At 71.4% G+C, this 112,540-nt stretch carries 108 protein-coding genes (2 of these 108 running past the window's edge); 59 read left to right on the top strand and 49 right to left on the bottom strand.

The window, feature by feature from the left end; genetic code table 11:
- Positions 1 to 245, bottom strand: partial view of a TetR/AcrR family transcriptional regulator gene (locus F6W97_RS24445; RefSeq protein ID WP_155372728.1) — the 5' portion only. Its footprint begins 316 nt before the window's first position; the window shows 245 of its 561 coding nt (coding positions 1–245); the start codon lies at positions 243 to 245; the stop codon falls past the left edge of the window.
- A gap of 279 nt (positions 246 to 524) precedes the next feature.
- On the opposite strand from F6W97_RS24445, the gene sigK reads away from it, so the two are divergent.
- The 11 genes from sigK to F6W97_RS24390 all read left to right on the top strand — a co-directional run bounded on the left by sigK (position 525) and on the right by F6W97_RS24390 (position 11,141).
- On the top strand, positions 525 to 1,142 hold the full coding sequence (gene sigK / locus F6W97_RS24440) for an ECF RNA polymerase sigma factor SigK (RefSeq protein WP_155372727.1): 618 nt from the start codon (positions 525 to 527) through the stop codon (positions 1,140 to 1,142).
- A gap of 55 nt (positions 1,143 to 1,197) precedes the next feature.
- Positions 1,198 to 1,938 carry an anti-sigma factor gene (locus tag F6W97_RS24435; RefSeq protein ID WP_155372726.1) on the top strand — a complete coding sequence of 247 codons (741 nt, stop codon included), beginning with the start codon at positions 1,198 to 1,200 and terminating at the stop codon, positions 1,936 to 1,938.
- Positions 1,939 to 2,037: 99 nt separating this feature from the next.
- Complete coding sequence (locus F6W97_RS24430) at positions 2,038 to 2,691, top strand: fasciclin domain-containing protein (protein WP_155372725.1); 654 nt, start codon at positions 2,038 to 2,040, stop codon at positions 2,689 to 2,691.
- A gap of 103 nt (positions 2,692 to 2,794) precedes the next feature.
- Positions 2,795 to 4,411: a molybdopterin-dependent oxidoreductase gene (locus tag F6W97_RS24425; RefSeq protein WP_155372724.1), complete on the top strand. Its 1,617-nt coding sequence runs from the start codon at positions 2,795 to 2,797 to the stop codon at positions 4,409 to 4,411.
- A 22-nt stretch (positions 4,412 to 4,433) separates the two neighbouring features.
- Complete coding sequence (locus tag F6W97_RS24420) at positions 4,434 to 4,853, top strand: ACT domain-containing protein (protein WP_230686922.1); 420 nt, start codon at positions 4,434 to 4,436, stop codon at positions 4,851 to 4,853.
- Positions 4,854 to 5,007: 154 nt separating this feature from the next.
- Entirely contained in the window at positions 5,008 to 6,132 is a 1,125-nt protein-coding gene (locus tag F6W97_RS24415) for a sensor histidine kinase (RefSeq protein WP_155372723.1), read from the top strand.
- On the top strand, positions 6,129 to 6,812 hold the full coding sequence (locus F6W97_RS24410; protein ID WP_155372722.1) for a response regulator: 684 nt from the start codon (positions 6,129 to 6,131) through the stop codon (positions 6,810 to 6,812). The genes F6W97_RS24415 and F6W97_RS24410 overlap by 4 nt, the downstream gene beginning before the upstream one ends.
- The gene (locus tag F6W97_RS24405) at positions 6,809 to 7,342 is read left to right on the top strand and encodes a hypothetical protein (protein ID WP_155372721.1); all 534 of its coding nucleotides are present in this window, start codon (positions 6,809 to 6,811) and stop codon (positions 7,340 to 7,342) included. The genes F6W97_RS24410 and F6W97_RS24405 overlap by 4 nt, the downstream gene beginning before the upstream one ends.
- 120 nt (positions 7,343 to 7,462) lie before the next feature.
- Positions 7,463 to 8,173 (top strand): hypothetical protein, encoded by a 711-nt coding sequence (locus tag F6W97_RS24400; RefSeq protein WP_155372720.1) that lies wholly within the window; start codon positions 7,463 to 7,465, stop codon positions 8,171 to 8,173.
- 80 nt (positions 8,174 to 8,253) lie between these two features.
- Complete coding sequence (locus tag F6W97_RS24395; protein WP_155372719.1) at positions 8,254 to 8,946, top strand: hypothetical protein; 693 nt, start codon at positions 8,254 to 8,256, stop codon at positions 8,944 to 8,946.
- 146 nt (positions 8,947 to 9,092) lie between these two features.
- Positions 9,093 to 11,141: an Hsp70 family protein gene (locus F6W97_RS24390; protein ID WP_155372718.1), complete on the top strand. Its 2,049-nt coding sequence runs from the start codon at positions 9,093 to 9,095 to the stop codon at positions 11,139 to 11,141.
- Positions 11,142 to 11,238: 97 nt separating this feature from the next.
- Here the strand turns inward: F6W97_RS24390 and F6W97_RS24385 are convergent, their stop codons facing one another.
- Positions 11,239 to 11,793, bottom strand: coding sequence for a hypothetical protein (locus tag F6W97_RS24385; RefSeq protein WP_155372717.1), 555 nt, complete (start codon positions 11,791 to 11,793; stop codon positions 11,239 to 11,241).
- A 64-nt stretch (positions 11,794 to 11,857) separates the two neighbouring features.
- Positions 11,858 to 12,976, bottom strand: a complete 1,119-nt coding sequence (locus F6W97_RS24380; protein WP_155372716.1) for an AI-2E family transporter — start codon at positions 12,974 to 12,976, stop codon at positions 11,858 to 11,860.
- A gap of 92 nt (positions 12,977 to 13,068) precedes the next feature.
- On the opposite strand from F6W97_RS24380, the gene F6W97_RS24375 reads away from it, so the two are divergent.
- The 4 genes from F6W97_RS24375 (at position 13,069) to F6W97_RS24360 (ending at position 19,300) form a co-directional block, all read left to right on the top strand.
- A complete protein-coding gene (locus F6W97_RS24375) occupies positions 13,069 to 14,406 on the top strand; it encodes an efflux RND transporter periplasmic adaptor subunit (RefSeq protein WP_230686921.1) in 1,338 nt (445 codons plus the stop codon).
- Complete coding sequence (locus F6W97_RS24370) at positions 14,403 to 15,152, top strand: ABC transporter ATP-binding protein (protein WP_155372715.1); 750 nt, start codon at positions 14,403 to 14,405, stop codon at positions 15,150 to 15,152. Before F6W97_RS24375 ends, F6W97_RS24370 begins: the two co-directional genes overlap by 4 nt.
- Entirely contained in the window at positions 15,149 to 16,333 is a 1,185-nt protein-coding gene (locus F6W97_RS24365; RefSeq protein WP_155372714.1) for an ABC transporter permease, read from the top strand. Before F6W97_RS24370 ends, F6W97_RS24365 begins: the two co-directional genes overlap by 4 nt.
- A 96-nt stretch (positions 16,334 to 16,429) precedes the next feature.
- Positions 16,430 to 19,300, top strand: coding sequence for an AfsR/SARP family transcriptional regulator (locus F6W97_RS24360; protein ID WP_155372713.1), 2,871 nt, complete (start codon positions 16,430 to 16,432; stop codon positions 19,298 to 19,300).
- Positions 19,301 to 19,459: 159 nt separating this feature from the next.
- On the opposite strand, the gene F6W97_RS24355 is transcribed toward F6W97_RS24360, so the two are convergent.
- Positions 19,460 to 19,945, bottom strand: a complete 486-nt coding sequence (locus tag F6W97_RS24355) for an NUDIX hydrolase (RefSeq protein WP_155372712.1) — start codon at positions 19,943 to 19,945, stop codon at positions 19,460 to 19,462.
- Between the two features lie 140 nt (positions 19,946 to 20,085).
- On the opposite strand from F6W97_RS24355, the gene F6W97_RS24350 reads away from it, so the two are divergent.
- The gene (locus tag F6W97_RS24350) at positions 20,086 to 20,499 is read left to right on the top strand and encodes a heavy metal-binding domain-containing protein (RefSeq protein WP_155372711.1); all 414 of its coding nucleotides are present in this window, start codon (positions 20,086 to 20,088) and stop codon (positions 20,497 to 20,499) included.
- A gap of 76 nt (positions 20,500 to 20,575) precedes the next feature.
- Entirely contained in the window at positions 20,576 to 21,433 is an 858-nt protein-coding gene (locus F6W97_RS24345) for a SigB/SigF/SigG family RNA polymerase sigma factor (protein WP_155372710.1), read from the top strand.
- Here the strand turns inward: F6W97_RS24345 and F6W97_RS24340 are convergent.
- The 3 genes from F6W97_RS24340 to F6W97_RS24330 all read right to left on the bottom strand — a co-directional run bounded on the left by F6W97_RS24340 (position 21,426) and on the right by F6W97_RS24330 (position 26,107).
- Positions 21,426 to 23,522, bottom strand: a complete 2,097-nt coding sequence (locus F6W97_RS24340) for an amylo-alpha-1,6-glucosidase (protein WP_155372709.1) — start codon at positions 23,520 to 23,522, stop codon at positions 21,426 to 21,428. The two genes, F6W97_RS24345 and F6W97_RS24340, sit on opposite strands and share 8 nt — an antisense overlap.
- Positions 23,519 to 24,736 carry a glycosyltransferase family 4 protein gene (locus tag F6W97_RS24335; RefSeq protein WP_230686920.1) on the bottom strand — a complete coding sequence of 406 codons (1,218 nt, stop codon included), beginning with the start codon at positions 24,734 to 24,736 and terminating at the stop codon, positions 23,519 to 23,521. Before F6W97_RS24335 ends, F6W97_RS24340 begins: the two co-directional genes overlap by 4 nt.
- A gap of 69 nt (positions 24,737 to 24,805) precedes the next feature.
- A complete protein-coding gene (locus F6W97_RS24330; protein ID WP_155372708.1) occupies positions 24,806 to 26,107 on the bottom strand; it encodes an MFS transporter in 1,302 nt (433 codons plus the stop codon).
- 62 nt (positions 26,108 to 26,169) lie between these two features.
- Between F6W97_RS24330 and F6W97_RS24325 the strand changes: the two genes are divergently transcribed.
- The gene (locus F6W97_RS24325; RefSeq protein WP_155372707.1) at positions 26,170 to 27,135 is read left to right on the top strand and encodes a GlxA family transcriptional regulator; all 966 of its coding nucleotides are present in this window, start codon (positions 26,170 to 26,172) and stop codon (positions 27,133 to 27,135) included.
- 189 nt (positions 27,136 to 27,324) lie between these two features.
- Here the strand turns inward: F6W97_RS24325 and F6W97_RS24320 are convergent, their stop codons facing one another.
- On the bottom strand, positions 27,325 to 28,230 hold the full coding sequence (locus F6W97_RS24320; RefSeq protein WP_230686918.1) for a hypothetical protein: 906 nt from the start codon (positions 28,228 to 28,230) through the stop codon (positions 27,325 to 27,327).
- Between the two features lie 34 nt (positions 28,231 to 28,264).
- Between F6W97_RS24320 and F6W97_RS24315 the strand changes: the two genes are divergently transcribed.
- From F6W97_RS24315 to F6W97_RS24305, 3 genes are all read left to right on the top strand, one after another.
- Positions 28,265 to 28,471, top strand: coding sequence for a DUF2277 domain-containing protein (locus F6W97_RS24315; protein ID WP_155372706.1), 207 nt, complete (start codon positions 28,265 to 28,267; stop codon positions 28,469 to 28,471).
- 103 nt (positions 28,472 to 28,574) lie between these two features.
- Entirely contained in the window at positions 28,575 to 29,213 is a 639-nt protein-coding gene (locus F6W97_RS24310; protein WP_155372705.1) for a flavin reductase family protein, read from the top strand.
- 193 nt (positions 29,214 to 29,406) lie between these two features.
- On the top strand, positions 29,407 to 30,588 hold the full coding sequence (locus F6W97_RS24305; RefSeq protein ID WP_155372704.1) for a sporulation protein: 1,182 nt from the start codon (positions 29,407 to 29,409) through the stop codon (positions 30,586 to 30,588).
- Between the two features lie 34 nt (positions 30,589 to 30,622).
- On the opposite strand, the gene F6W97_RS24300 is transcribed toward F6W97_RS24305, so the two are convergent.
- The 3 genes from F6W97_RS24300 to cutA all read right to left on the bottom strand — a co-directional run bounded on the left by F6W97_RS24300 (position 30,623) and on the right by cutA (position 33,483).
- Complete coding sequence (locus tag F6W97_RS24300) at positions 30,623 to 31,354, bottom strand: sulfite exporter TauE/SafE family protein (protein ID WP_230686917.1); 732 nt, start codon at positions 31,352 to 31,354, stop codon at positions 30,623 to 30,625.
- A gap of 110 nt (positions 31,355 to 31,464) precedes the next feature.
- Positions 31,465 to 33,009, bottom strand: coding sequence for an MFS transporter (locus F6W97_RS24295; protein ID WP_155372703.1), 1,545 nt, complete (start codon positions 33,007 to 33,009; stop codon positions 31,465 to 31,467).
- A gap of 132 nt (positions 33,010 to 33,141) precedes the next feature.
- Complete coding sequence (cutA, locus tag F6W97_RS24290) at positions 33,142 to 33,483, bottom strand: divalent-cation tolerance protein CutA (RefSeq protein ID WP_230686916.1); 342 nt, start codon at positions 33,481 to 33,483, stop codon at positions 33,142 to 33,144.
- A 134-nt stretch (positions 33,484 to 33,617) separates the two neighbouring features.
- Here cutA and F6W97_RS24285 point away from each other — a divergent pair, with 134 nt between their 5' ends.
- Complete coding sequence (locus F6W97_RS24285; RefSeq protein WP_155372702.1) at positions 33,618 to 34,145, top strand: SigE family RNA polymerase sigma factor; 528 nt, start codon at positions 33,618 to 33,620, stop codon at positions 34,143 to 34,145.
- Positions 34,142 to 35,515: a TolB-like translocation protein gene (locus tag F6W97_RS24280; protein ID WP_155372701.1), complete on the top strand. Its 1,374-nt coding sequence runs from the start codon at positions 34,142 to 34,144 to the stop codon at positions 35,513 to 35,515. The genes F6W97_RS24285 and F6W97_RS24280 overlap by 4 nt, the downstream gene beginning before the upstream one ends.
- A gap of 70 nt (positions 35,516 to 35,585) precedes the next feature.
- Here F6W97_RS24280 and F6W97_RS24275 read toward each other — a convergent pair whose 3' ends face one another.
- From F6W97_RS24275 to F6W97_RS24260, 4 genes are all read right to left on the bottom strand, one after another.
- Positions 35,586 to 36,941 carry an extracellular catalytic domain type 1 short-chain-length polyhydroxyalkanoate depolymerase gene (locus F6W97_RS24275; protein WP_155372700.1) on the bottom strand — a complete coding sequence of 452 codons (1,356 nt, stop codon included), beginning with the start codon at positions 36,939 to 36,941 and terminating at the stop codon, positions 35,586 to 35,588.
- Between the two features lie 132 nt (positions 36,942 to 37,073).
- A complete protein-coding gene (locus F6W97_RS24270) occupies positions 37,074 to 38,138 on the bottom strand; it encodes a LacI family DNA-binding transcriptional regulator (RefSeq protein WP_230686915.1) in 1,065 nt (354 codons plus the stop codon).
- Complete coding sequence (locus F6W97_RS24265) at positions 38,135 to 38,875, bottom strand: EcsC family protein (protein WP_155372699.1); 741 nt, start codon at positions 38,873 to 38,875, stop codon at positions 38,135 to 38,137. Before F6W97_RS24265 ends, F6W97_RS24270 begins: the two co-directional genes overlap by 4 nt.
- Positions 38,872 to 40,035 (bottom strand): amidase family protein, encoded by a 1,164-nt coding sequence (locus F6W97_RS24260; protein WP_155372698.1) that lies wholly within the window; start codon positions 40,033 to 40,035, stop codon positions 38,872 to 38,874. The genes F6W97_RS24265 and F6W97_RS24260 overlap by 4 nt, the downstream gene beginning before the upstream one ends.
- 62 nt (positions 40,036 to 40,097) lie before the next feature.
- Between F6W97_RS24260 and F6W97_RS24255 the strand changes: the two genes are divergently transcribed.
- Entirely contained in the window at positions 40,098 to 41,189 is a 1,092-nt protein-coding gene (locus F6W97_RS24255) for a winged helix DNA-binding domain-containing protein (RefSeq protein WP_155372697.1), read from the top strand.
- A 129-nt stretch (positions 41,190 to 41,318) separates the two neighbouring features.
- A complete protein-coding gene (locus F6W97_RS24250; protein ID WP_155372696.1) occupies positions 41,319 to 41,840 on the top strand; it encodes a hypothetical protein in 522 nt (173 codons plus the stop codon).
- 51 nt (positions 41,841 to 41,891) lie between these two features.
- Here F6W97_RS24250 and F6W97_RS24245 read toward each other — a convergent pair whose 3' ends face one another.
- Complete coding sequence (locus F6W97_RS24245; protein WP_230686914.1) at positions 41,892 to 43,409, bottom strand: multicopper oxidase family protein; 1,518 nt, start codon at positions 43,407 to 43,409, stop codon at positions 41,892 to 41,894.
- 179 nt (positions 43,410 to 43,588) lie between these two features.
- Between F6W97_RS24245 and F6W97_RS24240 the strand changes: the two genes are divergently transcribed.
- The 3 genes from F6W97_RS24240 (at position 43,589) to F6W97_RS24230 (ending at position 48,220) form a co-directional block, all read left to right on the top strand.
- Positions 43,589 to 44,800, top strand: coding sequence for an MFS transporter (locus F6W97_RS24240; RefSeq protein ID WP_155372695.1), 1,212 nt, complete (start codon positions 43,589 to 43,591; stop codon positions 44,798 to 44,800).
- A gap of 94 nt (positions 44,801 to 44,894) precedes the next feature.
- Positions 44,895 to 45,719, top strand: coding sequence for an alpha/beta fold hydrolase (locus F6W97_RS24235; protein ID WP_155372694.1), 825 nt, complete (start codon positions 44,895 to 44,897; stop codon positions 45,717 to 45,719).
- A gap of 71 nt (positions 45,720 to 45,790) precedes the next feature.
- Positions 45,791 to 48,220, top strand: coding sequence for a Tex family protein (locus F6W97_RS24230; protein ID WP_155372693.1), 2,430 nt, complete (start codon positions 45,791 to 45,793; stop codon positions 48,218 to 48,220).
- Positions 48,221 to 48,315: 95 nt separating this feature from the next.
- Here F6W97_RS24230 and F6W97_RS24225 read toward each other — a convergent pair whose 3' ends face one another.
- Positions 48,316 to 48,615, bottom strand: a complete 300-nt coding sequence (locus tag F6W97_RS24225; protein ID WP_155372692.1) for a hypothetical protein — start codon at positions 48,613 to 48,615, stop codon at positions 48,316 to 48,318.
- A 231-nt stretch (positions 48,616 to 48,846) separates the two neighbouring features.
- Here F6W97_RS24225 and F6W97_RS24220 point away from each other — a divergent pair, with 231 nt between their 5' ends.
- Positions 48,847 to 51,168, top strand: coding sequence for an Ig-like domain-containing protein (locus F6W97_RS24220; RefSeq protein WP_155372691.1), 2,322 nt, complete (start codon positions 48,847 to 48,849; stop codon positions 51,166 to 51,168).
- 72 nt (positions 51,169 to 51,240) lie between these two features.
- Here the strand turns inward: F6W97_RS24220 and F6W97_RS24215 are convergent, their stop codons facing one another.
- Entirely contained in the window at positions 51,241 to 51,684 is a 444-nt protein-coding gene (locus tag F6W97_RS24215; RefSeq protein WP_155372690.1) for an Rv0361 family membrane protein, read from the bottom strand.
- Between the two features lie 91 nt (positions 51,685 to 51,775).
- Here F6W97_RS24215 and F6W97_RS24210 point away from each other — a divergent pair, with 91 nt between their 5' ends.
- On the top strand, positions 51,776 to 52,699 hold the full coding sequence (locus tag F6W97_RS24210) for an LLM class F420-dependent oxidoreductase (RefSeq protein WP_155372689.1): 924 nt from the start codon (positions 51,776 to 51,778) through the stop codon (positions 52,697 to 52,699).
- 116 nt (positions 52,700 to 52,815) lie between these two features.
- Here F6W97_RS24210 and F6W97_RS24205 read toward each other — a convergent pair whose 3' ends face one another.
- On the bottom strand, positions 52,816 to 54,483 hold the full coding sequence (locus F6W97_RS24205; RefSeq protein WP_155372688.1) for a SulP family inorganic anion transporter: 1,668 nt from the start codon (positions 54,481 to 54,483) through the stop codon (positions 52,816 to 52,818).
- A 112-nt stretch (positions 54,484 to 54,595) separates the two neighbouring features.
- Between F6W97_RS24205 and F6W97_RS24200 the strand changes: the two genes are divergently transcribed.
- Positions 54,596 to 55,414: a helix-turn-helix domain-containing protein gene (locus F6W97_RS24200; protein WP_155372687.1), complete on the top strand. Its 819-nt coding sequence runs from the start codon at positions 54,596 to 54,598 to the stop codon at positions 55,412 to 55,414.
- The gene (locus F6W97_RS24195) at positions 55,411 to 55,794 is read left to right on the top strand and encodes a VOC family protein (protein WP_155372686.1); all 384 of its coding nucleotides are present in this window, start codon (positions 55,411 to 55,413) and stop codon (positions 55,792 to 55,794) included. The genes F6W97_RS24200 and F6W97_RS24195 overlap by 4 nt, the downstream gene beginning before the upstream one ends.
- A gap of 60 nt (positions 55,795 to 55,854) precedes the next feature.
- Here F6W97_RS24195 and F6W97_RS24190 read toward each other — a convergent pair whose 3' ends face one another.
- Positions 55,855 to 57,135 carry an MFS transporter gene (locus F6W97_RS24190; protein WP_155372685.1) on the bottom strand — a complete coding sequence of 427 codons (1,281 nt, stop codon included), beginning with the start codon at positions 57,133 to 57,135 and terminating at the stop codon, positions 55,855 to 55,857.
- Positions 57,132 to 57,728 (bottom strand): winged helix-turn-helix domain-containing protein, encoded by a 597-nt coding sequence (locus tag F6W97_RS24185; RefSeq protein ID WP_230686913.1) that lies wholly within the window; start codon positions 57,726 to 57,728, stop codon positions 57,132 to 57,134. Before F6W97_RS24185 ends, F6W97_RS24190 begins: the two co-directional genes overlap by 4 nt.
- 623 nt (positions 57,729 to 58,351) lie before the next feature.
- On the opposite strand from F6W97_RS24185, the gene F6W97_RS24180 reads away from it, so the two are divergent.
- The gene (locus tag F6W97_RS24180; RefSeq protein ID WP_155372684.1) at positions 58,352 to 58,876 is read left to right on the top strand and encodes a hypothetical protein; all 525 of its coding nucleotides are present in this window, start codon (positions 58,352 to 58,354) and stop codon (positions 58,874 to 58,876) included.
- 14 nt (positions 58,877 to 58,890) lie between these two features.
- On the top strand, positions 58,891 to 61,530 hold the full coding sequence (locus tag F6W97_RS24175; protein WP_155372683.1) for an SUMF1/EgtB/PvdO family nonheme iron enzyme: 2,640 nt from the start codon (positions 58,891 to 58,893) through the stop codon (positions 61,528 to 61,530).
- 52 nt (positions 61,531 to 61,582) lie between these two features.
- On the opposite strand, the gene F6W97_RS24170 is transcribed toward F6W97_RS24175, so the two are convergent.
- Positions 61,583 to 62,551, bottom strand: coding sequence for an NAD(P)-dependent oxidoreductase (locus F6W97_RS24170; RefSeq protein WP_155372682.1), 969 nt, complete (start codon positions 62,549 to 62,551; stop codon positions 61,583 to 61,585).
- Between the two features lie 127 nt (positions 62,552 to 62,678).
- Here F6W97_RS24170 and F6W97_RS24165 point away from each other — a divergent pair, with 127 nt between their 5' ends.
- Positions 62,679 to 63,836 carry an NAD(P)/FAD-dependent oxidoreductase gene (locus tag F6W97_RS24165; protein ID WP_155372681.1) on the top strand — a complete coding sequence of 386 codons (1,158 nt, stop codon included), beginning with the start codon at positions 62,679 to 62,681 and terminating at the stop codon, positions 63,834 to 63,836.
- Positions 63,837 to 63,843: 7 nt separating this feature from the next.
- Here the strand turns inward: F6W97_RS24165 and F6W97_RS24160 are convergent, their stop codons facing one another.
- From F6W97_RS24160 to F6W97_RS24115, 10 genes are all read right to left on the bottom strand, one after another.
- Positions 63,844 to 64,575: an iron-containing redox enzyme family protein gene (locus tag F6W97_RS24160; RefSeq protein ID WP_155372680.1), complete on the bottom strand. Its 732-nt coding sequence runs from the start codon at positions 64,573 to 64,575 to the stop codon at positions 63,844 to 63,846.
- An 853-nt stretch (positions 64,576 to 65,428) separates the two neighbouring features.
- Positions 65,429 to 66,346 carry an N-acetylglucosamine kinase gene (locus F6W97_RS24155; protein WP_230686912.1) on the bottom strand — a complete coding sequence of 306 codons (918 nt, stop codon included), beginning with the start codon at positions 66,344 to 66,346 and terminating at the stop codon, positions 65,429 to 65,431.
- 45 nt (positions 66,347 to 66,391) lie between these two features.
- Positions 66,392 to 67,615 (bottom strand): family 16 glycosylhydrolase, encoded by a 1,224-nt coding sequence (locus F6W97_RS24150; protein ID WP_230686911.1) that lies wholly within the window; start codon positions 67,613 to 67,615, stop codon positions 66,392 to 66,394.
- A 191-nt stretch (positions 67,616 to 67,806) separates the two neighbouring features.
- Entirely contained in the window at positions 67,807 to 68,616 is an 810-nt protein-coding gene (locus F6W97_RS24145) for a carbohydrate ABC transporter permease (protein ID WP_155372678.1), read from the bottom strand.
- Positions 68,613 to 69,488, bottom strand: a complete 876-nt coding sequence (locus tag F6W97_RS24140) for a carbohydrate ABC transporter permease (RefSeq protein ID WP_155372677.1) — start codon at positions 69,486 to 69,488, stop codon at positions 68,613 to 68,615. Before F6W97_RS24140 ends, F6W97_RS24145 begins: the two co-directional genes overlap by 4 nt.
- A 6-nt stretch (positions 69,489 to 69,494) precedes the next feature.
- On the bottom strand, positions 69,495 to 70,901 hold the full coding sequence (ngcE, locus tag F6W97_RS24135) for an N-acetylglucosamine/diacetylchitobiose ABC transporter substrate-binding protein (RefSeq protein ID WP_230686910.1): 1,407 nt from the start codon (positions 70,899 to 70,901) through the stop codon (positions 69,495 to 69,497).
- Positions 70,902 to 70,920: 19 nt separating this feature from the next.
- Entirely contained in the window at positions 70,921 to 71,655 is a 735-nt protein-coding gene (locus tag F6W97_RS24130; RefSeq protein ID WP_155372676.1) for a sugar isomerase domain-containing protein, read from the bottom strand.
- 212 nt (positions 71,656 to 71,867) lie between these two features.
- Positions 71,868 to 72,827, bottom strand: coding sequence for a MurR/RpiR family transcriptional regulator (locus F6W97_RS24125; protein WP_155372675.1), 960 nt, complete (start codon positions 72,825 to 72,827; stop codon positions 71,868 to 71,870).
- A 255-nt stretch (positions 72,828 to 73,082) separates the two neighbouring features.
- The gene (locus F6W97_RS24120) at positions 73,083 to 74,483 is read right to left on the bottom strand and encodes a hypothetical protein (protein ID WP_155372674.1); all 1,401 of its coding nucleotides are present in this window, start codon (positions 74,481 to 74,483) and stop codon (positions 73,083 to 73,085) included.
- Between the two features lie 179 nt (positions 74,484 to 74,662).
- Positions 74,663 to 74,866: a hypothetical protein gene (locus F6W97_RS24115; RefSeq protein ID WP_155372673.1), complete on the bottom strand. Its 204-nt coding sequence runs from the start codon at positions 74,864 to 74,866 to the stop codon at positions 74,663 to 74,665.
- Positions 74,867 to 75,299: 433 nt separating this feature from the next.
- Here F6W97_RS24115 and F6W97_RS24110 point away from each other — a divergent pair, with 433 nt between their 5' ends.
- From F6W97_RS24110 to F6W97_RS24095, 4 genes are all read left to right on the top strand, one after another.
- On the top strand, positions 75,300 to 76,082 hold the full coding sequence (locus F6W97_RS24110) for an AlkZ-related protein (RefSeq protein ID WP_155372672.1): 783 nt from the start codon (positions 75,300 to 75,302) through the stop codon (positions 76,080 to 76,082).
- Positions 76,069 to 76,803, top strand: a complete 735-nt coding sequence (locus tag F6W97_RS24105; protein ID WP_155372671.1) for a dienelactone hydrolase family protein — start codon at positions 76,069 to 76,071, stop codon at positions 76,801 to 76,803. The genes F6W97_RS24110 and F6W97_RS24105 overlap by 14 nt, the downstream gene beginning before the upstream one ends.
- Positions 76,804 to 77,047: 244 nt before the next feature.
- Entirely contained in the window at positions 77,048 to 80,425 is a 3,378-nt protein-coding gene (locus tag F6W97_RS24100; RefSeq protein ID WP_155372670.1) for a glycosyl hydrolase, read from the top strand.
- Positions 80,426 to 80,591: 166 nt separating this feature from the next.
- On the top strand, positions 80,592 to 81,149 hold the full coding sequence (locus F6W97_RS24095; protein WP_155372669.1) for a hypothetical protein: 558 nt from the start codon (positions 80,592 to 80,594) through the stop codon (positions 81,147 to 81,149).
- Between the two features lie 74 nt (positions 81,150 to 81,223).
- Here the strand turns inward: F6W97_RS24095 and F6W97_RS24090 are convergent, their stop codons facing one another.
- Positions 81,224 to 81,592 carry a nitroreductase/quinone reductase family protein gene (locus F6W97_RS24090; RefSeq protein WP_155372668.1) on the bottom strand — a complete coding sequence of 123 codons (369 nt, stop codon included), beginning with the start codon at positions 81,590 to 81,592 and terminating at the stop codon, positions 81,224 to 81,226.
- A gap of 34 nt (positions 81,593 to 81,626) precedes the next feature.
- Positions 81,627 to 82,946 carry a glycosyltransferase family 2 protein gene (locus F6W97_RS24085; protein WP_155372667.1) on the bottom strand — a complete coding sequence of 440 codons (1,320 nt, stop codon included), beginning with the start codon at positions 82,944 to 82,946 and terminating at the stop codon, positions 81,627 to 81,629.
- Positions 82,947 to 83,347: 401 nt separating this feature from the next.
- On the opposite strand from F6W97_RS24085, the gene F6W97_RS24080 reads away from it, so the two are divergent.
- On the top strand, positions 83,348 to 84,220 hold the full coding sequence (locus F6W97_RS24080; RefSeq protein WP_155372666.1) for a DUF72 domain-containing protein: 873 nt from the start codon (positions 83,348 to 83,350) through the stop codon (positions 84,218 to 84,220).
- 92 nt (positions 84,221 to 84,312) lie between these two features.
- On the top strand, positions 84,313 to 85,128 hold the full coding sequence (locus tag F6W97_RS24075; RefSeq protein ID WP_155372665.1) for a glycosyltransferase family 8 protein: 816 nt from the start codon (positions 84,313 to 84,315) through the stop codon (positions 85,126 to 85,128).
- Positions 85,129 to 85,170: 42 nt separating this feature from the next.
- Here the strand turns inward: F6W97_RS24075 and F6W97_RS24070 are convergent, their stop codons facing one another.
- Both F6W97_RS24070 and F6W97_RS24065 read right to left on the bottom strand, forming a co-directional pair.
- A complete protein-coding gene (locus F6W97_RS24070) occupies positions 85,171 to 85,845 on the bottom strand; it encodes a GAP family protein (RefSeq protein ID WP_155372664.1) in 675 nt (224 codons plus the stop codon).
- 101 nt (positions 85,846 to 85,946) lie between these two features.
- On the bottom strand, positions 85,947 to 86,180 hold the full coding sequence (locus tag F6W97_RS24065) for a hypothetical protein (protein ID WP_155372663.1): 234 nt from the start codon (positions 86,178 to 86,180) through the stop codon (positions 85,947 to 85,949).
- Positions 86,181 to 86,528: 348 nt separating this feature from the next.
- Here F6W97_RS24065 and shbA point away from each other — a divergent pair, with 348 nt between their 5' ends.
- Both shbA and F6W97_RS24055 read left to right on the top strand, forming a co-directional pair.
- A complete protein-coding gene (shbA, locus tag F6W97_RS24060; protein ID WP_230686909.1) occupies positions 86,529 to 87,146 on the top strand; it encodes an RNA polymerase sigma factor ShbA in 618 nt (205 codons plus the stop codon).
- Complete coding sequence (locus tag F6W97_RS24055) at positions 87,143 to 87,997, top strand: anti-sigma-D factor RsdA (protein WP_155372661.1); 855 nt, start codon at positions 87,143 to 87,145, stop codon at positions 87,995 to 87,997. The genes shbA and F6W97_RS24055 overlap by 4 nt, the downstream gene beginning before the upstream one ends.
- A 136-nt stretch (positions 87,998 to 88,133) precedes the next feature.
- Here the strand turns inward: F6W97_RS24055 and F6W97_RS24050 are convergent, their stop codons facing one another.
- Positions 88,134 to 89,849 (bottom strand): lamin tail domain-containing protein, encoded by a 1,716-nt coding sequence (locus tag F6W97_RS24050; protein ID WP_155372660.1) that lies wholly within the window; start codon positions 89,847 to 89,849, stop codon positions 88,134 to 88,136.
- Positions 89,850 to 89,965: 116 nt separating this feature from the next.
- Positions 89,966 to 90,550: a DUF6939 family protein gene (locus F6W97_RS24045; RefSeq protein WP_155372659.1), complete on the bottom strand. Its 585-nt coding sequence runs from the start codon at positions 90,548 to 90,550 to the stop codon at positions 89,966 to 89,968.
- 28 nt (positions 90,551 to 90,578) lie between these two features.
- Here F6W97_RS24045 and F6W97_RS24040 point away from each other — a divergent pair, with 28 nt between their 5' ends.
- The 3 genes from F6W97_RS24040 (at position 90,579) to F6W97_RS24030 (ending at position 92,652) form a co-directional block, all read left to right on the top strand.
- On the top strand, positions 90,579 to 90,836 hold the full coding sequence (locus F6W97_RS24040; RefSeq protein WP_155372658.1) for a hypothetical protein: 258 nt from the start codon (positions 90,579 to 90,581) through the stop codon (positions 90,834 to 90,836).
- Positions 90,837 to 90,921: 85 nt separating this feature from the next.
- Positions 90,922 to 92,163 carry a helix-turn-helix domain-containing protein gene (locus F6W97_RS24035; RefSeq protein WP_155372657.1) on the top strand — a complete coding sequence of 414 codons (1,242 nt, stop codon included), beginning with the start codon at positions 90,922 to 90,924 and terminating at the stop codon, positions 92,161 to 92,163.
- A 147-nt stretch (positions 92,164 to 92,310) separates the two neighbouring features.
- Positions 92,311 to 92,652 (top strand): hypothetical protein, encoded by a 342-nt coding sequence (locus tag F6W97_RS24030; protein ID WP_155372656.1) that lies wholly within the window; start codon positions 92,311 to 92,313, stop codon positions 92,650 to 92,652.
- 99 nt (positions 92,653 to 92,751) lie between these two features.
- Here F6W97_RS24030 and F6W97_RS24025 read toward each other — a convergent pair whose 3' ends face one another.
- Together F6W97_RS24025 and F6W97_RS24020 are read right to left on the bottom strand one after the other, a co-directional pair.
- Entirely contained in the window at positions 92,752 to 93,471 is a 720-nt protein-coding gene (locus F6W97_RS24025) for a GNAT family N-acetyltransferase (RefSeq protein WP_230686908.1), read from the bottom strand.
- Between the two features lie 44 nt (positions 93,472 to 93,515).
- Positions 93,516 to 95,369 carry a serine/threonine-protein kinase gene (locus F6W97_RS24020; protein ID WP_155372655.1) on the bottom strand — a complete coding sequence of 618 codons (1,854 nt, stop codon included), beginning with the start codon at positions 95,367 to 95,369 and terminating at the stop codon, positions 93,516 to 93,518.
- A 219-nt stretch (positions 95,370 to 95,588) separates the two neighbouring features.
- Here F6W97_RS24020 and F6W97_RS24015 point away from each other — a divergent pair, with 219 nt between their 5' ends.
- The gene (locus F6W97_RS24015) at positions 95,589 to 95,855 is read left to right on the top strand and encodes a DUF3311 domain-containing protein (RefSeq protein WP_155372654.1); all 267 of its coding nucleotides are present in this window, start codon (positions 95,589 to 95,591) and stop codon (positions 95,853 to 95,855) included.
- A gap of 2 nt (positions 95,856 to 95,857) precedes the next feature.
- Positions 95,858 to 97,501 (top strand): monocarboxylate uptake permease MctP, encoded by a 1,644-nt coding sequence (mctP, locus tag F6W97_RS24010; protein WP_155372653.1) that lies wholly within the window; start codon positions 95,858 to 95,860, stop codon positions 97,499 to 97,501.
- 91 nt (positions 97,502 to 97,592) lie between these two features.
- On the opposite strand, the gene F6W97_RS24005 is transcribed toward mctP, so the two are convergent.
- From F6W97_RS24005 to F6W97_RS23995, 3 genes are all read right to left on the bottom strand, one after another.
- Positions 97,593 to 97,838: a DUF2630 family protein gene (locus F6W97_RS24005; RefSeq protein WP_155372652.1), complete on the bottom strand. Its 246-nt coding sequence runs from the start codon at positions 97,836 to 97,838 to the stop codon at positions 97,593 to 97,595.
- Positions 97,839 to 98,010: 172 nt separating this feature from the next.
- Positions 98,011 to 98,430: a PPOX class F420-dependent oxidoreductase gene (locus F6W97_RS24000; RefSeq protein WP_155372651.1), complete on the bottom strand. Its 420-nt coding sequence runs from the start codon at positions 98,428 to 98,430 to the stop codon at positions 98,011 to 98,013.
- A complete protein-coding gene (locus tag F6W97_RS23995) occupies positions 98,427 to 99,002 on the bottom strand; it encodes an NADPH-dependent FMN reductase (protein WP_155372650.1) in 576 nt (191 codons plus the stop codon). Before F6W97_RS23995 ends, F6W97_RS24000 begins: the two co-directional genes overlap by 4 nt.
- Before the next feature lie 86 nt (positions 99,003 to 99,088).
- Between F6W97_RS23995 and F6W97_RS23990 the strand changes: the two genes are divergently transcribed.
- Positions 99,089 to 99,550, top strand: coding sequence for a MarR family winged helix-turn-helix transcriptional regulator (locus tag F6W97_RS23990; protein WP_155372649.1), 462 nt, complete (start codon positions 99,089 to 99,091; stop codon positions 99,548 to 99,550).
- Between the two features lie 125 nt (positions 99,551 to 99,675).
- Positions 99,676 to 100,359, top strand: coding sequence for an SDR family NAD(P)-dependent oxidoreductase (locus F6W97_RS23985; protein WP_155372648.1), 684 nt, complete (start codon positions 99,676 to 99,678; stop codon positions 100,357 to 100,359).
- Between the two features lie 106 nt (positions 100,360 to 100,465).
- Here the strand turns inward: F6W97_RS23985 and F6W97_RS23980 are convergent, their stop codons facing one another.
- Positions 100,466 to 100,927, bottom strand: a complete 462-nt coding sequence (locus F6W97_RS23980) for a tetratricopeptide repeat protein (protein ID WP_155372647.1) — start codon at positions 100,925 to 100,927, stop codon at positions 100,466 to 100,468.
- A gap of 170 nt (positions 100,928 to 101,097) precedes the next feature.
- Positions 101,098 to 101,904 carry a GNAT family N-acetyltransferase gene (locus tag F6W97_RS23975; protein WP_196279291.1) on the bottom strand — a complete coding sequence of 269 codons (807 nt, stop codon included), beginning with the start codon at positions 101,902 to 101,904 and terminating at the stop codon, positions 101,098 to 101,100.
- Between the two features lie 259 nt (positions 101,905 to 102,163).
- Here F6W97_RS23975 and F6W97_RS23970 point away from each other — a divergent pair, with 259 nt between their 5' ends.
- The 3 genes from F6W97_RS23970 to F6W97_RS23960 are packed head-to-tail and all read left to right on the top strand — an operon-like array spanning position 102,164 to position 104,831.
- The gene (locus F6W97_RS23970; RefSeq protein ID WP_155372645.1) at positions 102,164 to 102,700 is read left to right on the top strand and encodes a PadR family transcriptional regulator; all 537 of its coding nucleotides are present in this window, start codon (positions 102,164 to 102,166) and stop codon (positions 102,698 to 102,700) included.
- Complete coding sequence (locus F6W97_RS23965; protein WP_155372644.1) at positions 102,697 to 103,392, top strand: ABC transporter ATP-binding protein; 696 nt, start codon at positions 102,697 to 102,699, stop codon at positions 103,390 to 103,392. The genes F6W97_RS23970 and F6W97_RS23965 overlap by 4 nt, the downstream gene beginning before the upstream one ends.
- Positions 103,389 to 104,831: an FtsX-like permease family protein gene (locus F6W97_RS23960; RefSeq protein ID WP_155372643.1), complete on the top strand. Its 1,443-nt coding sequence runs from the start codon at positions 103,389 to 103,391 to the stop codon at positions 104,829 to 104,831. Before F6W97_RS23965 ends, F6W97_RS23960 begins: the two co-directional genes overlap by 4 nt.
- An 82-nt stretch (positions 104,832 to 104,913) precedes the next feature.
- Here F6W97_RS23960 and F6W97_RS23955 read toward each other — a convergent pair whose 3' ends face one another.
- Together F6W97_RS23955 and F6W97_RS23950 are read right to left on the bottom strand one after the other, a co-directional pair.
- A complete protein-coding gene (locus tag F6W97_RS23955; protein WP_155373091.1) occupies positions 104,914 to 105,495 on the bottom strand; it encodes a TetR/AcrR family transcriptional regulator in 582 nt (193 codons plus the stop codon).
- A 31-nt stretch (positions 105,496 to 105,526) separates the two neighbouring features.
- Positions 105,527 to 106,324 carry an alpha/beta hydrolase gene (locus F6W97_RS23950; protein WP_155372642.1) on the bottom strand — a complete coding sequence of 266 codons (798 nt, stop codon included), beginning with the start codon at positions 106,322 to 106,324 and terminating at the stop codon, positions 105,527 to 105,529.
- Positions 106,325 to 106,467: 143 nt separating this feature from the next.
- Here F6W97_RS23950 and F6W97_RS23945 point away from each other — a divergent pair, with 143 nt between their 5' ends.
- Both F6W97_RS23945 and F6W97_RS23940 read left to right on the top strand, forming a co-directional pair.
- Positions 106,468 to 106,938 carry an aminoacyl-tRNA deacylase gene (locus tag F6W97_RS23945; protein WP_155372641.1) on the top strand — a complete coding sequence of 157 codons (471 nt, stop codon included), beginning with the start codon at positions 106,468 to 106,470 and terminating at the stop codon, positions 106,936 to 106,938.
- Between the two features lie 19 nt (positions 106,939 to 106,957).
- A complete protein-coding gene (locus tag F6W97_RS23940) occupies positions 106,958 to 107,404 on the top strand; it encodes a GNAT family N-acetyltransferase (protein ID WP_155372640.1) in 447 nt (148 codons plus the stop codon).
- Positions 107,405 to 107,470: 66 nt separating this feature from the next.
- Here the strand turns inward: F6W97_RS23940 and F6W97_RS23935 are convergent, their stop codons facing one another.
- Entirely contained in the window at positions 107,471 to 108,925 is a 1,455-nt protein-coding gene (locus F6W97_RS23935) for an aminotransferase-like domain-containing protein (RefSeq protein ID WP_155372639.1), read from the bottom strand.
- A gap of 49 nt (positions 108,926 to 108,974) precedes the next feature.
- Here F6W97_RS23935 and F6W97_RS23930 point away from each other — a divergent pair, with 49 nt between their 5' ends.
- From F6W97_RS23930 to F6W97_RS23915, 4 genes are all read left to right on the top strand, one after another.
- Positions 108,975 to 109,862 (top strand): DMT family transporter, encoded by an 888-nt coding sequence (locus tag F6W97_RS23930; protein ID WP_230686907.1) that lies wholly within the window; start codon positions 108,975 to 108,977, stop codon positions 109,860 to 109,862.
- A gap of 2 nt (positions 109,863 to 109,864) precedes the next feature.
- Positions 109,865 to 110,491 (top strand): FMN-binding negative transcriptional regulator, encoded by a 627-nt coding sequence (locus F6W97_RS23925; RefSeq protein ID WP_155372637.1) that lies wholly within the window; start codon positions 109,865 to 109,867, stop codon positions 110,489 to 110,491.
- A 41-nt stretch (positions 110,492 to 110,532) separates the two neighbouring features.
- Positions 110,533 to 111,645, top strand: coding sequence for an LCP family protein (locus tag F6W97_RS23920; protein WP_155372636.1), 1,113 nt, complete (start codon positions 110,533 to 110,535; stop codon positions 111,643 to 111,645).
- A gap of 190 nt (positions 111,646 to 111,835) precedes the next feature.
- Positions 111,836 to 112,366, top strand: coding sequence for a GNAT family N-acetyltransferase (locus F6W97_RS23915; protein WP_155372635.1), 531 nt, complete (start codon positions 111,836 to 111,838; stop codon positions 112,364 to 112,366).
- On the opposite strand, the gene F6W97_RS23910 is transcribed toward F6W97_RS23915, so the two are convergent.
- Positions 112,363 to 112,540, bottom strand: the end of a protein-coding gene (locus F6W97_RS23910) for an alpha/beta fold hydrolase (protein ID WP_155372634.1). It continues 617 nt past the right edge of the window; the window shows 178 of its 795 coding nt (coding positions 618–795); its start codon lies beyond the right edge, outside the window; its stop codon occupies positions 112,363 to 112,365. The genes F6W97_RS23915 and F6W97_RS23910 overlap by 4 nt on opposite strands.

The following is a 112,540-nucleotide window of genomic DNA, read 5'->3' as shown; positions in this document are numbered from 1 at the left end:
AGCTCGATCAGGTCGCCGCGCAGGCTGCCGGTGTCGGCGGGGGCGACGTCCTCGGCCTGCTGTTGGCGCAGCACCTGGGCGACCAGGTCGGGCTTGCCGGGCCAGTGCCGGTAGAGCGTGGCCTTGCTCATGTGGGCGCGGGCCGCGATCGCGTCCATGGTCATCTTGTCGTAGCCGACCTCGCACAGCAGCTCGCGCACGGCGGCGCACAGGGGCGCTCCGGCGGGCACGCGGGCACGGCTCATGACAGGCTCCGGGGGAAGGGAGATGCGGAACGGTACGGTTCCGTTTCCCGACCATACGCAGCTGACCTGGTCAGGCGCGCTCCCCTGAGAGACGGATCACCCGATCGACGATCGCCTTTCACGTGTTCGCGGTGGCCGTCCTGTCGCACCGGCGACAGGACAGGCGAGATGATCGCAGAAGGTGGTAGACGATCGGACCCATCCGTAACGGCGTCGGCGCCGAATCATCGGTGATACGCAAGTGACGGGTGAACAGATCCGCACCGGAGGGGCGCAACTGTGAACGGTGACGAACAGCCGTACCAACGGCCCGACCGGCTGGCCAGCGTGCCGGAACCGGCCGCGCCCACGGACGCCGAGAGCCTGCTGCGGGCCGTGGCCCGCGGCGACGAGGCCGCGTTCACCAGGCTCTACGAGCTGGTCGCGCCGCGCGTCTACGGCCTGGCCCGCCGCGTCGTGCGCGATCCGGCGCAGGCCGAGGAGGTGGCGCAGGAGGCGCTGGTCGAGGTGTGGCGTACAGCGAGCCGCTTCGACCCGGCCCGCGGCTCGGCCACCGGCTGGGTCTTCACCATCACCCACCGGCGGGCCGTCGACCGGGTGCGCTCCGAGCAGGCGGCACTGGACCGGGTGCAGCGGATGGCCCCGGAGCCGACGCAGACGCCCGCCGACGAGGTGGTCGAGCAGGCCACCGCCCGGCTGCAGCGCCAGCAGGTGCGCCGGTGCATCAAGACGTTGACCGACCTGCAGCGTGAGGCGATCACCCTGGCCTACTACGGCGGTTACACCTACCAGCAGGTCGCCCAGTTGCTGGGCGCCGGGCTGCCCACCGTGAAGACCCGCATGCGCGACGGCCTGATCCGGCTGCGCGACTGCCTCGGCGTGGAGGTGTCGGCATGAGCGAGCGATTCATCGGCCCGGCGGGTGCCCGCGGCGCGCGGAGCGAGGTGCCGGCATGAGCGAGATCCACTCGTTGGCGGGCCCGTATGTGCTGCACGCGCTGGACGAGTCCGAGCGCGAGACGTTCATCCAGCATCTGCGCGGGTGCCAGACGTGCGCGGCCGAGGTGGCCGAGCTGAACGAGACCGTGGCGCGGCTGGCCGACGACGCCTGGTCGGTGCCGCCACCCGTGCTGCGGGACAACGTGCTCGCCGCGGTGCGGCGTACCCGGCAGATCCCGCCGGCCCGGCCGGTGCGGACCCAGCGCCGGGAGCCGGCCCGCTGGTGGCGGCATCCGGCGGCGCTGACGGCGGCCGCTTGCCTGCTGGTCGCGGCGCTGGTCGGTGGGGCGACGTTCGCGGTGCAGGAGCAGCGGCTGCGGGACGAGCGGGCCGCGACGCTGGCGGCCCAGCAGGAGCTGGCGCGTACGCAGTCGGTGCTGACCGCGCAGGACGCGACGGTGCGCACCTCCAACGTGGCCGGTGGCGGCAAGGTCACCGTGGTGGCCTCGCCCAGCCAGGACGCCGCGGTCATCCTGCTGGCCACGCACTCGCCCGGGGCGCAGAAGGCGTACCAGTTCTGGCTGATGGAGGGCACGACACCGCACTCGGCCGGGGTGCTCGCCGCCGGTCAGGGCACCGCCACGCACCTGGTCAGCGGGGTCAACGCCGCGGACGCGATGGGCCTGACCGTGGAACCGGCCGGTGGTTCGGCCAGTCCCACACTTCCCATCATCGCCGAGATCCCCATGAAATAGAAAAAAACCGACAAAAATCGCGCTAATCGCTCCAAACCATGACGGATTCAGTGTCGAATCACCGGTGGAGGTTTTAACCGGAGGAAAGGAACCACCGTCATGTACGGGAAGAGGAAGCTCACCGCGCTCGCGGCCGTCGCCGCGTTCTCGCTCTCGCTGGCGCTCAGCGCCTGCGGTGGCGGGACCACGGCGGCGACCACGCAGCCGACCGCTCTGCCGACCGCCGTGCCCACCACGGTCCCGACGGCCCTGCCGTCCATGCCCGGCACCGCCGGCGGCGAGTTCGGGCCTGCCTGCGCCACCATCCCCAAGGACCCGGCAAACCCGGGCAGCCTGGAGATGATGGCCCAGCAGCCGGTGGCCACGGCGGCGGCGGCGAACCCGCAGCTGTCCACGCTGGCCGCCGCGATCCAGGCCGGTGAGCTGGGCGACACGCTCAACAACGCCGAAGCCGTCACCGTCTTCGCGCCGACCAACGAGGCCTTCACCAAGATCCCGAAGGCCGATCTGGACAAGGTGCTCGCCGACAAGGAACTGCTCAAGAAGATCCTGACCTACCACGTGGTGGACGGGAAGACCGCGCCCGACGCGCTCGCCGGCACCCACAAGACCCTCGAAGGCCAGGACATCACGGTCACCGGCAGCGGCACCGAATTCAAGGTCAACGACACCGCGATGATCGTCTGCGGCAACATCCAGACCCGCAACGGCGTGGTCTACCTCGTCGACAGCGTGCTCATGCCTCCGTCCTGACGGACGGGCAGGAAGGGCGCCCGCCGGGTCGGCGGCACGAGCACCGGCTGCTCCCGCTTTCCGTACGGAAGGCGCCCTTCCTGACTCCCTGAGGGGGACTCCCATGCGACGCCTGATCCGTCCCGCGCTCAGCGGGCTGCTGGCAGCCGCCGGCGGCATCGCCACCGCGGAACTCGTCGCCTCACTGGTGCGGCCCGAGTCCTCGCCACTGGTCGCCATCGGCGGCACCGTCATCGACGCGACCCCGACCCCGGTCAAGGAGTACGCGGTCGCGACCTTCGGCACGTACGACAAGCCCTTGCTCATCGGCACCATCCTGATCGTGCTCGCAGCACTGGCCGCCGCCGTCGGCGTGCTCGCGGTCCACCACCGCACCGCAGCCCTGCTCGCGATCGGCGCACTCGGCCTGGTCGGCGCGGCCGCCGCGCTGACCCGCCCCACCGCCCGCCCGCTCGACGCTCTGCCCGCCCTGCTCGCCGGAGCCGTGTCCGCCGGGCTGCTGGCCTGGCTGGCCCCGAAAGCCGCCACCGCACCCCCGCCCCCATCCCCGGCACCCGAAGCGCCCGGCGCCGCGAACCCGGCCGGGTCAGACACCGTCCCCGCTGCCGGAAGCGGCAGCCCGGCTGCCGCAGGGCCGGCCGGCCCAGCGGCCGCGACTCCGGCCGGCCGCGCCGGGCGGCGCTCGTTCCTGATCGCGGCCGGGCTGGTCGCACTCGGCACCGCGCTCGCCGGCGGGCTCGCCGCGATCATCCGGCGCAGCGGCACGCAGGCCGCCGACGACGCCCGCGACGCGATCACCCTGCCCGCGCCCACCGACCCGGGACCGCCGCCGCTGGTCACACCCGGCTTCTACACGCCCAACCAGGATTTCTACCGCGTCGACATCGCGCTGACCGTGCCGCGCGTCGACCCGCGCCAGTGGACCCTGCAGATCACCGGCATGGTCGACAAACCCGTCGAACTGACCTTCGACGACCTGCTCAAACAGCCCCTGATCCAACGCGACATCACGCTCAACTGCGTGTCCAACGAGGTCGGCGGACCCTACGTCGGCAACGCGCGCTGGCTCGGGGTGCCGCTCGCCCCACTGCTGCGCGCCGCGGGCGTGCAGGCCGGCGCGGACCAGATCGTCGCCAGGGCCGCGGACGGCATCACCATCGGCACCCCGGTCGCCACCGTGCTCGACGGCCGCGACGCGATGCTCGCCATCGCCATGAACGGCCAACCCCTGCCACTGGAGCACGGTTTCCCGGTCCGCATGATCACCCCAGGCCTGTACGGCTACGTCGGCGCCGCCAAATGGATCACCGCACTGGAGCTGTCCACGTTCAGCAGCTTCGACGCGTACTGGGTGCAACGCGGCTGGGGTGCGACGGGACCGGTCAAGACCGCCTCCCGCATCGACCGGCCCAAGGCCTTCGCCCAGCTCCCGGCGGGCACGGTGACCGTCGCCGGGGTCGCCTGGGCGCAGCACCGCGGCATCAGCGCGGTCGAGGTACAGGTCGACGACACGCCGTGGCAGCAGGCCAAGCTGCTGCCGGTGCCGTCTACCGACACCTGGGTGCAGTGGACCTGGGACTGGCCCGCCACCGCCGCCGGCAGCCACACGCTGCGGGTACGCGCGATCGACGGCACCGGCGCGGTGCAGACCGAGCAGCGGGCCGAGCCGTTCCCCGACGGCGCGACAGGTTGGCAGACGCTCGTGGTCACGGTGACCTGAGTTGACCCGAGGAGCTGAGAGGATGGCAGTCGTGACCGGAGAACGCGACCTGGGCGCGCTGCTGCATGGGCTGCAGCCGCAGCGCCACCCGTACGAATACGTCTTCACCACGGTCACGGGCGCCGTCCCGCCGGGGGTGCACCCGGTCGTCATCGTCGCCGAACCGGAGGGCACCACCCTGGTGGTGATGCGCGCGGAGGCCGACGCGGCCGGGCTGCCCTACGACTTCGTCGCCGCGTGGATCACCCTGCGGGTGCACTCGGCGCTGGACGCCGTCGGGCTGACCGCGGCCGTGTCCACCGCACTGGCCGACGTCGGCATCAGCTGCAACGTGGTGGCCGGCTACTTCCACGACCACCTGTTCGTCGGCTGCGCCGACGCCGACCAGGCGATGGCCGTGCTCGCCGGGCTGTCCACCGCCACCCGCCCCGTCAACGCCTGAACCACAGGCCACCGCCACTGCGGCATTGACCGGGGCGCCTTCCTCCACCCATAGCGATGTCAAGGTGCCCTTCCTTCGTACTCCGCGGGGAGTAGACGGGGTCACTCCCGGTGTGCGACGACGGGAGGGCGCCGCCGCGCCTAGCGTGGTGGGCATGACCTGGGAGCACCCTCAACGAGTCCGGGGACGCAGGTTCTTCCCGGTGCTCATCGCCCTGATCCAGATGGTCGGGGTCACCTTCGCCGCGACGGTCGCCGGCAGCCACGGCGACATCGCCGCGCCCCGCTCGCTCGACTGGTTCGGCTACCTGCTGCTGGCCGGGTCCGCAGCGGCGATGTGGCTGGCCCGCGTGCACGTGTACGCCGCCCTCGGCGCGGTCACCGCCATCACCCTCACCTATGTCACGCTCGGCTACCCGTGGGGGCCGTTCTTCCTCGCGTTCCTGTTCACGCTGATCGCCGCGGTGGTGCTCGGGCACCGGACCGCGGCGTGGGTCACCGCCGGGCTCGGGTACACCCTGTTCGTGCTCGTCGGCTGGCGGCTGCGCGACGAGGCGCTGCTGTCCTGGCACTGGGTCGCGGTCGCCGCCGTGCTGACGGGCGTGCTGCTCGTCGCGCAGGTGATCCGCAGCAACCGGGACCGGATGATGGAACTGCGCCGCCGCCGCGTCGGCGACGAGCGGCTGCGCATCGCCCGCGAGGTGCACGACGTCGTCGCCCACCACATCTCCGTCATCAACGTGCAGGCCGGCGTGGCGCTGCACCTGCTCGACGACGACCCGGAGCAGGCCCGCACCGCGCTCGCCGCGATCAAGACGGCCAGCCGCGACACCCTGCGCGAGCTTCGCGCCACCCTCGGCGTGCTGCGCGCCGTCGACGAGCAGGCCCCGCGCAGCCCCGCGCCGAGCATCGGCCGCCTCGACGAGCTGGTCGAGCGGTTCGCCGGGGCCGGGCTGCGGGTCGACGTCCGGGTGACCGGGACGCCGCGGGAGCTGCCCACGCCGGTGGACCTGGCCGCGTACCGGATCGTGCAGGAGTCGCTGACCAACGTGCACCGCCACGCCGGCGTCGACAACGCGCAGGTGACGATCGGCTACGACACCGACGAGCTGGTCCTCGACATCACCGACCGGGGCCGCGGCGGCGACACCGCCGACGGCAACGGGCTGTCCGGCATTCGCGAGCGGGTCGCCTCACTGGGCGGTACGGTCGCGATCGGCCCGCGCGCCGAGGGCGGGTTCACCGTCTGCGCGGTCCTGCCCACCGGGGGAACCTCATGATCAACGTGTTGCTGGTGGACGACCAGGCGCTGGTCCGCGCCGGGTTCCGGGCCCTGCTGTCCGCGCAGGACGACATCACCGTGGTGGGCGAGGCCGCCGACGGCGAGGACGGCGTACGCCAGACCGCAGCCCTGCGCCCCGACGTCGTGCTCATGGACATCCGCATGCCGCGCCTGGACGGCATCGAGGCCACCCGCCGCATCGCCGCCGACCCGGCGCTGGCCGACGTGAAGGTCGTCATCCTGACCACGTTCGACCTCGACGAGTACGTGTTCGACGCGCTGCGCGACGGGGCCAGCGGCTTCCTGGTCAAGGACACCGAACCCGCCGACCTGATCCAGGCCGTCCGGGTCGTCGCCCGCGGTGACGCGCTGCTGTCGCCCGGCGTGACCCGGCGGCTCATCGCCGAGTACGCCCAGCGCTCGCGGCGGCCCAAGGACTCCGGTCGGCTCGCCGCGCTCGACGCGCTCACCGACCGCGAACGCGAGGTGATGGCGCTGGTCGCCGCCGGGCTGTCCAACGACGAGATCGGCGAGCGGCTGTTCGTCAGCCCCGCCACCGCCAAGACCCACGTCAGCCGGGCCATGGTGAAACTCGGCGCCCGCGACCGCGCCCACCTGGTCGTCGAGGCGTACGAGTCGGGCCTGGTCCGGCCCGGCTGGACAGGAGAAGACGCATGACCGCCACCGACACCCCTGTGCGCCGCGCCCCGCGCACCCGGCCCGGCCCGCCGCGGCTGCCCCGCAACGCCCGCCGCTTCCTGCTCACCGCACACGTCGTCACGTCCGTCGGCTGGCTCGGCGTCGCCTACGCGCTGCTGGTCATAGCGCTGAGCGCGCAGGCCTCCGCCGACCCGGGCACCCGCGAGACGACGTACGCCCTGATGCTGTCCTTCGACAACGCCGCGATGCTGCCGCTGGGCCTGGCCGCCCTGGTCACCGGCGTGATCCTGGGCGTGGGCAGCCACTGGGGCGTGATCCGGCACTGGTGGGTCGCCGTGAAACTCGTGCTCAACATCGCGGTGCTGGTGGTGCCGATGCTGACCCGCCACCCGGCCCTGGTCGACGCCGTCGACGCCGCTCGCGCCGGATTGCTCGCCGAGCCTGCCCAGCAGGTTCTGGACGGGTCCATCGCGTCGGTGATCGTGCTGACCGTCGCCACCGTGCTGTCCGTCTACAAACCCTGGGGCAGAACCGGCGCCCCCATCTGAGAGCGAAAGGAAGGGCACCTTCACAACGCTCCGCGTTGTAGAAGGTGCCCTTCCTTACACCCCAGGCCCTGGAACAGGAGCGGGCACATCGAAAATGCGCGCCGGCCTACGCTCACCGGCATGGATCCGGAACTCGCCGCAGCAGTGGCCGAGCTGTACACCGTCTTCGCCCGCCACCCGCTCGCCCCGGGTGTCGAGCAGCGCCTGCGGCGGCCCGCGCCCGAGCTGGCCTCGACCCCGCTGCGCGAGCTGACCGCATACCAGCTCGACCCGCACCTGTTCCTGGGCTGGCGCGACGAGGCCGACTTCAGCCATTTCCTGCCCCGCATCCTGGAACTGTTCGCCACCGGCGAGCACCGCGAGGGCACCCTGCTGCGCAAGAACCTCGGCGAGGCCCACCACGCCGACCGGCCCGCCGACGAGCGCGACGCCCTGCAGCGCTACCACCGGGCCCTGTGGCGGCACACACGCTCCGCAGCCGACCCCGTCTTCACGGTCGCGGACGTGCTCGGCGCGTGCAGCCTGCACGACCACAGCGTCCTGCCGTACCTGGCGGACTGGGCCGAGGACCCGTCGCCGACCGCCGTCCTGCTGCTGGCCCGGTTCGTCATCGAAGCCGGCCCGCCGAGCTGGGCCCGGCAGCGCTTCCTGGACGATGTCGGCGACTGGCTCAGCAGCGGCGCGCCCACCGCCGCACTGACCGCAGCCCTGGCCACCACCACCGACCCGGCCATACGCGCCGAGTTGGACTGGGCCATCGCAGTGCTGGACCTCGACTGGCATGCGCCGAGCACTCCGCACGCCGCAATGACCCGCGTCCCTCCGATGTAGACCATTCGGCTCCGGCAGCGTTCCGGAAGCCGCGAGAAACGGCAGGAGCGGGCGCTCCCGTTTCGCCTAAGATCGCGGCCATGCATCCCGATCTGCAGGCCGCCGTCACGGAGCTCTACGCCGTGTACGCGCGGCACCCGCGGGCAGAGCGGATCGACTACTGCGGCCACTGCGTCGACGAGGCGGAGGCCTTGGTCCTGCAACGGATTCCGCTGCACCGGCTCACCGCGGCCGACCTGGAGCGGTTCACCTTCAAACTGATGTCCACCTGGGGCGACGAGGCCGATCTCCGGCACTTCCTGCCGCGCATCCTGGAGCTGTTCGCCACCGGCGAGCAGCGCGACGGCCACCTGCTGACCAAGACGCTCAGCAACGTCCGCTACTACGGGGCAGCCTGGGGGCCGGACGAGCTGGCGGCCGTCGAACGCTACCTGCTGGCGCTGATGCGGCAGATCCTCACCGACCACGACTCACCCCTCCAGGTCGCCGCGCTGCTGAAGGGCGCCGGCGAGAACCGGCACACGGTCGAGCCGTATCTGGCGGTCTGGGCGCGGGAACCCGGCGAGGCCGCGACTGAACACCTGACCAGCCTCATCGAGGACTTCGGCTGGACCTCCTCCCGCGACGACCGCTACCACCGGGAGGTCCGCGCCTGGCTGCGCACCGGCGTCCCCGCGGGCCGGCTGGAGGCGGCGTTCCTGGCGACCGACGACCCGCAGGCGGCGGGCTGGTACGCCCACGCGCTGGAACAGCTCGAATTCCTCACCGCCTGACCGGCGTCCCGGGGCGCGCATCGTTAACGCCGACACGCGAACGGTTAACCCGCTTGCAACAGCCGGTCACTAGCATCGGCGACCATCAACGCGGCAGACGACGGCGTCACTTCGGGTCGCTTCTAGGCAAACTCGGGAGTTCCGCTATGGCACAGCATCTCCTGGTGGTCGACTTCGGCACGTACCAGACCACGGCGGCGCTCGTCGTCGGGCCGCAGGTCCATCCCGTTCCGTGCCCGATGACCGGCGCGCTCAGCTGGCCCTCGGCGGTCTGCCTCGACGGCGACGACCTGCTCGTCGGCACGGCCGCAGTGCGCCGGCGCGAGGCGCTGCCCCGCTCGTTCGCCGCCGGTCCGCGGCAGTCGCTCGACAGCGGCGAGCCGGTCCGGCTGGGCGACCGGCAGGCCTCAGGCCAGGAGGTGCTGGCCGCGTACCTGCGCACGCTACGTATCGAGGCCGAGCGCCGGTTCGGCGTCACCATCGACCGGCTGGCGCTGACCGTGCCCGCCGCGTACGCCCCGCACGACGCGCGCCGCAGCCTGCTCATCGCGCTGGCCGCCGACGCCGGTTTCCCCGACGTGGAACTGGTCGGCGACGCCGCCGCCGCGGTCATGGACCCCTACACCCACGGCGACCAGCCTGACGGCGCGCTGGTGCTGGTCTGCGACCTGGGCGCGTCGTGGACGGTGTCGCTGGCCCGGATGCACGGCGAGCGCCCCGACGTGCTGGCACACGAGACCTCGGGCAGCGGCCAGGACTTCGACCTGCTGCTCGTCAACGACCTGCGGGCGGCGCTGCACGACTGGCTGGCCCCGGCCCTGCAGTCCGGCGGCGACACGGGGCTGCACGCCCGGTACGCGGCGGGCGACTTCGTCCGCTCGGTCAAGCACCGGCTCGCCGAGACCGACGAGGTCGTGGACCGGATGACCCCGCACGCCCCGCCGTACCGGCTGAACCGGAGCGGCCTGGACCGGCTGGCCGAGCCGGCGCTGCGCTGGCTCGTCGCGAGCTGCCGCGCGGTGGTGGCCCGGTCCGGGTTCAGCCTGAGCGATGTCGGCGGCGTGCTGCTGGTCGGCGGCGCGTCACGGCTGCCCGCGGCCCGTGCGGTGCTGCGCGCCGAGCTGGGCCGCCCGGTGCGGCACCCGACCGAACCGGAGTACGCGGTGATCCGCGGCGCGGCCCGCTGGGCCGGCCGGGTCGCCGCGCGCCGGGTGCCGGCCAACACCCCGGCGTGGCGGATGGAACCGCTGAGCTGGGACCTGCCCGACGGCCGGGCCCGCCTGGTGCGCTGGCTGGTCGCCCAGGGTGAACAGTACGGCCCCGGGGTGGCGCTGGCCCAGGTGCGCACCGTCGACGACCGGGTGTACGACCTGACCGCGCAACGCGAAGGCATCCTCATGGAGCACCGCGTCGCCGCCGGAGCGTTCCTGACCTCGGACTCCGTCGCGGCCGTGACGCGGTCGGCGAAGCTGATCAGCGGCGACCGGGCCGCCAAACGCCACCGGATGCGCGTCGCCGGGGACTGGCTGCTCACCCCCGACCACGAGCTGCTGGTCGAGTGCGAGCGCTCCGGGGCGTACGTGCGGATGCGCTCCATCGCCACCGGGGCTGTCGTCAACGAGGTGCGCCCGAAGCAGGGACTCGGCGACGGCACCGGCAAGGTGTTCGTCGGCCCCGGCGGGCGGCTGGCCCTGGTGACCTGGAACCCGGACGGGCAGTTCTCCGTGTGGGACGTCGCCAGCGGGCACCTGACCAGCAGTTTCAAGGCCGCGTCGAACAACCGGCCGGTGAAGGTGCTGGTGCACGAGGGCCAGTGGCGGCTGATCGCCGAAGCCGACCGCAAGGTCCACGTCGGACGGTACGTGCGCGACGTGGCGACCATGTGGGACCTGGGCACCGGCACGGTCGTCGAGGAGATGGTCGGCGAGGACCTGCACCGCCGCTATGACGGCTACACCGAGCACAGCCCGTACGACGGCTTCGCGCCGCAGTGCGACAGCCCCGACGGGCGGCTGCGCGCCGGCACTGCGGGCACCGCCGTCTGGCTGCACGAGTCCGGCACGGACGAGGAGGTGTTCCGCACCGACATCGCCACGGCCCGCTCAGTGCGTACCGCCTTCAGCGCCGACGGCCACCACCTGCTGGCCCGCTGGTCCGCCGAAGACACCACCTGCGTCGACGTCTGGCAAGTCTGACCCCCACCACCGCCCTGCGGCAACTCTTAAAGACCTGCGCCCTCACCGAGCTGTGGACGGCGCAAGTCTTTAAGAGTTGCGGAAAGGGGCGGCGGGGTCAGCAGGAGGCGACGGGGCGGAGGTTGGCGACGGTGGTGAGGTGGACTTCCAGGGTTTCGCCGGTGGCGGTGTTGAGCCACATGGCGCCCGCGGGAGCGCCCTCGGCGACCTGGCCGCAGGCCTTGCTGCCGTTGCCGAGGCTGACCTCGACCGACGGGGCCTGCTCGGTGGGCCACCAGGCGGACAGGCCCGCGAACGCCATCAGCGCCACCGAGACGATGGTGGTGCGGATGCCGGAGCGCAGCTGACCGCCCATCTCGGCGGGGTCGGCGGGCGCGGTGGGGTCGGCGACCGGCCAGGCCACCTTGCCGACCGTGACGATCGACCACAGCGCCATGACGAACGCGCCGACGGTGCCGCCGGTGGCCAGCCACTGCAGCCAGGCGGGGCCGGGCGCTTCCGCGCCCATCTTCAGCACGCCGCAGAAACCGATGAAACCGAGCACGCCGAGTTGTATGCCGTGCCAGCCGCGCGCCGAATCGATCAGCTTGGCCAGCGGATCCGCACCGTCGACTGTGGACGCGGCGGAGGGGAGGATGCCGTCGGGTTGCATGCCGACAGTCATACCGCATGCCTGGCCGCAGCGGTGTGTCGGACTCCCGTCCGCCGCGCCCGCCTCAGATGCGGTCCAGGTGCGGCATCGCGATCTTCCGCATGGTCAGTTGCACGGCGGCGACGACCGGGATCGCGATCAGCGCGCCGAGTGCGCCCAGCAGCACCGCGCCGATCAACGCGGACAGGATCACGGCCAGGTCGGACACGTCGACCGAGCGCTTCAGCACGCGCGGCGCGATGATCCAGTTCTCCAGCTGCTGGTACACGATGAAGAAGACGACGCACGCGATGCCGGCCGTCGGCGAGTGCGCGAACCCGGCGATGACCACGACGACCGCGCCCAGCGTCGCGCCGATCTGCGGGATCAGGTCGCACACCGCGACCACCATCGCCAGCGCGAACGCGTACGACACCCCGACGATCAGCAGGAACACGAACGTGCTCACCCCGGCGACGAACGCGATGGCCAGCGAGCCGAGCAGGTAGGCCCCGATCTTCTCGAAGATCTCGTCGCCGATCTCGCGGGCGGTGTCGCGGCGCGAGGCCGGGAACAGCTTGTAGAAGCCCGCCTTGAGCCGGGTCCACGCGGCCAGGAAGTAGATGGTGAGCACGAACACGGTCAGCACGTTGAAGATCGCGCCGAACACGGCCCGCACCCCGCCCAGCGCCCCGCCGAGCGCCTTGGTGATGTTCTCGTTGGTGACGGCCTCCTTGAGCCGGTCGATCAGGTGGTAGCGCTCGCTGAAGTCGGCGACCTGCGGATTCTTGTTGATGTCGTCGAGGTAGGTGGGCAGGTTCGTGACCAGCTCGCCGGTCTGCGTGATCAGCGGCGGGGCCAGCGCGCCGAGCCCGCCGCAGCCCACCAGCACCACGCCCAGCACCACGATCGCGACCGCGAGGCCGCGGGGCAGCCCTCGCCGCTGCAGCCACGCCACCGCCGGGTGCAGGCCGATCGCCAGGAACAGCGCGGCGAGCATCAGCAGCAGCACCGACAGCGTCTCGCGCACCGCCCAGGTCAGGATGACGGCACACATCAGGCCGAGCCCGCCCAGGAATCCGACGACGAACACGTGCCGGTTGCGGCGGGCTGCCTGCGCGTCCGGGGTGTCCGGATCCACTTCCGGCCGCCGCTGTGCCGGGGCCGGCTTCCCGGTGTCCTGGGCCGTTTCCTGCTCGCTCATCACGCACCTCCGGCAAGAGCGTGCCACACCGGCCGGTGTCGCGGCAGCGCCCGGATGGCCACGGGTGGACCGTCGTGGATAGGCTGCGCCAGGTGCGCACCCCTCTTCGCAGCACCGTACGACCCGCGCTCGCCATCGGCACCGTGCTCCTGCTGACCTCGCTGACCGCGGCGTCCTGTGAGGACAGTGTCGACGTGACTGTCGCCGAGGTCGGCAGGTCCACCGTCAGCGAGGTCGTCGACGCCCCCGCCTCGGTCACCGCGCGCGCCGCCGCGACCGTGACCGCACCCGCCGAGGGCACCCTGGCCAGGCTCGCCGTCACACCCGGCCAGCAGGTCGCCAAGGGCCAGCTGCTGGCCGTCGTCGACTCCCCCGCCACCCGTACCCGGCTGCGCCAGGCCAAGCAGGCGCTGGACGCCTCGAAGCGCTCCGGTGGCGGCGGGGTTCGCGTCGACCTGTCCGCCGCGCGGCGCAAGCTGGACCGTTCGGCCCGCGAGGCGTTCGACCACGCGCGGGACGCCGCCGAGCAGGTGTCCGACCCGTCGACCAGGGATGCGCTGCTCGCGCACATCACCGCCGCGGAGGCGGGCTACCGGCAGGCTTCGGCCGGGGTCGGCGCGGCCGCCGACGCGGTGCAGCGCGGCGTGGCGAGCCTCGGCTCGGCCATGCAGGCGCTCGGCTCGGCGCAGCGCCTGCAGGCGCAGCAGGCGTACGACCTGGCGAAGGCGAGCGTGGACGCGCTGACCCTGCGCGCCCCCATCGCCGGGGTGGTGCAGCTGGGCGGCACCTCGTCCGCGGCGGCCGCCCCGGATCTGAGCAGCCTGCTGGGCGGCATGGGCACGGGGGTGCCGGCCGGGGTGTCCGGCCCCGTCGCCGCGCCCGCCGGGGTGGCCTCGGCGCCGGCCGTCGGCGCTCCGGTCGCCGCCGGCACCGCGCTCGTCACCGTGGTCGACACGAGCGTGCTCGGCATCGTCGCCGACGTCGACGAGACCGACATCCTGTTGGTGCGCACCGGGATCGCCGCCGAGGTGGAGCTCGACGCCGCGCCCGGCGTGTTGTATCCGGCCCGGGTCGGCGCCGTCGACGTGCTGCCGACGCCGAACAGCCGCGGCGCGGTCGCGTACCGGGTGCACCTGACGCTGGAGACGCCGTCGGGCGCGCCGACGCCGCGGCCGGGCATGAGCGCGGTGGCCCGGCTGAAGGTACGCGAGGAGGCCGGCGTGATCGCGGTGCCCGCCGCGGCCGTGTTCACCGGCGACGGCCGCGACAGCGTCTGGGTGCGCGGCCCGGACGGCAAGGCGCAGCGGCGCACCGTCGTGGTCGGCGCATCCGGGATGGACACCTTGCAGATCACCGACGGGCTGGCCGAGGGCGAGCGGATCGTGGTGCGCGGCGTGGACCGGGTCACCGAAGGCACGGACCTGCCATGACCGGCGACGCCGCGATCGAGGCGATCGACGTGGCGCGCACGTACGCCCTGGACGGGGTGAGCGTGTCGGCGCTGCGTGGGGTGAGCCTGACCATCGCCCACGGCGAGCACGTCGCCGTCGTCGGGCCGTCGGGCTCGGGCAAGTCCACGCTGATGCACCTGCTCGGCGGCCTGGACCAGCCGACGTCGGGGCGGCTGCGTATCGGCGGGCGCGACGTGGCGGGGCTGACCCCGGCGGAGATGGCGCACCTGCGCAACGCCACCATCGGGTTCGTGTTCCAGTCGTTCCATCTGCTGTCGCGCACCAGTGCGCTGGACAACGTGGCGCTGCCGCTGGTCTACCGGGGGCAGGGCGCCCGCGAGCGCCGGGAGCGGGCCGCGCTGATGCTGGAGCGGGTCGGCCTGTCCCACCGCATCGGGCACAAGCCCAATCAGCTCTCCGGCGGCGAGCAGCAGCGCGTGGCGATCGCGCGGGCGCTGGTCACCGAACCGGCGGTGCTGCTGGCCGACGAACCGACCGGCAACCTCGACCAGGCCACCGGCGCAGCCGTGCTGGAACTGCTGGAGCAGCTCAACACGGCCGAGGGCGTGGCGGTGGTGCTGGTGACGCACGACCGGGAGGTCGCCGAGCGGGCCCGCCGCCAGATCACCATGCGCGACGGCCGGATCGTCGACGACAGCGCCGCGGCCGACGGTGCCGGCACCGGCCCGGTGACCGGCGACGCCTCCGGGGAGGTGCCGCGATGAGGCTGGCGGAGGCGTGGCGGGTGGCGCTGGACGCGCTGCGGGCCAACCGGCTGCGCAGCGGGCTGACCATGCTGGGCATGGTGATCGGCGTCGGCGCGGTGGTGATCCTGGTGGCGCTGGGCACCGGCACCAAGAACGAGGTGCAGGCGCAGGTCGAAGGGCTGGGCTCGAACCTGCTGCTGGTCGTGCCGGGCCAGGTCAGCCTCAACGCCGCCCCGGCGGTGTCGCGGCTGGACCAGTCCGATCTGGATGCGGTCATCCGCGTCGCCGGTGACCGCGACCGGGTCGCCGTGTCGCTGACCTCCGGCGAGAACGTGCGCGCGGGCAAGGAGCAGGTGTTCACCAGCCTGCTCGGGGTGCTGGAGACGACGCCGAAGGTGTTCCTGCGCGACGTGCGCGCCGGGGCGTACCTGACCCGCACCGACGTGGAGACCGGACGCCGCGTCGCGGTGCTCGGCAGCTCCGTGGCCAGGACCCTGTTCGGCGAGCGCGACCCGGTCGGGCAGCAGGTCACCATCGCCGGGGTGCGGTTCCGGGTGATCGGCGTGTTCGCCCCGCTGGGGCAGAGCCTGGGTGTGGACCGCGACAACGAGGTGCACATCCCGCTGTCCACGGCGCAGCGGCTGCTGGCGACGAAACGGGTGGACGCGTTCGCGGTCAAGGCGCCCGACGCCGAGACCATCGACCGGCTGGGCCGCGACATCGTGGCCGAACTGCAGCGCCGCCACCCCGACGAGGAGTTCAGCGCCGTCACGCAGGAGCAGATCCTCGGCGTGCTCGGCGACATCCTGGGCGTGCTGACCGCCGTGCTCGCCGCGATCGCGGGCATCTCGCTGCTGGTCGGCGGGGTCGGCGTGTCCAACATCATGCTGGTCTCGGTGCGCGAACGCACCCGCGAGATCGGGCTGCGCATGGCGCTGGGCGCGCGCCCGCGCGACATCGGCCTGCAGTTCCTGCTGGAGGCGGTGCTGCTGACCACCATCGGCGGCCTGCTCGGCATCGCGTTCGGCGTGGGGGCTTCGCTGGCCACGGCCGCGCTGAGCCCCGTGCCCGCCGCGCTGACCTGGTGGTCGATCGCGCTGGCGTTCGGCGTCTCGTGCGCCGTCGGCATCGTGTTCGGGGTGGTGCCCGCGCAGCGCGCCGGCAGGCTCGACCCGGTCGTCGCGCTGCGCACCGACTGAGCCGCATACCGACTGGCGGGAAGGGGCGGGCCGGTAGGGTGACCGGTTCGTAATCTGTTCGGCGTCCACCGGAGCACCACGGGGAGTGAAGATCGCATGCCGGTCCTGTTCCGCCTGCTGGGGCCGCTGGCTCTGGGCGGTGGCGAACGTGTGACCGGCCTGAACGTACCCAAGATCCGCTGCATGCTGGCGGTGCTGCTGCTCGACGGCGACCGCACGGTCACCCTGGACCGGCTCACCGACGAGTTGTGGGGCGACGAGCCGCCCCGCTCTGCGGTCGCCAACCTGCGCTCGTACGCCTCGACGCTGCGCCGCGCCCTCGCCGCCGCCGGCATCGAGCCCGAACGGCTGGTCACCACGCCCGGCGGCTACCGGCTACAGGTGGCACCCGGCGAGTGCGACGTCGAACTGTGGCAGTCACACGCCGCGGCAGGGTCGGCGGCACTGGCCGAGGGCCGCCACCACGAGGCGGTACGCCGCCTCGGCCAGGCGCTGTCCTGCTGGCGCGGTGCGGCACTGGCCGACATCCCGGTCGGACCCACCCTGGCCGCCCGCGCCTCCGCGCTCGACGACCTGCGCACCGTGCACACCGAGGACCTGTTCGAGGCCCGGCTGCTCGTCGGCGACGGCGCCACCCTGCTCGCCCCCATCCGGGAGCACATCGCCGTGCACCCCACCCGCGAGCGCGCCTACGACCAGCTCATGCGCGTGCTGTACGCGGCCGGCGACGCCGCCGCCGCGCTCGACGTCTACCAGCAGGCGCGTCAGGCCCTCGGTGACGAGCTGGGCCTGGAGCCCGGCACCCGGCTGCGCCAGCTGCAGGCGGCGATCCTGCGGCGCGATCCGGCACTGGTGCGCACCTCGCCCACGCCCGAGGTCGTGCCGCGGCAGCTGCCGCCCGACCTCACGCCCCTCATCGGACGCGACGGCGAGCTGGCCGCGCTCGCCGCGTCCACCGCGCCGGTGCGCAACATCCACGGCCCCGGTGGCGTCGGCAAGTCCGCCCTGGTGATCCGGCTCGCCCATCAGCTGCAGGACCGCTACCCGGACGGTCAGCTCTACCTCGACCTGCAGGGATCCAATCCACGGCTGACCCCGCTCCCGCCCGCGGACGTGCTCGGCCGGTTCCTCCGCGCGCTGGGCGTGGGCGACGCGGACGTGCCCGCCGAGGCGGCCGAGGCCACCAACCTGTACCGCACCCTGCTGGCCGATCGCCACATGCTGGTCGTGCTGGACAACGCCGTCGACGCCGCGCAGGTCCGCACGCTGCTGCCGGGCACCGGGAACAGCCTCGTGCTGGTGACCAGCCGCCGCGCGCTGACCTCGCTCGACGGCGGGACGCTGCTCGCCCTCGACGTGCTGGGCGAGCAGGACGCGCTGCGTATGCTGGGCCGCCCCGACGACGCGGCCGCCGCGCAGCGGCTGGTGGCCATGTGCGACCGGCTCCCGCTCGCGTTGCGCATCGCCGCCGCCCGGCTCGCCGCCCGCCCGGACTGGTCGGCGCAGGACCTGGTGGACCGGCTGGTCGACGAGCGCCACCGCCTCGACGAGCTGCACACCGACGACATGGCGATCCGGTCCTGCTTCCAGGCCAGCTACCACGCCCTCGACCCGGCGGCCGCGCGCGCGTTCCGGCTGGCGGGCCTGGCCCGCGTGCCGCACCTGAGCGTCGCGGCGATGGCCGCGCTGCTGGGCGACTCGCGGTCGGCCGCCGCGTCGGCGCTGGACCGGCTCGTCGACGCGCGCATGGTCGAGGTCGACGCCGGCCGCTTCCGGCTGCACGACCTGCTGCGGCTGTACGCCGCGGAGTGCGCGCTGGCCGAGGACTCACCGTCCTGGCGCGCCGAGGCGCTGCGCCGCCTGCTCGTGTACTACGTGGGCACGGCCCGCCGGGCGGTGCAGCACTTCGCCGGCGTGGCCCGGCCCATCGATCCGGCGCTGACCGGTCCGGAGGGCACCGACCTGGTCGAGCTCTCGACGACGCAGGACGCCCGCCGCTGGCTCGACGCGGAGCTGGTGTGCGCGTTCGCCGCCGCCGAGCAGGCCGGCGAGGCCACCGGCACGGCTCGCCGCTACCCGACGCAGCTGCTGCGCGCCACGAGCAACTACGCGCTGCGCCGCGACACCGACGGGTTCATCCGGCTGGCCGAGACCGCGCTCCGCCTGCGCACCCCCGACGACCTCGCCGCCGAGCCGATCGCCCACAACTCGCTCGGCCAGGCCCGCTACTACCAGCGCCGCTACGACGAGTCCCGGGTCGGCCTGATGCGTGCGCTCGCCGCCTGGCAGTCGCTCGGCGACCTGGACGGCGTCGCCGCCGCGGCCAACGGCCTGGGCATCCTCAACGGACGCATCGGGCAGTTCGATGAGGCACTGCGCTGGTACGACATGAGCCGCGAAGCGCTGGAGGCCACCGGCGACGCACGCCTGCAGTCGATCGTGATCACCAACGCCGCCGAGGCGCTCGCCGGGTTGCGGCGCTTCGAGGAGGCCGTCCTGTCCGTCCGGCGCAGCCTGCGTCTCATCGGCACCGGTGCCGCGACCACGCACCGCATGATGGCGCTGGGCCAACTCGGGGTGCTGTACGCGCAGCTCGGCAGGGTCCGACCGGCGATCCACTACTGCACCCGCAGCGTGGCGCTGTCGGCCGCGCTGCACGATCACGCGCACTGGCTGGACATGAAGCTGTGCCGGGCCGAGATTCTCCTGCGGGCGCGACGGCCCGAGCTGGCCCACGCCGACGCCGCCGAAGCGCTGCAGCGGGCGATCGAGATCAACGACCCCGTCCGCCGGGGCTCGGCCCTGCGCCATCTGGGCAAGGTGCAGGCGGCGCTCGGCGACCACGCGGCGGCCGCGCACAGCCGCAACACGGCGACCGGGCTGTTCGACCTGTACGGCGCCCCGGACGAGCAGCCGATGGAGACGTTTCTCACCGGTGCTGACCCGACCCTCCCACACCCTCCGTAGGCAGCTCGCGCTGCCAGCGTGGGATGGTCGGGCCATCACCGCTTCCCCGCGACCGCACCCCCGTACCCGGGCCGCGATCAGCACACTGTAGGCGGCGGCGCATACAGCGGCAGATATATTGACCGATCCGACTGTGTGAACCGCGTCGGGCACCGGCGGTCAGCGCACGAAGCTCCAGCTCACCATCTCGCCGTCGCGGTAGGGCATGACTCCGTGGAACGGGCGCGGGTCGTCGTCGAAGACCATCGGCAGCCACTCGTGGTCGCTGGCCCACATCGGCACCTCGTACAGGCGCTCGCGGGGCACCCAGCCGAGCGTGCCCTCGTGGTTGCCCTGGTGCGGCTCGCCGGCGAACTCGTCGACCCGGAACACGAACCCGAACCAGTCCTCGCCGCGGCGGCCGAAGCCCGGCCAGGAGACCGTGCCGCGCAGTGACAGCCGCCGGGCGATCAGTCCCGACTCCTCCTCGACCTCGCGCTTCACGCCGGTCAGCACGTCCTCGTCGCGCTCGACCCGCCCGCCCAGGCCGACGTGCTTTCCGAAGTGGATGTCGTCGGGCCGCTTGTCGCGGTGCAGCAGCAGCACGCTGCCCCCGTCGGGGGACAGCACGTAGGCGAGGGTGGCGATGATCGGAGTGAGCGGCATGACGTGATGCTGCCACAGCTCCGGACGGGGCCCCGTTCGCCCCATTAACACAAAAAGGTGGTAAATGAGTACCAAATGATTACGGTTTCATTCACGATGGACATACCACTCTTATCGGACGCTTTCAGGAGGTGGTGTTCATGCGTGATGCCGTCAACCGCGGGGGCGTGCTGGTGGTGACCACCGACCAGCTGCCAGGACACGTCGTCCAGGCCGTCTTCGGCGAGGTGCTGGGTCTGTCCGCGCGCACGCTCAGCCCGTACACCGAGGGCTTCAAGTCGTACACGGACGGCAGCGGGGTGAGCATGGACGTGCGCATCCACATGCTGACCGAGTGCCGGCTGGAGGCCGTCGACCGGATGGCGCGGGTGGCGCTGGGCATGGGCGCCAACGCCGTGCTGGCCATGCGGTTCGACCACCGGCCGATCACCGAGTCGTGGATCGAGATCTGCGCGTACGGTACGGCGGTGCGGGCGGAGGTGGCGAGGTTGCCGCGCCCTAGAAAGGCGGCATCCTCGGCCACCGAAGCTGACATGTCGCTAAAATCCGCTTAGTGAGTCTGACTGCTGAAGGCCGGTGACCCGATGCCGCGTAGGGCGGCACGACCGGCGTGACCGGCGGATGGCGGCGATGAGCACCCATGCGGACGCGTTGAGGATCGATACCGGGCTGAGCGCGGGCCTCGCGGAACCCGCGGGAGAAGGCTGGACCGCCGAGCGCGACCGCCGGGTGTCCGTGGCGCTGGAAAGGCTGCACCGGCTGCCGCCCGGCGACCCCGCCCGGGAACGGGCCCGCACCGCCGTGATCCAGGCCGGCATGCCGCTGGCCAAACGGCTGGCCCGGCGGTTCAGCTTCCGTGGCGAGGACCCCGACGACCTGGTCCAGGTCGCGCTACTGGGCCTGATCAAGTCGGTGGACCGCTACGACAGCAGCCACGGCGTCCGGTTCGAACACTTCGCCGGGCCGACCATGCTCGGCGAGCTGCGCCGGCACTTCCGCGACCGGGGCTGGGCACTGCGCGTGCACCGCCGGCTGCAGGAACTGCACCTGGAGATCAGCCGGGCGGTGCCGCAACTGTCCCAGGCCCTGCAGCGCACACCCGAGATCCGCGACCTGGCCCAGTTCCTGGACCGGGACGAGAACGACATCCGCGACGGGCTGGAGTGCGCGCACGCGTACGCCATCGGCTCGCTCAACAGCGTGGTGCGCAGCGGCAGCGGCTTCGCCGAGCTGGGCGAGCTGCTCGGCGAGCAGGACCGGCGGCTGGAGTCGCTGCCCGACCGGCATGCCATCGGCCGCGCGGTGGCCGGGCTGTCGGCCCGGGACCGGCACATCCTCGCGCTGCGCTTCGCCGCCGACCTGACCCAGGCCGAGATCGCGCAGCGGCTGGGACTGTCCCAGATGCACGTGTCGCGCCTGCTCACCCGGTGCCTGCAACACCTGCGCCAGGCCCTGGGGGCCCAGGGCCTGGCGGGTGATGTCAGTTGATCACAGTGGAGGGTTCAGGCAGGCCGCGGACCTCGGCGTCGGTACCCGAGGCCGTGATCTTCAGCAGTGACCCGGCGAACGGCAGCCGGTCCAGGGTCACGGTGCCCCACTCCTTGGGCAGCCGCGGGCGCAGCACCATGCTGCGCTTGGGCACGTCCAGATCCAGGCCGAGGAAGGCGCGCACGATCAGCAGCGGCGCCCCGCTGGCCCACGCCTGCGGCGAGCACGAGGTCGGGTACGGCACCGGGGGCTGGTACCGGTCGGCGGGGAAGCCGCAGAACAGCTCGGGCAGCCGCCCGCCGAACGACATCGCGGCCCGCAGCAGCCCGTCGGTGAGCCGGTGCGCCAGTTCCACCGCACCGGGGATGTGGGCGTAGCGCATCAGCCCGGCCACGCACAGCGCGGTGTCGTGCGGCCACACCGACCCGTTGTGGTAGCTCATCGGGTTGTACGCGCCCATCCGGTCCGACAGCGTGCGCAGCCCGTACCCGCTGTCCATGTCCGGCTCGGACAGCCGCGCGATCAGCCGCTCGGCGTGCTCGTCGGTGACGATGCCGGTCCACAGGCAGTGCCCGGGGTTGCTGGACATGGCGTCCATCCGGCGCTTGCGCCCGTCCAGCGCGATCGCGAAGTAGCCCTCGTCGGGCAGCCAGAACGCCTCGGCGAACAGCGAACGCAGCTTGTCGGCACGCGCCCGGCAGGACTCGGCCAACGCCGTCTCGCCGAACGCGTCGGCCAGGTCCGCGCGGGCCAGCCAGGCCGCGTACGCGTACCCCTGCACCTCGGCCAGCGCCACCGGCGGCTCGGCGAGCTGGCCCGCCGCGTCGTTGACCCCGTCCCAGCTGTCCTTCCAGCCCTGGTTGAACAAGCCGCGGTCGGTAGCCCGCTGGTACTCGATGAACCCGTCGCCGTCCCGGTCGCCGAAGCCGTCGATCCAGGACAGCACCGCGTCGGCGGCCGGCAGCAGCGCCCGTACGTCGGATTCGGCAGCCCCCCACTTCCAGGCCTCGCCGAGCAGCGCCACGAACAGCGGGCTGGCGTCGATGGTGCCGTAGTAGTGCGAGCCACCCAGCGCGGATGTGCTCTGCGGGCCCAGCCGCAGCTCGTGCAGGATGCGCCCCGGCTCCTCCTCGTTGCACGGGTCGACCTGGCGGCCCTGCAGCGCGGCGAGGGTGTACAGCGTGCCGACGGCCAGCGACGGGTCCAGCGGCAGCGCCATCCACGAGGTGAGCAGGCTGTCGCGGCCGAACAGGGTCATGAACCAGGGCGCGCCCGCGGCCACGAAGGTGTGCGCGGAGTCCTCCCCCGCCGCGATGCGCAGCGCGTCGAGGTCACGCACGCTGCGCCGCAGCACCAGGCCCAGATCCTCGTTCTGGGTACGGATCGAGGTGACCTGGCGGCGCCACGAGTGCTCCTCGGCCTCCTCGGGCGTCAGGTGCTCGCGGAAGCGCGGCTCGATGCGCCGGCTCTCCACCACCGGATGCACGATGATCTCGGTGCGCCACTCGTCCCGGGCCGGGATCACGACCTGCCAGCTCAGTCCGTTGTGGCTGCTGACGGGCTCGCCGGTCGCGTGCACGAGCAGGCCGCGCGAGTTGTCGGGCCGGCTGAACACCAGGTTGACCCCGCTGGCCTGGGCGTGCGTGGCCGAACCCGCGGCGTGGCCCTCCTTGACCGCGAACAGGTCGGCGAAGTCGGCGTCGACGTGCAGTTCCAGGTGCACCAGGGTCGCCTCGCGGCCGACGTTGGTCAGCGTGATGACCTCGCGCATGCCCTCGCCGACGACCCGCTGCCGCACCACCAGCAGCGTGCTGTCGGCGTGCCCGGACGCGGGCGCGCGGCGCAGCATGAACCGCGACGCGAACGTGTCGGTGTCGGCCACCGACAGCGGCTGCGGCTGCTGCCCGTCGATGCGCAGCTGCCAGCGCGAGATGATCCGGGTGTCGCGGAAGAACAGGCCCTGCGCGCCTCCCGGGTCCATGTCCCCGTCGGGCGCGCAGATCGCGAACGTGGTGCCTTCGACGATGGTGACCTGACCCTGGCCGAGCGGCTGCGGGTCGCCTGCGTTGAGCGGTGCCGGATTCGTCACCGCTCACCCGCCGTGGTCAGCCGTCCGGCGCGGGCTCCCGCGCGAGTGCCCCGGCCGGGCAGTTGCGGCTTGCGCCGCTCCGCCAGCGCCGCCCGATATGCCTGCACGTAACCGACCGCCATCCGCTCGTCGCTGAAGCGCCGCACCACCTGCTCGCGGCACTCCGCCGGGTCCAGTTCCGACACCGCACGCAGTGCCGCCGGCAGCTCTGCCGGGTCGTCGCAGATGAAGCCGCTGACGCCGTGCTCCACCACCTCGGGCACCGCACCGCCGCGCAGCGCCACCACGGGCGTGCCGCAGACCATCGCCTCGATCATCACCATGCCGAAAGGTTCCTCCCACTGCACAGGAAACAGCAGACAGCGGGCATTTGCCAGCAACTCACGCTTGAGTGTCGCGTCTGCGATGCCGATCATCTGGTCGTTCGGTCCGAGCAGCGGCTCGACCTGCTCGGCGTAGTACTTCTTCTCCGCGGGCTCGGAACATTTGCCCGCCAGGATCAACGGCAGCCCGGCGGCGTGCGCGGCGAGCACTGCGGTGTGCGCGCCCTTGTCGGCACTGAACCGGCCCAGGAACAGCGCGTAGTCCTTCTTCTCCCGCTGGAACGGCCAGTCGGCCGGGCGCAGCCCGTTGTGCACGACGCCGATCCAGTTCAGCTCCGGGGCCAGCGAGCGCTGCCGCTGGCTGATGCCGACCAGCGACAGGTCACGGTCCAGGGTCTGGTAGTAGCCGCGCAGCTCCGAGTCGACCGGCCCGTGCACGGTGGCGATCGTGGGCAGGCCCATCGCGTCGTACGCGGGTGCGTTGAGCGGCCCGGCGAAGGTGTGGTCGTGGACCACGTCGACCTCACCCGCGGCGGCCAGCTGCTCCACCACCCGGCGGGTCAGCGTGGCGTAGATGATCTCGGGCCCGGGTTCGCCCAGCCGTTCCGGCACGGCCCGGTCCCACACCTGCCAGAACCTTGCCCGGGTGCCGTCCCGGCCGGCGCCGATCATGGTGACTCGGTGCCCCAGGTCGACCAGCGCGTTGGACAGATCGGCGAGAACGGCCTCGATCCCCCCGTACGCGGCCGGTGGCACGTCGAAGTAAGGCGGCGCCACCATCGCGATCTTCAACGGGGCGTGGCCGTTGGCAGGCAGGGTGCTCTGCACCCTGGCGAGATGTTCGGGCGTGGGTACACCCTTCACCAGCGTGGTTATCACGGGTGTCTGCATACCCGGAGTAACCGTTTTTCATGCCTGCCCCGACCTCCCGGTGCGGGTCGGGGCAGGTTCAGCCCACGCTCAGGAGGCCAGCCGCCAGCGCCTGAGCACCCCCGGCCGGGTGATCGACAGGGACATCGCCGTCGCAGCCAGTGACAGCAGCCCCGCCCCGTAGAACGCCGCGGCGTACGAGCCGCTGCTGTCGCGGACCAGGCCCGCGACCAGCGCGATTCCGGCCGCCCCGAACTGGTGCGAGGCGAACACCCAGCCGAACACGATCGCCCCGGACGCGCCGAAGTGCTGCCGGCACAACGCGATCGTCGGCGGCACGGTGGCCACCCAGTCCAGCCCGTAGAACAGGATGAAGACCAGCATGCTCGGGTGCGGGTCGGCGGCGAACAGCCCCGGCAGCAGCATCAGCGACAGCCCGCGCAGCGCGTAGTAGACGCCCAGCAGCCAGCGCGGATCGAACCGGTCGGTGAGCCACCCCGACGCGATGGTGCCCACGATGTCGAAGATCCCGACCAGCGCCAGCAGGCTCGCCGCGGTCGTGGTGGGCATGCCGTGGTCGTGCGCGGCCGGGATGAAGTGCGTGCCCACCAGGCCGTTGGTGGTCGCACCGCAGATCGCGAAGCCGCCCGCCAGCAGCCAGAACGTACGCGTCTTCGCGGCATCGCGCAGCGCGCCCAGGGCCCGGCGTGCCGCACCCGTGCTCGCCGCCGGGGCCGCCGGGGGCGTGTCAGGGTCCGCGCCGTACGCCGTGATGCCCAGGTCGGCCGGGTCGTCGCGGAGCAGCCACAGCACCAGCGGCACCACCAGCAGCGCCGACCCGGCGACGGTCAGCGCCGCCACCCGCCAGTCGTACGCCTGCACCAGGCTCGCCAGCAGCGGCAGGAACACCAGCTGACCGGCCGCGCCGCCCGCGGTCAGCACCCCGGTCACCAGGCCGCGGTGCTTGACGAACCAGCGGTTGGTGAACGTGGCCACGAACGCCAGGGCCATGGAGCCGGTGCCCAGGCCCACCAGCACGCCCCACAGCAGCATCAGCTGCCAGCTCGCGGTCATGAACACGGTCAGCCCGCTGCCCGCGGCGACCAGCAGCAGCGCCCCGGCCACCACCCGGCGCATGCCGAAGCGTTCCATCAGCGCGGCGGCGAAGGGCGAGGTCAGCCCGTACAGCACCAGGTTGATCGACACGGCGGCCGAGATGGTGCCGCGCGACCAGCCGAACGCCTGCTCCAGCGGCTCGATGAGCACGCCGGGCGTGGCCCGGAACCCGGCCGCGCCGACGATGGACACCAGCGCCACGGCGGCGACCGCCCAGGCGAGATTCTGGCTTCTTGTCCGCTTCACCCTTGTTTCCAGCAACGTCACGCCGTCCATGCTCCGGAATTCATGCGCCCGCAACCAGTGGCCTGACCGCCACTATATGAAAGAATTCGGCCATGACCGTACGCCACCGTGTCGCCGTGCTCGCCCTCGACGGAGTGATGGCCCTGGACCTCGGCATCCCGAGCCAGGTGTTCGGCTGCGCCACCGACAGCGCCGGCCACCGGCTCTACGAGACCCGGGTCTGCACGCCCGACGGCGGCCCGATCCGCGCCAGCGCAGGTTTCTCCGTGCAGCCCGACCACGGCCTCGACCTGCTCGACTGGGCCGACACCGTGATCGTGCCCGGCATCCACCGCGAGCGCCTGGCCGCCCCCACCACCGTCGCGGCGATGACCGCGCTCCGCGCCGCCCACACCACCGGCAAACGGATCATGTCCATCTGCACCGGGGCATACGTGCTGGCCGCCGCCGGGCTGCTCGACGGCCGCCCCGCCGCCACCCACTGGGCCTACGCCGAGGACTTCCGCGGCCGGTACCCGCAGGTCGCACTCGACGCCGACGTGCTGTTCATCGACGACGGGCAGGTGCTCACCTCCGCCGGGGTCGCCGCCGGGCTAGACCTCTGCCTGCACGTGGTCCGCCGCGACCACGGCAGTGAGGTCGCCAACCGGGCCGCCCGCCGCTGCGTCGTCGCCCCCTGGCGCGACGGCGGCCAGTCCCAATTCATCGAACGCCCGTTGCCCGCCCCCGGCGACACCTCCACCGCGGCCACCCGCGAATGGGTGCTCGCCCGCCTCGGCGACCCCCTCGACCTGGACCAGCTCGCCCGCCACGCGCGCATGAGCGTGCGTACGTTCACCAGGCGGTTCCGGGAGGAGACCGGGCAGTCCCCGGGGCGCTGGCTCACCCGGCAGCGCGTCGAACATGCCCGGCACCTGCTGGAGAGCACCGACCTGACCATCGACCAGGTCGCCGAACGGGCCGGCTTCGGCACGGCGGTCTCCCTGCGCCAGCACCTGCGCGCCACGGTCGGCACCGCCCCGCTCGCCTACCGCCGCACCTTCCGCACGGCTGCCTGACCGCGGGCTCGCGCCGCGCCCCGCCGTCATAGACGTTGGCCTATCTGGTTGGGGTTGATCACAAAATTCTCATCCAGATAGGCCAACGTCTACCGCTGGGAGGGTTGGAGGGACGCGCGCGGCCGTTCCAGTGATGTGCGGGCGGCCCAGCTCGGTAGTGCGTGGCCGAGACGAGTGGGGCGCGGCGAGTCAGCGGGTGGCTGTCGTCGTGGCCGGGCCCGGCTGGTTGGTGGAGCGTTGGGCGGCGGGGACGAAGTGGCCGTTGCGGCCGGCGCGCCACAGGCCCCAGAGCGCCAGCAGCGCCGCCACCAGCAGCGGGCCGCCGTCGCGGACCAGCCCGTCCACGCCGAGCAGGAGCAGGCACAGCGGCAGGTCCACCAGCAGCACCAGCAGGGTCATCAGCACCAGCTGCAACCGGACCCACCGCTTACCCTTGACCAGGAAGATGCTCAGAAACAGCGCCACGAAGCTGACCAACAGCGCGAACACGAACCAGCCGACGACCAGGGGCAGCAGGGTGATCTCACCGTCGAACAGCCGACCCGCCGCCACCACGCAGGCGACCAGCATCAGGGCGCTGTAACTGAACACGGCGACCCGGGTGGTCAGCACCCATCCGGGCACCTGCGGGCGGGGCGGCATCTGCTTGCGGGTGAGCCCGTCACGGCTGATCCACCACCGCAGCTTCGGCCGGGCAAGGTACTCCTGCACGCTCGCGGACCGGTACAGCAGCACCACCACGGTTATGCACAGCGCCGCGACCACGCCGAACCCGATGACCCCGGGCACCGTCGGGGAACCCTGCTTCGGCACCACCAGCCGGGCCAGCGCGAACAGCGTCGTCACCGCCAGGATCAGCCCGAACGGCGCGGCGCCGTGCCTGCCCCGCCACAGGTGGAAGATCAGCACCAGGAACAGCATCGAGCGCAGCAGCGCCCAGGCGGTACGCACGAACAGCGGGTAGCCGCCGTCCTCGGCGTAGTACCAGTTGAGCCACTCGACCGACGCTGCGGCCAGGGCGGTCACACCAAGCAGAACGGCCAGCACGCGTACGGCGGCGGGTCGGCTCTCGGTCATCGGCGTGGTAGCGGACACCCGTCAATGATGCCCAGCGAGCACAATGGCAACCATGTGCCGCAGTATCAAGACCCTCCGCCCGCCGTTCCAGGAGATCGTCACCGAGGAGGACGTGCAGGCCGCCGCGCTGCAGTACGTCCGCAAGATCTCCGGTTTCCGCGCCCCGGCCGCACACAACACCGAGGCCTTCGACAAGGCGGTGGCCGCCGTCGCCGCCGCGACCGCCGAACTGCTGTCCACGCTGCAGGTGCGCCGCTAGCCCGGATGCCGCGTCCGTTCCCCGCCAGCGCGGCGGCTGTCGTCCCGGCAGGCTCGAAGCCGCCCCCGGCACGGCGGGGCACGGACGCGACGTTAGGACGGCAGTGCACCAGACGCTCGATCTGAAGGTGCTGTACTTCGGCACCCCGGTAGTGATCATCAGTTCCCGCAACCCGGACGGCACGACCAACCTGGCCCCGATGTCGTCGGCCTGGTGGCTGGGCAGCACCTGCGTGCTCGGTCTGGGCGACAGCGCGCAGACGGCCGCGAACCTGCGGCGCGAGCGTGAGTGCGTGCTCAACCTGGTGCCGTCGACGCTGGTCGACGCGGTGGACCGGCTGGCGCTGACCACCGGGTCGCCGCACCCGTCGGCGGGCAAGCTGGCGATGGGCTACCGGCACGTGGCCGACAAGTTCGCCGCCGCCGGGCTGAGTCCGCAGCCGTCGGAGCTGGTCGCGCCGGACCGCGTGGCGCAGTGCCCGATCCAGCTGGAGTGCCAGGTCAGCGGCTCGTTCCCGATCGGCGGCCCGGAGCCGTTCGGCACGGCGTTCGTCGCCGAGGTCCGCCGCGCCCACGTCGAACAGCACCTGATCATCCCCGGCACGCACCACGTGGACCCGGTCGCCTGGGACCCGCTGATCATGAAGTTCTGCGAGTTCTTCGGCGGGGGCGACAACGTGCACCCGTCCCGCCTCGCCGCCGGCTGGCAGATGCCGCACGACCGCCGCCTCACCCCCGCCTGACGGCGCTCCGCACACGCCCACCCCGGCTCGGGCATCAGCCGGGACGGGCCCCGGCCTCCAGCTCCGAGCAACCGCCCGGACCCCCCAAGATCGCTCGACTTGCCTGGCACCTGGGCGAAAGCGCGTCCAAGATACGCACAGGCGCCAGGCAGGTTCGCAGATCTTGGGGGCGCTGCGGCGGCATGATGGAGGTATGGTCCTGCGGCGCATTCTGAACAGCCTGGGGTTCGGCGGAGTGGACGTGGACACGGTGCTGTCCACGCCGGCGACCCGGCCGGGCGGCGCGTTCTCCGGGCAGGTCAGGCTGCATGCCAAGGGTGATGTCGAGATCACCTCGGTGCAGTTGCTGCTGGTCGCGAACTCCGGCGGCACGCAGCTCGAGCTGGCCCGCTATCCCGTAGCCGACCGGCTGCCACTGACCGGCGGCACCGGCCACGCGGTCGGGTTCCACCTGGCCACTCCGTACGCCGCGCCCGTCACGCTGGTCTACGGGCACCCGATGCCCGGGGTCGCCGTCGGCGTGCGCACCGAGGTCACCGTCGCCCAGGGCTCGGCGAAGACCGACTTCGACCCGCTGGGCATGGAACCGACCGAGATCCAGCAGGCCGTGCTCGACGCGCTGGGCACCATCGGCTGCCGCTTCGTACGCAGCGAGCTGCGCCCCGGCTCGCCGACGACCCAGGCGATCACGTTCTACGCCCCCGTCCCGCAGGGCCAGCCCGTCGGCCCGCACATCCCGCAGCTGGCGTTCACCTTCGCCGCCGACCCGCAGGGGCTCACTGTGGTCGCCGAACTCGCCGGACGGCCCGGCCCCGGCGAGGTGCACCGGGTGACCGAGCCGGAGTTCCGGCAGCTGATCGCGCAGCCGGCGCAGTGGATCGAGCTGGTCGACGGCTGGGTGCGCCGCGCCCTGGACCGGGTCGCGGCGCTGCCCGACCAGGACCCCGGATCGTTCATGCGACCGCCGGTGCAGGCCGGGCCGGGCGCGCCCGGTCAGCCCCGCAAGCCCTACGCCTACCCGGGCCAGGGGTCCGGCGGCTACCGCTACGGCGGCTACCGCGGCGCCGGCACGATGATCGGAGCCGGGCTGGGCGGCGCCGCGCTGGGCTTCCTCGGCGGCATGATCGTCGGCGACATGATCCACGATGCGATGACCCCGGACGTCGCCGCCGACGCCGCCGCCGGCGACGGCCAGGACCCCGCCGCGACGGACGCCCAGGACGCGGGCACGGCCGACACCTACGCCGACACCGGCTACGACCAGGGCCAGGGCGGGCCGGACTCCGGCGGCGGCTACGAGGCAGGCGGCTATGACCCCGGCGGCTACGACTCGGGCGGTTTCGACTCCGGCTTCGGCGACTTCGGCGACTTCTGAACATCACCGCGCCGCGTGCCGCCGACCGCGCCGGTCAGAAGCCGGCCAGGAACAGCACGCCGGAGACGAGCAGCCCGGCCTCGATGAGCCGGACGAAGAACCGGTCGCCGACCCGCGTGAGCAGTTTCCGGCCGGTCCAGGCCCCGGCCAGGGTCGCCGGGGTCAGCGCCAGCCCGTAGACCAGGATGTCGGCGGTGAGCAGGTCACCGAGTCCGTATGCGCCGAGCTTGGCCAGATGCATGGTCAGCGCGCTGGCGGCTTCCGTGCCGATGTACGCGGCGCGGGTCAGCCCGTAGGCGAGGAAGAACGGCGCCGTCAGCGGCCCGACCGAACCCAGCAGCGCCGAGCCCAGGCCCGAGGCCGCGCCGACGGCGGCGAAGGCCGGATCGGCGGGCCTGCGCGGATGCGGGTTGAACCGCCGCCACACCACCACCCCGATCAGGAACACGCCGAGCAGCCGCTTCAGCGGTCCGAGCGGCGCGTGCGCCAGCAGCAGGCCACCCGCGACCGCGCAGGGAACCGCGCCGAGCGCGAACCAGCCGATCAGCCGCCACCGCAGCTCGCCCCGGTTGAGCCAGACCCGTGATGCGTTGCTGGACAGCTGCGTCAGCGTCAGCATCGGCACCGCCACCCGAAGTCCGAACAGGGCGGTGAACACCGGCAGCAGCAGCACCCCGCCGCCGAACCCGGCCACCGCCGACAGCACTGCCAGCGCGTACGCCGCAAGGGATGCGGCGAGCACGGTCAGCAGTTGGTCGACGGGCACGCCGCCACGCTGCCACAGCGGCGGACAGCCCGGCACCGGGTTTTACCGCGCTCCGCGGAGCGCCGGCGCCTGCCGAGATGTCAGCCTGCGCGCTGGCGATCAAGCGCCGGTCAGGCGTCGAAGAACGCCTGGCCGGTGACCGCACGGGTCTGCGGGGACTGGTCGGGCGACGGGTGCGGGCGTTCGGCAGCGGCGACATGGGGCGGACCCTCGGGGGCCGCATGGCGGCCGAACGCGGCACGGCGGCTCGCGTACACGTCGAGCAGCGCGATGACCAGCGAGACCACGACGAAGCCGATGGTCACCCACAGGCCGTGGCGGAACGCGAGCGCGAAGTCGCCGCCGGTCCCCGCGACCGTGGCGAAGAAGACCGCGCCGACGACGGCGATGCCCACCGCCGCGCCGATGCGCTGGCCTGTCTGCAGCACTCCCCCGGCGCTGCCCGCGCCCGCGACGGGCACCTCGGCCAGGGTCAGCGTCTGGTTCGGCGCGATGACCAGGCCGCTGCCGATACCCGCGATGAGCAGCGGCAGCGCCGTCGCCCAGCCGTCGTGGCGGCCCGGCACCAGCTCGACCGCGATCTCGACGCCGACCAGGCCGATCAGCACCAGCCCGAGTCCGATCGCGATCAGGGCGCGGCCGACCCGGGTCACCACCCGCCCGCCGAGGCTGGCCGAGACCGCCGAGCCGAGCGCGAACGGCACCGTCGCGACACCCGCCTGCAGCGCCGTGTAGTGCAGGCCCTGCTGCAGGTAGAGGGTGAAGATGAAGAAGATCGCGGTGAACCCGGCGAAGTAGGCCAGCCCCAGCAGCGCGCCGAGGGCGTACGAGCGGCGGCGGAACAGGCTCAGGTCGACCATCGGATGCCCGTGCCGGGCGTACCGGCGCTCCCAGACGACGAAGCCGGCCAGCACCGCCACCCCGGCGGCGAGCAGCAGCCACTTGCCCTGCCCGACCCATACCTCTTCCTGGATCAGCGGCAGCAGCACCAGCACCACGCCGGCGGCCAGCAGCACCACCCCGACCGGGTCGAAGCTCTCCTTGCGCCGCTGGTCGTCGCAGAACTTCGGAATGAAGCGGTACGCCAGCCCGATCGCCAGCGCGCCGACCGGCACGTTGACGTAGAACACCCAGCGCCAGCCCTCGGCCGTCCCGGCGGCCTGGATCAGCAGGCCGCCGAGCAGCGGGCCGATGGCGGTGGAGATGCCGACGGTCGCGCCGAGCATGCCGAACGCGCGGCCCCGCTCCGCGCCCCGGAACAGCTGCTGGATGAGCCCGCTGATCTGCGGGTTGATGATTCCGCCCGCCGCGCCCTGCACGATGCGCGCGACGACCAGCCACAGCGCGCCCTGCGCCAGCCCGGCCGCGGCGCTGGCCATGGTGAACAGCGCGACACCGGCGACGAACGCGTTGCGCCGCCCTTTCATGTCGCCGAACCGGCCGGCGGGCACCAGCAGCAGACCGAAGGCCAGGGCGTATCCGGAGACGACCCACTGCAGGGCGCTGTCGGAGGCGTGCAGGCCCTCGCGGATCGACGGCAGCGCGACGTTGACGATGCTGACGTCGAGCAGCGCCATGAACCCGCCCACCAGGCACACACTCAGTGCACGCCAGCGGCGCGGGTCCGGCGTGTAACCGTCACCTTCGCCACCCATACGCACAGCTCAGAGCCTATCGGCGAAAAATCCTGGAGAGTCGGTTTTCCGGTCACGCCGGCCAGGACCCGGCCGCTGGAATGTAGACACCCCGACCGGCAGACGTGCCAGGAGTTCGCGCCGCCGCTGCCGTCACCGGCCGGTTTCGGCGGCGACCCAGTCGAGGTAGTCGGGGTTGCCCGCGACGACGGGCGTGCAGACGATCTCGGGCGTCTGGTACGGGTGCCGGTCGAGGATGTGCCGCTCCAGCGCCGGGTAGCCGGCCGCCGTGGTCTTGAAGACGAGCGGGTACTCGTCGGACTCCTCGATCGCGCCCTGCCAGCGGTACACGCTGCGGATCGGGCCGCCGAGCTGCGCGCAGGCCGCGACCCGTGCCTCGACCGCCGAACGGGCCAGCGCCAGCGCCGCGTCCCGGTCGTCCAGAGTCGTGACGACCTGGACGAACTCCGCGTCGCCCATCTCCACCTCCGTCATCGCCGCGTACCGGTCACGTTAGCGCCCACCCTGTGGGCAGCCACGACGCGGCACCGCATAATGCTCAGCCCGGCTTGGCGACGGGTTCCACCCGCCGCGGCGGTGACAGACGTGTACCCGTCGAGGAGGCATGGGTGGAGGACTTCGAGGACTTCGTGCGGGGGCGGTCGAACGCGCTCGCGCGTACGGCGTACCTGCTCACCGGCGACCGGCATCAGGCCGAGGAGCTGCTGCAGGACACCCTGTCGCGGGTCGCGGAACGATGGCGGACGGTGGTCCGCGGCGGCGACCCGGAGCCCTACGTGCGGCGCATGCTGTACACCCGTGCGGTCGACGGCTGGCGCAGCCGCCGGCGCCGGCAGGCCCTGCACGAGGCGGCCGCGCAGCAGCGGCCCGAGCTGCGCTGCCATCCCGACGACGCGGAGGCGGTGACCCGTCGGCTGGTGCTGCGCGACGCGCTCGCCCGGCTGACCCCGCGCCAGCGCGCGGTGCTGGTGCTCCGCTTCTACGAGGACCTCACCGAGGTGCAGACCGCCGAGGCGCTGAACTGCTCGGTGAGCACCGTCAAGTCGCAGACCCGGCACGCGCTGGAGCGCCTGCGGCAGCTCGCCCCCGAACTCGCCGACACGTTCGGCCCCGGCACCCCGGTGGAGGCACGATGACCAGCAGGCTGAGTGACGCGTTCGACGATCTGACGGCCGAGGTCGCCCCGTTCGTGGTCCGCGACGACCTGGGCCGCACCGCGTGGCGGGCCGGGCGCCGCCGCCGCACCCGCCGCCTGCTCACCACGTCGAGCCTGGCGGTGACCGCGTTGGCGGTGCTGGCGATGACGGTGCTGCCATGGGCGGGCGGACCGCGGGCGCTGACCCCGGCAGGTGGCGAGGCCGGCGTCACCGGGTATCCGCAGCGCATCGGGCACCAGTGGTGGATCGGTGAGCTGCCCGAGCGGCCGGGCCCGGTCGCCGGGTTGGTGGAGATCGTCGACCAGGAGAGCGAGACGGATGGCTGGCACGTGTTCTCCGAGCACGGGCACCTGTGGCGGCTGGCCCCGCACTTCGGCGGCACCGGCGACTGGCCCGCGCTGTCGCCGGACGGACGCCGGCTGGGCTACCTCACCGACCAGGACGGCCCGTATGTCATCCGTGACCTCGCCACGGGCCGGACCACGTCGTTTCCTTCGATCGGCGACGCGACGATCGGACGGCCCTCGGCGTACCTGGTGGCCGGCCAGTCCCCGAACTTCTGGTCCCCGGACGGTGCGCATCTGCTGCTGCATGCAAGTCTGCCGCCGGTGACGCCGGGGGCGGCGATCCTGGGCATGGACGGGTCGGTGCGATTCGCGCCGCGCAATGACCTCGGCCACCCCGCAGGCTGGGCCGGCGACGATCGGCTGGTGTGGGTCAAGGCGACGGGCGACGACCCCGCGGCACCCGGCTACGCGGTCACCGCGACGACCACCGACCTCGCCGGAGCGCCGGTAGGCGCGGTCACGCTGCGCCCGGCCGACGGCTGGCGGCAAGACGGCCACCTGAATCAGTGGTCTCCGGCGACCTCCCCGGACGGCACCGAGCTGCTGGTCTCGGAGTATCTCTCCGCCGGCGAAGACAGGGCCGCGGTGCGGCGGTTCTCGCTGAGCGACGGCGGCGAGCGCGGTTCGGCCACAGTGGATCATGTGACGACGCCGTGCGGCGCGAGCTGGGCCGGCGACGTCCCTGCCGTGCCGCTGAACCTGCCGGACACCGGCGAGGGGTACGCGTCCACGGTGCTGCTGGAGCCGGCGGGGCCGCGCCGTGTCGTGACGGCGGACCCGGAGCTCGACACGCGCTGCCTGATCTGGGCGGCGGGCGCGTTGGCCGGTGAGCCGCACGGGTGGCCGTTCGGTCTGGCCACGCCCTGGTGGACCTGGTGGTGGCGGGAGATCCTGGTCGGTGTGTGGATGCTCGCTGCGGTCGCCTCGGTGTGGGCGTGCCGCATTCGGCGGCCGCTGCCCTCCCCGGGCCGGGACCGGCCAGGCGGTGCGCGGGCCTCCTGAGGACCGCCTGCTCCGGTCATGCTCTGCGGTCGGTCGCAGAGCATGACCGGAGCCTGCGGTCATCGCCTGGTCACGCGATGGTGCAGGTGCTGCCGTTCAGCGTGAACGACGGCGGTTTGCCGGTGTTGCCGGTGTGGTTGGCGTTGAACCCGATGGTGGTGCTCGCGCCGGGCGCGAGGGTGCCGTTGTAGCTCAGGTTCCGGGCGGTCACCGCGCCGCTGGCGGGCGAGTAGGTCGCGTTCCAGCCGGAGGTGATCGCCTGCCCGGTGGGCAGGGTGAACGCCAGCGCCCAGCCGTTGACCGTGGACGTGCCGGTGTTGGTGATGGTGATGTTCGCGGTCAGGCCGGTGTTCCAGGCGCTGACCGTGTACGCCACCCGGCACGCGCCCTGCGGCTGCGGGCTCGGCGGCACGCTCGGCGAAGGCGGGGTGCTGGGCGAGGGCGGGGTGCTCGGCGACGGGGGCGTGCTCGGCGACGGCGGGGCCGACGGGCTCGGCGGCGCGGAGGTGAGGCCGAAGAACTGGATGGCCATCAGCGCCTGGCCGGACAGCGGCAGGTTGTGGCCGACCCCGGCCAGGCTGACGCCCTCGACGGCGACGTTGGCTCCCGAGCCGCCGTAGCGGGTCCGGGTCCATCCGGACTGCGGGGTGTCGGTGTACGTCGGGGTCTGGCTCAGGCCGTGCACGTTGGTCCACTGCTTGATCGCCTCGCCGAAGTTCGGGTAGCGCAGCGTCGCGTCGTCGGTGCCGTGGAACAGCTGCATGCGCGGCCGGGGGCCGGTATAGCCCGGGTAGGCCGCGCGGACCTGGTCGCCCCACTGCTGGGCCGTCTTGATCAGCTGGCCGTTGGCGCAGGTGCTGTTCCACATCGAGCCGTCGGTGGTGGCGAAGCACCCGAACGGCACGCCCATGAAGGACGAGCCCGCCTTGAAGACGTCCGGGTACGCCCCCAGCAGGACGTTGGTCATCATGCCGCCGGACGACGCGCCGGTGGCGTAGACGCGGTCGGCGTCACCGCCGCGGTTGCTGACCACCCAGCGCACCATCGAGACGATGCTGAGCGAGTCGCTGCCGCCGTTGTGGGTCAGCGACGCCGGCGACGACACGTCGAAGCATGCGCCGCTGCGCGTCGCCGACGGGTAGATCACGATGAACTTGTACTGGTCGGCGAGCTGCGCGAACTGCGTGCCCGAGTAGAAGGCCGGGCCGGTGCCGGTGCAGTAGTGCACGGCGACCACGACCGCGGGCCGGGTGCCGATGTTGTCGGGCACGTACAGGTGCATGCGCAGGTTGCTGGGGTTGGCGCCGAAGCTGGTCACCTCGGTGAGCGTCGCCGCCGCGGCAGGTGGGGTGGCTACCACCAGTCCCGCCACGACGGCCAGGGCCGATGCGGCGACCGCCAGCAGCGACCTGATTCCTCTTCGCATGGTGTCTCCTCCCGTGGCGGGGCAGCGCCACTGAGAAACGTTTCCAATGTGTAAGCGAATGCATTCGCCCGAACCATAGACGTCGATACGAAGCAGGGTCAAGGCAAGCCGGGGACCGGTACTTTCGGGCCGTCAGGCAGCGAACGGCGACGCGGTGCTCGCGCGCAGGACGAGGTCGGTGGCCAGCTCGACGCGCAGCCGCGGCGGGACGTCCCCGGCGGCCAGGGTGAGGGCCAGCTCCGCGGCGGCCGCGCCCATCTCGGCCAGCGGCTGGCGGACCGTGGTCAGCGCGGGCCCGCTCCAGCGGGCGAACTCCAGGTCGTCGAAGCCGACGACGCTCAGGTCGTCGGGCACCCGGCGGCCGGCCCGGCGGGCCGCCTCGTACACGCCGAGGGCCAGCAGGTCGTTGCAGCAGAACACGGCCGTCGGCGGCGCGGACAGGGCGAGCAGGTCCCGCCCGTGGCGCAGGCCGTCCTCGTAGGACAGCGTGCCGGAACGCAGCAGCGACGCCTCGACGGGCGCCCCGGCGGCGTCCATCGCGGCCCGGAAGCCGTCGAGGCGGGCCCGCGCGGCCAGGAAGCCGGGCGGCCCGCCGATCATCGCGATCCGACGGTGGCCCAATTCCAGCAGGTGGCGGGTGGCGGTCAGGCCGCCGTTCCAGTTCGCCGCGCCGACCGAGGGCACGCTGTGCACCGGCTCGCCCGTCGGGTCGAGCGCCACCAGCGGGATGCCGCTGGCCGCCAGCCGGGCGTGCTCACGGCGCATGGCCGCGCCGTACACGGCGATGACCGCGACCGGACGCCGCCGTAGCACCTGGTCGAGCCAGCCGGGGGCCGACGCCGTCTCGGTGAAGCCGACGGCGAGCTGCCGCGCGCCCGCGACCTGCGCCACCCCGCGCATGATCTCGATGGCGAGGTGGCTCTCCAGCGCCTGGAACGCGACCTCCAGCATCGGCGCCTGGGTGACCGCGTCGGGGCGGCGGTAGTTCTGCTCCCGCAGCACCTGCTCGACCCGCTCGCGGGTCTCGGCGGCGACGCCGGGGTGCCCGTTGAGCACTTTGGACACCGTGGGCGCGGACACCCCGGCCAGCCGCGCGACGACCGCGACCGTGGTCTCGCCGCGCCGCCTGCCCCGCCGCGCCACGGGCACGCCCTTGGCGGCGCGCCCGGTCGGCGCGGCCGGGTCGACAGCGGTCACTGCGAGGCCGGGCGCGGGTGCGGCACGGCCGTCAGCGCGGGCGGACGGTACAGGTTGATCGCGCGCGAGGCCAGGTCGTTGACGGTCGACGAGTTCGCCCACGCGCCGAACACGATCGCGGCGAACGGGATCGCCTTCGCGGCGACCTTGCGCACCGCCCGCATCCCGGCCATCTGTGCGAGCTTCCAGCTCAACCGCCCGAGCGCCCGGCCGACCGGGGCCCGGCTCGCGGTGGTGCCGACCCCCTTGGCCAGCGCGGCCCCGACGCCCTCACGGCCCTGGGCGACGCCGAGCGCCAGCCGGGCCGCCTCGGTCGCCTTGTGCACCCGCTGCAGCACCAGCAGGTCGGTGGCCCGGTCGGGGTGGGTCGGGTCGACGCCGTACACGGCGGCCAGGTGCAGCACCAGGCGGCTCTGCGTCCAGGCCAGGGTCGCCAGGTCGGCGATCGCGCCGGGCAGGCCGACCGAGCCCGACACCGCCCCGGTGAACCGCGCGTGCCGCCGGAACCGCTTGACCGCCTGCTGGGCCAGGCCGTCGGGGTGCATGTTCGGGTACATGGTGCGCATGCGGGTGACCCACGCCGCGGCCTGCGGCCCGATCCGGGCCACCGCCTCCAGCGCCAGGTGCTCGGGAGCGTACTGGGGGTCGGCCTTCATCCGCGCCCACAGCCCCGGCGGTGGGGCGTCGCGGACGTCGAGGTCGGCGTCGGCCGGCGCGAGCGCGCCCGGTTCGGTCATCGGAGAACCTCCGCGAGTTCGAGCAGGGACTCGTCCGTGCCGGGTGCGCCGACCAGGCACAGCCCCACGGGAAGACCGTCCACGGCGGCGCCGGGGACGCTGAGCGCGGGCAGGCCCGCGACGCTGGAGATGCCGGTCAGACCCAGGATCGGGCCGCGCAGCGGGCCGGTGTCGACGCCGCGACCGGGGGCGGGGGCCGGCGCGGTCGGGATGACCAGCACCGCGCCGTCGAGCAGCCGCGCCATCGTGGTCCGGACCGCGGTGATCTCCCGGTCAGCGGCCATCAGTTCCTCGTGGGTACGCGCCTGCGCCGCACGCACCCGCTCGCCGACGCCGGGGCCGAAGGCGGGTTCGTGCTCGCGTACCCAGTCGCCGTGGCGCTGCCAGAACTCCCAGCCGGTGCGCACCGCGTACGCGAACCGGTAGTCCGGCGCGGGAGCCGAGCCCCACAGCGGCTTCTCGTCGCAGGGCAGCGTCGCGGCCAGCCGTTCCAGGGCCGGTTGCAGCGCCTGGCGCACCGCCGGTTCGGCGAGCTCCCACAGGTCGGCCGGGGCGACCAGCCCGCGGATCGGGGTGGTGTCGGGGCCGCCGGTCAGCAGCACGCCGGTTCCCGTGCGCAGCAGCGCCAGGTCACGGGTCAGCAGGCCCGGCACGTCGAACGAGCCGCACAGCGGCACGACCCCGGCCCGGCTGACCCGGCTGTGACTGGGACGCAGGCCGTACAGGCCGCACCAGCCGGCGGGGATGCGCACCGAACCGCCGGTGTCGGTGCCCAGCCCCAGGTCGGCCGAGCCCTCCGCGACCGCGGCGGCGGTGCCGTTGGAGGAGCCGCCGGTGAGGTGCCCGGGAGCGGCCGGGTTGTCCGGCGCGCCGTAGTGCGCGTTGGTGCCGAACAGGCTGTACGCCATCTCGTCGGTGTGGGTCTTGCCGACGATGTGCGCGCCGGCCCCGGTCAGCACGGCCACCGCCGCCGCGTCGCGGATCGCCGGCGGATGCGTGGCGAGCCAGGTCGGGTTGCCCGCCCCGGTGGGCAGGCCGGTCACGTCGAACAGGTCCTTGACGGCCAGGCGCACGCCTTGCAGCGGGCCGCCGGCCGCCGGGCGCGACGGGATGTCGTCCACCCAGGGCACGTACGGGCCGGGGATCGGCAGCTCGGTCATCGCACTCTCCTACCACGAGCGCCCGGCCGGACCGGCGGGCGCACCACGTAGCTTAAATGCCTATGGCCCCCGTGCTCAGTCGTCAAACACTCAACCGTGCCCTGCTGTCGCGGCAGCTGCTGCTGGAACGTGCGCGGATCCCGGTGCACGACGCGGTCGCGCACCTGTTCGGGCTGCAGGCGCAGGCCCCGAACCCGCCGTACGTCGCGCTGTGGAACCGGCTCGCGGACTTCGTGCCCGGCGAGCTGTCGCAGCTGATCACCGACCGGCGGGTGGTCCGCATCGCACTGATGCGCTCGACGATCCACCTGGTCACCGCCGAGGACTGCCTGGCCCTGCGCGCGGTGCTGGCGCCGGCCCTGGAAAGAGCCCTGGCCGCCACCCGCGGCAAGGAGCTGACCGGCCTGGACGTGGACGCGGTCGCCGCCTACGGCCGCGAGCTGGTGGAGGCGCAGCCGCGCACGTTCGCGGAGCTGGGCACGCTGCTCGCGGCCCGCTTCCCGGGCCAGGACGCCGAGGTGCTGCCACGGGTGGTGCGCGTGCGGGTGCCGCTGGTGCAGGTGCCGCCGCGCGGGCTGTGGGGGTCGAGCGGGCAGGCCGCGCACACCTCGGCGGAGTCGTGGCTGTCCGCCGGACTGTCCGTCCCGTCCGCGGACGACATGGTGCTGCGTTACCTGGCCGCGTACGGCCCGGCCAGTGTCCGCGACGTGCAGGCCTGGGCGGGCATGACCCGGCTGAAGGAGGTCGTCGAACGGCTGCGGCCACGGCTGTCGACCTTCCGCGACGAGCAGAGCGTCGCCCTGTTCGACCTGCCCGACGCGCCCCGCCCGGACGCCGACGTGCCCGCGCCGGTACGCCTGCTGGGCGAGTTCGACAGTGTGCTGCTGGCGCACGCCGACCGCACCCGGATCATCTCCGACGAGCACCGCAAACGCATCTTCACGATCAACGGCATCATCCGGGCGACCGTCCTGATCGGGGGCTTCGTCGCCGGGATGTGGCGCATCGAGCGCGAACGCGGCCGGGCCGTGCTGGCCGTCGAGCCGTTCACGGCTTTCACCGCCGCCGACCGTGACGCGGTGGCGCAGGAGGGGGCGCGGCTGCTGGCCTTCGCCGCCCCCGAGGCAGCGGCGCACGAGGTCCGGATCGCCTGAGCCACTGTCACTAACCGTACGGCCGCGGCGCTGCTGAGTAACCGACAGTCAGCGGCCGACCCCATGGCGGCCGCCTACCTTGACCGGCGAGCGAACTCACGCTCATCGATCACAGGGAGAGTGGTTCCCATGGCAACCGACGTGGAAAGACGTGTTCGACGCGGTCGGCCGACCCGGCTGGCCGCGACGCTGCTCGCGGCGACACTGCTCACGCTCGGCCTGTCCGTCACCGCCAACGTCGTCACGGCGACGCCCGCACAGGCCCTGTGCGTCACCCAGCCGATGGAAGGCGACTGGCACAACATCGACCCCGCCACCAGGTCCATCATCCGCACGCAGGTGCAGTTCGTCTGCAACGACGTGATCGTCTGCGACGCGGACACCGGCGTCTGCACCGGGGGGACGAGCTACTTCCGGATCCGCCCGTGGGGAGCCTGCACCCCCGCCTGTGACTGGGGATGGCGCAACACCGTCCGGATGAGCGACGGCTGGGTCAGGGCGACGTACACCTACAGCTACAAGACGGTGGACGTCTGGGCTCGCACCGAGGCCTGGTACGGGTCGACCTACCTGCGGGTGTGGACCAGCACCGACTTCACCGACGCCGACGGCCGCGCCGACTACACGAGCAACGACTGGTTCCTCAGGTGACGGTGTCGCCGGCGGGAGCAGCTCTCCCGCCGGCGACGTCCGCACGCCTGCTCAGTGGTGCCCGGCGTGGGCCAGGTGCGACGCATGGTCGACGACGCCCGGCCTGCCACCGGGCGGCACCACCACGAACTGGCCCATCATGCCCGCGTCCTCGTGGTAGAGCACGTGGCAGTGGAACATGTAGGGGGTGTCCGCATCCTCGTAGTCGCTGAACCGCATGATCAGCTCGAAGGTGACGTTCGGCGGCAGGTAGACGGTGTCCTTCCAGCCCGACAGCTGCGGCGGCGGCGCGGCCCCGCCCTTGGTGAGGACCTGGAACTGCACGTCGTGGATGTGGAAGTTGTGCGGGGTGCCGTCGTTGTTGACGACCTTCCAGATCTCCACGCTGCCGCGCTCGGGCGCGGCGTCGACGCGGGTCATGTCCATCTGCTGCCCGTTGATGGCATGACCGCTGAGCTTGAACGGCCGCTGCTGCACGGCGTCGGCGCGGTTCAGCCGAGGGGTGGCGACCAGCCGCTGCGGCACCGCCGGGCGCGGCGCGAGCGTGCCCGCGGCGCGCAGCTGCAGGATGTCGAGGGTGTCCGCGCCGCCGGTGAACCGGTCGCCGAGCAGCCCCGTCTCCAGCGGCTGCGGATAGCTGCGCAGCACGGTCCGTTCGCCCGGCTCGACCGTCACCACGATCTCGGCGCGCTCACCGGGCGACAGCATGATCCGGTCCGTGTCGTACGCCGACTCCAGCAGCCCGCCGTCCGTGCCGACCAGCGCGAACCGGCGCCCGTCGGGGAACCCGAACTCGTAGGAGCGGGCATTGGACCCGTTGAGCAGCCGCAGCCGCACCCGCTCGGTGGTCACGTCGAGGTAGGGCCCGACGGTGCCGTTGACCGCGACGGTGTCGCCGAGCACCCCGACCCCGCCCAGGAACGCGGAGCTGTCGTCGAGTTCGCCGTCGCCGTCGAACTTCTTGTCCTGCACGATCAGCGGGATGTCGTCGACGCCGTACTCGTGCGGCAGCGCGTCCACCGACGTCGCCGGGTCGTCGACGAGGAACAGCCCGGCCAGGCCGCGGTACACGTGCCCGGCGGTCTCGCCGTGCAGGTGCGGGTGGTACCACAGCGTCGCCGCGGGCTGGTCCAGCTTCCAGGTCGGCGACCAGGACTTCCCCGGCCCGACGAGCTGGTGCGGGCCGCCGTCGGCTTCCGCGGGCAGGTGCATGCCGTGCCAGTGCACCGTGGTGGTCTCGTCCAAAGCGTTGGTCACGTTGACCTGGACCTGCTCGCCGCGGGTCGCCCGCAGCGTCGGGCCGAGGAAGCCGCCGTTGAACCCCCAGGTCGGCGTCGCGCCGCGGCCGAAGTCATGCTCCCCGGCCTGCGCCTTGAGGTCGAACACCCGGCGGCCGTCCTCCAGCCGCGACGGCGCGAGCGGCGGCACCGCCAGCGGCCGGGTGAAGTCGACCTGGTCCGCCGTCGAGATCACCTGCGCGTTCCAGATCCACACACCGGCTCCGGCGCAGACCGTGCACAGCAGCAGCACCACCACGCCGACGATCGCCAGCACCCTCCTGAGGCGCACCCTGACCAGCTCCCTTCCCCGCGTCCTTCTGAGCGCAGACAGGGTGCCTGGGCGGGTGGGGCCGAGTCGAGCGATCGGCGGCGATACCGGGGACGAGCCAGGGTCTTTCCCGGCCTTGTGTCTGAGTTCACGGGGTAAACCCGGACGGGTTCTCCCGCGGGAGCGTTTACCGTCAAGCGATGACCGCGACGACCGAGCACGAGACCGCCGCAGCGACCCGGGCACCGTGGCCGCTGGCGGGGCTGCTCGTGGTCGCCGCGGGCACCTTCCTGTCGGTGACGACCGAGATGCTGCCGATGGGCCTGCTCAGCTCGATCAGCCGCGACCTCGACGTGTCCGAGCCCACCATCGGGCTGCTCGTCACCGGATACGCGCTGATGGTGGCGCTGTTCGCCGCGCCGCTGGGACGCCTGACCGCGCGGTTCCCACGCCGCGGGCTGCTGGTCGGCACGCTCGTCGCGTACGCCGCCAGCAACGTGATCATGGCGTTGAGCACCGTGTATCCGCTCGCAGCGGCCGCCCGGCTGATCGGCGGCCTGACCCACGGCGCGTTCTGGGCCATGTGCGCCGGATACGTCGCCCGCATGGTCACCGCCGACCGGGTCGGCCGGGCGGTGACCCTGGTGTTCACCGGAGGCACCGTGGCGATCCTGCTCGGCGTGCCCGCGGGCACCGCGCTCGGCGTCGCCATCGGCTGGCGGGCCGCCTTCGCCGTGCTCGCCGGTGTCGCGCTGATCCTGGCCTTCGTCGGCTGGCGGCTGCTGCCCGACTACCCCGGCGAGACCCCGGGCGGCGGGATGAGCCTGTTCCAGGTGCTGCGTACGCCGTCGGTGGCGATCGTCGTGGTCACCACCGCGGTGACCATGCTCGGCTACTTCAGCTTCTACACCTACATCTCGCCGTTCCTGCAGTCCACCGGCCTGAGCGAGGCGGCGCTGAGCCCTGCGCTGCTCGGCTACGGCGCGGCCGGGGCGGTCGGCCTGCTCGCCGCCGGGCTGCTGGTCGACAAGCGGCCCCGGTTCGCGATGCTGGCCGGCACCGCCACGCTGACCGTCGCGCTGATCGGGCTGGCCCTGGCCGGCCACTCCCCCACGCTGGCCGTCGCGTCGGCCGCCGTCGCCGGCATGGCCCTCAACGCCCTAGCCACCCTGGTGCAGGCCGCGATCCTGCGCGCCGCCCCGAGCGGCGCCGCCGACACCGCCGCCGCCCTGAACGCGTCGGCGTTCAACGTCGGCATCGGCGGCGGCGCGCTGGTCGGCGGGCTGGTGCTCGCCGGCTGGGGACCGGCCGCGCTGCCTGTCGTCGCCGCGCTGCTGACCTGCGCCGGAGTGTTCGGCGTCGCGTACGGGCGGCGCGAGGGCTTCCCCGCCACGCTCCCCTCGGCAGGCTGAGCGAACCGCGCCCCTCACATCCCGGATGCGCCCCGATGCCACGTGCGGCTAAACTGCGAACAGCGTTCGCTGTTTACGACTGAGGGGAGCAGCCATGCAACGGGTCACGGCGCCGGACGGCGCGAGCATCGCCCTGCACACGAGCGGCACCGGGCCGGGCGTCGTGCTGGTGCACGGCGGCGGGGTCACCATCAACGAGTACCGGCGGCTGATCGCCCGGCTCTCCGACCGGTGCACCGTGCACGCCTACAACCGGCGCGGCCGCCTCGACGCACCTGCCCGGCGCGAGCCCTACTCGGTCGAGCAGGAGATCGAAGACCTCGGCGCGGTACTGGAGCACACCGGAGCGCGCAACGTCATCGGACACAGCTACGGCGGATTCGTCGCCCTGCGGGCCGCGCTGCGCCTGCCGATCGAACGTCTCGCCCTCTACGACGCGGCGCTGCACATCGACGGCACGCCGGACGGGACCTACCTCGACGCCGTGGACGAGGCACTGCGCGCGGGCAGGACCGCCCGTGCCGTCGCGATCGTGGCCGCCGGGGTCAACACCCACTCCGTGGTGTCGCGGTGGCCCCTGAGCGTGCGCACCGCGATCTGCCGCGTGTTCCTGCGCACCCCGATCGGCCGCCAGATGGGCGACCTGCTGCCGATGACCATGTTCGAGATCCGGCAGGTGCAGGCCCGCGGAGGCTCCGCCGACGCGTACGCGGCAGTGACCGCCGACGTGCTGCTGGCCTGCGGCGCCAACGCCCCCGGCTACTTCGAGGAACACCACGACAAACTGGCCCGGGTCATCGCCCGGTCCCGCACGATGGTCGTCGCCGGGGCCCGCCACGACGCCATCGCCATCGCCCCGCCCCGGCTCGTCGACCCTATCGCCGACTTCCTCACCGCACCCCTGACCACCAGCGCGTGACCTGACACCGCACGGCCCGCACCCCGCCCCCTGCGTGCCAGGACGGCGGGGTGCGGGCAGAATGTCTCACCGTGACGACGTCCATTGCGCAGCGCATTGCCGAGGAACTCGGCGTACGGCAGAACCAGGTGAACGCGGCGGTCGAGCTCCTCGACGGCGGATCGACCGTTCCGTTCATCGCCCGGTACCGCAAGGAGGTCACCGGCGAGCTGGACGACGCCCAGCTGCGCACCCTCGAAGAGCGCCTGCGCTACCTGCGGGAGCTGGAGGAGCGCCGGTCGACGATCCTCGAGTCGATCCGCTCGCAGGGCAAGCTCGACGACGCCCTCGAAGCGATGATCAACGGGGCCGACTCGAAGGCCCGCCTGGAGGACATCTACCTGCCGTACAAGCCCAAGCGGCGGACCAAGGCGATGATCGCCCGCGAGGCCGGCCTGGAGCCGCTCGCCGACCTGCTGCTCGGCGACCCCTCGCACGACCCGCAGACCGCCGCCGCGGGCTTCGTCGACGCCGACAAGGGCGTCGCCGACCCCGCCGCCGCCCTCGAGGGCGCCCGCTCGATCCTGGTCGAGCGCTTCGGCGAGAACGCCGACCTGATCGGCGCGCTGCGCGAGCAGATGTGGACCCGCGGGCGCATCGTGTCGAAGATGCGCGACGGCAAGGCCGAGGAGGGCGCGAAGTTCTCCGACTACTTCGACTTCTCCGAGCCGTACGCCAAGCTGCCCAGCCACCGCATCCTGGCCATGTTCCGCGGCGAGAAGGAGGAGGTGCTCGACCTGGTCATGGAGCCCGACGAGCCCGCCGCCGAGGGCGCGCCCGCCGGCCCGAGCATCTTCGAGCAGCGCATCGCCGCCGCGTTCGGCATCAGCGACCGCGGCCGCCCCGCCGACAAGTGGCTGGGCGACACCGTGCGCTGGGCCTGGCGCACCCGCATCCTGGTGCACCTGGGCCTGGACCTGCGCACCCGGCTGTGGCAGGCCGCCGAGGAGGAGGCCGTCCGGGTCTTCGCGATGAACCTGCGCGACCTGCTGCTGGCCGCCCCGGCCGGCACCCGCGCCACGATGGGCCTGGACCCCGGCTACCGCACCGGCGTGAAGGTCGCCGTCGTCGACGCCACCGGCAAGGTCGTCGCCCACGACACCATCTACCCGCACGTGCCGCACAACCGGTGGGACGCCTCACTGGCCACCCTCGCCAAGCTCGCCGCCACGCACAACGTCGAGCTGATCGCGATCGGCAACGGCACGGCCTCGCGGGAGACCGACAAGCTCGCCATCGACCTGATCAAGCTCGCCCCGCAGCTCAACCTGACGAAGATCGTCGTGTCCGAGGCGGGGGCCTCGGTGTACTCCGCGTCGGCGTACGCCTCGCAGGAGCTGCCCAGCCTCGACGTGTCGATCCGCGGCGCGGTGTCCATCGCCCGCCGCCTGCAGGACCCGCTCGCCGAACTGGTGAAGATCGACCCGAAGTCCATCGGCGTCGGGCAGTACCAGCACGACCTGTCCGAGGTGAAGCTGTCGCGCTCGCTGGACGCCGTCGTCGAGGACTGCGTGAACGGCGTCGGCGTCGACGTGAACACCGCCTCCGCGCCGCTGCTGTCCCGCGTCTCCGGCATCAGCACCGGCCTGGCCGAGAACATCGTGCTGCACCGCGACGCCAACGGCCCGTTCCGCTCGCGCACCGCGCTCAAGGAGGTCGCCCGGCTCGGCCCGAAGGCGTTCGAGCAGTGCGCGGGCTTCCTGCGCATCCCCAACGGCGACAACCCGCTCGACGCCTCCAGCGTGCACCCCGAGGCATACCCGGTGGTGCAGCGCATCCTGAAGAACAACAGCATCGAGATGGCCAAGCTCATCGGCAACGGCTCGCTGCTGCGCACCCTCAAGCCCACCGAGTACGCCGACGACGTCTTCGGCCTGCCGACCGTCACCGACATCATCAAGGAGCTGGAGAAGCCCGGCCGCGACCCGCGACCCGCCTTCAAGACCGCGTCCTTCAAGGACGGTGTCGAGAAGATCGGCGACCTGCAGCCCGGCATGCTGCTGGAGGGCGTCGTCACCAACGTGGCCGCGTTCGGCGCGTTCGTCGACGTCGGCGTGCACCAGGACGGCCTGGTGCACGTGTCGGCGATGTCGCGCAACTTCATCAGCGACCCGCGCGAGGTGGTCAAGTCCGGCGACGTGGTCAAGGTCAAGGTGCTCGACGTGGACATCCCGCGCAAGCGCATCTCACTGACCCTGCGCCTGGAGGATGAGGCAGCCCCGGCGGGCGGCGCTCGCCAGGGCGGCGGTGGCGGCGGCGGGGACCGCGGCCAGCGCGGGGGCGGCGGCGGTGGTCAGCGCGGGGGCGGTGCCGGTGGCGGTCAGCGCGGCGGGCAGGGTGGACAGGGCGGCGGGCAGGGCGGTCAGCGCGGCGGGCAGCCGCGTCAGCAGCGCAGCGAACCGGTCGGCAACAGCGCCATGGCCGACGCCCTGCGCCGCGCTGGCCTCGACAAGCTCCGCTGACCCGGCCGGTACGGTCGCCGACGCGTTTTTCATAGACATTGGCCTATCTGGTTGAGAATTTTGAGATCGAACTCGACCAGATAGGCCAACGTCGATTATCGGGCGCGCCGGCGCTCCTTGAGTCGGCGGTGGCTGAGCACCACGAGGGCCACGCCGCCCCCGATCGGCACCAGGGTGCCGATCCCGGTCACGATGTTGTTGGCCTTGTCGTCCTCGATACCGGCGATCCGCACCTGCCGCATCCGGAACTCTGCCTCCCCCTCCGACTGGAGCAGCAACTGCTCCGCGTACGCCTGCTCGTCGACGAGCTGCGTGTACCCGTACACGGCCCCCGTCCCGATCAGCAGCCCGAACCCGGCCAGCGCCACTCCCACCGCGTACCAGAGCCTCCACATGGCGTCTTCCTCCTGCCCGTCCCGATGATGGGCGAACGTAGCGCCGGATGCGCCCACATCGGACCGGCCACGGTACATATCCGCAGGCCGCAGGCCAGAACCGGTCCCCGGTGCGGGCCGGGGCGGGGACGCGGCCTGCTCTCGCACGCAGGACGTGTCGGCTTGCTGATACCTCGGCCGCCTCGATCACCTCGTTGAACGGTCGAGTTTGGTCTATCGAGGAGGGTCTGCGTGCGCGGACGGGCGAGCAGGGCGGGGCTGGCTGCGCTGGTGGGCGTGGCCGTGGCCGGCGCCGGGGTGATCGCGGGCGGGTCGCCCGCCTGGGCCGACCACCAGGTGACGGCGACGTACGCCGCCACCGGCGGTGAGCAGGTCTGGAACGTGCCCGCGGGCGTGACGAACGTGCACGTCGTCGTGGTCGGCGCACGCGGCGGCGACGGCGACGGCAGCGGCGAGGACGGCCGCCCCGGCGCGCGGGTCGAGGCCGATCTGGCGATCCCAGCGGGCGTGACCAGGCTGTGGGTCGAGGTCGGCGAGCGCGGCGGCGACGGCGGCGACGGCGCGTTCCCCGGCTTCGGCGGTGGCGGCGAGGGCGGCGCGGGGTCGCCGTTCAACGGCGGCGCGGGCGGCGGCGCCTCGGACCTGCGCACCTGCTCGCTGGGCAGCCCGTGTGACTCGGCCGCGTCGCGGCTGGTCGTCGCCGGTGGCGGGGGCGGCGGGGGTGGCGGCTGCTTCGCCGCGAGTTGCGCCCCGTCCGGGGACGGCGGTGACGGCACCGCGACCGGGGCCGGTAACGGCGGCCTGCCGTTCGGGCCGCTCGGACTGGTCGGCTTCCCCGGCGCGTACGCCGTGGGCGGGGTCGGCGCGCTCGCGCCCGGCACCACCGGCGGAGGCGGCGGCGGCGGGGGCGGCGGCTGGTACGGCGGGGGCGGCGGCTCGTCCGGCGGCGCTCCCCCGGCTCCGCTGCTGGCCGGGTTCGACGGCGGCAACGGCGGTTCGGGCGCGAGCCACACCGCCGCCGGTGTGAGCGGCGTCAGCATCGCCGAGACCGCCGACGACGCCTCGGTCACCATCTCCTACCAGGTACGCGACACGACCCTGAGCTACCTCGGCGCGACCTCGGGCCCGGTCGGCGCACCGGCGCAGCTGCGCGCCCGGCTCACGTACACCACCGGCGGAGCGCCGATCCCGGGCGCGACGGTCCAGTTCGCGCTGGCCGGGACGCCGGGCTGCAGCGCGGTCACCGACGCGGCCGGTGAGGCGGCGTGCACGGTCACCCCGCAGGCGCCCGCGGACACCCGCACGCTGACCGCCTCGTACGCCGGGGACACCATCCGGCACGCGTCGAGCGTGTCCACGTCGTACGAGGTCAAGCGCAAGCCGACCACGCTGGCCTGGACCGGCGACGTCACCGGCGACTACCACGACCCGGTGACGCTGGCCGCGAAGCTGACCCTGACCGGCACCGGCGCGGCACTGCCCGGCGAGCCGGTCACCCTCGCCCTGAACGCGACCGAGTCGTGCGACGCCGTCACCGGCGGCGACGGCGTCGCGAGCTGCACGGTCGTGCCGCAGGAGACCCCGGGCCCGTACTCGGCGACCGCCGCCTACGCCGGGGACGAGGTGCACCTGCCCAGCACCGCGACGGCGGACTTCACCGTGACCAAGGAGCAGACCCGGCTGGCGTACACGGGCGAGGTGAACGTCGCCAACGACGAGCCCGCCCGGCTGGCCGCCCGGCTCACCGAGGGTTCGGCTCCGCCGCTGCCCGGTGACGGCACGCCCGTCGCGGGGGCCCCGGTCACGCTGACGCTGGGCAGCGGCCCGTCCGCGCAGTCCTGCACCGCCGACACCGACGCCACGGGCACCGCCGGCTGCGTGATCGCCGACGTCGCGCAGCCGCTGGCCGCCGACGGCAGGCTGCCCGTGTCGGCGCGCTACACCGGCAGCGCCTTCTACGAGCCGAGCCAGGCCGCCGCGACGGTGGGCCTGCAATACGAGACCGGCCGGGCGTACGGCGTCTCCGGCAAGCTGAAGGTCCTGGTCGGCGCGGCGACGCTGCCCGCCGCCCCGGACACCGGCGCGGTGCGCGTAGCCGACCCGTCGACGACCGCCACGCCGTGTACGGCCACGGTGAACGTGCTGGTGCTGCGCGCCGCGGCGCTGTGCGCGAACGTCACCACCCGTACCGCGCCCGGCGGCTCGACGGCGACCGCGACGGTCGGCTCGGTCGAGCTGGGCCTGCCCGGCCTGCCCGCGATCGCGCTGCGCGACATCCGCACCACGTCCGTCACCGGCTGCGCCGGGTCCACCGGCGCGGTCACCGTCGGGCAGCTGCTCGTCGGCGGCGTCCCGGTGACCGTGACGACCGGTCCGAACAGCATCGTCGCGATCCCGGGTGTGCCCGGCGCGAAGATCGTGTTCAACGAGCAGACTCCCGTCGACGGCGGGCTCACCGTGCACGGCGTGCACCTCGTCGTCCCGCCGACGCTGGGTGTCAGCGCCGACATCGTGCTCGCCTCGGCCACCAGCGACATCCACCACTGCCGCTGACCGGCAGCGGGCGGCCGGGCAGAGAACCCGGCCGCCCGCTTCACCCCGCCCTCTTCCCGGCGAGCCGGCCGTCTACAGACACACCCGCCACTGCCCGTCCTCCTTGAGCAGCGGCACCCCCAGCACGGACTGCGAACCGTCGGCCCTGGTCAGCTCCAAGGTGACGACGCCGCTCACGGTCGAGTTGTGCTGCTCGACGTTGACTCCCGCCACCGAGTAATCGCTGATCCGCGGCCCGGCGGTCTGCTCCGCGATGAACTGCTGCTCGCTGGTCAGCGCGCGGGTACGGCTGCACAGCCCCGCGTAGGCGCCGGCGTAGTCGCGGGCGACCAGGTCGTCGGCGTAGGCCGTCGCGGCGTCCCGGGCGGGGCCGGTCGCCGCCTCGATGCCGCGGTACGCGAAGTAGCCGGCGACGGCCGCACCGCCGCAGCACAGCAGCAGGACGATGGCGACGATGATAAGGATCTTGCGTACCGGGCTCTTGGGCTGCGGCGGACCGGGTGGCAGAGGCGTCATGGCGACCACTGTGCGCGACGGCCGCAAGAGCCCCGCCCGGCGATGCGGCGCAGCACTGGCGTGTCGCCTCGCGACCCGGCAAGGTCGACGCATGCGTGAGTTCCGGTTCTCGTCGAACGTGTTCTCGGTGCCCTCGGGCGACGCCTTCGTGCAGCGCTGCCGGCTGGCCGAACAGCTCGGCTACGACACCATGTTCGCCGTCGACCATCTGGGCGCGCCCGCGCCGTTTCCGGTGCTGGTCGCGGCCGCGGCGGCGACCCAGCGGCTGCGGGTCGGCACGCTGGTGCTCAACGTGCCGTTCTGGAACCCGGCCCTGCTGGCCCGCGAGATCGCCACGACGGACCTGCTAACCGGCGGTCGGCTGGAGGTCGGCCTCGGCGCGGGGCACATGAAGTGGGAGTTCGACGCGGCTGGTCTGCCGTTCGCCCCGTTCGGCGTCCGGGTGGGGCAGCTCGACCGGATGATCGGCGAGCTGGGACGCTGGTTCCGGACCGACGACACGAAACCGCTGCGGGGCGGCGCACCGCCCCGGCCGGTGCAGAAGCACGGCTTCGGCGGGTACGGGCCGCCGCTGATCGTCGGCGGCACCGGCGACCGGATCCTGCGCCTCGCCGCGCAGCACGCCGACATCGTCTCCGTGGCCGGGGCGTATCAGGTCAAGGGTGCGGAGCCGGGCACGTTCCGGCTGGCGTCCGCGACGGAGGCCGACGAGCGGGTCGCCTTCGCGCGAACACACGCCGGGCCGCGCGCCGGGCGGATCGAATGGCACGCGCTGATCCAGCGGGTGGTCGAGACCGGTGACCGGCACGCCGCGGCGGAGCAGGTCAGCGTCGACACCGGCGGCGCGGTGACCGTCGAGCAGGCGCTGGAGTCGCCGTTCCTGCTGTTCGGCACGGTCGAGGAGATGGCCGCCCAGCTGCGGCGGCAGCGCGACCGCTACGGCTTCACCTACCTGACCGTCCACGACCCCTACCTGGAGGCCTTCGGGCCCGTGATCGCTGCGCTGCGGTCCTGACCCGGACGGAGATCGCTGTATCGGGTCAGAAACTGCGGCCAGACCACAGATCCGGCCCCCAGACAGTGATCTCCACCCGCCGGCCGGCCACGGGCCCGGGCCGACGAGCCCCGGGGTCAGGGCGCGGGGGTGCTGGTGGCGGCGCGGACCGCGTCATCGATGGTGGCGTACACGTGGGGCAGGGTGACGCCGGCGCGGCGCAGGATGTCGCGGACCTGGCCCAGGTCGTGCGCGACGTACAGCTCGACGCCCTGGCCGCGTAGGTCGTCGACCAGGTCGGACAGCGTCGTCGCGGCGGTCACGTCGACCAGCGGCACGCTCTCGCCGTCGAGCACCACCGCCCGCGTGCCGGGCGCCGCCGCGGCGGCGCGTACCCGGTCGCGGACGTGATCGGCGTTGGCGAAGAAGACGGCTCCCTCGGGCCGCAGCACGACCACACCCGGGGCGGGTCGCGCGTCGTCGTGCCGGGACCGGTCAACCCACCGGCCGTCGCCGGTGCGCCCCAGCATCGCGACGATCGGGCGTGACGCCCGGTACAGGAGCAGGACCAGCGAGACCGCCATGCCGATGACCAGGCCCGGCAGCGTGTCGAAGACGAGCACGCCCAGCAGCGCGGCGATCGCGGCGACGAAGTCGGGCCGGGTGATCAGCGACGCAGGTGTGCCGCGCGGCGCGGTGGACACCCGCCACAGCCGCCGCAGTCCCCGGATGTCGACCAGCTCCACCAGCGCCGCGATCACGACCGCGGCCAGCGCCGCCTCCGGCAGCTGCTCGAACAGCCCGGTGAGGAACAGCAGCGTCACCACCGTGAGCACCGCCACGACCAGCCCGGACAGCTGGCTGCGCGCCCCGGCCCCGGCGTTGACCGCGGTCTTGGACAGGCTGCCGTTGACGACCATGCCCGAGGCCAGGCCCGCGCCCATGTTGGCCGTGCCCAGCCCGATCAGCTCCCGGTTCGCGTCCACGGTGTACCCGAACCGCGCCGCGTACGTCTTCGCAGCCCCCAGTCCTTCGGCGAACCCGATCAGCGCGACGCCGACCGCCGGGCCGACGAGTTTCAGCCAGTCGGCGGCGGCGATGCCGGGCAGGCCGAGGGCGGGCAGGCCCGGGTCGATGTGCCCGACGATCGCGACGCCGCGGCGGTCCAGGTGCAGCACGGCGACCGCGAGGATGCCCAGCGCGACCGCGACCAGCGAGCCGGGCACCACCGGCTTGAGCTCCTTGAGCCCGATCACGACGGCCAGGCACACCGCGCCGATCGCGAGCGTCCACGGGTTCGTCTGGCCCAGGTGGGTGAGGAAGTGCCAGAGCTGGGCGAAGAAGTTCCCCTCGCCCTTGGGCACGCCGAACAGCTTCGGCAGCTGCCCGGCGATGATGGTCAGCGCCAGCCCGACGATGAACCCCTTGAGCACCGGCTCGGAGATGAACGACGCCAGGAAGCCCAGCCGGGCCAGCCCGGCGATCAGCGCGAGGACGCCGACGACGAGCGCCAGCGCGGTGGTCATCGCGACGAAGCGTTCGCCCGGCCCGGCGTACACCGCGACCACGCTGGCCGACAGCGCCGCGGTGGCGGCCATCGGGCCCACCACCAGGTGCCGGGAACTGCCGAAGATCGCGTACAGCACGAGGGCGGGCGCGGCGGCGTAGAGCCCGATCACGGGCGGGACCCCGGCGATCGTGGCGTACGCCAGGCACTCGGGCACGAGCACCGCCCACACGGTGAGCCCGGCGATCGTGTCGGGACGCAGCCACTCCGGACGGTATTGCCGCCACCGGCTCAGCACCCCGTCACCGCCATGCCTAGATCCTAGGAATGCGATGGCCTCCGAACAGGCGATTGACCCGGTTGGCCGCCCTGCGTCGCACCTGCGCCCACCGTGGGAGAATGAGTGACGTATGACTATCGCGGAGCATGTGGACGGCGTGCCGGCCCCGCACCTGCGGCCCTACGTCCGCCAGTACCTCGGCTACCACTACCGCGGGTTCGCCCCGGGTGTGCACCTCGGCCTGCCCTCACCCGACCTGACCGTGGTGATCAGTTTCGAGGAGCCGACCCTGGTGGCGCTGACCGGCGACCGCCCGCCGAGCGGCTACCAGGCCCTGGCCAGCGGGCTGACCCTGGCTCCCGCGTTCATCCACCACGACGGCACCCAGTTCGGGGTGCAGCTCGCGCTCACCCCGGCGGGCGCCCGCGCCCTGTTCGGCATGCCGGCCGCGGCGCTCGCGGCGGCGGTCGCGCCGCTGTCGCTCGAACCGCTGACGGACCGGTTGCGTACGGCGTCGTGGCGGCAGCGGTTCGACCTGCTCGACGCGGCGCTCACCCGCCGCCTCGACCCGGTGGAGCCCGCACCGGAGCTGTCCTTCGCCTGGCGGCGGATCATGCGCTCGGGCGGCGCGCTGCGGGTCGGCGAACTCGCCGCCGAGACCGGCTGGAGCCGCCGTCACCTGTGTGCGCGGTTCGCCGCCGAGTTCGGTGTCGGGCCCAAGGATGCGCTGCGCCTGGTCCGCTTCGGACGCTCGGCGCGGCTGGTGCGCGACATCCACCGGCCCGCGCTGGCCGAGATCGCCGCCAGGTGCGGGTACTACGACCAGGCTCATCTGGCCCGCGAGTGGCGCGAGTTCGCGGGTGTCGCGCCGTCGCACTGGGCGCAGGCGGAGGAACTTCCCATTAATCCAAGCCTGCAGGACGCCGACGCGGCCACCCTGGACGTATGAGTGACAACGCCATGGTCTGGCCCTGCCTGACCTACACCGACGCGCACGCCGCCATCGCGTTCCTGGAGGAGGCGTTCGGCTTCAAGGCCACCGCCGTGCACGGCGAAGGCGAGGTCGTCGCGCACGCGGAGCTGCGCTGGCCGCCCGGCGGCGGGATCATGCTCGGCAGCCCGCGCCCGGACAACGTGCACGACATCCCCGCCGACCAGGGCCTGGTCTACCTGGTGACCGACCAGCCGGATGCGCTGTTCGCGCGGGCGGTGGCCGCCGGGGCGACCGTGCTACGCGGACTGCGCGACGAGGACTACGGCTCGCGGGGCTTCAGTGTCCGCGACCCGCAGGGCGTGATCTGGAGTTTCGGCACCTACTCCGGGGAGTGATCCCCGTCAGCCGCCGGCAGAGCCCCGCCCACGGGGGCGGGGCACTGCCGGTGAGCGGCGTCAGCCGGTGGGCACCAACTCGGCGACCTCGGACTCGGGCACCGGCCTGCGCCGCGCTGCGCGCCAGGCGGGGAGGTAGAGCGGGGCGGCCGCGGCGAGTACGACCGCGCCGACCAGCATGGCCGTGCTGATGCTCGTCGCGGCGGCGAGCGCGGTGAGCACCACCCCGCCAAGCGCCCCGGCGGGCTGGCCCATCATCGAGTTCAGCGAGATGACGCTGGTCCGGTACGGCCCGTCGACCTGCCGGTGCAGCAGCCCGGTGTGCAGCGGGTTCGCCGCCCCGTGCACGGCGTAGCAGGCCAGGAACGCGACCAGCACGCCGACGGGTCCGGCGAACAGTCCCATGCCGACCACGGTCACGCCCTGCAGAATGTGCAGCAGCGCGGCCCCGGGTGCGGCCCCGGGCCAGCGCAGCAGCAGCGGGGTCAGCGCGGCTCCGGCTGCCGAGACGAGCCAGGCCGCCGACGTGGCCGGGCCGAGCAGCGCGGCGGCCCGGTCGGCGTCGCCGACGACCTCGGCGAGCCGGACCGGCAGCAGCGACTCGAAGGTGACCATGCCGAAGCCCCAGAACAGCTCGACGGCCACCAGCGCGAGCAGCACGCGGGACCGACGCAGCAGGCCGAACGCCTGCCCGATCATCCGGGGCGCCTGCCGCACCGAGGCCCGCAGCGCGGCCGCCCCGCGCGCGGGGCGCGTCTCGACCATCAGCCCGAGCAGCACGATCAGGGCGACCACCTGCATCGCCGTGGCGGCGAGCACCGGCACGGTGAGCGCGCTGAACGGGCCGAACGGGCCCAGCGCGATCAGGCCGCCGCTGAGCAGCGCCCCGGCGGAGATCGCCACGCCGATGACGGTACCCGCGTAACCGAGGCCGGATTCGTAGTTCGCCTCCGGGTCGGCGGCCAGGGTGGCGTCGACGTACCAGGACTCCAGCGGGCCGCTGTCGAGTGCCCGGTGGATGCCCTGCAGCGCCCAGACGGCGAAGAACAGCGCGACCGAATCGGCCACCACGAACAGCCCGAGCGAGAGCAGGTTCACCGCCCACGCGGTCGCCAGCACGGGTTTGCGGCCGAGCGCGTCGGCCAGCCCTCCGGTGGGCAGTTCCAGGGCGAGCACGAGGATGCCCTGCGCGGTGGCGACGAGCCCGATCTGCGGCAGGGTCAGGCCGCGCTCCTGCATGAGCAGGATCAGCACCGGGATGATGAGCCCGGCGGGCAGCCAGCGCAGCCCGTGCAGCAGCAGGAACCGGCGGCGCACCTGCTTGACCGTCAGCGCGCTCATCGCAGCTCCTCCGCCCGCGGGAAGTTCACCAGGAACATGTGGACCTGGGCGGCGTCCTCCTCCGCGGCGAGCGCGGGGTCCTGCCGGTATTTGAGGATCAGCGCCCAGATCTCGTCGTTCAGCTCGCGCAGCCGCTGCGGCGCGAGGGTCAGCATCGCGTCGCTGATCGTCGAGGCCTCCCGCCAGGCCTGCGGGGCCTGCTGCCGTGACGCCAGCCACCGCTCGGCCTGCTCGCTCATGAGCTGCACCTGCTGGCTCTCGATCCACTCGGCGGCCGCGCGGGCGTCGGGGTCGTCGTCGAAGTCGGTCGGCAGCCAGGTGCTGGCGTCGTGGGCGGCCCGCCAGAAGCGCTGGCGGCTGGTGCCCAGCTCGGCTTCCTCGGCCACGAGTCCCACGTCGGCGAGCTGGCGCAGGTGGTAGCTGGTCGCGCCGGTGTTGGTGTCCAGCAGCCGGGCGAGGGTGGTCGCGGTGGCGGGCCCGTCGACGCGCAGCAGGCCCAGCAGGCGGGCCCGCAGGGGGTGGGCCAGCATACGGATCTGCAGCGCGTTCAGGCGTACGACGCTGTGCGGGGCAGCGCCGGTCTTATCGTCCATGACATGCACAGTACTTCTGCAAACAGTTCATGCACAACTACTGTGCACAACTCGCTGATCATGCGGTCCCCGCCTACCGTGTCACGGATACGTAGGCGAAACAGCCGGATGAATTAGGGCATTGAACCACCAAAAGTGCAAAAACACTTTTTCGAATAAAGATCGCGTCAAGTCATTAATTGGATATTCAGGTGGGCCTCGACGCCGTGGACTGCGACCGTTTCACCCTTGCGGGTGCCACTCGACACTCGACAGAGACTCCGAACGCAACCCCTCTTCTGAGTCCCGGCGCGGGTTCGCAGATGTCAACGACGTCTCACCAATGCCCATCACCACGACGAACGCATGATCATCGCGATTCCAACGCGACATGGCGCCTTTCATGAACCCGGCTCGCATGTATCGCTAGGACTAAAGGTCCAGCGAGAAACCCCGCTTCATCCAACTGGCGCCGGCCAGAGTCTTGAGCCACAATGAACCGTCAATGGGTCGAGCGGTATCGACCTGCCCGATTCTTAACCCAAGATCGATCGCGAGAACCCGTGGACAAAAAAACCATGCTTTGGGGAGCCGCTCGCCGCGCGTGGGCACATGGATCCACAAAATGGATCTTGGTCACGGCGGTGGCTTTCCTGCTGGGCCTCGATGCCTTCGGGCTCACGCTCTTCGGAGGCAATCTAGACACGAACAAAGCCGGGAATTTCGGTGAGTGGGCGGCCGCATTGGCAACCTTAGTGGCGGTCTCGATAACTCTTTGGGACAATGCAAAACTCAGAAGAAGGGCGCGAGAGACCGAACTTCGCGATCTGGCTGCTTGGCTAGAACCCGTTCGGTCGCAAGATGGACAGCGCCGCTGGCAATTGGTGATCAGGAACGGGACCAGGTATCCGGTACACCGATGGGTTGCTCGCCCCCAAACCGGAGGAAACGGCGAGGATTGGCACGCATGCCACCTCCGTCACGGCGTGCTTTTGCCCGAATCCAACCTGTTTGATCTTCCCATATCCACCGATGATGCGACCCAGGCCTATCTAATTGATCTTCACTTCTCTGATCGCGAACACCAGGGCTGGACCATTGACGGATCCGGCGTACTGAATAGCTCCACTGTTGTCCAAACGCACACAGAGGCATGTACTGAACTGTAGAGCGAGGAGTAACTATGGGCATTGAGCGTGTCGAAAGAGTCGTTCCACAAGTGGTGCCTCCCAGGTCTTCAGTCGAGAACCTAGGATTTGAGACCAAGCGCTACCTGAGAGAAATAGTCGGCCGCCTCAACTTTCCCCCAGAACGCCTAGGAGGCATTGTCAATACGACGTTGCCGTTGGGCGAAAGCTGGCTGGACAGGCGACTGATACCAATCGACGCCAGTGCTGCAGGGGTCCCTCCAGAGGACAACGAAGCTCTCGGCGTACCCCTGGAAAGCCTACTGCGTGGGCGTGACACCGACGCGCCGGCGACTTCGACCGTTGCAATTGTGGGGCCGAGCGGGCTCGGCAAATCAACGGCGTTCGAGATGATAGCAATACGCGAAGCGCGCTCACTCTTGGAGACTGGTGTGGGACGCCTTCCCATCTGGCTTCCGGCGGTTACCGTGCTCGGCGCAGAAATTGACCTCGTCAGCGGTGATCCAATGACGATTCTACGAATGGCCAGTCCGTGGATCGCCGATCAAAACACCATCCTGGCTTCGGAGCTCGACGAGCTCACCAAGCGTCCAGGAGTCAGTTTGCTGGTCCTGGTTGATGCCATTGACCAGCTAGACTTCGACTCTCTCGGCGGCGCCCTGGCCAAATTCACCCGTTTCCTCAGTCGCGTGGAGTCACAACACCCCAAGAGCTTGATTCTACTGGGCAGTCGCGACGACGTCTGGTTTAGCGATAGCTGCGAGCCGCTCCGGCGGAGCACCACATGCTTCGCACTCCAGCCACTTTCGCTATCCGATGTCGCCAACTTCGTCGATGTTTTCGAGAAGCACTCACGAAGGATCGATGAAGCGTACGCGGAACGGCTGAAAGCCCGAATCGGCGCCGAACCATGGCTGGGTAACCTGCTAAGGCGCCCCCTCATGCTTGCCCTGGCGATGTTCGTTGTCGAGCAAACCGGCCACCTACCACCAGGGTTGGGTGGGATTTGCTACGAGCTGACGAAGGTTTGCCTTAGCGATTCGTTCAACCGGTCCGGAACACTTTCGTTGACTCCCGATGCACCGCGCCTTGGAAATGAGATCCTTCTTCCAGTGCTGCAGCTGGTCGCCTGGAGTTCCGGGGAACGTCAGCGAAACTCACCATTGGCCTCACTTGCTGCAGTCGACCTCGCGGCCTGTGTCCGTCAGGTGCTGGCTGGCACTGATCGCTACTCGATCAAAATGGCCTCTACAACTGAGGTCATCTTCGTCAATATGGCCCATGACGGCGTCGGCCTATTCGGTGAGCTTGCACCGAACGAGTTCGGATTCGCCGATGACGCGTTCCGGATGTATTTCGCGGGCGGTTACCTCGCCAACATGCCCCGAGAAACGCTCATGACGACCATCGCCTCGCGCGAGGACTGCGCCGAGCTCGTGATCTGGGGTCAGATGTGCGCATACACAGGCGAAATCGATTCAGCGGTGGTCCTGATCGAGGATCTCCTCGACGAGAGCGACCTTCAATATCTGCTTTTGGCAGGTGAGTTGCTCGGTGCCATCAAGGACACAGCCACCACCGTCAGGCAACGCTGGTTGATACGGTGCAGCGAGAGGGTCGCTAAAAGTCTCGCAGCCGTGAGATCGAGTGGCGCCTATCCTCTGTCCGATCGCGTCCGTGCCGGCAACTCATTAGCAGTCATCGGCGACCCGCTCTTGGCAGGTCTGCCTGTGGACTACCCGACGGTGCCAGTAAGCGGTGGCGTTGCGAAGATCGGGTCGTCACTGTCGATCGACACGATAGGCGATAAGCCGAAGTACGAAAAGATTCACTGGTACCCGCCGTATGAGACAAGGCTAGAGTCCTATGATGTCGGCATCCACCCAGTAACGAACTACGAATACGCAAAATTCATCGAGGCAGGGGGATACGACAACACCCGATACTGGCATTCGCCGGAAGCCAAGATGTGGCTCGCGCAGGACGAGAAGACGCTAGACCAGCTGATGCCAATCGTTCAGGATTCCCTAGGCCTTCACTACCGTAAAGACATTCAAGCCGGATTCATGAGCGTCGTCGATTACGAGACGATGCGAGACCAATTCATCCGCAAGCTGATTTTGAGACGAGAGCCTCTTCACTGGCACGATCCCCGATTCAACAGGCCGAATCAACCAGTGGTCGGTGTCAATCTATGGGAAGCTAAGGCATATTGCGCCTGGCTGACAGACCTCATGCGCGTAGCGGGTCGGATCGGGGCCGACAAGATATGCCGGTTGCCAACCGAGGAAGAATGGGAATTCGCAGCCGGCCCGGAAAATCATGTACATCCCTGGGGCTCTGACTGGGATCCGTCCAAGTGCCACATGCGAAATACGCCATGGATCGCTTCAGCGGTGTCCATTGGAACCTTTGATTGGGTAGACTCCCATCTCGGTTGTCGTGACATGATCGGAAACGTTTTCGACATGACATTGTCCGCAGCGGACGAATACTTGAATCGACCTCTCGACCACGCGGCCACGGAAATGCGGGAAATCGTCACGCGCGGTGGCTCGTGGTTGGCCACAGCCGAGGCGGCTCGATCGATCAGGTTTCGGTCCTGGGATCCACCATGCAACTCCTACGCGGACCAAGGTTTCCGGGTCGTGATTTCCAGCTTGGATCTTCCCTGATCGTTCTGGCTGGGTTCCAGTTCGCATCACGAGCTGGAACCCAGCCAGCATCCTAGGCCTGGCGCCCCTGAACCAGGTACGGTATGGGTGCGCCTTTGACATAGGCACTCACGCAGTCGAAACTCATGGATGTCATTCGCTCGTAGGACTCTCCCGTCGAGCCTGCAGCATGGGGGAATTCTATGTACTTCAGCGGCCCGAGACCCCTGAGCTTGCGGGTGAGATCGCCGTCGTGATAACTCTCATCGAATACCGCGGTCTTAACTCCGCCATTTCTCAACGCGGAGTAAAGCGCATGTCCGTCGACGATGTTGGCGACGGCGCAGTTCACGAGCACAATCGGTCGCGTGACGGCGGCAAGGACCGTGCCGTCGACGAGGCCCCTGGTGTCAGCTGTTGAGGAAGCGTGCACCGATACAACGTCGGCTTGAGCGAAGAGGTCCTCAAGGTCCGTGACTCGTTGCGCTCCTAATTCCTGCTCCAGGCTGGCCTTCCGGCTTGGTCCGAAGTAAAGAATTCGCATACCAAGGCCGTTGTGGGCAAATCGCGCCAATCGCGATCCGATCGCGCCCAGTCCGATGATCGCTAGGCTCTTGCCGTATAGATCGAACCCTGCTGTCGGGCCGGTCTTTCCATCCGCAGTGCCAGCCATCGCATACATGTTCCGCGCGGCACCGATCATCGCGCCAAGCGCGTACTCGGCAACCGAGTGGGCATTGGCGTGAGGCGTATTGCTGACCAGAATCCCCTTCTCGGCTGACGCGACAGAGTCGATGCAGCCAGGATCCGCCCAGCCAGTGCCCAGGAAGGCGATAAGCTTCAGTTTTGCGGCGCTTGCCAATGCGGTCCGGGAAGCAGGTTCGAGGCCGCCATAGACATACACTTCCACGCCGGTAGCCAAAAACCTGGTGAGTTCAGATTCATTCATCTCCCGGTTAGCTTCCGAATGAGGCACGCCGAGCTTCAAGAGAGCCTCGGTGGACCCGTTGGTGACCTCGAATCCGAGTTCGGTGAAGCGCATAGCCCATTGATCAGAAATGGGCGCTCCCGTAATAAGTAGACTTCTCACCGGTTTAGAGTAACATCTTCGGCGTAAGCAGCAAAGCAACTACCCTCCAACTTGGGACCATGTCTACCCTCGTGTGGGCATGGAGAGAAGCGAGGCAAGTCAGATGGGTCTTGCACGACGCATCGCTGTGGTCGGTGGCGGGATAATTGGAATGTCCACCGCCTTGGAGTTACGCAAAGCCGGCTGCGATGTGACGTTGTTCGAGCAAAATTCGCTGGCGGGAAGCGTAAGCTGGGCTGCGAACGGCGCCTTGACCCCGTATTCTGATCACAATTCATCTTCGACAGTGACGAAGCTTGCCGAGCAAGGAGTGCAGCGCTACGTCGACCACGTCGAATGGTTGACCGTTACCACCGGCCTACCGATTGACCTCGACGCAGGTGGTGTTCTTGAGGTCTTCCTCGGCGAGGAGGGTGAGAAGTCCGAGGCGCGCTTCCTGGAGCTGGGGCAGGCAGGGTATCCGGTTGCCCTTCTCGACGGCAATGACGCCAGAAAGCTTGAAGGCGCCCTTTCAACGCAAACCACGGCTGCAATCCATTACATGGAGGAGACCCGCATCGACACCCGGCAGCTCCTGCGGGCATCAATCAAGGCGCTCGACCTACTCGGCGTCAATGTTAGGTGTCCAAGTCGAGTTCTCAGGGTTGACCCGAGTCGTTCATATAGCTACGTGACCGTGACCTTACCCGATAATGCCGAAGAGTTCGACGCCGCCGTTCTCTGCACCGGCTACGGTCGTTGCGAGGTTGCTGGGATGCCTCAGATTCCACTTCACCGCGTGCGAGGAGAACTCATTGAGGTGATGCCGGCGACACCACTTGCCTCTCGCTGCCTGTACAGAGGCGACAGTTTTATCACTCCAAGGCGGGATGGTCGACTGTTGCTGGGAACGAACTATGACTTCCACGAGGACGGCATGGACGAGAATACCAACAGCGTGTCCGTCGGCGGAGCAATAACTAAAATGACTGCGGCGATAAGCATCGTTCCGGAGATAGCCAGGGCCGAGATATTGAACACGTGGAAGTCCTGGCGTCCTACCACGTACGACAACCGTCCAGTCATTGGCTGCTACGGCTCTCCCAACTTGCTCGTCGCCCTTGGACTTGGTGGCCTTGGAATCACATTAGCCCCTGCGATCGCCGCTGCTCTGGCAGCGGCGATCGCAGGGGAAAGCGCTGCCACCGCGTTCGCGGAGTTGCATGACCTGCGACCTGAGCGACCCGGCCTTTTTTGATCGATTGTCAATCAATCATTTCGGCAAGTTCGTCGAAGTACTTCACACGACTGTCGATACTGGACTTTCCTGCCTCGAGGTAGAGCTTCCGGGAATTGCCGTTGCTCAAGGCGATCATTCTCGATGCAGCCTCGTAGCACAGCCGAGAATGGACGATGTCCTCGGTGGTGTTTGCATCAAGGAATGGCTGGAATACTGCATTCGGCAGCAAGTTCGAGAAGCATTTTCTTACCGCCGTGTACTCGGGAATGATCAACCGCTCGTTACCGACGCCGATCGCGGCGACGGCGGTTAGCGGATCATCCAGAAAATGCACCAACCGCTCAACGAAACGAACGGTGGGCGGCATCGGCCTGACCTCTTCTGGACTGATGTTCAACGAGTCGCGCAGCTGGTTCAACAGCCATGGATGCGACTTGGCGGCCTTACTACCTTTAAGCGCTCCATGTTCACCATAGGCCACCTCCGCCAGAACTGCTCTCAGATGCACGTTCTGAATTGCTGACGCTGCACTCAGGACTATTTGCGAGAACGCGTTGGTCATGACCAGCTCCTGGGACACCCAGAGCCGCAGTGCCTCTACATCGGCCATTGCGCTCGAAAAGAAGGGGTGCTCTTGAAGTCTAATTTCGTCGATGTAAGTCTCGAGCTCCTCGACGGCTGGGTCGAGCTCGACATCGGTCGGTACGTCGAAGAATTCCGAATACACCCAGTTTTCCAGCTTGAGCGAGTCAATCATTGATCCATCCAATCTTCGACCGATAGAGCTGCTTGTGATATTGACGACGTTCGCTGTTTAGCAGCATCGCACCGCACGTCGATTTCTACAAGAGGACCAGCGTGCCGACTGTGGACGTCTGGACGTCGTGAGCTTTGAACCACGATGCAGGAGCAATTGGCAGAAATCCCAAGGGGCAGGCCGAGCCTGTCTCGCGCACTGATCATCAGCCAGCTCATAAGATCAAGCGAAGGACTACGCGATTGACAACACGATAGCGACGACGACTGTCGGCGCTGAACCGGCGGCGCAACTGTCCCCACAAGTTCGTGGGGCTAATTGATCAACGGACATGATTCCGTCAGGTGTGACGTGGTGGCGTAGTGGTCGCGAGCCCAGCGCAAGAGCCATGGCACGAGTTGGAGAAGGGCCCGGTTACGTGCCGGCAGGAAGCTCGACGTCTCACAAAGCAGCTAGCCACGTTGCGAGGTAGCCAGTATAAGTGGCTCGTATATCGGTAGTTGATATGGATCTGGTACGGACAGCTCAAGTCGGTTTCTGAACTAATACGGCATGGCCGGATCTCCAGTGAGCAGGGTGCCTGCAAGACAGAACATCGCGGCCCCCTGATGATCCTTGGATGCCGAAAGCGACTCGACCTCTCGTGTTGCGGCGACTCCCATTGCACGCCAATGCCGCCGTGAGAACCTCCGCCAGGCCTGGCGGCAGTTAAGGATGTGCCGCGTGGGCTGGAGTGGCACCAGGTTGACTGCCCTACTGATTTCCCCGCATGGTCTACCGGTGAGGCCTCAGTGCCGGACTTGTGCGCATCCCAGGGCTGTGGTGGCCAACGGATGAAGTCTGATCGTTCATGTCAGGCCAGAGCGCGGGCGGCGAGGCGGGCTGCACCGGCTTCGCCTGGTTCGGCGACGATGGTGGGCGTGCCCGAAAATCGGGTTGCCAGCAGTTGGATCACTGCGGTGCGTACGGGCGCGGAGGTCGTCAGGACGCTGCCGGCGAGCACGACCGGGCCGTCGGTGTGGACTTCGGCGAGGCAGTCGGCGAGGTGCACGGCCGCCCGGTCGACGAGCGCCAGCGCCTGCGGGTCGCCGTGTTCGGCGGCTTCGGTGACCAACGGCGCCAGGCGGGACAGGTGGCGTGGCGGCTCGGCGTGCAGCGCGCCGATCAGGTCGTCGGCGGCCTGGCGGGAGGGCACCGCGGGCACCGCGCCGAGCACCGTCACGGCGACACTGCGGGCCAGCCTGCCTTCCGGGACACGGGTGTACAGCTCACGCGCCGTCAGCGCGGCGGCCTCCCGGCCCAGCCAGAAGCCGGAACCCAGGTCGCCGAGCAGCCAACCGATGCCGTCGGCGCTGGCGGTCATCAGCCCGTCCTCGATGCGGGCGGCGATGGCCCCGGTTCCCGAGATGAGCACGGTGCCGCACGGCTCCAGCGTGCCTGCCGCGTAAGCGACCTCGACGTCGCCGACCGGCCGCACCGGCACGGTCAACCCGAGCCCGGCGAAGGCCTCCGCGTAGGCGGCGGCCACCACCGGATCGGCGAACCGGCCGGTCCCGGCGATGCCCATCACGGCCGCGCGCACCGCACGCGGGTCCAGACCGGACAGTGCCGCCCGCACGGCGGCCGCGACCTCGGTCGCGGCGTCGGCGAGCGGCACGGACACCGGGTTGCCGGCGCCAGCGCGGCCGAAGCCGGCGTGGACGCCGTCGAGGGTGGTTATCAGCGCCCGCGACGAGGTGCCGCCGACGTCGAGGCCGAGGACGAGTGTCACGGGCGCTGATCCTTTCACTTCAGAACGAACCTGGACAGTGCTGCCTCAGCAGCGGCCCAGGTCCTCCCACTGCTGGGTCCAGCCGGGTTCGCTGCCCTGCGTCCACCAGCGGGCGCGCCACAGGTGCACGCCGTCGCCGGACTTCGGGCCGCCGGGGTTGCCATTGGCGCTGCGCTCCCACTTGACCTGGTTGCCGGTCGTGTAGACGCCGCTGATGTTCCACAGCGGCGCGTTGACGCAGCCCGTGCCGCCGGTCGGCGGGGCCGACGGCGACGGGGACGCGCTCGGCCGCGGCGACGGCGAGGACGACGGCGGGGTGCTCGGGCCGGTGCTCGGCGACGCGGTCGGGCAGGTGCCGCCGGCCCCGACGCTGTCGGTGTGGCTGACCCCCTGCGCCCGGTACGACGCGACGCGGGCGTTGGCCTGCGCCGGGGTGAGCACCTCGTTCTGCGTGTACAGCAGGTAGTCGACCTGCTGGCGGTACGTCGCCAGGCCGCCGGTGTGCGCGGCCGAGTCGATGAACCACAGGTTGAAGTTGATCGACATGTTCGTCTCGGGGTAGTAGATGCCGCTGTGGTCGGCGACCAACGTCCCGTCGATGTAGTACTTCACGTGCCCGGCCGAGACCGTGAACACCAGGTCGTGCCAGCCCGCGTAGGACTGCCGCTGCTCGCCGTGGGCGTTGACGGCCTCCCACGGGTCGGGGCGGTAGGTCTCCCACGTGGTCTCGTACATGATGTTCGACGGCTCGCCCCAGCCGCCGTTCGGCAGGTACTCGAAGTCGATCTCGCCGTAGTTGGGGTCCATCGGGGCGGCCAGCGGGGTGATGGTGAAGAACGTCTCCACCAGGTGGTCGCCGTCGTTGCCGGTGACCGGCGCGTCGGTGAACTTGACCCGCGAGGCGTACGTGCCCTCGAAGAACTTCTGCTGGTGCAGGAACTCCGCCTGGCTGGTGCCGCCGGACGTGCCGTCGGTGGACGCCTGCAGTTGCAGGGACTTGGCGCCGTCCACGGTCGGGAACGAGACGTTGGACGCCGGCCAGGAGGCGCCCGGGATGCCGGGGCCGCCGGAGTTGGTGCGCACCGACCAGCCGCGCTGGTTGATCAGCGGGTCGGCCGGGCCGCTGTAGCTGAAGTCGTCGAACAGGGCGTTGCAGACAGCCGCCGAGGCGACCGCGGTGGTGCCCGCGGTCAGCGCGACCAGCGTGCCGGCGGCGAGCGCCGTCACAGTCGCGCCCACTGCGGCGACGATGGGACGTCGGAGGGACACTGTTCTCTCCTTTCGGGGTGGCGGACTACGGTGGTGGGCAGCCCCGGCGCGCCGCGTGAGAGGCGGCGCGCCGGGGTCTTTCTGCCCCCGTGGTCCGTGGGAGGTGCCTTCTTGCGGGCACGGTCGGGCACGCCGACGAGCGCGCTCTCCCCGAGTTCGGCGTAAACGCTCGGCCGTGCGGTCTGTGGGTGTTACTTGAGCGCGCCGGAGGTCAGCCCGGCGCGGATCTGCCGTTGGAAGAAGACGTACGCGAGCAGGACCGGCAGGATCGCGATGACCAGCCCGGCGAACAGGCCGCTCCAGTCGCTGCGCGCGCCCTGGCTCACCGCGAGCGCGGCGAGGCCCTGGGAGATCACGTAGTGGTCGGGGTCGGGGTTGAGCACCCGCGGCAGCAGGTACTGGTTCCACAGGCCGAGGAAGTTGAAGATGCCGACGCTGACCATCCCGGGCCGGGCCATGGGCAGCATGACCCGGAAGAACACCCCGGCGTGCGAAGCGCCGTCGAGGAACGCGGCCTCGGCGACCGCGCCGGGCAGCGAGCGGAAGAAGCCGTGCAGGAAGAAGACCGTGAACGGCAGGGCGTACGCGGCGTACACGAGGATCAGCCCGTGGTAGGTGCCGAGCATGCCGAGGTTGTCGACCACGAAGAACAGCGGGACCAGTGCCAGGAACACCGGGAACAGCATCCCCGCGATCAGCGTGTAGTACAGGAACCGGTTGCCCGGGAACTCGTAGCGGGCCAGGCAGTACGCGGTGAGCGCGCCGAGCAGCATGGTCAGCGCCAGCGAGCCGCCCACCACGATCAACGTGTTGAACAGGTACTGCCCGATCGAGGCATGCTCCCAGGCCCGCGACCAGTTGTCGAACTGCGGCGAGGCGGGCGGCGTCCACGGGCTGTCGAAGATCTCGGCGTCGGTCTTGAACGACGACATCAGCGCCCACAGCAGCGGCAGCGTCACCAGCACGGCCCACAGGGTCAGGAAGGCGTGTTTGATCCTCATGCCAGCTCCACCCTTTCCCGCTTGGTGACCCGCAGCAGCAGCACCGCGATGGACAGGGTCAGGAAGAAGATCGCCACGCCCATCGCCGAGGCGTAGCCGAACTTGCCGAATGTGAAGGCGGTCCGGTACAGCCCCAGGCCCATGACCTCGGTGCTGTTGTCCGGGCCGCCCGGCCCGACCGTCATGATCTGCACCAGGGCGAAGCCGTCGAGCGCCGCGATGCCGAGGTAGATCCAGCCGACCTGCACGCTCTCCCAGATCAGCGGGATCGTGATGCGCCGGAACACGGTCATCGGGCCGGCCCCGTCGATCGCGGCGGCCTCCATGATGTCGTCGGGGACCGACTCCATCGCGGCCGAGAACAGCACCACGTAGAAGCCCACCGACGACCAGATCATCACGGCCATCACGCACCACAGCGCCAGGTTCGGCTCGGCCAGCCAGGACTGCCGCCAGGAGTCCAGGCCCAGGGCCGCCAGCGCGCCGTTGAGCAGCCCGCTATTGGGGGTGTACACGAACTGCCAGAGCACCGCGATGATCGCGACGCTGAGCAGCTGGGGGAAGAAGTACACCACCCGGTAGACCCTGGTCCCCCTGGTGCCGGCCGCCAGGGCCAGCGCCAGCACGATGACGGCCAGCGGCACGACAAGCAGCATCAGCCCGTTGTTGCGCAGGCCCGCCAGGAACAGCGGGTCATCCCACAGCTTGCTGAAGTTGTCGAACCCGGTGAACTCCGGCGCGCTGTCCACGCCGTTCCAGTTCGTGAACGCCAACTGGAACGCCTGCAGGTACGGCGACAGCACGAACACGCCGTACAGCGTCAGGGGCACGATCAGCGCCCCCGCCAGGAACCGGTACTTGCCGTGCCGCATGGCCCCTCACCGCTGGTGTTTGACGATGGAGCTGTCCTTGGCCACCGCGTCGGCGGCCTTCTGCACGCGCTCGGCCCACTGCTGCGGGTTGATCCGCTTGGTGGCCAGCTCGCCGGTGGCGTCGTCGAGCGCCTTGCTCAGCGGCGCGTACCAGGTCCGGAACTTGTAGCTGAACACGTTCGGACCGGCCGCCTTGACCGCCTCGGCGACCGAGCCCAGACCGCTGGTCAGGCTCAGCCCGTCGGTCGCGCCGGTGACCACCGGCAGCGCCTTGGCGTTCTCGGCGAAGCCGCGGGCCACCTTCTGCGAGAACAGGTGCCGCAGGAACTCCAGGCCGCCGGGCACGTTCTTGGCCTTGGCGGGCACGATGAACGACTCGCTGCTGGCCGCCATGACCGCCCCGTTGGGCAGCTTGTCCGAGCCGGTCAGCGCGGGCACGGTGCCCATCACCATGTCGAAGCCGGCCGGGGTGACCGCCTGCTGCTCACCCTCCAGCCACGACCCGCACGGGATGAACGCGACCTGGCCCTTGCACCAGGCGTTCTGCGCCTCGGTGTGGGACAGGCCCTCCGAGCCGGGCATGATGTGGCCGCGTACCGCGAGCTGGTGGATCGCCTCGGCGGCGGCCAGCATCGCCGGGCTCTGCCACGCCCCGGGCGCCAGGTTGTCGATCGACTTCACCAGGTCGAAGCCGCCGGCCTTGGCCGCCAGCGACACCAGCGGGTCGTTGAGGTACTCCGGGTACTTGCCCTGCCAGGTCCACGGGTGCAGACCGGCCTTCTTGATCTCGTCGTTGAGGGTGAGCATCTCGTCCCACGTCTTCGGGAACGTCCACCCGTGCTTGGCGAACAGCGACTTGGAGTACCAGACGCCCCACAGCACCGACGAGTAGTTGAGCACCAGCGGCTTGCCGTCGAACGTGCCGTCCTCGATCACGCCGGGCATCAGGGTGTCGCGGACCTTCTTGCTCGGGTCGTCCAGGCTCGGCGCGTCCAGCAGCGACGTCAGGTCGGTGAGCTTGCCCGCCGAGACGAGCGTGGCCAGGTCGAGGCGGCCCGCACCGCTGTTGTCGACGACGTCCGGCGGGCTGTCGGCCACGAAACGCGGCTGCAGCACCTCGCCGACGCCCTGGATGCCCTTGTGGTCGACGGCGACCTTCGGGAACTTCTGCTTCAGGCTGGACCCGGCGTCGATCGCGTACTGGTCGCCGTACCCACCCTTGAAGATCACGACCTCGAGCGCGGCGTCGGCGGATACACCCAGGGGGTTCTCGGCACTGGTGTCGCCCTGCTTGACCTTGTCGCCGTCGTCGCCGCCCGCGGTGGCGCAGGCCGCCAGGCCCGTGCTCGCCGCGACCGCGGCCACGCCGGCCAGCGCGCTACGTCTTGTAAGGTTCATCATGTCGCCCTTCATGCACTGCTGGGTTGATGGGTTAGGCGATACGCCGGATGCGCCCGGCGTATCGCGCTTCCAACTGCTGGTTGTGCTCATAGCCGCCCGCGATGTTCGCGGACAGGTAGATGGGCGGGGTCTGCCCCGCCTCCTGCAGGCGCCGGACCACCTCGGTGACCACCATCTGGGCCAGCACGGCCGCGGTCACCGACGACACCGCGCCGGACTGGTTCTCTCCGATCACGTCGCCGTACGGGGCGCCGTTGTCCAGCACCACGTCGGCGATCTCGCTCAGCCGCTTGCCGGACGGGTGCCGCGGCTCCGAACGCGCTGTGTGCTCCAGCGAGGTCACCGCGATCAGGCCGTGCCCGCGCTCCTTGATCAGCAGCGCCAGCTCGACCACGACCCCGTTGATGCCGGAGTTCGACGCCAGCACGAACACGTCCGCGGGCTGGATCGGGGCCAGCTCGTAGAGCCGGTGCGCCACCTCGGTGCGCCGCTCCAGCAGCTGGTCCTCCAGGACCTCGACCGGCTCGCCGCCCCACAGCACGATGTCGCGCAGCGCGATGCGGTTGGTCGGCACCAGCCCGCCGGCCCGCCCCGCGATCTCCATGGCCAGGGCCTCGGAGTGGCCGCTGCCGAAGGCCTGCACCACCCCGCCCGCATTCAGGCTGTCGGTGATCAGGTCCGCGGCCCGCTGCACGTTGCCGGCCTGCTCGGTGCCCACCTTGCCGACCAGCTCGGTGATGGCTTCCAGGTACGTCTGCGCGTTCATCTCGCTCCTTCGTTGTGCTGTCCTGACCGGTCGCCCCACCGGGACCGGTCCGCCACGTGGCCGCCTGCCGTACTGCCCCCGGCGGCCCCGGTCCCCGGCGGCCCGGTCCCGGCGTCTGCCCGGCCCGCCCGAGGGCGCGTTCCCACGGACCGCCCGGTCCTGCCCGGCGGCCTGGTTCGCATGTCCCCCGGTACGTCCGCCGGAGTCGGTCCTCAGTCCGCGGGGTTGCGGGGCACGACCGGCCGGGACAGGTCCGCCGCCTCCCGCGCCGCGCGGCGGCGGTGCGAGGTCGGCTCGTCGTGCAGCCGGTGCGCCTGCACCGCACGCGCCGTCACCTCGAAAGCCTCGGTGGTACGCGCATACGTCCGCTGCGCCACCGCGACGTAGATCAGATCGAGGGCGACCAGCTGCCCGTGCAGCGCCGACAGCGCCGCGAGCCGGAACGTGGTCTCGTGCACCGCCGTGGTCAGCACCACGTCCACGGCCTCGGCCAGCGGCGACTTGTCGAACGAGGTCACCGCGACGGTGAGCGCGCCCTGGTCGGCGGCCTCGGCCAGCACCTCGATGACCTCGCGGGTGCGGCCGCTGTGCGACAGCCCGATCGCGACGTCGCCGGGACCGAGCAGGGCCGCGTTGGTCAGCGCCTTGTGCGCGTCCTCCCGGTGCCAGCAGGGCACCCGGATGCGCTCCAGCCGGAACGCCAGCTCACGGGCCGCGGTGCCGCTGCTGCCCAGGCCGAACAGCTCCACCCGGTTGGCCCCGGCGATCGCGTCGGCGACCCGCGCGACCTGCACGAGGTCGAGCCGGGCCGCGGTCTCCTGGATGGCACGGGCGTCCGCGCTGGCGATCACGCCGAGCACCCGGTCCATCGGGTCGCCGGGCTCGATCTCCCGATCGATGTCGGTCTCCCAGCGCGCCTGCGCCTCCCGCCCGCTCTCGGTGGCGATGGCGACCCGCAGCGCGGCGTATCCCTTGAAGCCCAGCACCCGGCAGAACCGGGTCACCGTCGCGGTCGACGTGCCGGCCCGCTCGGCGAGGTCCACGATGGAGGCCTGCGCGGCGAGCACGGGGTCTTCCAGGATCTGCTCCGCCACCCGCTGCAACGCGTCGGGCAGGTTGGGCAGCTCCATCCGCATCCGGCCGATCACACCCTGCACAAGAATTCCCTTCATCATGGTCCGTTGATGAAGAAAATTACGACCCACACTCCAAAGTGTCAATGCCCACCAACAAAAATTATTGACGCCCCAACCCGTTACACCCCAGCAATAATTTTGCTCACCCTCCCCATCAGACCCCCCGCCCTCCGGCGGCCCGCAACTCTTAAAGACTTGCGGCCACAGGAGGCTCCTGTGGCCGCAAGTCTTTAAGAGTTGTCGCAGGTGAGTGGGCGGGTGGGGTGGCGGGTGGCGGGTGGGGAGGCGCGGTCAGATGCGGACGAAGCCGATCATCGCGAGGCCGATGCCGGACTGGGCGACGGAGGCGGCGACGACGACGGCGGCGGGCCAGAAGCGGTCGGTGCGGGCGCACAGCCAGGCCGCGCCGAGCTGGAGGTACACCGCCAAGAAGATCCACAACCGGACCGTCTCGCCGCGGTTGATCCCCCACAGGTCGAGCACGATCAGCACCGCGATCCCGGACAGGGTCAGCACCGCGGCCGGGTGTGCCGACCGGCGGCGCACCGCGTCCCAGCCCGCGGCCGCGAGCATCACACACGACGCGATCCCGCCCGCCAGCGCCAGGTACCACAGGTTGCGGGTGACCCACATGCCGTACGGCCGCCAGCGGGCGTTGAAGTCGTTCGCGTCGGCCAGCACGTAGGCGAAGTTGTCGAACAGGTCGTAGCCGAACAGCCCGCGCATCGCCGCGTAGCAGCCCGCGAACCCGGCCAGCGTGAACCCGACCAGGCGCAGGGTGTCCATCCAGGTCAGCGTGCGCTGCCGCAGCGCGACGCCGAGCAGCGCCGCGAAGACGATGCCCAGCACCAGCGGCAGGGCCTCGAAGAAGACGGTCAGGTACAGCGCCCCGCCCAGGCCGAGGGCGTACCCGGCGCGGCGGGTCTTCAGGAAGCGCACGTGCAGCCACAGCGCGAGCAGGATCGGCACCGGGGAGACGGCGTTGAGCACCGGGACGAAGTACAGCGCGCCAGGCAGGAACAGGCCCAGGACCAGGGTGTACAGCGCGATCCGGCGGTCGCCGGTCAGGTCGCGCGCGATGAGCCACAGCAGCACGGCGGACAGGTTGGCCAGCGCCAGCACGGCGACGCCCATCGCGGCCGGGCCCAGCCCCAGCGCGTCGAGCACGAAGTAGAGCATGGTCTTGCCGGGCATGTTGGTGCGCGCGTGCGGCGGAAGCTGCTCGACCAGTCCCATGTAGTTCCCTATGAACTCGCCGAGCCCCCAGCGCTGCGACGGGGAGTAGAACGAGTTGGCCCGGTCGCTGGCCACGACGGCGCCCAGCGACGGCAGGGCGTACACCCGCAGCAGCAGCTGCAGCGGGATCGCCGCGAGGAACCACCCCGCGGCCGCCGCCGCGTCGAAGCGCTCGGGCAGCCGCCGCGACAGCCACAGCAGGCCGAGCACCGCGGGCGCGACCACCAGCACGGGCCACACCACGTGCCACTGCCCCGCCAGGCGGTCGTACGGGTAGGTCCACCCGGCCAGGCGTGAGCCCGTCGGCAGCCGCCGCAGCACCATGGCGACCAGGGCGAGCACGGTCAGGCCCGCTCCGGCGTACGCCGCCCACGCCACCAGGCGCGGCACCCCCGGCCGCGACTCGGCCGGGGAGGTGACGCCGTCGGCCCGCTTCTCGACGAGAACCCTGTTCACGTGTCGCCTCTCCTCGCCCTCGCGTGATGTACGCAGGGGCTAACGAGCCAGCACGCGAACAGGGCCCCGACCGAGGTCGGGGCCCTGTGTCAGCTGGTATGCAGGCTGGTCAGGTGCGGGGGCGAGCGACGCTGCTCAAGCCCGTCGCATCCGTGCGGCGGCGGTGTCGGGCGGGCGGGTCACGCCGGCACGACCTGGCTCTCGCTCACTATCGAGGCGATGTCCTCGACCGAGACGTTTGCCCTGTTCGCGACATGTTCGATCGGAACGTTGCACGCGATGGCCTCACGGATCGCGGAACGCCACACCTTGTCGGCGTCACCGGTGCGACAGGCAGATGCCTCGTCCACCAGACACAGCGCCAGATCAGAGTTGACGTACACAGTCGATCTCCTCCTCCATGGGCGCCCGGGGTCTTGGGGCGCCGTGCGGGGCCACTCGGCTAACCGGGTGTCCTCACCTGAACAAGACTCCGCCAAACGGGGGGCCGAAACATCCGCCACCACGCGGAAACCCCGAACCCGCAAAAAAGGATTTACATCCCGATAACACGCAGCCGGACCCACCAAGGTCGTCTGACTTGCCCGGCAACCGCGCGTATCCGAGCCCATGATTCGCACAAGTGCCCGGCAAGTCGGACGATCTTCGCAGCGAGGCCGGGCGGTGCGGACGGTGGCGGGCGGGGAGACAGGGGCGCGCGGGGCGGAAGCGTCGCGGCGGGGACGGGACGGGCGCGACGGCGCGGTATGCCCGGAGCGGGGGGAAACCGCCCGGCACGGCCCGGGGACGTCGGGGGTGGCGGTTAGGCTCCGGCGCATGGTCGATGATCAGGAACTCGCCCTGGCCCGCGCGCGGGGCGACCGCTGGCTGCCCGAGACCAGGCCGCAGACCGTCGAGGACGCGGGCCGGTTCGTCGACGACGTCGGCCTCGCGCTGCTGTTCCCCGCCGCGAACGCGCTCGCGCCCTCGCTGTACGAGACCGTCGCCGACGAGGAGGCGGTCGCCTGGGCCGACGGCATGGGCGAGGCCGAGTCCACCGTGTGGACCTGGAAGGACGCGCTGCCCGAGGCCGGGCTCGCCTGGTACGGCAAGTTCCTGTTCCGCCGCGCGAGCCTGCTCTCCCCCACCCTGCTGCGCGCGCTGTACGCCGGACCCGGCGAGCTGGACGACCATGAGGACCTCGACCTGCCACGCGAGGCGCACGAGATCGCCCGTGCCCTGCTCACCGGGCCGCTGACCTCGCGCGCGCTGCGGGAACTGATCGGCGACCGGGCCGCGTACGACCGCGCCATGACCGAACTGCAGCGCCACCTGCTGGTAACGTCCGCTGGCGTGCGCGAGCAGCGCGCCGGCTGGCCGGCCTCCATCGTGGACCTGACCTGCCGCCGATTCGACGTCGGCGGCGGACATGACGCCGCCACGGCCACGCGCCGCTACCTGGAGACCGCCGTCGAGGCGACTCCGGCGCAGCTCGCGCGGGCGTACGGCTGGACCGCCGCCGTCGCCCGGTCCCACCTGGACGCCCTCGTCGCCGCCGGACAGGCGCGGCGGCAGGCGTCCGCCTATCGCAGCCAAGGAGCACCCGATGTGCCACAGTGACGACAGCCAGGCCCCGCAGGCCCCGAACGCGGGCGCGGTCGCCGGGCACGGCCCGCTCGAACTGCACGCCGAGGACGGCAACACCCTCGCCGCGTACCGGGCGATCCCGCAGACCCCGAACGGCATGAAGATCGTCGTGCTGCCGGACGTGCGCGGCCTGCACCCGTTCTACGTCGGGCTCACCCAGCGTCTGGCCGAGGCCGGGTACGAGGCGGTCGCGATCGACTACTTCGGCCGCACCGCCGGGGTGTCCCAGCGCGACGAGAGCTTCCCCTACCAGGAGCACATGCCGCAGGTCACGCCCGAGCACGTGCGCGCCGACGCGGCGGCCGCGATGGCGGTGCTGTGCGAGAACGAGCCGGACGCGTCGGTGTACACCGTCGGGTTCTGTTTCGGCGGCAGCATGTCGTGGCGGCTGGCCGCCAGCGACCTCGACCTGGCCGGGGTGATCGGCTTCTACGGCCAGCCCAAGCGGGTCGCCGACGTCGTCGACGAGGTCGACAAGCCGATCCTGATGCTCATCGCGGGCGCGGACTCCACCCCGGTCAGCGAGTTCGAGAAGTTCGCCGCGCAGCTGGAGGAGGCCGGCGTCGGCCCCGAGATGCACGTCTACGACGGCGCTCCGCACTCGTTCTTCGACCGCTCCTTCGCGCAGTGGGCCGACGCCTGCACCGACGCGTGGAACCGCATCATCTCCTTCACCACCCGGCACCGCCACTGACGGAGAGCCATTGATACCGGCCCTGTGAGAGCGCTCTCACAGGGCCGGTATCACGTTGTGCCGTCCCGCCGCCGTCACGCTGCGTCCACGTCCCGGGATTAACTCAGAAGCCATGGCCCCGAAACATTGACGTATCGAGGGATTGCCCGATAGTTTGCGCTCGGAGAGCGCTCTCACGCTCACCGCGCCACACGTACCTCCGCTCTCCCCCGCCATGCCAGCCCCAGCCCCGGAGGCCATGCACATGGAACCGTCCATCCGGTCCGTGACCCCAGGCGGCGTCTCGCGCCGCGCGGGTCGCCGACGTCAGTCCTGGGCGCGCCACCGCGCCCTCGTCCTCGGCTCGGTCGCCGTCCTGGCCGCAGCCCTGTTCGGCATCGCCGTCGCGCAGACCGCCCAGGCGGGCACCGTCGGCGCCGGCAGCTACCTCGACAGCCTGCCCGCGGGCCGGGCGGTGCCCGCCGGCTGCGGCTCGCTGTCGACCAACCCGCGGCAGTACGTCACCGCCAACGCGCCCACCGGCGGCGTGCCCACCAACGACTGGTGGTCGTCGCTGCTGTTCAAGAAGTTCGACTGCAGCTACAGCGAGCCGCTGCACGCCCACCCGATCTCCTACGACACGCTCGCGGGCGGCCTCGGGTTCTCCTACAACACCACCCCGGCGATCAGCGGCAGCGCGACCGGTCCCGGCGAGTTCCACTACCCCTACGTGCAGGACATGCTCGTCGGCGTGGCCGGGCTGAACTCCCCCGACACCAAGGTCGACGGGTGGAGCGACTGGACCGTGACGCCGTACTGGAGTGACGGCGCGCGGACCATGAAGGCCACCATCGGCCACGGCCTGCCGTTCGCGTACTTCCAGGTCACCGGCGGCAACGCACAGATCACCGCCGCGGCGACGCCGACCGTGTGGTCCAACAGCGGCGGCCAGATCGGCTTCAACGTCAACGGGCGCGACTACGTCGCGTACGCGCCGACCGGCTCGACCTGGTCGGTCAGCGGCACGTCGATCAGCTCCTCGCTGAACGGCCAGGGCTTCTTCTCCGTCGCCGTGCTGCCCGCGGGCGCCGACCGGGCCGCGCTGGCGACCACCTACGGCCAGTACGCCCACGCGCACGTCACCGGCACCCGGGTGTCCTACAGCTACAACCAGGCCGCCAGCACGCTGAGCACCACGTACACCTACCTGACCACGGCGCGGCAGGGCTCGCAGACGGCCACCGTCGCGGCGCTGTACCCGCACCAGTGGAACAGCCTGACCGGTGCGACCCCGCTCGCGAACACGTACACGAGCGCCCGCGGACAGATGAAGATCCTCACCGGGATCGGCTCGTTCACGACGTCGATGAAGTACACCGGCGTGCTGCCGGAGATCCCCGCTGTCGCCGACAGCTCCGGCGGCGACCTGACCACGATCACCAACTACCTCAACGCGGTGGCGGGCAACCCGGCCGACTTCCGCGGCGACGACACCTACTGGACCGGCAAGGGCCTGGGCCGGGCGGCGCGCATCGCCGAGATCGCCGACCAGCTCAACCTGACCTCGATCCGCGACACCGCGCTGAGCACCATCCGGACCCGCCTCAACGACTGGTTCACCGCCTCGGCCGGCAAGACCAGCCGGGTCTTCTACTACAACAGCGCGTGGGGCACCCTGCTCGGCTACCCGGCCTCCTACGGGTCCGACCTGGAACTCAACGACCACCACTTCCACTACGGCTACTTCGTGGCCGCCGCGGCGACGCTGGCCAAGTTCGACCCGACCTGGGCCACGAACAGCCAGTACGGCGGGATGGTGGACCTGCTGATCCGCGACGCCAACAACTACGACCGCACCGACACCCGCTTCCCGTACCTGCGTGACTTCGACATCTTCGCCGGTCACGACTGGGCGGCCGGGCACGGCGCGTTCGGCGCGGGCAACAACCAGGAGTCCTCGTCCGAGGGCATGAACTTCGCCAACGCCCTGATCCAGTGGGGCCAGGCGACCGGCAACGCCGCGGTGCGCGACGCCGGCATCTTCATCTACACCACGCAGTCTGCGGCCATCGCCGAGTACTGGTTCGACGTGCGCAATCAGAACTTCCCGACCGCCTTCGGGCACAACACGGTCGGCATGGTCTGGGGCGACGGCGGCGCGTACGCGACGTGGTTCTCGGGCGAGCCGGAGATGATCCAGGGCATCAACATGCTGCCCATCACCGGCGGCCACTTCTACCTCGGCGACAATCCGGCCTACGTGTCGACCAACTACAACGAGCTGGTCACCAACAACGGCGGCGCGCCCACGGTCTGGCAGGACATCCTCTGGGAGTTCCTGGCCCTGGGCAACGGCCAGACGGCGCTGAACAACTTCAACGCCAACAGCGGGTTCACCTCCGAGGAGGGCGAGTCCAAGGCGCACACCTACCACTGGATCCGCAACCTGGCCGCGCTCGGCAACGTCGACACCACGATCACCGCGAACCACCCGCTGGCAAAGGTGTTCAACAAGAGCGGCGTGCGCACGTACGTGGCGTCGAACATCGCGAACACGGCGATCACGGTGACCTTCTCCAACGGCACCACGCTGAGCGTGCCCGCCTGCAAGACGGTCACCTCGGGCGCGTTCACCTGGACCGGCGGCAACGCCTGCGGCGGCGGCACCCCGTCCAACCCGCCGTCGTCGCCGCCCACGTCGCCGTCTCCGTCTCCGTCACCCTCGCCGTCGCCGTCTCCGTCGACCTCGCCGAACCCGCCGGGCAACTTCGCCGCGACCCGCTACCTGCAGTCCGGCGGCGGCCTGCCCGGCACCCAGAGCGCGGCCGGCTCGGTCGTCGTGGCCGCGGCCAACGGCAACTGGGACGGCAACCCGCACAACGCCCAGGTGTTCAACGCCACCGGCCTGAACGCCACGCACAACGGCGGCGCGACGAACTTCGACATGTTCGTCGACGCGGGCACCGGAGTCGGCAACGCCACCCAGGTCCGGGTGTCGTACGACTTCACCGGCAACGGCAGCTTCGACCGGGTGGAGACGTACAACTACTTCCCCACCGACCCGGTCGCCGGCTACGAGCACTACACCCAGGCGTTCGGGGTCAAGACCACCACCGGCGCGTTCGCCAACTTGGCCAACGGCTCGGTGCGGGTCGAGGTCTGGAGCGCCATCGGCAGCACCTCGACCACCCTCGGCGTCGGCAACCAGTCCCGGGTCGTGCTGCCCTACACCGGCACCACGAGCCAGCCCTCGGTCAACGTGGCCCTGAACAAGCCGGTGCTGGTGTCCAGCACCGAGGCAGCGGGCTACCCCGGCTCGGCGGCGGTGGACGGCAACGCCACCACCACCCGCTGGTCCAGCGCGTTCAGCGACCCGCAGACGATCCGCGTCGACCTGGGTCAGACGTACTCCATCAGCCGGGTGCGGCTGGTCTGGGAGGCGGCCTACGGGTCGGCGTACCAGATCCAGACCTCGCCGGACGGCAACACCTGGACCACCATCCGGTCCGTCACCGGCGGTGACGGCGGCGTCGACGACCTCACCGGCCTGACCGGCTCCGGCCGCTACGTCCGCGTCAACGCCACCACCCGCGCCACCGCCTGGGGCTACTCCCTCTTCGAGTTCGAGGTCTACGCCCCGTAGTTGCTGAGGCAAGGAAGGGCACCTTCAACATCGTTCCGCGATGTAGAAGGTGCCCTTCCTTACGCCCGGGGCAGCGCGGGCTCGGCGGCGATGACGCGACCCTGACGTCACCGTGACGGGCCGGCGGGAACCTGTCGTCACCGCTTCATCGACGCAGGAGGAAATCATGCGACAGCTCCACCGGGCCATCACGGCGATCGCAGCGCTGGCCCTCATCGGCATCGCAGCCCCGACCGCACCGGCGAGCGCGGCGGAAGGCGACACGTACTGTGTCGCCAGCGCCAGCTCCACCGCCCCGCAGGCGGTCTGCTTCGCCACGTTCGACAAGGCCCTGCAGTTCGCCAGCGGCGGCGTGCTCTACGACCTGCCCAAGGGCAGCGGCACCGCGGCCAAGGTCGAGGCGCTGAACGCGGGCTTCGGCATCAACGTCGTCAACACGGTGATCAGCATCGAGTACACCGGCTCCAACTTCAGCGGCTCGGCCCTGATCTGGAGCGGCACCGCGGGCAAGTGCAGCACCCCGACCGGCAACGTCGACTACCAGATCTCCAGCATGCCGGCCGGCTGGAACAACGTCATCACGTCGTTCAGGACCTACGCCAACTGCTGGGTCAAGCACTACGAGTCCAACAGCTACGGCGGCGCCGTGATCGGCTACGGCCCGACCGACTCCTACATCGGCGCGGTGATGGACAACCAGACCAGCTCGCAGCGCTGGAGCTGATCGAAGACGCCGACGAGGACGGACGCTCCGCCAGGGGTGTCCGTCCTCGGTCCGTCGGCTGGCCTTCCGTCCCGTCAGTACGACGGGTGAACGGCCACGACCATCGCGGTGCTCGCCCAGTCGGAGAGCTCGTCGCCCTCCCGCCAGCCCTGGTAGCGGGCGGCGAGCAGGCGGCGGGCCTCCGCCTCGGCGTACGGGTCGCCGGTGACGGGGCGGGCCTCGGCGGGCGCCGCGCCGTCGGGGGTCAGCTCGCGCGGGCCGCCGCGCCGCCATAAGACCTGCGGGTTCGCGAGGATGTTGCGCACCCAGTCGGCGCGTTCGCGGTCGCCGGACATCAGGTAGATCACCCCGCCGCGGGCCGCGTACCAGATCTCGACGGTGTGCCACTGGCCGGTGTTGCGGCCGACGGTGCTCAGGTAGCCGTATTCGCTGCTCTCAGTCATGAATACGATCTTGCTGGTTCAAGCAAGGTTGAGGTCAAGACGCTGTGACGCGGAACAATGTGACGTCTCCGAAGTGGTCCGTCCGCGCCTGCGGGTAACGCCGCCTCAGCAGCGATCCGAAGAAGTCCGGGCTGGTCAGCGCGGGCACGTCCGCGGTGAACGCCTTCGCCGCCGGGCCGTCGGTGTACACCAGCACCACCTCGCGCGCCTGCGCCAGCCCCAGCCGCAGGAACCGGGACAGCTCCCGCTGCTCCAGGAACCGCCACACGTCCACGCTCACCACCGTGTCGAACGTGCCGTCCGGGGACGGCGACCACACGCCCAGCAGGTGCAGGTTGTGCTCGGACACCGGCCGTCCGTGGTCGTAGGTGACCGAGCCGGGCCCGAGCGCCACCTCGTCGGTGCCGAACGCCTGGCAGAGCACCGTCCCGGCCAGCTCCGCGCCCAGCAGCGCCGACACGTCCGGCAGCCGGCCGAGCCCCAGCTCGGCGCAGCACGCCAGCACCCGGCGGTAGTGCCGGATCTTGCGGGTGACGTCGCTGGGCGCGGGCATGTCGACCAGCTCCGCGGCCAGGCTGCGGTGCTTGTGCCGGAACAGCTCCAGGTTGGTCTGGTAGTCGCCCGCGAGGTTGGTCAGGTCGCGCACCGCGGGCACGTGGAAGCCCACGGCGAGGCCGTCGTAGCCGAACCCGGCGTCACCGAGCACGTGGTGGATGCGGTATGCCAGGTCGGTGTCCTCGAACCCCCAGCGTGCCCCGTACGCCTCGTCGAACATGCCCGCGTCGAGGACCGTCCGCCGGGGCATGGACACGTTGTTGGTCAGCGCGAACACCCACGGCGCGCCGGACAGCCACTCCTCCGGCGAGCCGTCGCGGCCCGGCACCCGGAACCGGAAGTCCTCGTGCACGGGACGCACCAGGTCGAGGGTCAGCGGCTCGCCGGCCTCCGCGGCCGCCAGCACCGCCCAGTCGCCCTCGTAGCGCTTGCCGATCAGCACCGCGGGCCCGTCGCGCCCGTCATGGAAGGCCAGGTGCCGGGCCAGCAGGTGCGGCTCGGTCAGCACGTCGCTGTCGAGGAAGCAGACCAGCTCGCCGGCGGCCAGGCGCACCGCCTGGTTGCGCGCCGCGGCCCGCCCCAGGTTCGCGGGCAGGCTGTCGAACCGGAACCGGAAGGGGTACGCCGCGGCGACCAGCGCCGAATACGGCAGCGGGTCGGAGCCGTCGTTGACCACGACGACCTCGAACAGGTCGGGGTCCAGGGTCTGCCTGCTCAGCGTGGACAGGGTCAGCGCCAGCGTGTGCGCGTCACCGAACGTCGGGATGAGCACACTCAACCGCGGGGCTCCGCCGGACATCGCACTCCTTCAGCGGCGGGGCCGCGCTCTCACGGGGCTTACCGTCCGATCCTGCTGGTTTCGGGAGAGCGCTTCAACAACTACCCAGCCAGTGGAACATGTCGATCGTTCAACTTCCTTCCGGAATCTCGTCGCAGTCGAGGGCCACCAGTGCCCCGCCGACCCCACGGCATCCCGCCGCCGATCACCCCCCTCTTCCCCCGCCTGGACGCCCCCTGATCCGCCTCGCTGGGACCGCGTGATCGGCCCCCAGCTGGGGCGCGTCAGGCTCGGTGGATCGAGCCGGGCGGGTCGCGCAGCGGGTCGATCATGAAGTTGTGGACGGGACACGCCGCCGAGCCGTGCCATAAGTTCATGATCAACCCGTGTGGAGGTGGGGGTGGGTGGGGTAAGGGGGCGGTGTGGGCGCGATTCGGGTGGGGACGGCTTCCTGGACGGACAGCACGCTGCTGGCTTCGGGGTGGTATCCCGAGGCGGCCAAGACGCCGGAGGAGCGGCTTAAGCACTACGCGCGCAAGTTTCCGCTGGTCGAGGTCGATGCGACGTATTACGCGGCGCCGGCGGAGAGCACGGTGGCGCTGTGGGCGGCGCGCACGCCGAAGGACTTCGTGTTCAACATCAAGGCTTTCAGCATGCTCACCGGGCACCCGACCAAGGTGAGCGCGCTGCCCAAGGACCTGCGCCCGGACACCGACAAGCCCAACGTGTACCCGGACGGCCTGAAGCCACAGGCGTACGAGCAGGTGTGGACCCGGTTCCTGTCCGCCCTGGATCCGCTGGTCGAGGCCGGCAAGCTCGGCATGCTGCTGTTCCAGTTCCCGCCGTGGTTCACCATCCGCCGCGACAACAAGCAGTACCTGCTGGAGGTCGCCAAGCGCTGCGCGCCGCTGCGGGTGGGCGTCGAGCTGCGCCACGAGTCCTGGTTCTCCGGCGACAACGCGGCCGAGACGCTGGGCTTCCTGCGCGAGCACAAGCTGCCCTACGTCTGCGTGGACATGCCGCAGGGGCACAAGAACTCGGTGCCGCCGGTGCTCGCCGCCACGGCCGACCTGGCCGCGGTGCGCTTCCACGGCCACAGTGACAAGTGGACCAGCAAGGACATCCACGAGAAGTTCGGCTACCTGTACTCACCGCGGGAGCTGAAGGACTGGGCGCCGAAGCTGCGCGAGCTGGCCGGCGAGGCCGAGCAGACCCACGTGTTGATGAACAACTGCTACTCCGACTACGCCCAGCGCAACGCCGCCCAGCTCATCGACCTGCTCGGCGCGAAGTGAGCCCACCAGGCCGTGCAAGGAGTGAACGAATGTCGGTTAAGAACAGAATGTGCTCAGTGTAAAATCATTAAATCTATGATAGACAATGTTCCATGGACATTGCCTTCGCCTTCGACGAGGCATACGCCGACCACGCCCAGGTCGCCGTCGAATCGGTGCTCGACAGCCACCCCGGGCGTGACGACCTCACGTTCTGGCTGCTTACCCCGACCGAGGTCGCCAAGGAGCGGGAGCCCGCGCTGCGCCGCCAGCTCGCCGGGCGCGGCACGCTGCGGCTGCTCACCACCGGCGACGGTTTCCGCGCCCTGCCCGTGGTCGACGAGGACTGGCTCGCCTACGTCAGCACCGGCATGTACCTGCGCCTGCTCCTGCCCGACCTGATCGGCGACCAGGCGCGGCGGCTGCTCTACCTCGACGTGGACGTGCAGGTCTGCGGCGACCTGACGCCGCTGTGGGAGGTCGATCTCGGCGACGCGCCGCTGGCCGCGGTACGCGACGCGTTCACCGCCACGTTCGCCGCGAACGGCGGCGTGCCCGGGTCGGGCCCGGAGCACGACCAGGAAGCGCCCTATTTCAACTCCGGTGTGCTGCTGATGAACCTGCCCGTGTGGCGGCACGAGCAGGTGTCGGCCCGCTGCCTGGAATACCTGGCCGCGCACGCCGGCCGGTTGCGCTTTCCGGACCAGGACGCGCTCAACCTCATCGTGTACGGGCGCTGGCTGCGGCTGCCGCACCGCTGGAACAACATGCGCAGCTTCCTGCTGGAGGAGCAGCCCGCCCCGGCCGACCCGGACACCCGCATCATGCACTTCGCAGGCCCACGCAAGCCGTGGACCGAGGGCTTCCGGCCGGGCTTCCGGCACGACCGCCACCGCGCCCTGGCCGCCCGGGTGGCCGCCTTCGCCTGACCGCCTGCCGCCGTCGGCCATGATGCCGGGCGGGCCGCCCGGTCAGTGGCCGAGCAGACCGCGCACGCCGTGGCTGATCAGCAGGACGCCGAAGACCACCAGCAGCCCCGCCATCACCAGCAGGTGGTGCTTGGACAGCCAGGTCTTGAGCCGGTCCAGGTGCCGGGCGGCCCGGTCGCCGCCGACCAGGTAGAGGATCACCGGCACCGCCACCGGCAGGCAGGCCACCACCGCGAACAGGCTCAGCGCCACCATGGCCACGACCGTCGAGGACGCGGCGAGACCCTTGGCCGCGCCCGCGCACAGGGCGAGGTTCTTCGGGTCGACGCCGTACATCAGCAGCGCCAGGATCGCCGCCTTCACCGGTGACCAGCGGTCGGCGCTCGCCATCCACTTCGGCATGGCGTGCTGCCCTTTGGCCCGCCGGTGCCGGGCGAGGTGCAGGTACCCGGCGAACAGCAGGACCAGCCCGAGGCCGATGCGCACGACCTGCGAGACGGTGCCGCCCTGGTGATCACCGTCGAGGTAGCCGTAGCCGCTGAGGAGGTAGACGGCGGCGCTTACCGCGATCACCCCGGCCAGCGCCCCGGCCAGGAACGCAGGACCGGCAATCCGGGCCCGGTCGGAGAACAGCACGAGGATCACCGCGATGATCGGCAACGGACTCGCCGCCACCCCCAGCGCGTACGGCATCACCCCTGCCAGCGCCCCACCCACAGTCCCATCCTGGATGGACGCCGCGCCCGCCGGGGCCGCTTCCACCGGACGATCTTGCCGGCCGGGTCGCAGTGGCGGGCTGCTCGGCGGCCACGCCCGCGTCAGGACGACAGCGCGGTGACGGCCGCCCCGACCACGGCCGCGCACTCGCGTGCGACCGCCCGGTCGGACCAGAGACAGCACCCGACGACCAGCACGATCGCGATCGTCAGGTACAGCGCGAGCACCAACGGTCGGCACGCCGACCTGCCGTCGTCGCGCGACTCGTCGTCACCGGCGTCGTCGACATGCACATCGGTCACCGCCATCGGCACGCTCACCCGTCTCTCTGCCACGAGCTGCAGCTCGGCGACCGGCCACCCGCCGCGGGCGTCGCGGACGGAGCACCCGGCCGGTGGAGCCGGGCGCCGGCGCGATGGGGACACGCCGGCGCCCGTGCCCGCGGGCGCCGCCCCGCGCCCGAGAGCGCAGGGGACGGAGGGGCACCACCCCGCGGGCCTGAGTGGAGCTGGGTAGCCGACCGTGTCGTACACGGTCCGCCCTCACATATCGCGGCAGGAGGGCTCGGTGTTACACGGGAATTCCGCGCGATCGCCGGGCACGGGTTTATGCGCCGGTCGAGGGGCCGATATGGTGCGTACTCACATGCGACGATCGGGGAGCCGCGAGGAGGTGTCGTCGCCTTGACCTGGTCGGAGACCGAACTCGTGGCACGCGCCACCCGCGGCGAGGCCGACGCCACCGCCACCCTGCTGGCCGACGTGCGACCCGGCGTGATCCGCTACTGCCGCGCCCGGCTCGGCCCGATCGGCGGCGCGTACACCACCGCCGACGACGTGGCCCAGGACGTCTGCGTCGCGCTGCTGCAGGCACTTCCCCGCTACCGCCAGCAGGGCGTGCCGTTCTCCGCATTCGTGTACGGCATCTCCGCCCGCAAGGTCGCCGACGCGCAGCGCGCCGCGATGCGGCACCTGTCCGCCGCCGTGCCGTCGCAGCGTTCCGGAGCCGACCCGCTCGACCAGCCCGACGACACCCCGGGCCCCGAGCAGCAGGCCCTGGACAACGACCAGGCACGCCGCCTCGCCCGCCTGCTCAACCTGCTCCCCGACCCGCAGCGGGAGATCATCGTGTTGCGGGTCGCGGTCGGCCTCACCGCCGACGAGGTCGGCATCTCCCTGAACATGTCGGCCGGAGCCGTCCGCGTCGCCCAGTCCCGGGCCCTGGCCCGGCTGCGCGCCCTCGCCGACGACCTGCGCGAGGACATCACCCAGCAGTCGGCCCTGGACAGGAGGGCCGCATGAGCACGCTCGACCGCGACGACGCCCTGCTGGACGGCCTCGGCCTGGGCGGGGCCGCCCACTCCGACGACGCGCTCGCCGGGTTGCTGGCCGCCTGGCGGGACGACCTCACCGAGCCGCCCTTCGCGCCCACCCTCGACCTCGATGAAGCCGAGCATGCTGCCCTGGCCGGCCCGATCGATATCGACGACCTGTTCGGCACCGAGTCCGAGCAGGAAGCCACCGTGCTGCGCCCGGCCACCGCGGTGCCGCGGGGCGCGGCGGGATCGTCGCGGCCGCCGAGCCGCCGCGACGGCTCGCCCCGGCCGGTGCGGGGCGGTCGGCTGCGGCCCGGACGCCTGATGCTCGCGGCGGCGCTGCTGGTCGGCGTCCTCGGGGGCGGGTTCGTCGGAGCCGGGGCCGGGCAGCCCGGCACGCCCCTGTGGCCGGTCACGCAGCTCGTCTTCGCCGAACGCGCCGAATCCCGGGTCGCCGCGCAGGACGTCGAGCAACTGCTCGCACAGGCCGACCGCGCGCTGCGGGAGCAGCGGCGCGGCGACGCCGAGCAGTTCCTCCGCCAAGCCTGGGACCGGCTCGGCGAGGTGCGCGAGAAGTCGGACCACGAGCGGCTCCGGGCCGAGCTGATGCGCCTGCTGACCGCCTTCGCCGCGGTCGCCGCACCGTCGACCCCGGCTGCGCCCCCCACGCCCGTCAGCTCGCCACGACCCGCGGGCGGCACGACCGCGCCCAGCCCCGCGACGACCGGACCGAGCCCGACCCCCGGTGCCGGTGGCATCCTGCCGGGCCTGCCACCGCTGCTGCCCTCGTTGCTGCCGATCCTGCCGTCGCTGCTGCCGGACCTGCCGCTGCTGTGAGGCGGCTGCTCGACTGGTCGCCTTCTCCCCGGCGGCCGTGCGGTGGTGACTCGGCTCCCGGCAGGTCGCCTGATGGCGAACATGGCGGAGCCCCACCCGCGCGAACACGGCTGGGGCTCCGGTCGAACACCCGGGATCAGGGGCAGCTCAGGACCGCGTCGAGCGGGTCGGAGCTGCACAGGTCGAAGCCCGGCCCGCCGTCGGCGCTGTCGTTGCCGGACACCTTGTCATCGATCTTGATGAGGTCGTTGCCCGCCTCGCCGTACACCATGTCGTCGCCGGACCCGCCGCTGAGCAGGTCGCTGCCGGGGCCGCCGTAGATGATGTCGTTGCCGCCCTTGCCGTTGATGATGTCGTTGCCGCCGAGGCCGCAGATGACGTCGTGGCCGAGGGTGCCGTTGAGGATGTCGGTCCGCGCGGTGCCGGTGATGGTGCACACCGGGACGGCCGAGCCGACGCTGGTCAGCTCGGTGTCGGCGTTGTTCGTGCTGTTCGGGTCCGCCGTGTTGCTGGTGACGCCGCTGCTGTTGGAGATGGTGCCGGTGGTGGCCGCACCGACGCTCACGACCAGGGTGAAGCTGGCCGTCTCGTTGGCGGCCACGGTCGCCTTGGTGGCGGTCACCTCACCGGTGCCGCCCACCGACGGAGTGGTGATCATCCAGCCCGGGGACGCGGTGAACGACACGAAGGTGGTGCCGGCCGGGATCGCGTCGCGCATCACCACCGCCTGCGCGGCGCTCGGACCGCTGTTGCGCACCGCGATGGTGTAGGTCAGCGTCGACCCTGCGGTCACCGGGTCCGGCGCGTCGATCTTCGTGATGGAGAGGTCCGCCGACGGCTGCTGCACCGCGGTCGTCGCCGTGGCGCTGTCGTTGGCGCCGTTGGGGTCGGTCGACGTGCCGCTGACGGTGGCGGTGTTGGCGATCGAGCCGGTCACGCCGGTGCCGACGTTCACGGTGACGGTGAACGTGGCGTCGCCGACGGCCAGCGTCGGCCTGGTCGCGGTCACCGTTCCGCCACTGCCCACGGCCGGCGTGGTGACCATCCAGCCAGCAGGGCTGATAGCCGACACGAACGTCGTCCCGGAGGGCAGGGTGTCGCTCAGCGTCACGTTCTGCGCCTCGTCGGGACCGTTGTTGGTCACCTTGACGGTGTAGGTGATGTTCTGCCCGGCCGTGACCGGGTCGGGTGCGTCGTTCTTGGTCACCGCGAGGTCCGCCGACTCAGGCGGCGTCACGTTGTTGCGCGGGTTGGGCAGGCCGACGGAGAAGTCCGTGCTGTTGTTGTCGGTGTCGACGTCCCCGGCGTCATCGCGCAGCGCGGCCGTGACGTTGGTCAGCGTCGGCGCGGGCGCGGCCTCGAACGAGGTCGCCGTGCCGTAGCCGACGAAGTCGCGCACTCCGGCGGCGGAATCGCAGCCGGTCGAGCAGGTGAGCGGGGTCTGGTTGGTGACCAGGGCGACCTTGCCGCTGGTGGCGCTCATCGCGATGGTGTCGGAGGCGTTGGGGGCGGGCAGCGGCGTCGTGCCCCCGGCACCCTGTGCCTCCTGGACGAGGTAGTGCGTGCCGGGCTGGATCAGCCCGGTCAGCGGCGTGATCTGCCAGGTGCTGCCGGCCGCACTGGCGTACTGGACGGACCAGCCGGTCACGTCGACCACGGCGGTGCCGCGGTTGTACAGCTCGACGAAGTCGTTGGTGTACGTCGCGCCGAAGTTGCCGCCTCCGCCGTACACCTGGCTGATCACGATGTCGGGCGAGACCGCCAGCGCGGGCACGGGCAGGAACAGTCCCGCTACCCCCGCCGACAGGCTGACCACGGCGGCCGACGCCGCCCTGCGGACCCACTGACGCATGCGTACCTCCTCGAGCCCCGGACCGGGGACCTGCTGCTCCTGTCCGATCAACTAGGGATGCCCGAGATGGTTACTTATAGCGACCGTGTGACTACCTAACGTTCGAGAGCTAGGCGCTAAGCCGTCGCGGCTGTCGGCTCCGCCTGGCATTCCGACGGCCAGTCGGCGAGCAGGTGGCGGCGTAGAAGCGCGGCGTGCGACAGCGGGGTGCGCAGGTCGGACGGGTCCCCGTTGAGCGTGTAGTCCAGCAGCACCACCGGGCCGCGCTCGGCCAGCTCGCGCAGCCGAGCAACCTCGGCGGCGGCCGGGCCTTCCAGCACATGGCGGTAGATCGGGAGGTAGATCTCGCGGCGGGCTTGCTCGTAGCCGAGCAGGACCGTCCCGTGCAGACCGCGGCGGTGACCCAGCGGCGGTCCGTACGAGGTCGCGGCGCGCTTGATGCCGCGCATCGCGGTCACGGCCAGCTTGGCCGGGTCGACGTCGGCGTGCATGAACACCTTCAGCGCCTGCCAGACGCCCTCCACGGACTTGCTGGTCACACCGGGCGTGAACGGCACCGGGATGTCGCCGTGCGGGTAGAACGGGCTCAACCGCACCCACGGCTGCGGACCGCGCGAGGTCACATCGACCACGACCGCCCCCGGGTACGCCGCCTCGATCGACGCAGCGGCACGCCGCTTGCTCGCCAGATGAACATCCATGACGTCTCCCCACGCAGACCGTGACCGCATGATGCTCGCCGGGTACGACATGGCGACACGAGGCACCGACGGAACTCCGATCAAAAGAAATCTATCTTCGCGTATGAAGACTTCCTCGGAGCAGCCCGACGGATCGGCCAAGCGTGACCTGGTTCGTACGGAGCTGGAGCAGTTCGGTTACACGGGCGATATGGCGATTACGGATGATGATCGTGCCAAGGCTCGACGCCGCCTCGACCGTCATGCGGCCGACAAGGCTGCCCGCGACCGCCCACAGGCCGCATGACAACACCGAACGAGTTGAGTCGATCTGAGGCGCGCTGGGATAGTTGACCCGAGGCAAGCCGGAACCCACCGAGACCGGAGCTGAGATGTCCGAACATCAGCTGGGCCAACGCATCAGGGCCGCGCGGCGGCGACGCGGCATCCCACAGGTTGACCTGGCCTCCCAAGCGGGCGTATCCGTTGACGTGATCCGCAAGCTGGAGCAGGGACAGCGCCACAGCGCGCGGATGGACACCCTGATCCGCATCGCCGCAGTTCTCGACCAGGACGTGTCCGACCTCATCGGCAAACCCAAGGGTCTGGTGGTCGGTGCCGAGGACGGTGAGATCTACCGTCTGCGCAGGGCCGTACTCGACGTCATCCCCGCAGAGACGGAGCCGCCGGTTTCCGAGGCGCTACGCGTGGAACTGGGTGAGGACTGGCGGCTGTACTGGTCCGGACGCTATGCACCGCTGGCGCGGGCGCTGCCTGACGGGATCACCTCGGCGCGGGCCGGCGTACGCGCGGCACGCTCCGGCGCGGACACCGTCCGGGCACAGGAGGTGCTGGCGGACTTCCTCCACCTGGCCGCTTGCCTATTGGCACACCTGGCCCACGACGACCTGGCCGCCCTGGCCATGCACCAGGCGCTGACCGCGGCTCAGGAGAGTGACAATCCGCTGGTGGCCGCTGGTCTGTCCGCGAGCAGGGTATGGCTGTTGTCCCGGCAAGGACTGACAGTAGAGGCTGAAAACCTTGCCATGATTACGGCACGCGCGGTCGAGCCACGGATGGGCACAGCCAATGTCGACCAGGTCGCCATCTGGGGCGAGAACCTCCGTTACGGCTGTGTCGCGCTGTCACGCGGTGGACGCCAGGCCGAAGCCCGTGAGCTGCTGCCGCAGCTGGCGGGTGCTGCCGCCCGGGTCGAAGCTGAGCGGCCGTCGCGGCAGTGGCGTGCCCGTGTCAGCGACAAAGAGGGCACCGCGCCGCTGGCCGGACTCGGCTTCGGCACCACACTGGCCAGCATGACCGCGGTGACGGTCGCCGTGGCCGACGGTCGCTACCGGGAGGCTCTGCGCCTGGAGACACAGGTTCCGGCATTCGACTCGATCTCCCCGGCGATGCGCTCGCGGCACCTGCTCACCGTCGCCTGGGCGCAGATGGCCGAGTTCCACTCGGCCGAGTCGGTGCACACGCTGCTACGCGCCGAGAAGCTGGCCCCGGAGATGCTCGCCCACCAGACGATCGCCCGGACGATCGTCACGGAGCTCCTGCCCCGACGCTCTCGACAGCGCCTTCCGGGACTGGTGTCCCTCGCCGCCCGCGTGGGCGTCCCGACGAGCTGACCAGAGCTGACGGCGGGACGTAGGACCCCACGTCCTACGTCCCCTCTCGCCTCATTGTCCAAGTAGGACGCCACGTCTCCACCGCCACCAGCGCATCTGCCTAGGTTGACTAGGTAGATGTCAGTCACCGGCGGCGAGGAGGTGAGCGTGTCACGCCGAGCGACGTCACGCCACAGGGCACGGGGCGGTCGCGTCCTGGACCGCGACCAGTTCATCACGTACGCCCGGGTCCAGGTCGACACGGCGACGAGCTTGTTGGCCGGGCACGGGCCGTCTCCGGGCGGGTGTGCGTGCGGCAGGCCGTGGCCGTGTCCGCAGCGGGAGTCGCTGTCGGCCGTCGCCGAGCACTACCAGAGCAGACTGGCCCTGCTCGACGAGACGGTCCTGCTGCCCGTGATCACGCCTGTCGCCATACCGGCCGTAGCCGAGTCTGCACGCCGGACGCTGGGTGGGCTACTGCGCCTCGCGTACCGCCGGATGTGCGCCTGACGCGTGCGACAACCGATACTCCCGTCCTATCTCCCAGGACGGTTGAGGGGGAGGCCCCGGACTCGCACCCCGGGGCCTCTCCCGCCCGAGCCCGCCCGATCAAATCTCGGTGACCGTCAGGACGCGGGCGTTCGGGGCGAGGTCGCCGATCCCGGCGCGCAGCTTCGCCCGGCCCGGGTCGGCCAGGTAGCTGTCGAGGCCCCCGCGCGAGTCGAACGAGATGACGTGGACCTCGGCCTCCAGGCCGCGCAGCCGCTGCTCCAGTAGCCCGCCGTGGCGGGGCAGCAGCGCCAGCACGTCGTCCTCGTACCTCTGCACGGTCTCCTCGTGCCCCGCCGGATAATCGACGACCGCGACCAGCCGCAGCCGCGGTGCGACGGTCGGCCCGTCGAGGCGCTTGAAGAAGTGCACGTCCGACGCGTCCCCCGGGTAACCCTCGGTGCGGCCGGTGGCGACGTACCCGTGGCGGCGGTAGAACTCGGGCGCCTGGAACGAGAACGACGAGACGCTGATCCGGTCGCAGCCCCGGGCACGCGCCTCGTCCTCGGCGGCGGCCAGCAGCCGGCCTCCCCAGCCGCCGCGGCGGTGGTCGGCGTGCACCCACACCATGGAGATCCCGGCGGAAGCGCCCCAGGTCCAGCCGGTCAGCCCGGCGATCACCGCGCCGTCCCCGCCGGTGACGCGCACCGACAGCGACCGCTCCTCGTGTTCGCCGACCGCAGCGTTGTTGAACGCGGTCAGCTCCCGGTCCAGGAGCGCGGACAGTTCCTCGTCCTTGTCCCCCACCAGCAGTAACGCGGACGTGTAGGCATCAGTCACCCGCGGAGTATGGCCATCCTGCCGATCACCCGGCAACCCGGTTCCTACACCGGGTTGGGCTGGAAGCTCGCCGTGATCAGGGCGAACTCGTCGAGGTTGTCCTTCCACTGCGACTCCGGCGTGGACCAGTAGATGGCGTGCGCCTGCTTCGGCCCGGTCACGAAGCCGCGGTTGATCACATGTATCCGCCCTGAGCTGCCCTGATAGGTGAACTCCCAGTCCGCGCAGGCGATGAAGTAGTCGACGCTGACGATGTGCACCTTGCGGTAGTCGTTCCAGTCGCCCGCGGCGACGCGGCGGGCCTCCTGGCGCTTCCAGTCGGCGACCGGGTCCTTCTTCGGGCTGTCGGACTGGTCGATGAGCAGCAGCCGTCCGCCGTTGGGCTCCTTGAACCGCACGATGGTGCCGTCACGGGTGATCTTCCAGGTGCGCGGCACGGCGACCGCGAAGCCGGTGCGGTCGCGGTAGAGGCGCCAGCCGTCCGGCAGCACCAGGCCGGCCGGTGACGCCGAGGGCAGCACGCTGGGCGAGGGCGCGGCCGAAGGGCTCACGGCCGCCGAAGGGCTCGCACCACCGGCGTTGACGTTGCCGCGCGGCTTGCCGCCCAGGCGCGGCACGATCACCACCGCGAGCACGGCCACCACGACCGCCGCCATCGCGACCAGGGCCATCGTGCGTCCCTTGCGGGATCGCGCCACGAGCGCACCGGATGCCTCGGACGGCACGGCGGCGGCGCCCACGGCCCGGTCCGTCGTGCCGGTCCCGGACCGCTGCGCGGGCGCGGCTGCGCCCTTCGGCTTCGCAGCCGCGACTTCGGACACCGCGGCGGCCGCCGCCGGTGCGCTGGCACGCCCCGGCGTGAACGCCCCCGCAACGTCACCGGCGGGCTTCTTCGGCTCGGCTGACCGCTTCGGCTCGGCGGGCCGTTGCGCGTCGGGCAGCGTCCGGGCCGGACGTTCGGCTGCTGGCTCGGCCTGTGCGGCGGCGGCCCGTGCGGGAAGCGCCGGTGGCGTGGTCCGTCGCTGGCCGGGGACCAGACCTGGGCGTACGCCGCCGAGGAAGCCCGTGCCGCCGCGGCGGCCGACGGCCACCCGCAGCAGCAGTTGCTCGGCCTCGGCCGCGCCCATGCGCTGGCGCGGGTCCTTGCGCAGCAGTCCCACCAGCACCGGCTTGAGCGGCCCGGCCAGGCGCGGCGGGGCCGGCTCCTCGGTGGCCAGCGCGGCGAGGGTGGCCATCGCGTTGGGGCGGGCGTACGGCGACTGGCCCTCGACGGCGGCGTAGAGCGTCGCGCCCAGCGACCACAGGTCGGCGGCGGGCCCGACCTCGCCGCCTTCGACACGCTCCGGGGAGATGTAGGACGGCGAGCCGAGGATCAGGCCGGTGCGCGTCACGGCGGGGTCGCCGGGCAGGGTGGCCAGGCCGAAGTCGGTGAGCACGACGCGGCCGTCCTCGCCGAGCATGACGTTGCCCGGCTTGACGTCGCGGTGCAGCATCCCGGCGCCGTGCGCGGCGCGCAGCGCGGCCAGCACGCCCAGCCCGATGTCGGCGACCTTGGCCGGGGCGAGCCGCCCCTGCTCGGTCATCAAGGCAGCCAGGGACTTGCCGGACAGGTACTCCATGACGATCCACGGCCGACCGTCGACGGTGACGACGTCGAAGATGCGTACCACGTTGGGGTGGCTGAGCCGGGCGATGGCGCGGGCCTCGCGCAGCGAGCGCGCGTTCATCTCGGCGCGTTCTTCCTCGGTGAGCCCGGCCGGGGGCACGACCTCCTTGACGGCCACGTCGCGGTGCAGGGTCTCGTCGCGGGCCAGCCAGACCATGCCCATCCCGCCCTGGCCGAGAGATTCGAGCAACCGGTACCGGTCAGCGAGGACACGTGGTGGCACAGCGGGCATTGGAGGACCCTACCCAAACGTGCAGTGGCTTAACCCACGCAGGGAACCAGAGTGTGATCCAGATCCGCCGGGACCTTCGGCCGTACGATGTCAACCGTTCGGCGCACGGTACCCGCCGTTCGGCGCGTGTCGGGACGACGAACGGCAAGTCTGACGGCCCGAGCTGCGTATCCTCCCTCGCACCGTTGATCCGTCCCTTCGTGCGAGGAGGCACGTGCCATGGGTGAACCCGCACCCGACCGGCGACCCGGCGACCGCGATCACAGTCCCTGGAACTGGCTGCTGATCATCCCGATCGTGCTGCCGCTGATCACCGTCTTCTACAACTCGTCCAGTCCCGACCTGCTGGGCTTCCCGCGTTTCTACTGGCAGCAGCTGGCCTACATCCTGATCGGCGTCTCCACCACGACGCTGGTCTACCGGACGACCAAGCGCCGCAGCAGTGTTCCCCGGATCCCTGCCAGCCGCAGCAACGGGGAGGGCTGACCATGTGGCGTGACCATCTCACCGAGATCATCGTCTTCGCGGTGCTGTTCGTCGGCGTCAGCGCGCTGGGTTTCGTGGCCGCCAAGTGGCGGCGGCCGGACAACATGGAGCACCTCGACGAGTGGGGCCTGGGCGGGCGCAACTTCGGCTCGTGGATCACCTGGTTCCTCGTCGGCGGCGACCTCTACACCGCGTACACCTTCGTCGCCGTGCCTGCGCTGGTCTTCGGCGCCGGGGCGATGGGCTTCTTCGCGGTGCCGTACACCATCATCATCTACCCGCTGTTCTTCCTGGTCCTGGTGCGTCTGTGGTCGGTGTCGCACCGGCACGGCCTGGTCACCCCGGCCGACTTCGTCCGCGTGCGCTTCGGCTCGCCGACGCTGGCGCTGCTCGTCGCGATCACCGGCATCGTCGCCACGATGCCCTACATCGCGCTGCAGCTCGTCGGCATCGAGGCCGTGCTCAAGACGATGGGCGTCACCGGCGAGTCCACCCTGGCCAGGCACGCTCCGATCATCATCGCGTTCGCCATCCTCGCCGCGTACACGTACCAGTCCGGGCTGCGCGCGCCCGCGCTGATCGCGTTCGTCAAGGACACGCTGATCTACATCGTCATCCTGGTCGCGGTGTTCTGGCTGCCCTCGCAGCTCGGCGGCTGGGGCGCGATCTTCGGCGCGGCGCAGGCCAAGTTCGACGCCAGCCCCGCGCCCGGTGACGGGCTGCTGCTCAACGCCAACAACCAGCTGCAGTACATCACGCTGGCGTTCGGCTCGGCGCTGGCGCTGTTCCTCTACCCGCACTCGGTCACCGGCGTGCTCGCCTCCCGCAACCGCGACGTGATCAAGCGGAACATGTCCGCGCTGCCCGCGTACTCGCTGCTGCTGGGCCTGCTCGCGATGCTCGGCTTCGCCGCGATCGCCGCCGGCGTCAAGCCGCTGCCCGGGGCGAAGGCCGGCTCGGTGGACACCAACACCATCGTGCCGGTGCTGTTCGACAAGCAGTTCCCGGACTGGTTCGCGGGCGTCGCATTCGCCGCGATCGGCATCGGCGCGCTGGTCCCCGCCGCGATCATGTCGATCGCCGCGGCCAACCTGTTCACCCGCAACATCTACAAGGAGTACCTCAACCGCGAGGCCAGCCCCGCCCAGGAGGCCAAGGTCAGCAAGGTCGCCTCGCTGGTGGTCAAGGTCGGCGCGCTGCTGTGCATCGTGCTGCTCGACCCGCAGTTCTCCATCGACCTGCAGCTCATCGGCGGTGTGATCATCCTGCAGACGCTGCCCTCGGTGGCGCTGGGCCTGTTCACCCGTTGGTTCCACAAGGGCGCGCTGATCGCGGGCTGGGCGGCCGGCATGGGCCTGGGCATGTGGATGCTCTACCAGATCGCCAACCCGGCGACCGGGCGGATGCACTTCGCCGGCTCGGCGTTCCCGCTGGAGAAGCTCGGCTTCGACACCAAGGCGACGATCTACGTCGGCTTCGTGGCGGTGCTGGTCAACCTGGTCATCGCGGTGCTCGCGACGCTGGTGCTGCGGGCCGGGAAGGTCACCGACGGGCCCGACGCGACCGAACAAGACGACTACTTCGTCGACGAGGACTCGCCCCGGCGCGACACCGCCTCCGAAGGGGAGCCGGTGGCCGTCGCCTGAGCCGTGCGGGCCGTCGCGGGCATCGTACGCGGCGGCCGGGCACGGCCAAGGGTGGGCGCGGAGGTCCCCCGCGCCCACCCTTACTTCGTCTCTACTGCAGGTAGCCCTCGACCTGCTTGACGTCGCCGGGCTTCGCGTCGTCGGGGTTCTCCCCCGCGTCCTTGAGCGCGCGGCGGCGGCGCAGCAGGTCCCAGCACTGGTCGAGGGTCTCCTCCAGCGACTGGAGCCGGGCGGACTCGGTCTCGGGGTCGATCGCGCCCTGCACGCGCCTGGTCCGCAGGTCGTGCTCCTCGGCGACCAGGGAGTCGATCCGCTCGAAGATCTGCTTCTCGTCCATACCCCCAGCCTCGCACGCCCCGCCCGGCCCCGCCCGCCGATCCGCCGCCGTCCCGGGACGCCACCCGTCCCGATTTTCATAGACGTTGGCCTATTACATCGAGTTTGATCTCAAAATTCTCGATGTAATAGGCCAACGTCTATGGTCGACGGTGGGGCCGGGGTGGGGGGAGTCAGCCGAGCCAGCCATAGAGGCGGGTGACGTGGATGCGGACGGTGAGGCGGGCGTCGGCGACCATGGCGGCGCGGTACTCGTCCCAGTCCGGGTGCTCGCCGCGGATGTCCCGGTAGAGCCGCACCAGCTCCTCGACGGCCTCGTCGTGCGGGTCGGCCGCGGTGGCGGACAGCTCGGCGACGCCCTCGGCCACGGCGTACGTCCCGCCGCCGGGGGTGGTCACGTAGAAGCTGGCTCTGGGGTCGCGGCGCAGGTTGCGCACCTTGGCGCGGTCGGCCGTGCTGGAGAAGCGGATCACCCCGTCGCCGGCCAGGTAATCGACGTTGGACAGCTGGGGCCGCCCGTCGCGCTTGACCGTGGCCAGGACGCCCCGCCCGGTACGCCCGATGACCTGCCACAACCGGTCCTGCTCACTCATGCCGGCACCTCCACCCGGGCGGCCGCCATCAGGTCGGCCATCAGCCGCAACTCGTCAAGCATGCCCCGGGCGGCGGCCGACATGGCCGTAGTCGGCACGAGTGTGCCGTCGGCGTCGACGGCCTGGCGGAGGTGGATGTTGACCGACTCGGCCAGCGGCACCATGCGCAGCGCGCCGAGCACCGGCTTGAGCTGCTCGACCGCCCGTACGCCGGCCGAGGACATGCCGTAGCTGACGAAGCCGGCGGGTTTGTGGTGCCACTCGCGGTAGAGGTAGTCGAGGGCGTTCTTCAAGGGCGCGCTGTAGCCGCGGTTGTACTCCGGCATCACGAACACGAACGCGTCGGCGGCGTCGGTGGTCTCGCTCCAGCGCCGGGTGTGCTCGTGGGCGTACGGCCCGCCGTCGACGGGCTGGCCGGGCTCGTCGTGGAACGGCAGGTTCAGTTCGGCGAGGTCGACCACGTGCACGTCGAACCCGCCGTGGGCGGCGGCGGCGCCGGCGAACCAGTCGCCGATGACGTGGCCGATACGGCCGGGGCGGGTCGAGGCGACGACGACGTTGAGGCGGGGCATGTCGGGCTCCTAGCGGGTGCTTGTTGACGTGTCACCAACCTAGCCACAGCGTTGGTGACGTGTCAACAAGCGGGTATGGTGACCTGGTGACCGAACCCCGCTGGCTCGACGAGAAGCAGGCCCGCGCCTGGCGCGGCTACCGGCGCATGCGCGCCCTGCTCGACCTGCAGATCACCCGTGACCTGGCCGCCGACAGCGGGCTGTCCGACGCCGACTACGACGTGCTGTCCAACCTGTCGGAGGCCTCACCGCACCGGCTGCGGCTCACCGAGCTGGCCACGACCATGCTGTGGTCCAAGAGCCGGCTGTCCCATCACCTCACCCGCATGCAGCAGCGCGGGCTGGTCGACCGGGAGGAGTGCGCCGGCGACGCCCGCGGCTCGCTGATCGTGCTCACCGAGGCCGGCCTCCGGGCCATCGAGGACGCGGCCCCGCACCACGTCGACTCCGTACGGCGCCACATGATCGACCTGCTCACCGACGAGGAGATCGCCGCCCTCGACGCCCTCACCCACCGCGTCGTCAGCCACCTGACCGCCACTTCCTGACCACAGGTGGGGAAGGCGCCCTTGCGCTACGAATATCGACAAGAAGGCGCCCTTCCTTCGTCTGGCGTGATCTAACCTGGAGCGCGGCGCGCGCCTGGGGCGCGGCGGACGGCGAGAGGGCGATTATGGGCGGCACGGCACTGGTCACCGGAGGCACGGGCGGCCTGGGCGCGGCGGTCACGACGACGCTGCTGGACCGGGGCTGGCGGGTGGTGGTGCCGTGGTGGTCGGAGAGCGAGCTGTCCCGGCTGCCCGCGGGCGCCAAGGGGCTGGTCCTGGTGCAGGCGGATCTGACCGACGCGGCCGCGGTCGGCGCGTGCGCGGCGCAGGCCGCCGCCGACCCCGACCGGCCGCTGCGGGCCGTGGTGAACCTCGTAGGCGGGTTCGCGATGGGCGGGCGGGTGCACGAGACGCCCGTCGAGGAGTTCGAGCAGCAACTGCGGCTGAACCTGCGCCCGGCGTACCTGGTCAGCCAGGCGACGCTGCCGCACCTGGTGGTGGCGGGCGGCGGCGCGGTGGTGCTGGTGTCGAGCCAGGCCGTGCGCAAGCCGTTCAGCGGCGCGGCCGGTTACCTGACCGCGAAGACCGCGGTGCTGGGCCTGGCAGGCGCGCTGCACGCCGAGTACGCCAAGGACGGCGTCCGCGTGAACACGATCTCCCCCGGCGTCATCGACACCCCGGCCAACCGCGCCGACATGCCCGACTCCGACCGCAAGGGCTGGACCGCCCCGGCGGACATCGCCGACACGATCGCCTACCTCTGCTCCGACGCCGCCAAAGCCGTCCGCAACTCCAACCTGGACGTCTGACCCGACCCCGGTCGCCGAGCCGCAGTTTCGGGGGAACTGCAGGCATGACGAGCGGCATGGCGGCACTTCCCCGAACCTGCAGCGCCGTCGGTGAAGGGCCCTCCGGTCAGGAGGTGCCGTCGCGGTTGAAGAGGCCGCCTTCGACGAACATCATGCGGGCGACCGGGTGGCCCGCCTCGGAGGCCATGCGGAACCACTGCTCGGCGGCTTCGAGCCCGTTGCGCTGGTCGGCGAGGCGGCCCATGTCGAACATCGCCTCCCGGTCGCCGGCCCAGGCGGAGCGGCTCAGCCAGTGCTCGGCGCCGTCCCAGTCGCCGGTCACCTTGAGCATGCTGCCCAGGGCCCGCATCGCGACCGGGTCGCCCTTCTCCGCGGCGGCCCGCATGAGGTCCATGTCCCGCAGCATGCGCCGGGTCATGATCGCGCGCAGGCCGAACCGGCCGGCCGAGCGCATCCAGATCACGATGATGCCGACGCCCCAGGCGATCCAGCCGATCGTGGTCAGCGTGCCGTTGTCGGTCGACAGGCCCCAGACGGTGAGCCCGGTGCCGAACAGCAGGAACAGCATGATTTCCTCCCCAGGACCTGCTGCAACGCTCCCCAACACGATGCGCCGGTGTCAAGTGGACGGTGGACCGCCTGCCTGATCTCTGAGCATTGCCGAGGGTGGAATCGCCACCTCGCCCGGCACCGGAGAAGGGTCCCGGACCGGCCCGGACCGGGAGCCGCGCGGCCCGGCTAGCCGAGGTCGGGGTGGGGCAGGTAGCGGTCCAGGGCCACCGGGTCGCCGCCGCTGGACAGGAACTGGTCCAGGTCGGCGATGGTGAACCGGGCCTCCAGCAGCAATGGCAGCAGCGGGTTCGGGCCGAGCACGCAGAGTCTCGCGGTTCCCGCCGAGCGAAACCGGGCCAGCACGGCCAGCACCGCGTCCGCGCAGGCCCGGGTGGTGCGCCCACCGGCCGGCCCGACGAGCAGCCCGCCCGCCGTCTCCCGCACCATCGCGTAGCCGTCGCCGACCCGGTGCGCGCTCACCCCGGGCAGTCCGGCATACCAGGCGAGGTCGGCCGTGCGCCGGCCGCCGGAGGCGTCCGCGTCGAGGTCGGCGATCTCCTCGACGGACGCGTCGGCGGGCCGCAGTCCAGGATCGGGCAGCGCGGCGAGCGGGCCGCGCAGGTACATCAGCGGGGTCACCGGACGCATGCCCTGGCGGACGTAGAGCGCGAGCGCCCGCGGGTCCGACGAGGCGAAGGTGACCCGGGGCGCGTCCCGTGGCAGCAGCGCCGACAGCAGTGCCCGGCCCAGGCCCGAGGACTGGTGTTCGGGCAGCACGAACAGGTCCGCCAGGTGGAGCAGGCCACCGCGGACGAAGGTCGCCCCGAAGCCCGTCACGTCGTCACCGGCGAATCCCGCCAGCAGGCGGCCGTTGGCCAGTTCGCGGTCCAGGTAGTCGGGGCGCTGCGGCCAGCCGCCGAGGTTGCCGAAGCGCCGCGCGACCGCGCGTACCCCCGGAAGATCGTCCACGCCCGCCTGCCGCACGGTGTACACGCAGCGCAGCCTAGCTGAACCCGGGCCGCGGGCCTGCCACGACGACCTTTGCGACCTGCGTGGACTCGGGCGGCGGCGGTGTCCACCAGCGCCGCTGCCCGTTCCGTCAGCGGTCGCCGGTCGCCGGAATGCGCTCGTCGGTGAACCCGGCACGCACGTCCGCGATCTCGCCGTGGGCGGGCGTGCCGGATACAGGCCCGCCGATTCTGCTCGGCGGCCCTCTTGACGCACACTATTCACTCGGTGAATAGTTACCGGCATGTCAGCGTCCTATGTGTTGTTGGGGCTGCTGGCGCGGGGGCCGAAACACGGTTACGAGCTGAAACAGGCTTACGACCAGCGGCTGCCCCGCGCCAAGCCGCTCGCGTTCGGACAGGTCTACAGCACCTTGGGCCGGCTCGAACGCGACGGCCTCGTCACCCAGGCGGGGCAGGACCAGGCGGGCGGGCCGGAGCGCACCACCTTCGCCATCACCGGCGACGGCCGCGCCACGCTCGAAACCTGGCTGGCCGAGGTCGAGGCGCCTGCCCCGTACGTCACCAGCGCCCTGCTCAGCAAGGTCGTCGTCGCTCTGCTGGTCGCCGACCCCGCCCGCGCCACCACCTACCTGAGCGCGCAGCAGCAGGCCCACACGGGCCGGATGCGCGAGCTCACCCGCCTCAAGTCCGAACAGGACCTCACCGTCGGCGACCTCATCGCCGTCGACTACGCCCTCACCCACCTCGACGCCGACCTGCGCTGGCTGCAGACCGCGCTGCACCGCGTCGCCGACCTCCACCGGGAGGTGCAATCATGAGCCCACTGCTGAGCGCCCGTGACCTGACCAAGTCCTACGGGGTCCAGCCCGCCCTGCGCGGCGTCGACCTCGACCTGCACGAAGGCGAGATCGTCGCGGTACGCGGCCGCAGCGGCTGCGGCAAGTCGACCCTGCTGCACTGCCTGTCCGGCATCCTGCGCCCCGACGGCGGCCAGGTGCACTTCCGCGGCGACCGCCTCGACGACACCAGCGAGGCCTACCGCAGCGAGCTGCGCCGCACCCGGTTCGGCGTGCTGCTGCAGCACGGCCACCTCATCTCCGAACTCACCTCGGCGGAGAACGTGGCGCTGCCGCTGATGCTCGGCGGCGGATCACGCCGGGCGGCGCTGGCCGCGGCGGCGACCTGGCTGGGCAGGCTCGGCGTCGCGGAGGCCGCCGAGCAGACCCCGGGGCAGCTGTCCGGCGGGCAGCTGCAGCGGGTCGCGCTGGCCCGTGCCATGGTGACCCAGCCCGCGGTGCTGTTCGCCGACGAGCCCACCGGGGCGCTGGACACCCTGGCCGGGGAGCTGGTGATGAAGCTGCTCGGCCGGGTCGCCCGGGAGCAGGGCACAGCCGTGGTGGTGGTGACGCACGACGCGACGATCGCCGCGTACGCCGAGCGGGAGATCGTGCTGCTCGACGGCCGGCTCGACCCGACCGGGCTGGGCGTGGCCGTGGCGGTGGGCGCGTGAGGCCGTCGCTGGTGCTGCGGCTGGCGCTGGCGGGCACGCGTACCGACCGGCTGCGGGTGGCGCTGACCGCGCTGACCGCGGCCCTGGCGACGGCGCTGGCGCTGGCTGCCGCGACGCTGCTGTCGCTCGGCTTCACCCCGCGGCGCTACCAGGCGATCGTCGTCGACCAACCCGACCTGCGCGAGCTCACCGTGTACGCGCTCGTCGTGGCCTGCCTGCCCGTGCTGGCGCTGGCAGCGCAGGCGACCCGGATCGGCGCGCCCGCCAGGCACCGGCGGCTGGCCGCGCTGCGGCTCGCGGGGGCCACGCCGCGCCAGGTCACCGTGATCGTGGCGGCCGAGACGGCGGCCGCCGCCGCGCTCGGCGGGCTGGCCGGGCTGGCGCTGTTCGAGCTGGCCCGGGTGCTGCTGCACCGGCGTGACGCCGCGGGCCGGTTGTGGCTGGCCACCGACGTGCGGCCGGGACCGGTGGCGACTGCCGTGATCCTGATCGGACTGCCGGTGCTGGCCGCGCTGCTCGCCACGGTGCTGACTCGCGGCCTGCACGGCTCGCCGCTGCCCGTGACGACCCGTGCGGTGCGTACGGCGGTGCCCCGCCTGTGGCCGCTGTCCCTGGCCGGCGCGGGCGTGGTCGCCTTCGTCCTGCTCGGGACTGCGGACGTGCTGTTCGCGCCGGGCCTGCTGCTGGGCCTGGGCAGCGCGGCCGCCGTCGCCGGCGGGCTGGTGCTGGGCATGGCCTGGGTCAGCGAGCGCAGCGGACGGCTGCTGCACCGGTTCGCGCGCGGCCCGGCGGCGCTGCTGGCCGCCCGGCGGCTGCGGGCCGACCCGTGGACCGGCAGCCGCACCGTGGGGGTGCTGGTGGTGTGCGCGCTGGTCGCCGGGGCGCTGCTGGCGCTGCGCGACAACCACCGCGCCGGTGCGCGGGCCTACCTGCTCAGCTACCACGGGCCGGTGCCCGGCGGCACCGACCTGGACTACCAGGGCAGCGCCGTGCGGATGCTGAGCCTCGGGGTCGGCTTCGCCGTGGCCGTGGCCGCCCTGGGCGTCCTGCTGGCGCTACTGGAGACGGTCGCGGCACGCCGCCGGGCGTTCGCCGCGCTCACCGCCGGCGGGGTAACCCGCGGGGTGCTGGTGCGGGCGCTGCTGTGGCAGGCGCTGCTGCCCGTCACGCTGGTCGTGCCCGGGGCGGCCCTGCTGGGCGCGGGCCTGGTCCGGGTGCTGGTCGGCGACGTCGAGGTCTCCGCCGTCAGCGGCTGCTACCCGCTGGACTGCTCGGACATGGTGCAGCGGTCGCCGACCGGCACCGTGGCGTGGTTCGTCGACGGAGCCGAGTTCGCCGCGGTCAGCGTGGCCGGGCTGGCGCTGGTGGCGCTGCTCGCCGTCGCGGCGGGCGCGACCCTGCGGGAACGGACCGACCTGGCGGCACTGCGCGCCACGTGACCGTCCGGCACGGCGACACGGGACGGCCCGGACTGCGCGCCGGGCCGTCCCGCAGGACATGAGGCGGCCCCGGGCCGCGCCGTCACGGGGCGGCGCGACCGGGGCCGGGCTCGACCAGGCGGGCGACGGCGGCACGCAGGTTGTCCCGGGCCGCGGCGGGCGCGCCCAGGTAACCGGCGACCATCGCCCCGTCCCGCAGCATGACCAGGGTGTCCGCGCCGAGCTGCGGGTCCGCGTACGCCATGGTGGTCAGCAGTTGGACCAGCGCGGCCCGGAACCAGGCGCGGTGCGCGACCACCGCCTGGTGCACGGGGTGGGCCGGGTCGGGGAACTCGGCGGCGGCGTTGATGAACGGGCAGCCCCGGAAACCGGGGGCGCAGATGTCCTCGCCGATGCCGTCGACGAGCAGCCCGAGCAGTGCGACCGGATCACCGGTGATCGCGAGGGCGGCTTCGAGGCGGGCGCGGATCGCCGCGTCGGCGTGCTCGACGTACGCGCGGACCAGGTCGTCCTTGCCGGGGAAGTGGCGGTAGAAGGTGGCGCGGGTGACCTGCGCCTGCTCGATCACCCGGTCCACGCCGACCGCGTGGATGCCCTCGGCGTAGAAGACCTGTGCCGCGGCCGCGAGCAGGCGCTCGCGGGCCGCGGAAGGACGTACCGTCATCTCGGTCACCTGACCAGGGTAGGGACCACGCTCAGCGCGCGTTGCGCACGGCCCAGGCCAGGGCGTGGTCGGCCACTTCCTGCCAGCCGTCCTGCCCGACGGTGTAGTGGCTGCGACCCGGGAACTCGCGGTATTCGGTGATGGCGGCGGAGTGCCGGTAGAGGCGGTGATTGGCGCGGTTCACCGAGGCGGGCACGATGTGGTCGGCTCCGCCCGCGACGAACAGCAGCGGCGCGCGGTCGACACGGCGCACGTCGACCGCCAGCGGCGACTTCGCGTCGAAGTTGGCGAAGGCGCCCTGGAACAGGGCCCGCGCGGCGGCCGGGACGTGGTAGCGGTCGTACACCTGCCGGGACTGCTCGGCGGTGAGCGTGTTGGTGAAGGCGTAATGGAACTGCTCGGGCGACAGCGGCACGGCCCGGCTGCGGTTGGCCGGGTTGCCGAGCACCGGCGACGCCGCCTTGAGCTGCGTGAAGGGCAGCCGGTACACGCCGCGCACCTGGCCGGAGTTGATGGCCACGCCGGCCGCGCCGAGGCCTCGGCCGAGCAGGATCTGCGTCAGCGCGCCGCCGAACGAGTGGCCCATGATGATCGGCTGCGTGCCCAGGTCGCCGATGATGCGCTCGTAGTGGTCGGCGACCTCGCCGACGCCCAGTCCGGCCAGCGGCGACGGGTCCCGGCGCAGCGCCTCGACGCCGCCCTCCAGGCCGGGCCAGGACGGGGCGAGCACCCGGTAGCCCGCCTCGGTGTAGCGGTCGATCCAGTGTTCCCAGCTCAGCGGGGTCATCCACAGGCCGTGGATCAGCACGATCGTGTCGGGGGCGGTCATGGCCGGTCAGCTCCTCTACTAGTAGACAGAACGTTCTGTCTACGTATGACGCTACGCCCGGCGGAGGGCGCGTTTCAAGAGGAGGGAGAACGGTCGTTCTATGAGCTGGGTCACGGCGACTGCGCTCGGGATATGGTGCGGGCATGACCGGTTCGGCGCTCGACGCGCTCGCCTCCACAGGACTCGACCACCGCGTGATCCGGCACGGGCCGGTGCGCAGCCTCGCCGAGGCGGCGGCCGCCCGCGGCGTGGAGATCCCGGACGTGGTGAAGACGATCGTGGTCCGGCGCGGCGACGACGACTTCCTGTTCGTGCTGGTCCCCGGCGACCGAGTGATCTCCTGGCCGAAGCTGCGGGCGCTGCTCGGGGTGTCCCGGCTGTCCATGCCGGACGCGGGCGAGGCCAAGACCGCCACCGGGTACGAGCGCGGGACGATCACGCCGTACGGGTCGCTCAAGCCGTGGCCGGTGATCGCTGACGAGCGGCTGCGCGGACGCGAGATAACCCTCGGCGCGGGCGAGCACGGGCTGGCCGTCGCGGTCGACGCCGACGGTGCCGTACACGGGCTCGACGGCACGTTCGCCGACGTCACCGACCCGGAAGCGGCGAAGTGAGTTCTGCCGGACCGGCGACATGATCTTCCGTACCGCCGTCCGCGCCGACCTGCCCGCGATCCTCGCCCTGCTGGCCGATGAGGACAGGGTCGCCGATCCGGCGACGATGGTGGTGGACGCGACCTACGAACGCGCCTTCGCGGCGGTGGACGCCGATCCGCGCAACGAGATGCTGGTGCTGGTCGAGGACGACGGGACGGTCGTGGGATGCGTGCAGGCGACGTACATCCCGGGGCTGGGCCGGCGGGGTGAGGAGCGGGCGCTGCTGGAGGCGGTGCGCATCCGGGCCGACCGGCGCGGTGCGGGCCTGGGCCGGGACCTGATCGGCCGGGCGGTCGCGCGCGCCCGCGACCGCGGCTGCACGCTGGTGCAGCTGACCAGCAACAAGCGCCGCACCGAGGCGCACCGCTTCTACGCCTCGCTCGGCTTCGAACGCAGCCACGACGGCTTCAAGCTCGCGCTCTAGCCACTCCGCTACCGCACTTGCGCATCGACGCAGGCAGAGCGCCTGCCGTGTCGACAAGGCGCCCGTCTACCACGCGGAGCGATGTGCGGCGATGCTGCTCGTCTCGCTGACGCGAGCCGACGATGCCCTTCCTGTCCTCAGGGCGCGGGCCAGGCGGGTGACGGCTTCGTCGTGGTGGGCGGGTGGGGCGGCGGCGAAGGTGAGGCGCAGGTGGGGGGCGGGGCGTTCGGCGGCGTACCAGGGGCGGCCCGGGAAGACGGTGACGCCTTCGGCTGCCGCGGCGGTGGCGAGGGCGACGTCGTCGGTGCCGTCGGGCAGGCGGGCCCACAGGTGCAGGCCGCCGCGGGGGACGGTCGGGGGCACGAGTTCGGGCAGGTGGCGGCGCAGGGCGGCGAGCAGGGACTCGCGGCGGTCGCGCAGTGCCGAGCGCAGGGCGCGCCGGTGGCGGGTCCAGGCCGGGGAGGTGACGAACTCCAGGGCGGCCTGCTGCAGCGGGCCGGCGACGTAGAAGTCGTCGAGCAGGCGGGCCGCCCGCAGCCGCGCGCCGGCCGGGCCGCGGGCGCCGATGGCCGCGACACGCAGGCCCGGGGCGGCCGACTTGGTCAGTGAGCGCAGGTAGACGACGTGGCCGTCAGGGTCGTCGGCGGCCAGGGGCGGCGGGGCCTCGCCGTCGATGGTGAGGTCGCGGGCGTAGTCGTCCTCGATCAGGAACGCCCCGGCGGCCCGCACCGCCGCGGCGACCTCGGCGCGGCGGTGCCCGGCCAGGGTCGCGCCGTGCGGGTTGGCGTAGAGCGGCTGACAGTAGAACAGGCGCGCGCCGGTACGGGCGAAGGCCGCGGCGAGCTGGTCGGGGCGTACGCCGTCGGCGTCGGCCGGCACCGGCACCACCCGCAACCCGGCGGCGCGGGCGGCGGCCAGCGCGCCCAGGTAGGTGGGCGACTCGACGAGCACCGTGTCGCCGGGTGCGCTGAGGGCGCGCAGCGCGGTCGACAGCGCCGCCTGGCCGCCGGGGCAGATCACCATGTCGTCGGCGTGCAGTCCGGCCCCTGTCTCGCGGGCGAACCAGGCCCGCAGGTCCTCCCGCCCCTCGACCGGGCCGCGCTGCCACGATGCGGGCTGGCGGGCGGCGCGGGTCAGCGCGGCGCCGAGCGCCGCAGCGGGCTGCAGGCCTGGTTCGAGGTAGCCGCCGGACAGCAGGAGCGCGCCCGCGGGCGGCAACGCCAGTAACGCCTGCATCTCCTCGTCGCCGGGTGGGCGGGCCCCGAGCGCGACGGTCTGCCAGGACAGGTCGGGCACGCCGGGGTCGTCCGGCGGGACGGCCACGAAGGTGCCCTTGCCGGGCCGCGCCTCGATCACGCCCTGGGCCACCAGCTGGCGGACCGCCTCGGCGACGGTGACCGGCGAGGCCTGGTGCCGGGCGGTCAGCTCCCGTACGGACGGCAGCCGGGATCCAGGGCCCGCGACGGCGGCGAGACCGCGCAGATCTTGGATAACGCGCATCGCTGCGTTATCGTTACTCATGACGGACAAGAGTAGCGCTACCGCGCCGGAAACGGTAACAGCGGATCGGGTGACGGGGCTGGCCCTGGGCGCGGTGGGGGTGCTCGCGTTCAGCCTGTCGCTGCCCATGACCCGAATCGCCGTGCAGCACCTCGATCCCTGGTTCGTCGCCTTCGGCCGGGCCGTCGGCGCGGCCCTGCTGGCCGGGGCGTACCTGCGGATCACCGGCGCGCCCCGGCCCACCCGGGCGCAGTGGCGGCGGCTGGCCGTCGTCGCCGCGGGCGTCGTGGTCGGCTTCCCGATGTTCACCTCGCTGGCGCTGACGACGCAGACCGCCGCGCACGGCGCCGTCGTCATCGCGGTGCTGCCCGCCATGACCGCGGTCTTCGCGGTGCTGCGCGCCGGCGAGCGCCCGCCGCCCGCGTTCTGGGCCGCCGGCGCGGCCGGGCTGCTGGCCGTGCTCACCTTCCTGGTCACGAGCGGCGCGGTCCGCGGGGCGCTGTCCGTCGCGGACCTGTTCCTGCTCGCCGCGGTGGTGCTGTGCGGCCTCGGCTACGCCGAGGGCGGCAAGCTGTCGCGGGAGCTGGGCGGCGCGCGCACCATCTGCTGGGCGCTGCTGGTCTCCCTGCCGGTCACCGTTCCCGTCACCGCCGTCGCCGCCCTGGTCCGCCCGCCGGACGCCGACACCGTCGACTGGGTCGCGTTCGGCTACCTCACCGCGGTCTCCATGTTCCTGGGCTTCTTCGCCTGGTACGCGGGCCTGGCCAGGGGCGGCATCACCCGGGTCGGCCAGATCCAGCTCGCCCAGCCGGTGCTCACCCTGGCCTGGTCGGCCCTGCTGCTGGGTGAGACGGTGACTCCTGCCTCGATCGGGGCCGCGCTGATCGTGCTCGCCTGCGTCGTGCTGATCCAGCGCACCCGTGCCGCTGCGCCCGCACCCGCCGTCGGAAAGGCCTGACCGTGTACACACCCGCCCACTTCGCCGCCGACCCCGCCGCCGTCCGCGAGCTGCTGACCGGCCACGGGGCCGCCGACCTGGTCACCGCGACCGCCGAGGGCCTCGTCGCGACCACGCTGCCGTTCGTGTTCGACCCGGATGCCGGCCCGCACGGCGCGCTGCTCGGCCACCTGGCCCGCAACAACGACCAGTGGCGCCGCCCGGTGCTCGGCGAGGCGCTGGCCATCCTGCGCGGCCCCGACGCCTACGTCTCGCCGTCGTGGTACGCCGCCAAGGCCGAGCACGGCCGGGTGGTGCCCACCTGGAACTACACCGTCGTGCACGCGTACGGCGAGCTGCTCGTGCACGACGACCCGGCCTGGACCGGCGCGCTGGTGCGCCGGCTGACCGACCTGCACGAGGGCCGCCGCCCGCAGCCGTGGTCGGTCGACGACGCCCCGGCCGCGTACGTCACCGGCCAGCTGCGCGCGATCGTCGGTGTCGAGCTGCGCATCTCGCGCCTGGAGGCCAAGTGGAAGCTCAGCCAGAACCGCTCCACGGCCGATGTGGACGGTGTCGTCGCCGGACTGCATGCCGACGGCGCGCACGCCGCCGCCGACGCCGTGGACCGGGCCCGGCCCACGGACTAGAGTTCGGGGCCCCCGACCGCGCACACCCCCGGAGCGCACCCATGACGAGGTCGACTCGGCTGTTCATCATCCTCGGCGTGGTGCTGGCCCTGGTCGGCGGCGCGGCGTACGCGGCGGTCCAGGTAGCCAAGGACCGGGTGGACTCGGCGATCCCACAGGTCGACCTGTTCGGCCCGAGCGAGGAGCCGTCGCCGTCGCCGAGCCCCAGCGCCAGCCCCACTCCCCCGGCCGGGGCGGACATCAAGGGCCCGCTGAACATGCTGATCCTCGGCCGCGACACGCGCGAGGAGCAGAAGGGCTCGCCCGCGCACGGCGACGTGGTGCTGATCCTGCACGTCAACAAGGACCTGACCAGCGCGTACCTCACCTCGCTGCCCCGGGACCTGGTCGTGGACATCCCGGCGTTCGCGCCGTCGCGCTTCCGCGGCGAACGCAGCAAACTCACCCACGCCCTGACCTACGGCGCGCGGATGCCCGGCGGGAAGTACAACATCGCCCAGGGCTTCCAGCTGCTGGCCAAGACGGTGGGCAAGTACACCGGCATCACCCGCTTCGACGCGGGGGCCGTCATCTCGTTCAACGGCTACATCCGGCTCGTCAACGCCCTCGGCGGCATCGACGTCTACGTGGACCAGAAGGTGGTCTCCATCCACCGTCGCCCTGACGGCGAGCACCGCACGACCTGCCGCGGCTGCGCGCACGGCTACTCCGGCCCGCGGATGACCTACAACGTCGGCACCCGGCACCTGGTCGGCTGGCAGGCGCTGGACTACGCGCGGCAGCGTTACGTCCCCGGCGGCGACTACACCCGCCAGCGCCACCAGCGCCAGCTGCTCAAGGCGATGCTGACCAAGGCGCTCAGCGCCGACCTGCTCACCGACCCGACCAGACTCGACAGCGTGCTCAGCGCGCTCGGCGACACGTTCACCTTCGACGGCCGCGGCCGCAAGCCCAGCGAGTTCGTGTACGCCCTGCGCAACATCCGCCCCGCGAACCTGACCCTGGTCGGCCTGCCCGGCGGCGGCGTCTTCAGCGGCGGCGCCTACCGCGGCGAACGCCTCGACGCCGTCCAGTCCACCTACTTCGCCGCCCTCCGCGCCGACAAACTAGACACCTGGACCAAAACCCACCCCACCCTCGTCAACACCCGCTGACCCCCGAGAACGAAGGAAGGGCACCTTCTTATCGCTATGCGTAGAGGAAGGGCACCTTCCCATCACCCGAAGCGTGGTGACCAGCGGTGCAGCGTGCGGTGCGCGGTCGAGCGGGGCCAGTCGGGCGCGCGATAGCCTGGCGGGCGATCATCGCCCGCGGTGGGCGGGGCGCGGCCGGGAGGATCGGTACATGGTGGAGCAGGCGGTGACGGTGCGCGCGGCGGGGCCGGACGACGTGCCGGCGATCGTGGCGTTGGTGGAGTCGGCGTACCGCGGGGACAGCAGCCGGGCCGGGTGGACCACCGAGGCCGACATCCTGCAGGGTCAGCGCACCGACGCCGAAGCGGTGGCCGCGCAGGTCGCCGACCCGGACGGCGTGGTGCTGCTGGCCGAGCGCGGCGGGGACCTGCTGGCCTGCTGCCACCTGGAACGCCGCGACGGCTACGCCTACTTCGGCATGTTCGCGGTGCGCCCGCTGCTGCAGGGCGGTGGCCTGGGCAAGACCGTGATCGCCGAGGCGGAGCGTTTCGCCGCCGACGAGTGGGACGTGCCCGAGATGCACATGACCGTGATCTCGGTACGGTCCGAGCTGATCGCCTGGTACGAACGCCGTGGTTACTCACGCACCAGGCAGACCAGCCCCTTCCCGTACGGTGACGAGCGCTTCGGCCTGCCGCAGCGCGACGACCTGGAATTCGAGCTGCTCGTCAAGAAGCTCTAGCCGACGAAGAACTCCTTGAGCACCGGCGCGACCGCCTCCGGCTTGAGCAGGTGCGTCTGCCCCGGCAGGGTCCGGTAGTCGGCGCTGGGCAGCGCCTGGGACAGGGCCTTGGCCCCGTTGCGCATGTACTCCGGGCTCTTGCCGCCGTCCATGACCAGCGCCGGGAGCGACGCG

This window comes from Catellatospora vulcania, from assembly GCF_009720385.1.
GTDB classification, from domain to species: Bacteria; Actinomycetota; Actinomycetes; order Mycobacteriales; family Micromonosporaceae; genus Catellatospora; species Catellatospora vulcania.
Note: the sequence above shows the minus strand (reverse complement) of the source record. Positions and strands in the feature narration are given on the sequence as shown.

Bases quoted from the DNA above. Each gene is read 5' to 3' on its own strand.
- F6W97_RS24435 (WP_155372726.1), top strand. From the start codon at position 1,198: ATGAGCGAGATCCACTCGTTGGCGGGCCCGTATGTGCTGCACGCGCTG.
- F6W97_RS24430 (WP_155372725.1), top strand. From the start codon at position 2,038: ATGTACGGGAAGAGGAAGCTCACCGCGCTCGCGGCCGTCGCCGCGTTC.
- F6W97_RS24425 (WP_155372724.1), top strand. From the start codon at position 2,795: ATGCGACGCCTGATCCGTCCCGCGCTCAGCGGGCTGCTGGCAGCCGCC.
- F6W97_RS24420 (WP_230686922.1), top strand. From the start codon at position 4,434: ATGGCAGTCGTGACCGGAGAACGCGACCTGGGCGCGCTGCTGCATGGG.
- F6W97_RS24415 (WP_155372723.1), top strand. From the start codon at position 5,008: ATGACCTGGGAGCACCCTCAACGAGTCCGGGGACGCAGGTTCTTCCCG.
- F6W97_RS24410 (WP_155372722.1), top strand. From the start codon at position 6,129: ATGATCAACGTGTTGCTGGTGGACGACCAGGCGCTGGTCCGCGCCGGG.
- F6W97_RS24405 (WP_155372721.1), top strand. From the start codon at position 6,809: ATGACCGCCACCGACACCCCTGTGCGCCGCGCCCCGCGCACCCGGCCC.
- F6W97_RS24400 (WP_155372720.1), top strand. From the start codon at position 7,463: ATGGATCCGGAACTCGCCGCAGCAGTGGCCGAGCTGTACACCGTCTTC.
- F6W97_RS24395 (WP_155372719.1), top strand. From the start codon at position 8,254: ATGCATCCCGATCTGCAGGCCGCCGTCACGGAGCTCTACGCCGTGTAC.
- F6W97_RS24390 (WP_155372718.1), top strand. From the start codon at position 9,093: ATGGCACAGCATCTCCTGGTGGTCGACTTCGGCACGTACCAGACCACG.
- F6W97_RS24385 (WP_155372717.1), bottom strand. From the start codon at position 11,793: ATGCAACCCGACGGCATCCTCCCCTCCGCCGCGTCCACAGTCGACGGT.
- F6W97_RS24380 (WP_155372716.1), bottom strand. From the start codon at position 12,976: ATGAGCGAGCAGGAAACGGCCCAGGACACCGGGAAGCCGGCCCCGGCA.
- F6W97_RS24370 (WP_155372715.1), top strand. From the start codon at position 14,403: ATGACCGGCGACGCCGCGATCGAGGCGATCGACGTGGCGCGCACGTAC.
- F6W97_RS24365 (WP_155372714.1), top strand. From the start codon at position 15,149: ATGAGGCTGGCGGAGGCGTGGCGGGTGGCGCTGGACGCGCTGCGGGCC.
- F6W97_RS24360 (WP_155372713.1), top strand. From the start codon at position 16,430: ATGCCGGTCCTGTTCCGCCTGCTGGGGCCGCTGGCTCTGGGCGGTGGC.
- F6W97_RS24355 (WP_155372712.1), bottom strand. From the start codon at position 19,945: ATGCCGCTCACTCCGATCATCGCCACCCTCGCCTACGTGCTGTCCCCC.
- F6W97_RS24350 (WP_155372711.1), top strand. From the start codon at position 20,086: ATGCGTGATGCCGTCAACCGCGGGGGCGTGCTGGTGGTGACCACCGAC.
- F6W97_RS24345 (WP_155372710.1), top strand. From the start codon at position 20,576: ATGAGCACCCATGCGGACGCGTTGAGGATCGATACCGGGCTGAGCGCG.
- F6W97_RS24335 (WP_230686920.1), bottom strand. From the start codon at position 24,736: ATGCAGACACCCGTGATAACCACGCTGGTGAAGGGTGTACCCACGCCC.
- F6W97_RS24330 (WP_155372708.1), bottom strand. From the start codon at position 26,107: ATGGACGGCGTGACGTTGCTGGAAACAAGGGTGAAGCGGACAAGAAGC.
- F6W97_RS24325 (WP_155372707.1), top strand. From the start codon at position 26,170: ATGACCGTACGCCACCGTGTCGCCGTGCTCGCCCTCGACGGAGTGATG.
- F6W97_RS24315 (WP_155372706.1), top strand. From the start codon at position 28,265: ATGTGCCGCAGTATCAAGACCCTCCGCCCGCCGTTCCAGGAGATCGTC.
- F6W97_RS24305 (WP_155372704.1), top strand. From the start codon at position 29,407: ATGGTCCTGCGGCGCATTCTGAACAGCCTGGGGTTCGGCGGAGTGGAC.
- F6W97_RS24295 (WP_155372703.1), bottom strand. From the start codon at position 33,009: ATGGGTGGCGAAGGTGACGGTTACACGCCGGACCCGCGCCGCTGGCGT.
- cutA (WP_230686916.1), bottom strand. From the start codon at position 33,483: ATGACGGAGGTGGAGATGGGCGACGCGGAGTTCGTCCAGGTCGTCACG.
- F6W97_RS24280 (WP_155372701.1), top strand. From the start codon at position 34,142: ATGACCAGCAGGCTGAGTGACGCGTTCGACGATCTGACGGCCGAGGTC.
- F6W97_RS24275 (WP_155372700.1), bottom strand. From the start codon at position 36,941: ATGCGAAGAGGAATCAGGTCGCTGCTGGCGGTCGCCGCATCGGCCCTG.
- F6W97_RS24265 (WP_155372699.1), bottom strand. From the start codon at position 38,875: ATGACCGAACCGGGCGCGCTCGCGCCGGCCGACGCCGACCTCGACGTC.
- F6W97_RS24260 (WP_155372698.1), bottom strand. From the start codon at position 40,035: ATGACCGAGCTGCCGATCCCCGGCCCGTACGTGCCCTGGGTGGACGAC.
- F6W97_RS24255 (WP_155372697.1), top strand. From the start codon at position 40,098: ATGGCCCCCGTGCTCAGTCGTCAAACACTCAACCGTGCCCTGCTGTCG.
- F6W97_RS24250 (WP_155372696.1), top strand. From the start codon at position 41,319: ATGGCAACCGACGTGGAAAGACGTGTTCGACGCGGTCGGCCGACCCGG.
- F6W97_RS24240 (WP_155372695.1), top strand. From the start codon at position 43,589: ATGACCGCGACGACCGAGCACGAGACCGCCGCAGCGACCCGGGCACCG.
- F6W97_RS24235 (WP_155372694.1), top strand. From the start codon at position 44,895: ATGCAACGGGTCACGGCGCCGGACGGCGCGAGCATCGCCCTGCACACG.
- F6W97_RS24225 (WP_155372692.1), bottom strand. From the start codon at position 48,615: ATGTGGAGGCTCTGGTACGCGGTGGGAGTGGCGCTGGCCGGGTTCGGG.
- F6W97_RS24215 (WP_155372690.1), bottom strand. From the start codon at position 51,684: ATGACGCCTCTGCCACCCGGTCCGCCGCAGCCCAAGAGCCCGGTACGC.
- F6W97_RS24210 (WP_155372689.1), top strand. From the start codon at position 51,776: ATGCGTGAGTTCCGGTTCTCGTCGAACGTGTTCTCGGTGCCCTCGGGC.
- F6W97_RS24200 (WP_155372687.1), top strand. From the start codon at position 54,596: ATGACTATCGCGGAGCATGTGGACGGCGTGCCGGCCCCGCACCTGCGG.
- F6W97_RS24195 (WP_155372686.1), top strand. From the start codon at position 55,411: ATGAGTGACAACGCCATGGTCTGGCCCTGCCTGACCTACACCGACGCG.
- F6W97_RS24190 (WP_155372685.1), bottom strand. From the start codon at position 57,135: ATGAGCGCGCTGACGGTCAAGCAGGTGCGCCGCCGGTTCCTGCTGCTG.
- F6W97_RS24185 (WP_230686913.1), bottom strand. From the start codon at position 57,728: ATGGACGATAAGACCGGCGCTGCCCCGCACAGCGTCGTACGCCTGAAC.
- F6W97_RS24175 (WP_155372683.1), top strand. From the start codon at position 58,891: ATGGGCATTGAGCGTGTCGAAAGAGTCGTTCCACAAGTGGTGCCTCCC.
- F6W97_RS24170 (WP_155372682.1), bottom strand. From the start codon at position 62,551: ATGCGCTTCACCGAACTCGGATTCGAGGTCACCAACGGGTCCACCGAG.
- F6W97_RS24165 (WP_155372681.1), top strand. From the start codon at position 62,679: ATGGAGAGAAGCGAGGCAAGTCAGATGGGTCTTGCACGACGCATCGCT.
- F6W97_RS24160 (WP_155372680.1), bottom strand. From the start codon at position 64,575: ATGATTGACTCGCTCAAGCTGGAAAACTGGGTGTATTCGGAATTCTTC.
- F6W97_RS24145 (WP_155372678.1), bottom strand. From the start codon at position 68,616: ATGAGGATCAAACACGCCTTCCTGACCCTGTGGGCCGTGCTGGTGACG.
- F6W97_RS24140 (WP_155372677.1), bottom strand. From the start codon at position 69,488: ATGCGGCACGGCAAGTACCGGTTCCTGGCGGGGGCGCTGATCGTGCCC.
- ngcE (WP_230686910.1), bottom strand. From the start codon at position 70,901: ATGAAGGGCGACATGATGAACCTTACAAGACGTAGCGCGCTGGCCGGC.
- F6W97_RS24130 (WP_155372676.1), bottom strand. From the start codon at position 71,655: ATGAACGCGCAGACGTACCTGGAAGCCATCACCGAGCTGGTCGGCAAG.
- F6W97_RS24125 (WP_155372675.1), bottom strand. From the start codon at position 72,827: ATGAAGGGAATTCTTGTGCAGGGTGTGATCGGCCGGATGCGGATGGAG.
- F6W97_RS24110 (WP_155372672.1), top strand. From the start codon at position 75,300: ATGGTCGATGATCAGGAACTCGCCCTGGCCCGCGCGCGGGGCGACCGC.
- F6W97_RS24105 (WP_155372671.1), top strand. From the start codon at position 76,069: ATGTGCCACAGTGACGACAGCCAGGCCCCGCAGGCCCCGAACGCGGGC.
- F6W97_RS24100 (WP_155372670.1), top strand. From the start codon at position 77,048: ATGGAACCGTCCATCCGGTCCGTGACCCCAGGCGGCGTCTCGCGCCGC.
- F6W97_RS24095 (WP_155372669.1), top strand. From the start codon at position 80,592: ATGCGACAGCTCCACCGGGCCATCACGGCGATCGCAGCGCTGGCCCTC.
- F6W97_RS24090 (WP_155372668.1), bottom strand. From the start codon at position 81,592: ATGACTGAGAGCAGCGAATACGGCTACCTGAGCACCGTCGGCCGCAAC.
- F6W97_RS24085 (WP_155372667.1), bottom strand. From the start codon at position 82,946: ATGTCCGGCGGAGCCCCGCGGTTGAGTGTGCTCATCCCGACGTTCGGT.
- F6W97_RS24075 (WP_155372665.1), top strand. From the start codon at position 84,313: ATGGACATTGCCTTCGCCTTCGACGAGGCATACGCCGACCACGCCCAG.
- F6W97_RS24055 (WP_155372661.1), top strand. From the start codon at position 87,143: ATGAGCACGCTCGACCGCGACGACGCCCTGCTGGACGGCCTCGGCCTG.
- F6W97_RS24050 (WP_155372660.1), bottom strand. From the start codon at position 89,849: ATGCGTCAGTGGGTCCGCAGGGCGGCGTCGGCCGCCGTGGTCAGCCTG.
- F6W97_RS24045 (WP_155372659.1), bottom strand. From the start codon at position 90,550: ATGGATGTTCATCTGGCGAGCAAGCGGCGTGCCGCTGCGTCGATCGAG.
- F6W97_RS24040 (WP_155372658.1), top strand. From the start codon at position 90,579: ATGATGCTCGCCGGGTACGACATGGCGACACGAGGCACCGACGGAACT.
- F6W97_RS24035 (WP_155372657.1), top strand. From the start codon at position 90,922: ATGTCCGAACATCAGCTGGGCCAACGCATCAGGGCCGCGCGGCGGCGA.
- F6W97_RS24020 (WP_155372655.1), bottom strand. From the start codon at position 95,369: ATGCCCGCTGTGCCACCACGTGTCCTCGCTGACCGGTACCGGTTGCTC.
- F6W97_RS24015 (WP_155372654.1), top strand. From the start codon at position 95,589: ATGGGTGAACCCGCACCCGACCGGCGACCCGGCGACCGCGATCACAGT.
- mctP (WP_155372653.1), top strand. From the start codon at position 95,858: ATGTGGCGTGACCATCTCACCGAGATCATCGTCTTCGCGGTGCTGTTC.
- F6W97_RS24005 (WP_155372652.1), bottom strand. From the start codon at position 97,838: ATGGACGAGAAGCAGATCTTCGAGCGGATCGACTCCCTGGTCGCCGAG.
- F6W97_RS24000 (WP_155372651.1), bottom strand. From the start codon at position 98,430: ATGAGTGAGCAGGACCGGTTGTGGCAGGTCATCGGGCGTACCGGGCGG.
- F6W97_RS23995 (WP_155372650.1), bottom strand. From the start codon at position 99,002: ATGCCCCGCCTCAACGTCGTCGTCGCCTCGACCCGCCCCGGCCGTATC.
- F6W97_RS23985 (WP_155372648.1), top strand. From the start codon at position 99,676: ATGGGCGGCACGGCACTGGTCACCGGAGGCACGGGCGGCCTGGGCGCG.
- F6W97_RS23980 (WP_155372647.1), bottom strand. From the start codon at position 100,927: ATGCTGTTCCTGCTGTTCGGCACCGGGCTCACCGTCTGGGGCCTGTCG.
- F6W97_RS23970 (WP_155372645.1), top strand. From the start codon at position 102,164: ATGTCAGCGTCCTATGTGTTGTTGGGGCTGCTGGCGCGGGGGCCGAAA.
- F6W97_RS23965 (WP_155372644.1), top strand. From the start codon at position 102,697: ATGAGCCCACTGCTGAGCGCCCGTGACCTGACCAAGTCCTACGGGGTC.
- F6W97_RS23955 (WP_155373091.1), bottom strand. From the start codon at position 105,495: ATGACGGTACGTCCTTCCGCGGCCCGCGAGCGCCTGCTCGCGGCCGCG.
- F6W97_RS23950 (WP_155372642.1), bottom strand. From the start codon at position 106,324: ATGACCGCCCCCGACACGATCGTGCTGATCCACGGCCTGTGGATGACC.
- F6W97_RS23945 (WP_155372641.1), top strand. From the start codon at position 106,468: ATGACCGGTTCGGCGCTCGACGCGCTCGCCTCCACAGGACTCGACCAC.
- F6W97_RS23940 (WP_155372640.1), top strand. From the start codon at position 106,958: ATGATCTTCCGTACCGCCGTCCGCGCCGACCTGCCCGCGATCCTCGCC.
- F6W97_RS23935 (WP_155372639.1), bottom strand. From the start codon at position 108,925: ATGAGTAACGATAACGCAGCGATGCGCGTTATCCAAGATCTGCGCGGT.
- F6W97_RS23920 (WP_155372636.1), top strand. From the start codon at position 110,533: ATGACGAGGTCGACTCGGCTGTTCATCATCCTCGGCGTGGTGCTGGCC.
- F6W97_RS23915 (WP_155372635.1), top strand. From the start codon at position 111,836: ATGGTGGAGCAGGCGGTGACGGTGCGCGCGGCGGGGCCGGACGACGTG.